Source organism: Krasilnikovia cinnamomea (genome assembly GCF_004217545.1).
Taxonomy (GTDB): Bacteria; Actinomycetota; Actinomycetes; order Mycobacteriales; family Micromonosporaceae; genus Actinoplanes; species Actinoplanes cinnamomeus.
In genome coordinates this window covers 5916980-6032322 of the sequence record NZ_SHKY01000001.1, presented here as the reverse complement: position 1 = coordinate 6032322, position 115343 = coordinate 5916980, and the positions used below count along the sequence as shown (strand labels likewise).

Here is a 115343-nt window from a genome sequence, read left to right as displayed (position 1 = left end):
CCCGGACGCTGCGGGTGGCGCTCGATCAGGCCCTGGACACCGTGCAATGGGCGGCCGGGTTCGAGTTCCCGGACTTCCACCACGACCACGAGATGCTGGCGTTGACCACCGACGGCCGGTACGCCATCGAGGGTGGCACGGTGGCCACCACGGGCGGCCTGACCTTCGGGCCAGGCGACTTCGAGCAGCACGTCATTGAGGAGCAGGTGCCGCACTCCACCGCGCTGCACGCCCGGCTGGCCGACCGCGGCCGGTATCTGGTCGGCCCGGCCGCCCGGTACACGCTCAACCGGCGGTGGCTGTCGCCGCTGGCCCGCGAGGCCGCCGACGCGGCCGGGCTGGGCGAACAGTGCCGCAACCCGTACCGCAGCATCCTGGTCCGTGCCGTCGAGGTGGTGTACGCGGTCGAGGAGGCGTTGCGGCTGATCGACGCGTACGAGCCGCCGGCCCGGCCCGCCGTGGACGTGCCGCCCCGGGCCGGGGTCGGTTTCGGCGCGACGGAGGCACCGCGCGGGATCCTGTTCCACCGCTACGGTCTGGACGCCGAGGGGCTGATCACGACGGCCCGGATCGTGCCGCCCACCTCGCAGAACCAGGCCAGCATCGAGGACGACCTGCGCCGCTTCGTCGCGGCCCGGCTGGACTTCGACGACGAGCGGCTGACCGCGGAGTGTGAGCAGGCGATCCGCAACTACGACCCGTGCATCTCCTGCTCCACCCACTTCCTCGACCTGACGATCGACCGGGGCTGACCCGCGTGGACGGACAGCGCTGCGTGGTGATCGGGGTCGGCAACCAGTACCGCCGCGACGACGGATTCGGCCCGGCCGTGGTGGCCCGGTTGGAGGTCCTGCGGCAGTCCGACCCGGCACTGGCCGCGGTGGAGCTGCGGGCGTGTGACGGGGAACCGACGCGGCTGCTGGACCTGTGGACCGGCACCGACCTCGCCGTGGTCGTCGACGCGGTCCGCGACGGCAACGACCATGGCGGCCACCGGTACGAACTGGTCCTCGACGAGGTCGCCGAGCTCGCCGACGCCCGCTCCGCGAGTTCCCACGGGGTCAGCCTGGGCAGCACGGTCGAACTCGGCCGGGCCCTCGGGCGGCTACCGCGGCGTCTGGTGGTGCTGGCCGTGGGGGCGATCGAGTTCGGCTTCGGCGCCGGGCTCAGCCCGGAGGTGGCCGCGGAGGTGGACCCCGTCGTCGCCCGGGTCCGCGAGCTGGTGGGCTGAGCGATGGCCGTGACGCCACGGGAAGCACCGGCCCGGGAAGTCTGGTCGATCCGGGTCCGGGGCACGGTGCAGGGCGTCGGGTTCCGGCCCTTCGTGCACCGGCTGGCGAGCGGGCTCGGGCTCGACGGGACCGTCCGCAACGTCGACGGGGACGTGGTGGTCGAGGTCGCGGGACCGGCCGACACCCTCGCGGCCCTGGTTCGTGCCCTGCGGGAGCAGCCGCCACAGCACGCGGTCGTGGCGCACGTGACCGTCACGCGCGGCGGAGACGCAGGCGCCCTCGGGGCCGGGTTCACCGTGGCCCTCAGCACGAGCGCAGCCACCACACGGCCGGGCTTCGCGGGCCTTCCCGTCGACCTTGCCACCTGCGACGACTGCATACGCGAGCTGTTCGACCCGGCCGACCGGCGCTACCGGTACCCGTTCGTGAACTGCACCGCCTGCGGCCCCCGCGCGACCATCGTCGACGCGCTGCCGTACGACCGGGCCCGCACGGCGATGGCCGGGTTCGCGCTGTGCGCGGCGTGCGCCGCCGAATACGCCGACCCGACCGACCGCAGGTTCCACGCCGAGCCGGTCGCCTGCCCCGCCTGCGGGCCCCGCCTGTCCTGGCGACCGGCCGGGGAAGCGAGCGACCCGGGCGCGACCAGCGAGGAGGCGCTGGCCGCCGCGGTAGCCACGATCGCCGCCGGGGGAACCGTCGCCGTCAAAGGGCTGGGCGGATACCAACTGGTCTGCGACGCGACCGACACCGCCGCGGTGCACCGGTTGCGCACGCGCAAACGGAGGCTCCGCAAGCCGTTCGCCGTCATGGTCGTCGACACCGCCGCCGCCGGGGTTCTCGCGCGCATCTCCCCTGCCGAGCTGCGGTTGCTCACCGGCCCGGCCCGCCCGATCGTGCTCCTGGCGACCCATCCGGGCGCCCCGACGGCGCTGGCGTCCGGCGTGCACCCCGGCACCGACCGGGTCGGACTCTTCCTGCCCGGCACCCCGCTGCACCACCTGCTGCTGCGGGCACTGGCCCGGCCGCTCGTGGTGACCAGCGGCAATCTCTCCGACGAACCGATCGCCATCGACGACACCGACGCGACGGCCCGCCTCGCGCCGGTGGCGGACGGGTTCCTGCTCCACGATCGGCCGATCCGCGCGCGCTACGACGACTCCGTGGTCCGCGTCATCGGCGGGCGGCGCTTCACGGTGCGCCGCGCCCGCGGCTACGCACCGGACCCGCTACCGCTGCCCGTCGCGACCGACAGGTCAATTCTGGCGGTCGGTGCCCAGCTCAAGCACACGTTTACGCTGGCCCGCGCCGACCGGGCGCTGGTCGGCCCGCACGGCGGCAGCCTCGACGACGCCGACGCCCTGGCCGCGTTCCACGCCACCCTCGGGCAACTGACCCGGCTGCACCGGTTCACGCCCGACGTGCTCGCCCACGACCTGCACCCGGGATACCTGTCCACCCGGTACGCGGCCGGACAGCCGCCCGGCCTGCGCCGGGTGCCGGTCCAGCACCATCACGCGCACGTGGTGTCGTGTGCCGCCGAGAACGGCGTGCGCGGCCCGTTCCTGGGCGTCGCCTATGACGGGCTCGGTCTCGGCGCGGACGGCACGCTGTGGGGCGGTGAACTGTTGCTGGCCTCGTACACCGGGTTCCGCCGGTTGGGCCGTTTCGGCACCGCCCCGCTGCCGGGCGGGGAGGCGGCCGTGCGCCGCCCGGCCCGCATGGCGCTGGGTTACCTGCTCGGCGGCGAGTTCGCCGTGCCCGCCGGGCCGGCGGCCGGTTTCCTCGGCCGGATGCCGTCCGCCGAACGTGACACCATCGCGCGGATGGTGGCGCGCGGGGTCAACAGCCCGCACACCTCCAGCGCGGGCCGGCTGTTCGACGCGATGTCCAGCCTGCTCGGCATCTGCGACGACGCGGACTACGAAGGCGAGGCGGCGGTGTTGCTGGAGGCTGCCGCAGCAGCATCCGGCGGCACCGAACCGCTGCCGTGGCGGCTGACCGAGGTGGACGGCCTGTGGGTTTACGACTGGAGCGGCACGCTCACCGCTGCGCTGGAACGCGCCCGCGCCGGGACGCCCCCGAGCGAGCTGGCGGCCGGGTTCCACGCCACGATCGTCGCGGTGACCGTCGCGCTGTGCGTCCGCGCCGCCGAACAGACCGGGGTGACGGCGGTGTGCCTGTCCGGCGGGTGCATGCAGAACCGCATCCTGGCCTCCCGGCTGCTGACCGAGCTGGGCACGGCCGGGCTGACCGGCCACCTCAACCATGACGTGCCCGCCAACGACGGCGGGATCAGTTACGGCCAGGCCGTGGTGGCGGCCGCAACCTGCGACGAGGGAGGCTGATCGGCGTGTGCCTCGGCATCCCCGGCCGGGTCACCGAGGTGACCGACCGGGACGGGCTGCTCATGGGTGTCGTCGACTTCGACGGCATCCGCAAGGACGTGTGCCTGACCTACGTCCCCGACGTCCGCCCCGGCGAATACGTCATCGTCCACGTCGGCTTCGCGATCACGAAGGTGGACCGTCGGGAAGCCGAACGCACCCTCGACGTGCTGCGGGCGATGGGCGACGCGGTACGTGACGAACTGGGCGAACCCCTGCCCGCGAAGGATCGCACAGCATGAAATACCTCGACGAGTACCGAGACCCCCGGCTCGCCCGGGTGCTCCTGGACGAACTGCACCGCACCACGACCCGGCCCTGGAGCCTCATGGAGGTCTGCGGCGGCCAGACCCACACCATCGTGCGGCAGGGCATCGACGAGGTGCTGCCCCCCGGCATCCGCATGATCCACGGGCCTGGCTGCCCGGTCTGCGTGACCCCGCTGGAGACCCTGGACCGGGCGATGGCCATCGCGGCGCGGCCCGAGGTCACCTTCACCAGCTTCGGCGACATGCTACGGGTGCCCGGCTCGCACACCGACCTGCTGGCCCTCAAGGCGCGCGGCGCCGACGTACGGGTCGTGTACTCCCCCATGGACGCGGTCGCCCTCGCCCAGCAGCAGCCCGATCGCGAGGTGGTGTTCCTCGCCGTGGGGTTCGAGACCACCGCGCCGGCCAACGCGACGGCGGTGCTGCATGCCGCGACACTCGGACTGACCAACTTCACCATGCTGGTCAGCCACGTGCTCGTGCCACCGGCCATGACCGCCATCCTGGACGCGGCCGAGTGCGAGGTGCAGGGCTTCCTCGCCGCCGGGCACGTCTGCACGGTCATGGGCTGGACGGAGTACGAACCGCTGGCCGCCCGGTACCGGGTGCCGATCGTCGTGACCGGCTTCGAACCACTGGACCTGCTGGAGGGCATCCTGATGGCGGTACGCCAGCTCGAACAAGGCCGCTTCGAGGTGGAGAACCAGTACGCCCGCGCGGTTCAGCGAACCGGCAACGGCCCCGCCCAGGAGGCGGTGCGGCGGGTGTTCCGGATCAGTGACCGGGCCTGGCGCGGCATCGGAACGATCGGCGCGAGCGGCCTGGAACTGGCCGACGCGTACGCCGCGTTCGACGCCACCCGCCGCTTCGACGTGGGGCGGCTGACCGCGGCGGAGGACCCGCGCTGCATCGCCGGGCGGATCCTCACCGGGCTGAGCGTGCCGACCGACTGCCCGGCGTACGGGACCACCTGCACTCCCCGGTCCCCGCTGGGTGCGCCGATGGTGTCCAGTGAGGGCACCTGCGCGGCGTTCCACCGCGCGGGCCGTCGCCGCCCCGCCGGGGCTGCCGTCTCCGGAGGTGCCCGGTGACCGCGGTGGATCCGCTCGCGGCCAGTTGCCCGCTACCGCTGGCCGAGACGGAACGGGTCCTGCTCGGCCACGGCTCCGGCGGGCAGCTGTCGGCCGAGCTGATCGGCGACGTGCTGGTGCCCGCGCTCGGGTCGGCCGCGCCGGCCGGGGCGCTGGAGGATGCCGCGGTGGTCCCGATCGACGGGGTCGACGTCGTGCTCAGCACCGATGCGTACGTGGTCAGCCCGCTGTTCTTCCCCGGCGGCGACATCGGCGCCCTCGCCGTACACGGCACCGTGAACGACCTGGCCATGCGCGCCGCGCTGCCGGTGGCCCTCGCCGTGGCCTACGTCGTGGAGGAAGGCTTCCCCCTGGCCGACCTGCGCCGGGTCGCCGCGTCCGTCGGCGCGGCCGCCCGAGCGGCCGGGGTCCCGGTGGTCACCGGCGACACCAAAGTGGTCGGCCGCGGCGCCGCCGACGGCCTCTACGTCGTCACCACTGGCGTGGGACAGCGCCTCGCCGGTGCCGCGCCGTCGGCGACCGGCGCCGCACCCGGCGACGCCGTGCTGCTGTCCGGACCGATCGGCAGCCACGGCACCACCATCCTCAGCGTGCGGGAAGGGCTGGGCTTCGACGCCGACATCTGCTCGGACACCCAGCCCCTGCACCGGCTCGTCGCGGCCATGGTCGACGCCGGTGGCGACGCCGTCCACGCGCTGCGCGACCCCACCCGCGGCGGCATCGCCTCGGCGCTCAACGAGATCGCGGTCACGTCCGGCGTCGGCATCGAGATCGACGAGCAGGCGCTGCCGGTACCCGCCCCGGTGCAGGCGGCCTGCGAGATCCTCGGCCTCGACCCGGCTCACGTGGCCAACGAGGGCTGCCTCGTCGCGTTCGTCGCGGCGCACCGGGCCGACGCGGTCCTGGCCGCGATGCGCTCCCGGCCGGAGGGCCGGGCCGCGGTCAACATCGGCACCGTACGCGACACCGAACCCGGCCGGGTGGTCGTGCGGACTTCCGTCGGATCCCGCCGCATCCTCGACATGCTCGTCGGCGAACAACTGCCCCGCATCTGCTGACAGGTGGCCGACCGGCCGTCCAGAACCCGGCGCTGGCGGCCGGTATCGGCGCGCAGGTAGGTAGGACCTAACTGTCCCGATCGGTGGTGGCATCCGGCCCTACCCGCAGATCTGTCACGGGGGATACCACTGAGCCAGGAGTGGGCGACGAAGGTGAGGGGAAGATGTCGCGCTACGTGTACGACTTCAGCGAAGGCAACAAGGATCTCGCGGACCTGCTGGGCGGCAAGGGCGCAAACCTGGCCGAGATGACCCGGATGGGCCTCCCCGTGCCGCCGGGCTTCACCATCACCACCACGGCGTGCCGCGAGTACCTGGCGACCGGCGCGGTGCCCCAGCACCTGTTCACCGAGGTCGAGGAGCACTTGCGGCTCGTGCAGGACCGCATGGGCAAGCGGCTCGGAGATCCGCGCGACCCGCTGCTGCTGTCGGTGCGCTCGGGCGGCAGATACTCCATGCCCGGCATGATGGAGACGATCCTGGACATCGGTCTCACCGACGCCAGCGTGCTCGGCCTCGCCGCGAAGAGTGGTGACCCACGCTTCGCCTGGGACTCCTATCGGCGCCTGATCCAGATGTTCGGCAAGACCGTCTTCGGGGTACCGGGCGAGGCATTCGCGGCAGAGCTCGCCGCCGCATGCGCCCGCGCCGGAGCCGCGACAGATGCGGAACTCGGCGTGGGGCAGCTGCAGGATCTGGTCGGCGCCTACCAGAAGATCTTCTATGCGCACGCCGGCCGTGACTTCCCGCAGGCGCCACACGAGCAGCTCTACCTCGCGATCACCGCGGTCTTCAAGTCCTGGAACGCCGAACGCGCCGTGCTCTACCGCCGCCGCGAACGCATCCCCCAGGACCTGGGCACGGCGGTGAACGTGATGGCCATGGTCTTCGGCAACCTCGGCGCGCGCTCCGGCACCGGGGTCGCGTTCACCCGTGACCCCGCGACCGGCCGCCGGGGCGCCTACGGCGACTACCTGCCCAGCGCCCAGGGCGAGGACGTGGTCGCCGGTATCCGCAACACCGTTGGCCTGAGCGAACTCGAACGGATCGACCCGCACAGCTACCGGCAGCTGCTGGCCATCATGGAACGGCTGGAGCAGCGCTACCGCGACCTGTGCGACATCGAGTTCACGGTCGAGGACGGCACGCTGTGGATGTTGCAGACCCGGGTCGGCAAGCGCACCCCGGCCGCCGCGTTCGTGATCGCCGCGCAACTCGTCGACGAGGGCACGATCACTCTCGGCGAGGCGTTGCAGCGGGTCACCGGTGAGCAGCTCGCCCAGCTGATGTTTCCCAGCTTCGACGACGCGGCCGCTCCGGCGCCGCTCACCACCGGCGTGCCCGCGTCGCCGGGCGCGGCGGTCGGCGCCGTCGTGTTCGACTCCGCCGCGGCGGCCGCCGCGACCGGACCGGTCATCCTGGTACGCCGCGAGACCAATCCCGATGACCTGCCCGGCATGGTCGCGGCCGAGGGCATCCTGACCTCCCGTGGCGGAAAGACCAGTCACGCCGCCGTGGTCGCCCGCGGCATGGGAAAAACGTGCGTCTGCGGCGCGGAGGACGTGGAGATCGGGCCGGACGCGTTCACCGTGGGCGGCCGCACGGTCCACGCCGGCGAAGTCATCTCCGTCGACGGCACCACCGGCCGGGTCTACGCCGGAGAGGTACCGGTGCGGCCCTCGGCGGTCGTGCGGTACTTCGAGGGCGAGGCGACCGCGCTGGGCGACCCGTTGCTGTCAGCGGTCCAGCGGCTGATGGTCCACGCCGACCACGTCGCCCGGCTCGCGGTGCACGCCAACGCCGACACCGCGGCCGACGCCGCGCGGGCGCGGCGCTTCGGCGCCACCGGCGTCGGGCTGTGCCGCACCGAGCACATGTTCCTCGGCGAGCGCCGGGAACTCGTGGAACGGCTGATCCTCGCCGACGACGACACCGAACGGGAGCAGGCGCTGGCCGCGCTGCTGCCGCTGCAGCGCGCCGACTTCGAGGAACTGTTCGCGGCGATGGACGGCCTGCCGGTGACCGTACGCCTGATCGACCCGCCGCTGCACGAGTTCCTTCCCCCGCTGGAGGAGCTGGCCGCCCGGGTAGCGCGCGCCGAAGCCCTGGGCGAGGATCCGGGACACGACGCGACGCTGCTCGCGGCGGTGCGGCGGATGCACGAGGCCAACCCGATGCTCGGCCTGCGCGGCGTACGCCTCGGGCTGGTCGTGCCCGGCCTGTTCGCGATGCAGGTCCGCGCGGTCGCGCAGGCCGCGGCGGCGCGGGTCGCCGCCGGCGGCGACCCGCGCCCCGAGATCATGGTCCCGCTGGTCGGCACGGTGCAGGAACTGGAGACGGTACGCGCTGAAGCCGAGGCTGTGCTGTCCGGCATCGAGGGCGCACCGCCGATCCGGATCGGCACGATGATCGAGGTGCCGCGGGCCGCGCTGACCGCCGCGCAGATCGCGACCGCCGCCGACTTCTTCTCCTTCGGGACCAACGACCTGACCCAGATGACCTGGGGCTTCTCCCGCGATGACGTGGAGGGGGCCTTCTTCAGCCGCTATCTCGGCCTGGGCATCTTCGCGGTGTCGCCGTTCGAGACGATCGACGTGTCCGGGGTGGGTGAGCTGGTCCGCCTCGCCGTCGAACGGGGCCGGAAAACCCGGCCGGACCTGACCGTCGGCGTCTGCGGCGAGCACGGCGGAGACCCCGCCTCGGTGCGGTTCTTCCACGCCACCGGGCTGGACTACGTGTCCTGCTCGCCCTTCCGTGTACCCATCGCCCGCCTCGAGGCGGGACGCGCCGCCATCGGCGGGTCCGCCGCCTCGGACAGTAGGTGAGGAGGACGCCATGTCTACCGTTGTCGACGACCGGAGTGCCACCATGCACCGGTCCGATCTGATCCCGGTGCGCCACGGTGATCGCGAACTCGGCGCCTACCACCTCGCGTCCGAGAAGATCACATTCGTACCCGCCGTGGACGTCACCCGGATCGCCATGGCGTCGATCACCGCCGCCACCGTGACCGCCGTGGCCGTGGCGACGGCCGCCGCCGTCCGGCGGCGGCCGGCCATCGGTGCGGTGACCATGGGCCCCGGCGGCTGGGTGAGCCTCAAGGGCACCGGCCTGCCGCCCCTGCGCGACGGCGGTCACCGGCCATGGTGGGCCCGCCTGCTCCGGGCGCACCGGCTGGTTGCCCGGTGCTGAACCGGATGTCCGTCCGGTCGCGGCGCGGATCCGCCCTGAGCTGACCCGAGGGCAGGCCGGTCCGGCAGGACCTCCGGAGGAGATCCAGGGGCCGGACGACCCTGCGCCGGACCGGCTCGCTCCGCTTGGCTGAAGGGAGATCCAGGAGAGGAATCCGACCGTGACCACCAGCACCGTGCCTCGTCATTGCGTGACCACCGTGGACGCCCTCACCGCGGACGGGGGCATCGTGCACCTGCGCCCGGTCAGACCCGACGACGCCCCGGCATTGAGCGCGCTGTACCGGTGCTCCTCGGCCGACGGCCTGCGCATGCGATTCTTCGCCGCCCCGTCCGGCAGCACCCTGGACGACGAGGTCCATCGGCTCTGCGAGCCGCCAACGAACGAGCACCAGGCCATCGCCGCCGAGCTGGCGGGATCCATCGTCGGCGTAGCCTCCTACGAGCCATACGACGGCCCGCGGGCCGAGTTCGCCATCTTCATCGACGACGCGCAGCGTGGCCGCGGCATCGGCACGCTGCTGCTCGAACACCTCGCCGACACGGCCCGCCGCTGCGGCATCACCCATCTCGTCGGCGAGGTCCTGCCCGGCAACACCGCCATGCTGCATGTCGCCCGTGACCTCACGGCAGGTTCCCGCGCGACACTGCACGACGGCCTGTTCGACGTCGCGGTGCCCACCGAGGACGAGGACGCGCAGCGGGCAATCGCCGACCGCGAACGCCACGCTGAGCGCGCCTCCCTGCGCCCTCTGCTGCGACCGTCCGCGGTGGCCGTCGTGGGCGCTGGCCGCCACCCCGGCGGCACCGGGCATGAGACGCTACGCGCGCTGCGCGAGTACGGCTTCACCGGCCACCTGTACGCGATCAACCCGCATGCCGACACGATCGCCGGTGTCCCGGCCCATCCCTCGCTGAAGGAGCTGCCCGGCCCGGTCGACCTGGTGGTGATCGCGGTGCCCGCACCGATGGTCGTCCCGGTGCTGGCCGATGCGGCGGCCGCCGGCGCCCGCGCCGCGGTGGTTCTCAGCGCCGGATTCGGCGAGAGCGACGGGCTCGGCCGGACCCGGCAGGCCGAACTCGTGCGTCTCGCTCGTGACCACGGCATCCGGTTGGTCGGACCGAACTGCCTCGGCGTGCTCAGCACCGACCCGGAGGTGCGTTTGAACGCCAGCTTCGCGCCGATGGTGCCGCCGGCCGGCGGACTGGCGGTGGCGTCGCAGTCCGGCGCGGTCGGCATCGCGGTGATCGAGCACGCCGCACGAACCGGGTGCGGGTTGTCCGCGTTCGTCTCGCTGGGCAACAAGGCGGACGTCAGCGGCAACGACCTGCTCGCGTACTGGTTCGACGATCCGGCCACCACCGCCATCGCGCTGTACCTGGAATCGTTCGGTAACCCCCGCAAGTTCGGCCGGCTGGTACGGGCCCTGTCGCGCCGCAAACCCGTACTGGCGGTCAAGAGCGGACGGTCGATCGCCGGCAAGCGCGCCGGTGCCTCGCACACCGCGGCGGCCGCGGTCCCCGACGTCACCGTCGACGCGCTGTTCGCGCAGGCCGGCGTGGTCCGTGCCGAAACCTTGGGCGATCTGCTGGATGCCGCCAGGCTGCTCACCGACCAGCCCCTGCCGGCGGGTGACCGGCTCGCCGTCGTCGGCAACGCGGGTGGCCTCAACATCCTTGCCGCGGACGCCGCCGAGGCGGGCCATCTGCGGGTGCCCGCGCCCAGCGCAGACCTGCGGCAGCGGCTGACGACCGTAGCGCCGGGCGCCGCCGGGCACGATAATCCCCTCGACCTCGGCGCCGGCGCCACACCTCGGGTGTTCGCGGACGCGGTGGGCGCGGTGGCGGCCAGCGGCGAGGCGGACGCCGTGCTGCTGGTCCTGGTCGCCACGCGGGCCAACGACGTCTCGGCCACGCTGGCCGCGCTCGCCCCGATCGTCGACGCGCATCCGGCGCTGACCATCGCCGCCGTCGTCATCGGCGCCCCCGGCACTCCCCCGACGCTCGGCCGACGACGGGTGCCCGTGTTCGACCTGCCGGAGCGGGCCGTCCGGGCCTTGCGCCACGCTGCCCGCTACGCGGCCTGGCGACGCGAGCCTCTCGGCGGATGGCCGGCGCTGCCCGACCTCGACCCGGACACCGCCCGGGCCTGCGCGGCGGAAGGACTCGCCGCGGGCGGTGGATGGCAACCGCACGAGCGTACGGCCCGCATCCTGACCGCCTACGGCATCCCGCTGGCCCCCGCCGCGATCGCCCTCGACGCCGATGCCGCGGTGGCCGCGGCCGGGCGGTTCGGGTATCCGGTCGCGCTCAAATGCGCCGACCCCGAGCTGGTGCACAAGAGCGACACGGGCGGGGTCCGGCTCGGTCTGACCGATGCCGACCAGGTGCGCTCGGCGTTCGCCGGGGTCACGGCCGCCGGACGGCCCGGGTACGGCGCTGTGGTGCAGCCGATGCTCTCCGGTGGGGTCGAGCTGAGCTGCGGCATCGTCCACGACCCGCTCTTCGGCTCGCTGGTCATGGCGGGGCTCGGCGGCGTACACACCGACCTGCTCGACGACCGCGTGTTCCGGCTGGTCCCGCTGACCGACCTGGACGCCGGCCGCATGTGGCGGGCGCTGCGCGGCGCGCCGCTGCTGACCGGCTACCGCGGGAGCCCACCGGCCGACACGGCCGCGGTGGAGGATCTGCTGCTGCGCGTGGGACGGCTCGCCGAGGACCTGCCCGAGGTCGCCGAACTCGACCTCAACCCGGTGCTCGCGGGTCCGGCGGGTGTCGTCGCCCTCGACGCCAAGCTGCGGCTGCATCCCGCGACCGGCGAGCCCGACCCGATCCTGCGAGACCTCCGCCGCCCCTGAGGCCGCCGCGGTCGCGGAGGCGGAATTGGTACCGGGGTCTTACGCGGTGACGTTCGGCCCTGTTCACCGTCCCTCGGGCGGGCGAACGCTCAAGGTGGTGACTGAGGACGCCGACCGCGTCGGCACGGGCTGCACACGGTGGCCGAGCCGGAAAGCTTCCTGGTTACCAAGCAGGGCCGGCTGGAACCCGACGAGCAGGCCCGGGCCCGGCAATGGGGCGCCCGGCTGGCCGATGTCGCCCCGACCGGAATCGGGTACCGAAGGATTGACCGAGAGGATCGATCATGCGATCCACGAAGGCCGCGACGGCGTTCGCGGCGGCCATCGAGACCCACGCCGCCGTGGTGTATCTGGCCGGCGACCGTGCATTCAAGCTGAAGAAGCCGGTCGACCTCGGCTTCCTGGACTTCCGCGAACGCGCCGTCCGGGAGTCGGTGTGTCATCGCGAGGTCGAGCTCAACCGGCGCCTCGCACCGGACGTCTACCTCGGCGTCGCGGACGTCCACGGCCCCGACGGGAGCGTGTGCGACCACCTGGTCGTCATGCGACGGATGCCGACCGACCGCCGTCTCACCACGCTGCTGGCCGCGCAGGCGCCGGTCGATGAGGCGCTGCGACGCCTGGCCCGGATGCTCGCCGCGTTCCATGCTCGAGCGCACCGCGGCCCGGAGGTCGACGCGGAGGGCGGCCGCGACGCGCTGCGCGGGCGATGGGATGCCACGTTCGCGCAGCTCCACCAGTTCTACGGCTCGGTCCTTCCGGAGGCCACCGCCGCCACGGTCGAACGGCTAACACACGACTTCCTGGCCGGCCGCGGTCCCTTGTTCGCCGACCGGGTGGCGGCCGGGCGGATCGTGGACGGCCACGCGGACCTGCTCGCCAACGACATCTTCTGCCTCGACGATGGTCCCCGCGTTCTCGACTGCATCGAGTTCGACGACCGCCTGCGCTACGTGGACGGGCTCGACGACGCGGCCTTTCTTGCTATGGACCTGGAGCGCCTCGGCGCGCCCCGGCTCGGCGCGGCCTTCCTGGACTGGTACGCGGAGTTCACCGCCGACCCCGCACCGGCGTCCCTGCGGCACCACTACGTCGCATACCGGGCGTACGTCCGCGCGAAGATCGCCTGCTTGCGTCACGCGCAGGGCGACGCCGCCGCGGCCGGAGAGGCGACGCTGCACGCCGAGCTGGCGATGCGGCACCTGAGCACCGGTGCGGTGCGTCTCGTCCTCGTCGGTGGCGCGCCCGGCACGGGGAAGTCGACCCTGGCCGGCCGGCTCGCCGACCGGCTCGGCGCGGTGGTCCTGACCAGCGACCGGGTCCGCAAGGAGCTCGCCGGTGTCGCGTCGGGGCAGCTCAGCGCGGCGCCGTACCGCGAGGGAATCTACACCGCGCAGTGGACCCAGCGGACCTACGACGAACTGTTCCGCAGGGCCGGCCGCCTGCTCGACCATGGTGAGACGGTGCTGCTCGACGCGTCGTTCACCGACGCGGCGCAGCGGTCCGGCGCGCGGGACGTGGCCACGGCGACGCACAGCATGCTCACCGAGCTGCGCTGCACGGCCACCCCGGCCACGGTCGCGCAGCGGATCGCCGGCCGCACGGGCGACCCGCAGGAAGTGTCCGACGCGGACGCGATGATCGCTGCAGTGCTGGCCGCCGAGGCGGACCCGTGGCCGCAGGCTCGAACCATAGCCACCGACACCACACCGGAGGCGTCGATGAACGCCGCGCTCGCGGCACTCGACGAGGCCGGCCTGGTCCTGGTGTGAACGCATTGCTCCAGCCACGCCCGCGTCCGCTCGGCCGCTCTCCTGGCGTCTGGCGGGGCGAACTCTGGAAGGAGGGGCCATGCCGGTCCCGTGGTTGATCTTCTGGTCGGTCACCGAGTTGGTGATCATCGTTGCGGCCGTGTGGTCGTGGTGGAGTCCACGCGCGATGCACGTCGGCCGGGTCGCTGTCGCCACCCTGTTCATCGCGGGTGGTGCGCTGTTCAACACCCTCCATCTCACGACCGGCGGCGACTACGCCGGCTTCGCCGACGCCTCCTACCTGCCGTTCGTCACCGACACCTGGCGTGCGGTCGTGGCACCACATCAGGACCTGTTCATCGCCCTGCTCATCGCGTTCGAGTTGGGGGTGGGCGTGCTGATGGTCAGCGGCGACCGCTGGACCAGGCTGGGTTTGGTAGCGGCGATCGGCTTCCATGTCGGGTTGATGTTCTTCGGTTGGCTGTACTACCCGTTCTCGATCGCGATGATCGTCGCGTTCGTCTTGCTGCTGCGCGCCGAACGCCGGCCTGCCGGCGACACGGCGACCACCGCTCTCCCGCGACAGAGCACACTCGCCACGCCACGCCACGCGCGCCACTCGGCATAGCGGTCATTGTGCGTCTTGTCCAGGTCCCACCTCGTGGGGGACGGCGGCCCACTTGGCGAGGACCTACGGCCCTGCCGCGCGTACCCGGGCATGGCTGATTCTGATCATGGAGGGGCCACCAGTGGCAGGCACCCGCAGGCCAGAGCGGTAAGACACTCAGGTGGTCCGACAGCCCGTCCACTCGGCGGGCACCACCGAACGGAGACCATCATGATCGCGCGGGTAGGGGATCGGCTCGTCCTCAAGGGTGTTCACCTAGGCGACCTGCCACACGTCGGGGTGATCACGGCCGTCCGGCACGCCGATGGCAGCCCACCGTATGAGGTCCGCTGGCTGGACGACGGCCGGTACGCCTTGGTCTTCCCCGGGCCGGAGGCCCACGTGGAGCCGGCCCAGCACGGGAACGTCGGTCACCGATGACCCTTGCGCAAGCCGGGCCCCGACCGGCAGGACTGTCTTCCGCGGAGGCCACGGAGCTGCTCAGCGTCCATGGGCCCAACGCGGTAGCCCAGCCACGACCGCAGCGACTTCCCAGCCGGATCCTGCGCCAGCTCACCGACCCACTTGTCGCGCTGCTGATCGCCGCGGCCGTGGTGACCACGGCACTCCAGGACCTCACCGACACGATCGTGATCGCGCTCGTCGTGGTGCTCAACACGAGCATCGGTGTGGTGCAGGAAGTCCGCGCCGACCGGGCCATCGCGGCACTCGACCGCCTCGCCGCCCCGACCGCCCGGGCGATCCGCGACGGCAACGACGTGGTGATCCCCGCCGCCGACCTCGTGCCAGGCGATGTCGTCCGCCTTGAGGCCGGCGACGTCGTACCCGCCGACCTGCAGCTGCGCGACGCATTCCGGTTCCGGCTGGATGAGGCCGCATTGACCGGCGAGTCGGTGCCCGTCGAGCGCAAGCCCGGCGACGAATCGTACGCCGGGACGGTCGTCGTGGTGGGCCGGGCGACCGGGGAGGTCGTCCGTACCGGGCCGGCCAGCGCGCTGGGCCGCATCGCCGAACTGGTCGTCGGCACGCGGCCGACCCTGACTCCGCTGCAGCGTCGCCTCGCTCGGCTGAGCCGCGTCCTGGGCCTCACCGCCGTGGTGCTGTCCGGCGTGGTCTTCGCACTCGGCCTGCTGGCCGGACGCGAGGTCGTGACCATGGCGGTGACCGCCGTGAGCCTCGTGGTCGCCGCCGTACCGGAATCGCTACCCGCGGTGGTGACCCTCGCGTTGGCACTGGGCGCCCACCGGATGGCACAGGCCCGAGCCATCCCCCGCCGTCTGCACGCCGTCGAGACCCTCGGTTCGGTGACGGTCATCGCCTCCGACAAGACCGGAACCCTCACCGAAGGCCGCATGGCCGTCCAGACAGCCGCGGTCACGGACGCCACCCGCTACACCGTGGTCGGTGCCGGATACTCTCCCGCCGGAGAGGTACGCCACGACGCTGAGCCGGTCGACCCCCCAGAGATGCTGCGTGAGCTGGGGCGTGCCGTGCTGCTGTGCAACGACGCCGCCCTACTCCCCCCGGACACCGACCACCCGCAATGGACCGCGGTCGGCGATCCGCTGGAGGCGGCGCTGATCGCCTTCGCCGCGCGGTGCCGCCTCGACGTCGACGGCGAGCGCACCGCCCACCCCAGAGTCGCGGAACACCCGTTCGACCAAGCGCAGCGTCGCATGGTCACCGTCCACCAGAACCCGGACGGCTCGCACCTGATCGTCTGCAAGGGGGCTCCCGAAGCCGTACTGCATGAGCCGGTCGTGACCGGCCCGCCCGCCACCATCATGGCGCTGCGGACGGCGGCGGCCGACATGGCAGCCGACGGCCTACGCGTCCTGGCGGTGGCCGCAGCGGTAGCCGACGGTTCCGTCGACGTCGCGAACCCGGCGGGACTGCGCCCCCTCGGCGTGGTCGGGATCGGTGACCCACTGCGGGCCGGCGCCCCGGACACCGCCGCCATGTTCGCAGAAGCAGGCGTGCGGCTCGTTCTCATCACCGGTGACCACCCCGCCACCGCCGCGGCCATCGCCGGTCGGCTGGGCCTGCTCGATCGGGACGATCAAGTGATCAACGGTGACACCGGTGCGCCGGGCGACGCCGCCGAACATGCCCGGGTGTACGCTCGCACCCAGCCGGAGCAGAAGCTCGACATCATCTCGGCACTCCAGCAGCACGGCCACGTGGTGGCCATGACCGGGGACGGCGTCAACGATGCCCCAGCGCTGCGGCGGGCGGACATCGGCGTGGCCATGGGCGGCGGCACGGAGGTCGCCCGGCAGGCCGCCGATCTCGTCCTGGTCGACGACGAGCTGGCCACGGTCGCGCATGCCATCGGCGAGGGCCGGCGAATCTACGACAACATCCGCCGCTTCCTGCGCTACGGGCTCTCCGGAGGCACTGCCGAGATCCTCATCATGTTGTTCGGCCCGTTTCTGGGTCTGCCCGTACCGCTCCTTCCCGCCCAGATCCTCTGGGTCAACCTGCTCACCCACGGCCTGCCGGGCGTGGCCCTCGGGGCCGAGCCGGCCAGCCCGGACGTGCTGAAGCGCCCACCCCGTTCCCCGCAAGAGTCCGTACTCGGTGACGGCCTGCTACGCGACGTCCTGCTCGGCGGCCTGGCCATCACCCTCACCGTGCTCGGCGCCGGAGTCGTCGCACACCATCAAGGACGGCCCTGGCAGTCAGTGGTCTTCGTGGTCCTCGGCCTGTCCCAACTCGGCGTAGCCATGGCCGTCCGCGCCCGGCGGGTCCATGGCGGGCCAGGAAACCCCGCACTGATCGTGGCGGTGGCGGTCTCGGCGCTGCTGCAGGTCGGCGGCGTCCTCGTTCCCGTGCTGCGGGAACTGCTCGGCACCGTCGCGCTGACCGCGCCAGAACTGCTTGCCTGCGCCGCCGTCTCATTGCTGCCCGGAATCGGCCTGCTGTTGCAACGCCGCCTCAGACTTACGCCGACCAAGACCCCGCCAGCCCAAACCCCCAGCCCGCACACGGCGCCCTGAGAGAGGATCATTCCCATGAACGCGACGTCAGTCACGCCCATCGTGGTCGGCGTGGACGGCTCCGAGAACAGCCTGGAAGCGGTCAGGTTCGCGGCCACCGAAGCCGCGATGCGCCAGCGGCCGCTTCGCATCGTGCATGCCTTCCTCTGGCCGCTATCCGCAGCCGTCCTGCAGGGCGCACTGCCGCCGTCCACCGAGGACACACGACAGTACGCGGACACCTTCCTCGCCGAGGCGGTCGACCACGCACACAAGGCGGCACCAGAGCTTTCCGTGTCTTCGGCGATCGTCGAAGGCGCCGCCGTGCCGGTGCTGCTGCACGAAGCAGAGTCGGCTGAGCTGCTGGTCCTCGGTGACCGCGGGATAGGAGGGATCTCCGGCCTGCTGCTCGGCTCCGTGGCGGTGCAGACCGTGACTCATGCGACCTGCCCGGTGCTCGTCGTTCGAGGACAGGCACGCCCGGATGGTCCCGTCGTCGTCGGAATAGACGGCTCAGCGGTCTCGGCCCGCGCGCTGCAAGAGGCCGCCAGGGCCGCCGAGCTACGCAACTGCGATCTCGTCGCCGTGCACACCTGGACCTCACCGGTGTCAACCGGGCCGGGTGACATGCTTCCGCTCGTCTACGACCCGGACGCGGTGAACACCGAGGAACAGCTGCTACTTGCCGAAGCGATCGCCGGTGTCGCCGAAGACCACCCCGATCTCCAGATCACCCAGGAGGTGGTGCGCGGTCCCGCCAGGCGCCACCTCATCGACTGGTCACACCGCGCGCAGCTGCTGGTGGTCGGAGCCCGCGGGCGCGGCGGATTCACCGGTCTGCTGCTGGGCTCCGTCAGCCAGCACGCGATGTACCACAGCGCCTGCCCGACCATGGTGATCCGCGCGCCCTTCCCCGACAACCCCGGGCACAGCGTCGGATAATGACCTTCAGCGGGACTCGCCGGGCTCGGCGAGTCCCGCTGGCGCGGCAACACACCACCCGCAACCCGGGCAAGGGTGGGACCGCAGTCACCGGCTCCGGGGGATATCGGCCCTGGCAGCGGTCGGCTCGGCGGACCACCATTGGTTTCATGAGGGAACCGTCGGGTGGGGCAGATGTCGAACGCCTGGCCAGCTACGTGGCGACCGCGACTGCCGCGCCGTCGCTGCACAACAGCCAACCCTGGCGTTTCCGTATCCGCGACGGCGGAGTCGACGTGATCGCGGACTGGGCACGCCAGCTGGCGGTGATCGACCCGTCCGGACGTGAGCTGCTGATCAGCGTGGGTGCGGCATTGTTCACCCTTCGGCTCGCCATTCGGCACGACGGGCGCCGGCCGTCGCTGACTTTTCCTCAGGACCCCGACGATCCCCGTCTGGTCGCCCGAGTCACTCCGGAGCGGGCCGAGGCCGTCACGGGCGTCGTGCGAGCCTTGTTCGACGCCGTCCCGGAGCGTCACACCAACCGCTGGCCGTTCGCTCCGTCGGTGGTTGCCGCGCCCGACCTTGAGGAGCTGGCCTGTGCGGCGCACCGCGAAGGGGCCAGCCTCACGGTGGCCGGCGCGGTGGCTCGCGCGGCCATCCTCGGCCTGACCAGAACTGCCGAACAACGGTTGCGCGGCGATCACGGCTATCGTGCGGAGCTGACCCAGTGGACGCTGCCTTCTCCCGGCCGGCGCGACGGCGTGCCGACAGCCGCGATGGGGCCGTGGGACGCTCTCGAGACCACGCCGGTACGCGACTTCGGTCTGGCCTTGCCACAGCTCACCCGGCCTGCCGAGCGATTCGAGCCGTTTCCCACGATCGTCACACTGTCGACCGCGGGCGACACCCCCGCGGACTGGCTCGCCGCCGGCCAGGCATTGCAGCGGGTGCTGCTCACCGCCACCGTCCTGCACCTGGCGACAACTCCGTTCAGTCAGCCGGTGGAGATCCCGGCAATCCGGGAACTGCTGACCACACAGGGCCGGCATGCGCAGATCCTGATCAGACTGGGCATCGGCCCTCCGACGTACGCGACCCCTCGCCGCCCACTCTGCGAGGTACTGATGATGGAGCCGGTCGCGGCTGTCGGGACGCCACGGTAGACACGCCACCGGGTCGTTCACGCCGGACGCCAAGAGGACGCCGGAGCAGCCACGCCCGGTCGCGGACGCGACGGCGATTCCGTCGAGCGGCCGGCGAGGATGACCCGGTGCGCTGTGCGATTACTCCTTGCCTGGATGTGTGTCCAGCGCGCCTGTCGTCGCATGGCGTTCACATTCGTCAATGCCGCCAATGAAAGTCGGGACGTTCCAGGTCCTCCGACCTCTTGCCAGCGCCCGCAAACGGTAGTAGCGCAGCCCAGGCACACCCGTAAACCGCCAGGCCCCGCAGTGTCCGATGGAACGGCGCCGCGAACGCGACCAGTCCAAACGTCGCGTTCATGGTTGAAATATAGGCACATCGACCGAAACCGGCCGTGAATTCAGGGACTTTCGAACCTGAGAGCGACGCCAGTCCAGTGATAGAAATGAATTGGAAGCGAGATGAGCACCAACCGACACGGTCTCAAAAGGAACGTGTCGAAAGGGCCTCAGAAAGCGGGAAACGGCCTCCTTACCACCCATTCCCACGAGGAAGGTGTTGTGCCATGTCGACAATTTTGCACACCATCAATCGACATCTGTTCACGCTCCTCGCAGTCGTCGCGATGACCTTGGGGCTAGCGGTGATCGGCGGACCGGCCTCCGCGGCCGCGATCTCCGCGTCGCAGGTGACGCTGATCCGGACGGGCGGATTCGCTGGCGTCCACGACTGCTACGTGGTCGATTCCACCACGGTGCACGCGGACACTCCGCGCCTGATGCAGCTCGTTTCGAGCTGGCAGTTCCGGCGGCTCGATGCCACATACCCCGCAAGCACCCAGGGCGCCGACCGCTTCGTCTACACCGTGGTCGTGCGGTACGGCCACCGGTGGACCAAGACCGTCCACACCATCGAAGGCGCCGACGCACCCGCCGTCCTGTGGCAGACGATCAGCCTCACCCAGCAAATCAGCCTCGACGTCTCGTCCACGCCCGCACGCTGAGCAAGACACAACGGCCGGCCCGCGCCACGGCGCGGGCCTGCGGCCTGTGCACGGGCATGCGCGACGCCCATCGCCGAAACGCTCACGCCGCCAGCCGGTCGACGAACCCAGCCATGACGGGCCATCAGGCCCTGACCACCTTTGCCCCCAGCAGCAGAGACTGGAGCCGGAAGGAGTAGCCATGCCGATCCGTTACCGGCCGATGACGTTGACGTTGACCGCCGTCGAGGGCACTATCGCCGCCTCCGCAATGTACGGCGCTGTCATGTTCGTCATCGACGCCTGGCACCTCGCGGTCATCGGCCCGCAGATGATGCTACAAGCCGTCATGCTGGCCGCCGGTCTCGTGATCGCCGTGCCGGGCGTGCGGATGGAACGGACTCAGATCAACGAAGCGCGCCGCGTTCGGAACCCGCCAGCCATCGCGAGAATCCCGTCATGACCGCGTGGACGCAACGACCGCAACAGGTGGCCGGAGTGAGCGGACTGGTCGCCGTCGCGCTCGGTGCGGCGGGCGCTCTGTGTGATAGGCCGTGGCCAGGCCCGGAGTCGTTGCCAGACTTCGTGACAGAGCATCGGGGACTGATCGTCGCGCAGAGCGTCCTCTTCGTGTTCAGTGCGGTCGTGCTACTGATCTTCCTGAGCTCTCTGCGTGCGGTCCTGTCCGACTCTGCTATGCCCGCGACGATCGCGTTCGGGGCTGGAATGGTCGGGTACAGCGCCAACATTCTGGGACAGGCGCCACAGCTGGCGCTGGCAGCATTGCCCGGCGAATTCCTGCGGCCGCAGGCCGCGGCGCTGCTCGACGCGCTCGGCTACGCAACGCTGACATTGGCGAACGCACCGATCGCGCTCATGTTCGCCTGCATTGGCTACGCAGTTCTGCGAACAAGCGCGCTTCCCACATGGCTCGGATGGCTCGCATACGTCGCCGCCGCCGCGGCGACGATCCTGACGCTGTCCGTTGCGTTCCCGAGCAACGTACTCGAATTGCGGGGCTGGTTGAGCTACGCCCTCTACCCGATCTCCATCGTCTGGCTCTCAGCGGCTAGCATCGTGCTGCTGCGCTCACGGCCACCGGACTCGACGACGTTAGGACTCAAGCCGGCCGCTCCAACTCCAGGACGCGTTCATCAGCGCCTCGGCCAACATTCACACCGAACTGAAGGATCAGCAGTATGAACGCCATGTCCGTCACACGCGTCGTTGTCGGCTACGACGCCACCCTTCCCTCCTCCGCGGCCGTGGACGCCGCCGCACGGCTCGTCCCGCATGCCCACGCCTGGATCACCTACCTGTGGACTCCGCCGCTGGTCGACGAGGACCTGCGTCGCCGCCTGTGGACCGGCAGCCGCAGCCTCGACGAATTCATCCAGGCCATCGAACGCGAAGGACAATGGCGAGCCGACCGCATCGCCGACATCGGTGCCACGCTCGCACGAGCCAGCGGATGGCAAGCCGAAACCCTCGCCCACCGCGTCATGGGCGGCGAAGGTCTCGAACTTGCGCAACTGGTCGAGAAGATGCAGCCCGATCTCGTGCTGCTCGGCACCCGCGGCCTGCGCGGCATCCGAGCGGTACTCGGCAGCGTCTCCGACATCGTCGTACACCAGAGCCCGAAGCCGGTCCTGGTGGTACCGCATCCGCTACTCAGCACGGAACATCACGCCCTCACCGACGGACCGGTACTCCTCGGCTGGGACGGATCGCCCGGCGCTCGCGCCGCACTCGACACTGCCCAGCGGCTGCTGCCGGGCAGGAACCTGCTGTTCGCCACCGTCGAGGACGACGACACCACACCCGAAGCCCCGCCACGAACCGGCGACGCGGACCCCACCTGGCTGCGGATCCCACGAGGGCACGGGACGACAGCACAGGCCGTCGCCCACGGTCTGATCACGGGCGCCCGCGACCACGACGCCGCCCTGCTCGTCGTCGGCTCGCGAGGACGTACTGCCGCCGCGGAGATCCTGCTGGGCAGCGTAGTCATGGCGACCCTGCACCAATCCCACCGACCCGTCCTCGTCGTACCGCAACCGGACGCGGATTGACACCGGCGCTCGGCGCACCGGCCCGGGTCGGCAGACTTGCCGGGGCACTCGCAATGTCCCCCAGGCAATGGGGCGTGGGCCTGTCAGGACGGCCAACCTCGCGGACCATCGACCCGCGAGGTGGAGACTAATGGCCCCGTCCGCGTGCGCGGGAACGCGCGACAATGAAATTGGAGCCCATCGGCACCGAGGGACATCTCGGACGGCGGATCAGACGCCGCGGGGTGGGAAAGCGCCCGACCGATGGGCTCACGCGCGAGATCGACCTAGAATCGGTGCTCCGCTGCCGATGCGCGCGACGAGCGGGCGGACCGGTCATCAGCAGTTGGGAAATCATTCTTCGTCAGATGCGGAGGTGGAATCGGAGGGTGAGCCATGCGGTGCATCCGCTCACCCCGGCGCCGGCGGCCGCCAGCAAGGGCAGCGTCAACCACACCCGGCCGTTCGGTACGGGCGGCAACGCGCGCGTCCACTCCGTCGGAACGAGGAGTTCCCCGGCGAGAAGCAGCGCGAATCCGGCCACGGCGCCAGCCACGCCCGCCATCATCGCTTCGACGACGAATGGCGCCTGCACGAACCAGTTCGACGCGCCGACCAGCTTCATCACCGCGACTTCTCGCCGCGATGCCAATGATCGGACAGGGCGAGAGAGTTCAGTGAGGTTGGGATATTGCATCAAATCGGTTTGATGTAGTCTGCGGTCGTGGGCCGCGCGAAGGGATCCCGCACGCCGGCGCCGCCGGTGTTCGTGACAGCTGCCGGGCATCCGCTGCGGTGGCGGTTGCTGGGTGAGCTGGCGAACGGTGACCTGGCGGTACGCGAGCTGACCGCCGTGGTCGACGAGCCGCAGAACCTGGTCTCGTATCACCTGGGCCGGTTGCGCCGGGCCGGTCTGGTGAACGGGCGGCGCAGCAGCGCGGACGGTCGTGACATCTACTACTCGCTCGACCTGGCAGGCTGTGCGCGGCTGCTGGAGGCGGCCGGTGGCGCCCTACATCCGGGGCTGCACCTGCAACCGCCCGCACCCGCGGTCGCGGTCGCCGCCCGTGTGCTGTTCCTGTGCACGGGTAACAGCTCGCGATCGCAGATGGCCGAGGCGTTGCTTCGTGATCGCAGCTTGGGCGTGGTCGAGGCGTACAGTGCGGGCAGCCGTCCGAAGGCTGTACATCCGCTCGCCGTGTCCGTGATGGCATCCCGGGGTATCGACGTGAGCGGTGCGCGGCCCAAGCATCTCGACGAATTCGCCGGTTCCGAGTTCGACCTCGTGATCACGTTGTGCGACCGGGTCAAGGAGATCTGCCCGGAGTTCGCCGGCTGCCCCCGCCCGGTGCATTGGAGCATTTCCGATCCGGCCGGTGACCCGGCTGGGCTGCCCGCGTTCGAGCGCGTGGCAGAAGAGATCAGCGGGCGGATCGACTTCCTTCTGCACACCATCGCCGCCCGCTCCGGAAAGGAGACGCAGGCATCATGATCAGCCCAACCGACAACACCGTGCACGTCCGCTACCTGGTCGACGATGTCCAAGCGGCCATCGACTTCTACACCACCCACCTCGGCTTCACGCCGAACACCACGTTCCTGCCGGCGTTCGCCGACGTGCGACGCGGCAACCTGCGGCTGCTGCTGTCCGGCCCGGCCAGCTCGGCGGGTCGGGCGATGCCCGACGGACGCAAACCCCAGCCAGGTGGCTGGAACCGCATCCACCTGCTGGTCGACGACATCGACACCGAGGTCGCCCGGCTACGCGCCGCCGGTGTCAGCTTCCGCAGCGAGGTCATATCTGGCCCGGGTGGGCGGCAGATCGTTCTGGACGACCCGGCCGGCAATCCGATCGAACTGTTCCAGCCGGCGGGCGCCTGAATGCCTCCCGAGGCTTCCCGTGTCCGACTGGGCACCGTGCTGCGGGAGTGGGGCCGCATCGGCTGCATCGGTTTCGGTGGGCCTCCCGCACACATCGCACTGCTGCGCAAGCTGTGCGTGCAAGACCGGAGATGGCTGACGGCGCAGGAATTCGAACACGCGATCGCCGCCTGCAACCTGCTGCCCGGACCGGCCTCCACCCAACTCGCGATCTTCTGCGCGTGGCGAGTCCGCGGCCGCGCCGGCGCACTGGTGGGCGGTGCGGCTTTCATCGTCCCCGGCCTGATCGTGATTCTCGCCCTCGCCGCCCTGTTCCTCGAGGGCGACCCACCGGTCTGGGTCAAAGCCGCGGGTGCCGGCGCGGGCGCGGCCGTCGCCGCGGTGGCCACCCAGGCCGGGACGGGACTGATTCCCCCCGCCTGGAAACGTACGCCGAACCGGATCCGCTGGACCGCGTATCTGGTGCTCGGCACGGTGGCGGCCGCCACCGTAGGCCCCTGGCTGGTCCTGCTGCTGCTCGCCTGCGGACTGGCCGAGATCCTCGCCCAGCGGCTACCCCGGCCCAGGCGCCAACCGGCACCGGCCCTGCCTCTGCTGGCCGCCGCCGGCCTGAGCGGTGGCGTGCTGCTGCCGCTCACCTGGGTCGCTTTCAAAGTCGGTGCCCTATCCTACGGCGGCGGCTTCGTCATCATCCCGATCATGCAGGCCGACGCGGTCGACCGGCACCATTGGATGACCGGAGCGCAGTTCCTCAATGCCGTCGCTCTCGGCCAGATCACCCCCGGCCCGGTCGTCCAGACCGTCGCCGTCGTCGGCTACGCGGCAGCCGGGATCGGTGGCGGGCTGCTCGCCTCGGCCGTCGCGTTCAGCCCGTCGTTCGCGTTCATCCTGCTCGGCGCCGACAGATTCGACCGGCTGCGCGCCAACCGGAAGGTCCGTGCGTTCCTCGACGGCGCCGGCGCTACGGCGATCGGCGCCATTCTCGGCTCGGCGATTCCACTGGCCCGCGCCCTCGGCCAGCCATGGCAGTACGCCGTACTTGTCGGTGCCGCCGTACTCGCCCTGGGCCTGCGTCGCGGCCCGGTCCTGACGCTGCTGTCCGCCGCCCTGGCCGGAGTCGTCATCGTCGCGGCGGGCGGAGCTCTGCCGACCTGACCGGGAGCGAGGTGACCTGGGTGCCCGCGCGCCGCCCGCGGCGTCCCGAGACGATCTGATGCCGAACGATCGCCCGGCTCCACTGGATTACCCAGGATGGATTCTGCAGTAGGTCTCCAAATCGTCTGCCCCTTCACCAGATGGGACATGGCCGAACGCGAGTGACCATTGAGAATCCGTGGTTCGAACTCCAATACCACCGCACCTTCCCGACTGGCGGGGTTACGCCTCCGTAACGGTCCTTCGTCTCTAGTTCCCAGTGCCTGATCGTCTACTTGAGGAATTGCGCGACTTCGTGGATCGCCGCCGATCAGGATGGAACTGTTCAGCACAGGACCGTTTAGCGAGAAAGGTAGGAACTTTCCCATGCTTATCACGCGACGCCTTCTGACGATGTCGGCTGCCGTCTGTGGCGTCCTGACCCTCGTACTGTCGGGAGTTGCGGGACCCGCACAAGCGACGGCCACAACCACCGCACAACGTGCGGCCGTCACCGCGACAAGCGCCTTCCAGCCCTACGACTCGAACATCTACAACTGGTACAGCGACAAGTGTTTGAACGTGGACCTGCGTCACGGCCCGGTTCACAATGGCACGAAGGTGCAGATGTGGCGCTGCAACGACTACGATAACGAATTGTGGACCTACTACTACGATGACTACACCATTCAGAGCAGCTACGACGGCCGCTGCCTGGAAGCATCCCGCAAGACCGCCTTCAGGAACGGCGGCAAGGTCCAGGTGTGGACATGCAACGGCCGAGTCAACCAGAAATGGACGATCTACTCCGACGGAACGATCGTGAACTGGTACTCCGGCCTCTGCCTGGACGCGGACCGCAAGACCGCGTTCAAGAACGGCGGCAAGGTTCAGGTGTGGAATTGCAACGGCCGAACCAACCAGCGGTGGTACTTCTGATCGGCGCCCCTGCCTGAGACATGGCAGCCTGGACGGCGATTGGACCGGGTGGGTCGTCTGCGACGACCCACCCGTCGCATGTGAGCAGCCCCGGCTCTTGGGGTCCGACGGCTTGGTGGCCATAGGGCGACCGGCCCTGGCGGCAACACCGCGACGGCGTGACGCTGGCCGTAGACGAATACACCCGTTCGAGCGGCTCGAGTCCGGCCTGACGACCCGGCGAGGTGACGACGATGACGGACATGATCATGGCCTCCGGCCTCGTGAAGACCTTCGGTCGGACACGGGCGCTGGATGGACTCGATCTGTCGGTGTCCGGCGGTGAGATCCACGGATTCCTCGGCCCCAACGGCGCCGGCAAGACCACCACCATTCGGATCCTGCTCGGGTTGCTGCGTCGTGATTCCGGTCAGGTGACGCTGCTGGGCGGCGACCCCTGGCGGGACGCGGTCCGGCTCCATCGCCGCCTGGCCTACGTGCCCGGTGAGGTGAACCTGTGGCCGAACCTGACCGGCGGCGAAGTGATCGACCTACTGGGCGCGTTGCGCGGCGGGCTCGACCCGGCACGCCGCGCCGATCTGCTGGAGCGTTTCGCGTTGGATCCGACGAAACGATGCCGCGCCTACTCCAAGGGCAACCGCCAGAAGGTCGCGTTGGTTGCCGCCTTCGCCTCCGATGTGGAGCTCTACCTGCTCGACGAACCGACCTCGGGCCTGGACCCGCTGATGGAGATGGTGTTCCAGGACGTCGTACGCGAGGCGCGCGCGGCGGGGCGGACGGTGTTGCTGTCCAGTCACATCCTGTCCGAGGTCGAGGCCCTGTGTGATCGGGTGACCATCGTGCGATCGGGTCGGGCGGCCGAGTCGGGCACGTTCGCCCAGTTGCGTCACCTGACCCGGACGAGCATGGTGGTCGAGACGATGCGCCCGATCGATGCGCTGGCCGCGCTGCCTTGCGTGCACGACGTGCACGCCGAGGGCGGCCGGGTGCATTTCAGCGTCGACGACGGCCAGGTTGCGGCGGTCCTGCGCGAGTTGTCCGAGCTCGACGTGCACGCCCTGCTCAGCTCACCGCCGACCCTCGAGGAGCTGTTCCGGCGGACGTATGAGCAGGACGGCGGCTCGGCCCGCGAGGATACGGAGATGGCGGGTGCCCGATGAACGCCATCGCCGGTGCTCTGCCGCTGACCCGGCTTGCGCTGCGCCGCGACCGGATCACGATCCCCGCCTGGGCGCTGGGGCTGGCGGCGTTCACCGCCGCGACCACCGCCCTGTGGGCCGCTGACTTCGCCGACCCCGCGGACCTGGTGCAGGAGACCCGGCTCGCCGCCGTCAGCCCCGGGATCCGCATGCTCGGGCTGACGTCGGCGCCCACCGTCGGCGCGTACGCCATGGTCCGCAACTTCGTGCTGCTCGCGGTGCTGGCCGCGCTGATGAGCGTGTTTTCGGTGGTGCGCCACACGCGGCAGGGCGAGGAGACCGGCCGGGCCGAACTCGTGGGTGCGGCCGTCGTCGGCCGTTACGCCGGCCTCGCCGCCGCCCTGACCGTCACGGTTGTCGCCGACGTCGTCCTGGCCGTCATGCTCGGCCTGGCATTCGTCGTGGCCGGGCAACCTGTTGCCGGGTCGTTCACCGCCGGGGCCGCGGTCGCGGCGGTCGGTCTCGCCTTCGCGGGCGTGGCCGCAGTGACCACCCAGCTGTCGACCACGGCCCGCGGCGCCAGCGGTCAGGCCGCCGCGGTCCTCGGCGCCGCATTCCTGGTCTGCGGTATCGGCAACATGGCGGGCACGGTGGATGCCAGTGGCATGTACGTGCGCAGTGCCTGGCCGGCATGGCTCTCCCCGATCGGTTGGGGCCAGCAGGCCAGGCCGTTCGCGGGTGACCACTGGTGGCCGCTCGCGATGGCGGTGGTGCTGTTCGCGGCCGGCGTCGGGGTGGCCGTCTGGCTGGCCGGGCGACGCGACTTCGGGCACGGAGTCCTGGCGCAGCCGGCCGGGCCGGCCCGAGCCGGTCGTCTGCTGCGCGGCTCGGCGGGCCTGGCGTGGCGCCTGCAGACCGGCGCGTTTCTCGGCTGGGCGGCAGGGATGCTCGGCTTCGGACTCATCATGGGCGGACTGGCCGGACAGATCACGAACGCCACGGGCGCAGCCCGCGACTTCTACACCCGGATGGGTGGCAGCGACGTGATCCTCGACGCGTACCGTACGTCGATCCTGCAGATGGCCGGCATGGCCGCGGCCATCTATGTCGTGCAGGTCCTGTTGCGCATGCGGGCCGAAGAGGCCGACGGGCCCCTGGAACCCCTACTGGCCGCCAGCGCCGGCCGGAGCCGCTGGGCGCTGAGCCACGCACTCATGGCGGGGATCGGCGCGACCACGTTGCTGCTGTTGTTCGCGACCGGCGCGGGCCTGGCCGCCGGGGCGGTGCTCGGTGGTCCGGTCGGACAGGTGCGTACGTTGATCCTGGCGGCCCTGGTGCAGTTGCCCGCGGTCCTGACGGTCGGCGCCCTGGTCATTGTGGCCGTCGGCCTGTTGCCCCGCTTCGCGGGCGTGCTGGCGTGGGTCGGCCTCATCGCGGCCATCATCATCGGTCCGCTTTTCGGCGCCACCCTACGGTTGCCGCAATGGGTACAGGATCTCTCGCCGTTCACCCATCTGCCGAAGGCACCGGCCATGCCGGTCACCGTCGCGCCGGTCCTCACCCTGACCGTGGTGCTCGCCGCGCTGACGCTGGCCGGCCTGGTCGCCCTGCGCCGCCGCGACCTGGCGCTTCCAGCCTGAGAGCATCGGCGCAGCGACCTCAACGGGCGTCAGCGGGTCCCGGCGGAGCCGTGGCACCTCATCCACTGATGGCCCGCCCGGGCGGGCCGCTCCTCCTAACTGATCGGAACCTTCCGGCCGGTGGGTTCGGCCGCCTTCAACGGGACGGTCACTTCGAGGATCCCATCGCGGTACGAGAGTGTTCCTCGTCGGCGTCGCCGGGCAGCCGCACCGCCCGCTGCAGACCGCTGGGCATCCCTCAAGGACCGGTCGTTCCCGATCGGGTGGGCGCGCAGCTCGGAGCCGCCGCGCCGCCAGGGGGCCTTGCGGCACCGGGCCTTCGACCCTGGTCCGCGGCAGCGCGCCGGGACACGCTGAAGGCATGCCCTGACGCACAAACCTCCTGCCCGATGGCGACGAGCCGATCTTGGAGGCGTCACGATGAGCAAGAAGTCCACGGTGCCGCCAGCAGCGGGCGCCAGCGCTCACCGGCTGGACCTGCTGCGCGAGATGGTACGCATCCGGCGCTTCGAGGAGCGCTGCGTGGAGCTGTACAGCGCCGCTCGGATCCGGGGATTCCTGCATCTGTACATCGGTGAGGAGGCCGTCGCCGCCGGCGTGATGAGCGCGCTGACCCCCGCCGACGCGGTCGTCTCGACATACCGCGAGCACGGGCATGCGCTGGCGCGGGGAATCCCGCCCGGCGCCGTCATGGCGGAGATGTTCGGCAAGGCGGCGGGCTGCAGCCGTGGCCGCGGCGGTTCCATGCACCTGTTCGACGCGACAACCCGGTTCTACGGCGGCAACGCGATCGTCGGCGGTGGCCTGCCGGTCGCCGTGGGGCTCGCCCTGGCCGACGCCATGCTCGGACGCCCGGTCGTCACCGCGTGCTTCTTCGGCGACGGCGCGGTCGCGGAGGGCGAGTTCCACGAGACGCTGAACCTCGCCGCGCTGTGGCGCCTTCCGGTGCTGTTCTGCTGTGAGAACAACCTTTATGCGATGGGTACGGCCATTGAACGCGCCCAGGCCGTGACCGACCTGGCGAAGCGAGCTGCCTCGTACGGCGTGGCCGCCGACACGGTGGACGGCATGGACGTCCTGGCGGTGGAGGACGCGGCGCGGGCGGCGGTCGCGGCGGTGCGCTCCGGCACCGGCCCCCGGTTCCTGGAGCTGCTCACCTACCGCTTCCGGGCGCACTCCATGTACGACCCGGACCGGTACCGCGACAAGGCCGAGATCGCCCGCTGGCGGCAGCGGGACCCGATCACCCTGCTCACCGGCCGGATGCGCGACGACGGCGAACTGCCCGACGACACGCTGCAGGAGCTGGAGGCTGCCGTCGCCGCCGAGATCGACGCGGCGGTCGCGTTCGCGGATGAGGCGGCCGAGGAGCCGGTCGGCGACCTGACCCGGTTCGTGCTCGCGGAGCGGAGCGGGTCATGACCACGATGACGTACCGCGAGGCGATGCGGGAAGCGATCCGGCAGGCGATGCGCGCCGACGACCGGGTCTTCCTGATGGGCGAGGACGTCGGCCGCTACGGTGGGTCGTTCGGCGTGAGTTTGGGACTGCTGGAGGAATTCGGGCCCGAGCGCATCCGGGACACGCCGCTGTCGGAGTCGGCGTTCGTGGGCGCCGGGATCGGCGCGGCGCTGGGCGGGTTGCGTCCCATCGTCGAGATCATGACGGTGAACTTCAGCCTGCTGGCGCTGGATCAGATCCTCAACAACGCGGCCACACTGCGGCACATGTCCGGCGGCCAGTTCGGGGTGCCCCTGGTGATCCGGATGACCACCGGCGGCGGCCGCCAGCTTGCCGCCCAGCACTCGCACAGCCTCGAGGGCTGGTACGCCCACATTCCCGGCTTGCGGGTGATCGCCCCGGCGACGGTCGCCGACGCCCGCGGCATGCTGGCCGCGGCTCTCGACGACCCCGACCCGGTGCTGATCTTCGAGCACGGCGGCCTGTACAACGTCTCCGGCGAGGTGCCCGACGGCGACGGCCGCGCCGACCTGGACCGGGCAGTGGTACGCCGGCCCGGCCGGGACGTGACCGTGGTGGCGTACGGCGGCACCGTCGGCACCGCCCTGACCGCCGCGCAGGACCTGGCCCACGACGGGGTCGATGCCGAGGTCATCGACCTGCGGACGCTGCGCCCGCTGGACGACGCCACCGTGATCGGGTCGGTCGCCCGCACCCACCGGGCGGTCGTGGTCGACGAGGGATGGCGCTCCGGCAGCTTCGCGGCCGAGGTGAGCGCGCGAATCATGGAACAGGCCTTCTACGAACTGGACGCGCCGGTGGGCCGGGTGTGCACCGCCGAGGTGCCGATCCCCTACGCCCGGCATCTCGAAGAAGCCGCGCTGCCGCAGCCGTCCGATGTCCGCACCGCCGTGCACGAGGTGGTCGGCCATGGCTGAGTTCCGCATGCCCTCGCTCGGCGCGGACATGACCGAGGGGGTCCTGGTCGAATGGCTGGTGTCGCCCGGCGCCACCGTGCACCGCGGGGACGTGGTCGCGGTCGTCGACACGGCCAAGGCCGCGATCGAGGTGGAATGCTTCGACACCGGCACCGTCGAACAGCTGCTCGTGGAGCCCGGTGCCCGGGTACCGGTAGGTACCCCACTGGCCACCATCACGGTGGACGAATCCGCCGCGGCTGCGCCCGCTCCGCCGCCGCGAACACCGGTCCACTCCCCCACCCAGCCGCCCCCGTCACCGGACTCGTCGCCGGTGACCTCCCCGCTGGTCCGGCGAGAGGCCGCCACACGGCATGTGAATGTGCGGACGGTGCACGGCACTGGGACCGGTGGCCGGGTGACGCGTGCCGACATACAGCACGCCGCGGCGGCCCCAGCACGCCGACGGGTCTCGCCACGGGCCCGCCGCCTGGCCGCCGAGGCTGGTGTGGACCTCACCACGGTCCACCCCACTGGACCGCGCGGCTCGGTGACCGGGGCTGACATCCTGGGGACCGCGCGCCGGACTGACACGGACCGGTCGGCCGCGATGCGCCGGACGATCGCCGCGCTGATGGCCCGGTCCAAGCGGGAGATCCCGCACTACTACCTGACCGAGACGATCGACCTCACCGATTCACTGCGCTGGCTGCGGGACCGAAACCGCGAGCTGCCGGTGCCACAACGCATCGTTGCGGCCGCGTTGTTGTTGAAGGCGAGCGCCGTGGCGGCCCGCGCCGTGCCGGAACTCAACGGGTTCTGGCAGGACGACGGCTTCGTGCCGTCGACGGCGGTGCATCTCGGCGTGGCGGTGTCGCTGCGCGGCGGCGGTCTGGTGGCTCCTGCCATCGAGAACGCGGACGGTTTGCCGTTGACGGAGCTGATGGCCCGGCTCAAGGACCTGGTCGCACGCACCCGTGCCGGGCGGCTGCGCGGCAGCGAACTCGCCTCGCCCACCCTGACCGTGTCCAACCTGGGCGAACAGGGCGTCGAATCGATCATCGGCGTGATCTACCCGCCGCAAGTGGCGCTCGTCGGATTCGGCCGGATCACCGAGCGGCCGTGGGCCGTCGACGGGCTGCTCGGCGTCCGGCAACTCGTCACCGCAAGTCTGGCCGGCGACCATCGCGCCACCGACGGCGCGACCGGCGCGCGTTACCTGCGCGAGGTCGCCCGGCTCCTGAACCGACCGGAGGAGCTGTGAGTACCCACGACATGGACGAACTGGTCCGCGGCGCATTGCACGAGATCGCACCCGAGGCGGACCTGCGCGGGCTGGCACCGGCCGACGACCTCCGCGAGACGCTCGGCCTGGACTCGCTGGACTTCCTGCAACTGGTGGAGGTGCTCAGCGAACGCACCGGCGTCCGGATCGACGAGGACGACTACCCGAGGCTGGATACCCTCGCCGGCACCGTCGAATTCCTCACCTCCGCGCCGCAGCGAAGCTGAGGCGGTGCTTCGACGAAGGGCGGTGGATCATGCAGAGCTGGATTCCGATCAGGAAAACCGACGCGGAGCGAGCGGCGGCGAACCTCAGCCATTACCCGTGGGTCCAACACGACTTCAGCTGGGAACACGCACGGGAACGGCTGCGCGGTCTCCCGGACGGCGGGCTCAACATCGGCTATGAGGCGGTGGACCGGCATCTCGACACCGAACGCCGGGACAAGACCGCGCTGCGCTGCGTCGACCGATCCGGGGTGGTGCGCGAGTTGACGTACGCGGACCTCGGGCGGGACACCAGCCGCTTCGCCAACCTGCTCGACAGGCTGGGCGTACACGTGGGTGAGCGAGTCTTCCTGCTCCTGCCACGCGGGCCCGAGCTGTACGTGGCCGCTCTGGGCACCCTGCGCTACGGTGCGGCACTCTCCCCCCTGTTCCCGGCGTTCGGACCGGAGCCGATCCGCGAACGCATCGAACTCGGTGACGGGATGGTTCTGGTCACCACACCCGAGCTGTACGAGGCCCGGGTGGCTCCGGTCCGCGACCGGCTGCCCGGCCTGCGGCACGTGCTCGTCACCGGTGACGCAACGCCACCAGCGGGCACGACCAGCCTGCAGGCGGGCCTCGCCGCGGAGTCCGACCGGTTCACGGTGCGGCCCACCGACCCGGGCGACATCGCGTTGCTGCATTTCACCAGCGGCACCACCGGCCGCCCGAAGGGGGCGGTGCACGTGCACGAGGCGGTGGTCGCCCACCACACCTCCGCGCTGTACGCCTTGGACCTGCACCCCGACGACGTCTTCTGGTGCACGGCGGACCCGGGCTGGGTCACCGGTACGTCGTACGGGATCATCGCGCCGCTGACGCACGGCCTGACCCTGGTCGTGGACGCGGGCGAGTTCAGTGCCCGCCGCTGGTTCCAGACCCTCGAACGGGAACGCGTGACGGTCTGGTACACCGCGCCCACGGCGATCCGGATGCTCATGCGGCACGGCACCAGCCTCGCCCGCCAGTACGACCTGTCCGCGTTGCGGTTCGTCGCCTCCGTCGGCGAGCCGCTCAACCCGGAAGCCGTGTACTGGGGCCGGGAGGCGCTCGGTCACCCCATTCACGACACCTGGTGGCAGACCGAGACCGGCGCCATCATGATCAGCAACTTCGCGGGGCTGGACATCCGGCCCGGCTCGATGGGTCTGCCTCTGCCCGGCGTGCAGGTCGCGCTGCTGGAACGCGGCGACAACGGCCGGGCCCGTGTCACCGGGGACACGGTCGAGACGATCGACCGCCCCGGCGTCGTGGGCGAACTGGCGTTGCGTCCCGGCTGGCCGTCGATGTTCCGCGGTTACCTGCACGACCCCGACCGGTACGCGGGCTGCTTCGCGGGCGGCTGGTATCTCTCCGGGGACCTGGCCAGCCGGGACGAGGACGGCTACGTCTGGTTCGTCGGCCGCGCCGACGATGTGATCAAGTCCGCCGGTCATCTGATCGGCCCGTTCGAGGTGGAGAGCACGTTGATGGAGCATCCGGCCGTCGCGGAGGCCGGCGTCATCGGCCGCCCGGACCCGGTGGCCGGCGAGATCGTGAAGGCGTTCGTCACGCTGCGCCCCGGCGTCGCCGAGTCGGACGATGTGCGCCTGGACCTGCTCGGCTTCGCGCGCAAGCGCCTCGGCGCGGTGGCCCCCAAAGAGATCGTCTTCGACGCCCACCTGCCCCACACGCGTAGCGGCAAGGTGATGCGCCGCCTGCTGAAGGCCCGCGAGCTCGGCCTGCCCGAGGGCGACCTGTCGACCCTGGAGAGCGCGCACTGAGAGGCCGTCGCGCCAAGTAGCGACGCATGGGCGGGTGGTCCTGCTCGGGAACCACGCCGCCGCTGGTGGCCACCGGCAGGGTGTTCGTCGCCGACGAGACCGGGGTGGGCGCTTATCAGGCCAAGACCGGTCGTCGGATTTGGCACCATCGCTGGGACAGCCCGGACCAGGCATCGACACCCAGCATGGCCCTATCCGGTGGTCTGCTGCTGGTCGGCGTCGCCGACTGTGAGTCCGTCTCCTCGGTCGGCGGCGATGTCTTCGCCTTCAATGTCGCCACCGGCAGATTGAAATGGCACCAGAGCCTCCCCCGGCCCGCCCATTCCTTGCTCGTGGACAAGGGCGTCGTCGTGACCTCCGGTGCATCCGACACCCTCGGAGTGACCGCCTACCGCGTCAGAGATGGCAGGGAGCTGTGGACCCTGCAGGGCTATTTCGCGGGCGCCGCGGCGCACGGAAGGTTGTTCGTGTCCGGCGCCTACGACGTCTTCCGCGTCGCGGCCGTATCCATCACCACGGGAAGGACCATCTGGACCACGCCGGACCTCAGCTCGTCGGTCGTCGGCGGGGTCGTCGCCGCCACACCGGCGGGTGACCTTGTCTACACCGCGTACGAATCGGGTCTGCTGTGTCTCAGGTCGTCCAACGGGTCGATAGTGTGGCGTGACCCCAACCCAAACGGGCAGCTCGCCACGGACGGTCGGCGCGTCTACCGCGCGTCCGGTAACGCCATCGAGGCTCTCAGCGCCCGGACCGGGCGACGACTCTGGACAACGGGCTTGGCCGGGAGCACCAGCCAACCGGTTCGCGCAGGAGGACTGCTGTACACCGTCGTGTCCGGCGGCAAGCCGCTGGGAATCCTCAACGCCGCCAACGGCAGCATTGCTTCGACGGCCCGGCACCTTCCCAACCTGAACGATGCACATGTCGTGGTGTCCGGCGGGCGGCTGTACATGACCATCGGCAACACGCTGGTGGCGTATGCGCTCTGAGCCGGGCTCGCTTCCGGATCCGTCGCCGGTCAGTGCCACATCAGGTAGTCACTGGTCAGTGCGCGACTCGCGCCGATCCAGCGCCTGCCCACAGGGACCGCATGCCCCCCAGGGCGAGGGCCGTTCAGCACTGGTCGGTGAAGGTTCGGCAGACAAGGCTGACACTCGTGCGAGCTTCCCAGCAGGTGGCCCGGCCTCGTCCGGACCGGGCCGGAAACGCCGATCTGGCGTTCCTCGCGATGGGCCACGGCACGGTGCCGGAACAGTTCGCCGCCGTCCTGGTACTCGACGCCGACCCCGGCGTGGCGGTCGTCGAGCGGACGCTGGCCGCGCGGGCGCCCTCCGTACGACGCCTGCGCCAGCGCCTGATCGGCACGCCACCCGGATGCGGACGACCGGTGTGGGTCGACGACGCCGACTTCGACGTACGGCGTCATGTACGGCATTTACCCTGCCGCCCACCTGGAGACCTCACCGCACTGGTCGACACGGCGCTCACGCAGGTCATCTCACCCCTGTCCCTGAACCGGCCGTTGTGGCGGGCTGCGTATGTGACCGGGCTGTCCGGCGGAGGCGCCGCCGTGGTGCTGGTACTGCATCATGTTCTGGCGGACGGGATCGGTGGGTTGGCCATTCTGGCGGACCTGGTCGACGGCGCGGCGGGGTCCGTACCGCCACCGCCCGCCCCGGCACCCTCGACATGGCAACTCGCCGCTGATGCCGCGGTCGGGCGGCTCCAGGCGATCCGCCGATTCCCGGCGGGCTGGCGCCAGTTCCGGGAGTCGATGACCGCCGGCGGTGGTTTCCTTGCCCCGGCCGCAACCCGGTGCTCACTGCTTGCGACAACCGGCCGTGATCGCCGCGCGGCGATCGCGGAAGTCGCCCTGCCACCGGTGCGTATCGCCGCCCACGCCCACGGCGGCACCGTCAACGCCGCCTTGCTGACGGCCATCGCCGGCGGCCTGTGCACGCTGCTGCACGACCGCGGTGAGACGGTGGACCGTATCTCGATCGCACTACCGGTAACCGCGCGGCACCGGGCCACCCGGGCGGAACTGGGCAACCAGGTCAGCCCACTGTTGCTCACCGTCCGGGGCAGTGGTCCGCTATCGGAGCGCATCCGGGAGGTTGCCACGGCTGTCCGCCGCCGCCGGAGTCAGGCCACCGGACCGGCGCCGATCGCGCTGCTCGGGCCAGCCTTCCGGTGGTTCGCCGCGGTGGGCGGCTACCGTTGGTACCTGCGTCGGCAACACCGGCTGCACACCGTGGTCAGCTTCGTGCGCGGCCCCGACACGCCGATCCGGATCGCGGGCACCAGGGTGCGCAGCATCATCCCCCTCGGCGTCGGAGAAGCCGGCAACATCACCATCGCTTTCCAGGCCCTGTCGTACGCCGACACGCTAACCGTGACGGCGTTGGCGGACCCACACCGGGTTTCGGACCTGGACAACCTGATGACGGCCCTGCGCAGCGACCTGGATCGGATCGCAGCGGCGCCGCTCAACATGACCGAGCACTGAGGACTTACGACGATGGAGAACGCGAGGCAATCCGGGCGGAGGAGAACCATGGGCCGCGCCATCCACCATGCTGCGCTGGGGTGGGTCGCCGCCGCGTGCGCCGCTGCGCTGACCGGGCCGCCGTCGGCCGCCACGGCCGCCGCTCAGGAGGCCAACACCCGGCCCAACATACTGATCCTGCTCATGGACGACGCACGCACCGGCATGACCTCGGTCATGCCCAAAGCCACCGCCTGGATGAACGACGGCGGCACCACCTTCCCCGCCGCCGTGGTGACCACGCCCTCGTGCTGCCCGAGTCGCTCGTCGATCCTGTCCGGCCGCTACGCGCACAACACCGGGGTCACTCAGCAGACCGGCATCGGCAATTACGACCACGGCAAGACGCTCGAACACGACCTCAAGGCGGCCGGATACCGCACGGCCGTGCTAGGCAAGCTGTTCAACGGCTGGAACAACCGCCTCCGGCCGCCGTACTTCGACAACTACGCCCTGGGTGTTGGCTACAACAACACCACCTTCACCGTCGACGGCAAGCGCGTCACCGCGCCATACAGCACCACGTTCATCGGCCAGCAGGTCAACCGGTACCTGGACGCGTACGAGCAGTCCGACGCGACACCATGGTTCGTCTACGCCGGATTCACCGCGCCGCACCCGCCGTTCATCCCCGAACCGAAGTACGCCAAGATCCGGTACTCATGGTCCGGCAACCCGGCAGTCGCAGAGAAGGACCTCTCCGACAAACCGGCATACGTGCGCAACTTCCACCAGACCCTGAAGCAGGGCGCGGCGACCCGTCAGGCGATGCTGCGCACGCTGCTGTCGGTCGACGACGCCGTGGACGCCATCCACCGGCACCTCGACGCACTCGGCGAGAGCAACACCCTGGTGTTTCTGCTCTCCGACAACGGCAGGCTCCTCAGCGAGCACAGACTGCCGACGAAGTTCATGCCCTACCTGCAGGCGGAACAGGTGCCCTTCTTCATGCGCTGGCCCGGACACCTACCGCGAACGCGGGACAGCCGGCTGGCTGCGAACATCGACGTCACGCCGACGGCGCTGGCCGCCGCCGGGTTAACCCCCAGCTACACGTACGACGGACGCAACCTGCTCGCCGCCGGAGGCCGCGACCGGTTGCTGTTCGAGTACTGGCGCGACCCGGCCAACGGCGCAGGCATCCCCACCTGGGCAGCGACCTACGTCGCCGGGCGGTACCTGTACACGGAGATCTACCGGGACGACCGGACCGTGCTCGACCGCGAGTACTACAACCTCGCTACCGACCCGTGGCAACTGACCAACCTGTTCCGCGACCGCAACCCGGCCAACGACCCCGCGATCGCGCCCTTGAGCGCGGCACTCGCAGACCAGCGCACTTGCACAGGCCGCGCCTGCCCCTGACCCGTTTCGAGCAGACCTACCCCGGCGACCCACCCGTCATGCGGGCGGACCATCGCGGCCACCATCCGATTCCGAGCACGCAACGGTGATCACCAACCAGACCGCCGGGAGGTGGGTCATCGCCGCGCCGATCAGCCGAGGCACCTGGTGCGGCCAGCGCTGCGGCGGGTTGGGTCGGTGTCTCAGTGAGGCTGTTGCGTGCGTGGCTGGCTTGGGAAGGTGTGGGGTTGCTGGGTGGCGAGGGGGAGCAGGATCCGGAAGGTGGTGCCTGCGCCGGGTGTGGAGTCCACGGTGATGGTGCCGCCGGCGTCGGCGACGATGCCGTAGACGGTGGCGAGTCCCAGTCCCGTGCCCTGGTCTTCCGGCTTGGTGGTGAAGAAGGGCTCGAACAGGCGGTCCTTGACTTCGGCGCTCATACCGGTGCCGTTGTCGCGGATGGTCAGTTGGGCGTAGCTTCCGGCGGGCAGCGGCTGGGCCGGGCCTTCCGCGAGTCCGGTGATGCCGGTTTCGATGTCGATGGTTCCGCCGTGGGGCATCGCGTCACGGGCGTTGATGACGAGGTTGAGCAGGATCTGGTCGAGGTGGCCGCGGTTGGCGCTCACCGGCACGGTGGCGGGGCAGAGCTGGCAGCGCAGCGTGATGGTGGGGCCGATGGGTCTGCTCAGCAGGTCGGTGGCGTCGGTGACGACCGTGTTGAGGTCGATGGTCTCTGCCTCGCGGGTGTCCCGTTTGGCGAACAGCAGGAGCTGGCTGGTCAGTTCCCGGCCCCGTTCGGCGGCGGCGCGGATCCGGCTGAGGTCCTGTGCCGCTTGGTCGCCCTGGTCGCCGGTTTCGTCGGCGAGCAGTTCGGCGCTGTTGAGGATGATGGCGAGCAGGTTGTTGAAGTCGTGTGCCACGCCGCCGGCGAGCTGGCCGAGGCTTTCCAGGCGGGCGGCCCGCGCCGCGCGTTCCTCGGCGATCTTCTCCTCCGCCTCCCGTTGCTTGCGGGCGGTGACGTCGCGTTCGGTGGCGGCGCCGCCGATGATCACCCCGTCGGTGTCGCGCAGCGGCCACAGGATGGTGGAGACAAAGACCTCGCTGCCGTCCTTGCGACGCCGGGGCGCGTCGTCGAGATGGTACTGGTTGCCCTCGGCCAGCTCGGCGAGCACGAGATGAAGCAGGCGCGCGCGCTCGGGTCGCAGGAGCATCGTGACGGAACGACCGATGACCTCGTCGGTGGTGTAGCCGTAGATGCGCTCGGCGCCGCTGTTCCAGGCCGTGATGATGCCGTCGAGGGTGATCGCGAAGGTGGCGTCGGCGGACTGGTCGACGATCGTGGCCAGCATCATTTTGCGGTGTGCGGTGGCGACGGCGGCACGGCCTGCTCGCACGGCCAGCACCGCGGCGAGCAGCAGGCACGCGACACCGATCACGATCATCATCGTCAATGCTCGGTAGTTCGTCCGGCGTGCGGCGGTGGCGCCCGCGTCGACGGCGGCCTGCGCCTGTCCGGCGAGCTGTTCGACCGCGGTGGCGGCCCGCTCGTACCACAGCAGTTCTTCGCCGGTGACCAGCTCGGTGGAGGCCGCGATCCGGGCCGGTACGCCGGAGCGGTACCCGGACACGATCCGTGCGTCGAGCTCCATGAAGTGGTTGAAGGCGTCCTCGGCGGCGGTGAGCTGCTGCCGCTGGGCGGTGGACAGCGGGTGGGCGGCCATCCGGTCCAGATCCTGGCGGAACGCCGCCGCTGAGGCGAGGAACCTTGCGCGCTGCCCGACCGCATCGTCGGTGGCGTTCGGCACGCCGCTAACCGTGTCGAGCGCGTACGCCGTCTGCCAGCCGTTGAGGTCGGCGATGCGGAACTTGGCGCGGAGCGCGTCATTGCGCAGCTCAGCGGCCTCGGTGATCTGTCGGTTCGCCTGGCGTTGCGCGAGGATGTTGAGGACGGCAAAGCCGATCATCGTGAGTACCAGCAGCGCCACGAGCCCGAGGGCGCCGTTGTCTCGCCCACCGGCATGTATCCGACGCAACGTCTGCATGTATCGGTCTTCCTACCGGGCGGGTGAGCAAGAGATCAGCGTCGCGGGCATCGGCGATGCCGGGAGCCGGTCCCCCGCACGTTCACCGTAAACGCCACTCCACCGCTTAGGTGCTATTTGTCCCGTTAATATGTTGTCTATTTGAAGTGTTCCTATTCGGTGTTCCGAGAAGATTTGGCAAGCGGAGATCCCGGCCACCCCCGGCCGAGGCGGCGTCACGATCCGGTGCCCGCGCCCGGCCCCTCCGGCCGCAGGTAAACGCCAACTCCCGCGCCGCCGTCCGGCCGGTGGTGATCTCCACCGGCGCCTGACCAGCGTCCGCCTCGCCGCCGTGGTGCTTCCGGCGCGAGCAGCCGGGGCGTACGGTGAGCGGCAGGTGTGCCGGGAAGTCTGGTCGGCGGTCATGACCTGTTTCCGACCAGAAGGGCACTGCCGCCATGGACGCTGCTGCACTGCGCGCGGTCCACCTCACCAAACGGTACGGGCGGTTGACCGCCGTCGACGACCTCACCCTCGATGTTGCCGCGGGTGAGGTGTTCGGTTTCCTTGGCCCCAACGGCGCCGGGAAGTCCACCACCATCCGCATGCTGCTCGGTCTGGCCCGCCCGACCGCGGGGCACGCCCGCATCTTCGGCGTCGACGCCGGGGAGGTGGCCGCCGCCCACCGGATGCTGGCCTACGTGCCGGCTGATGTGGCCCTGTGGCCGCGGCTGACCGGTGCCGAACACCTGGAGCTGCTGGCCGCGACCGGGCCGGGCACCGACCGCGGCTACCGCGACGACCTCACCGAGCAGTTCCAGATGGACCTCTCCAAGCCGGCACGGACGTACTCGACGGGGAACCGGCAGAAGGTGGCGCTGATCGCGGCGTTCGCCACCCGGGCGCCGCTGCTCGTGCTCGACGAGCCCACCAGCGGCCTGGACCCGCTGATGGAACGCGAGTTCCGGCACGCCGTCGTCGCCGCCCGCGAGCGCGGGCAGAGCGTGTTCCTCTCCTCCCACCAGCTCGCCGAGGTGGAAGCCGTCTGCGACCGCGTCGGGATCCTGCGCGCCGGCCGGCTCGTCGAGGTCGCCACCGTCGCCGACCTGCGGGCGCTGCACCGCACCGAGGTCACCGTCACCTACACCGGCGTCGCACCCCAGCTGTCCGGGGTTCCCGGCGTCGACACGGTGGAAACCACCAGGGGCTCCCAGCTGCGGTTCACCCTGTCCGGGCCGCCCGGCGCCGCGCTCGCGGCGCTGGCCGGCGCCGACGTCACGGCCCTGACCGTCCGTGAACCCAGTCTGGAAGAAATCTTCCTCGACTACTACGGCGAGCTGGTGAACCCGTGACCGCCGCCGTCCACGGCACACCGCAGCTGCGCACAGACCTGCCGCGGCCGTCGACGGCCGTGACCCGACTCGCTGTCCGGCAGATCCGCCGCGGCGCCCTGATCGTGCTGGCCCTCTGCGCCGGGATGAACGCGTTCGTCGCGGCCAGCTTCGCCACGGTCGCGGCCGACCCCGCCGCGGCCGCCGGGCTGCGCAGCATCGCCGGCAACGCGGCGATCCGTACGCTGTTCGGTGAGCCGGTCGCCCTCGACCACGCCGGTGGGTTCACCGTCTGGCGCGTCGGCACCGTCATCGCGATCCTGCTCAGTGTCTGGGCGATCCTGGCCACCACCCGGATCACCCGCGGCGCCGAGGAAGCCCACCAGTGGGACCTCCTGCTCGCCGGCCGCGTCGGTCTGCGGACGGTCATCGTACGTAATCTGGCCGCTGTTGCCGCCGCTACCACGGCGACCGGCGCCGCCGTCACCACGGCCCTGCTGCTCACCGCCAGCCGGCCCGCGGGTGCGTTCGTGCACGGCGCAGGCATCGCCGCGATCGGCCTGTTCAGTACCGCGACCGCGGCGCTGACCGGTCAACTGTTCGCGTCCCGTACCGCCGCGACCGGCACTGCCGTCGCCGTGCTCGGCACGGCGCTGCTCCTGCGGATGGTCGCCGACGGCGTCACCGGACTGGCTTGGCTGCGCTGGCTCTCCCCGTTCGGCCTGCTCGAACTCAGCGCCCCCTACGGCCATCACCGCGTGCTGCCGATCCTGCTGCTGCTGGCCGCCGGCGTCGCGTTCGCCGCCGGGGCGCTACGCCTGGCCGCGCGCCGCGACGCCGGCGACGGCGTGATCAACCGGGCCGCGCGGCGGGTCCGCAGCCGCGGCCTGCTCGGCAGCATCGAGGCGTTCGCTATCCGGCGGCTGCTGCTGCCGCTGACCGCGTGGGCGGCAGGGATTGCCGCCTACTTCCTGCTGATCGGGCTCACCGCCGTCGCGGTCACCGACTTCATGACCCACAACGGCAGCATCGCCGGCATGGCCGGGCAGGCCGGGTTCGCCGGCCTCGACCGGGTGGAAGGACTCACCGCGGTGGTGTTCGCGTTGCTCGCTCTGCCCGTTGGCGGGTTCGCGGCGGTGCGGCTGGCCGCGTTCGTCACCGCCGAATCCGGCCGGCGCCTGACGCTGCTGGCGGCCAAGCCGGTCAGCCGCGTACGCCTGCTCGGCGCGGAAACCGCCGTGAGCGCGGCCGGCATGGCCGCGCTGGTCACCGTCGCCGCGCTGGCCACCTGGGCCGGTGTCACCGCCTCCGGCGGGGAGCTGAGCCTGACCGCGGCTCTGCGCGGCACCTGGAACACGCTGCCGGTCGCGCTGCTCAGCCTCGGCGCCGCGGTGCTCGCGACCGGCTGCGCGCCCCACGCCGTCGCCCTGCTCGGATCCCTTCCGACCGTCGGCGGATTCCTGCTGTACACGATCGCCGACAGCGTCGGCGCTCCCGGCTGGGTCCGCGACCTGTCCCCGTTCGCGCACCTCGCACCCGTCCCGCTCACCCCGGCCGACATGCCCGCCATCCTCGTCATGATCGCTCTCAGCGCGCTGCTCGCGGCCGCCGGCGCCCTGACCTACCGCAGACGCGACCTGAGCTGCTGACCGCTGCCAGACCGCCGTGTGAACGGCCGGTATGCGGGAGCCGAGACGGGGCCCGGGCTGGCCGGGCTCGGGTCCTCAGAACGTCGCCGGCCGTGCCGATGAGGGGTCTGCAAGCCATCGCCATCGGGGGTCATCTTGTCGGTACAGCTTCCCGTACCGGTCTCCTCGGACGGCCCATTCACCCCGTTCGCGTTCCGCGTCCACAAGATGATCATCAAGGGCGAGTTCCACCGGGCACTCGAGGCCGCAGATCATTACGAGGCCCTGGTCCGGCTCGCCGGCGACGAGATCACCGTCGGCTACCTGATGCAGTGCCGGATGTTCGCCTACATGTGGACCGGCCGCGACCGCGAAGCCGTCGCGGTCGGCGAACAACTGTTGCGGCTGCGCCGCCGTCTCGGCAACCCGGTGGCCGAGGCGAAGACCCGCGCGGATCTTGTCGAGATGCAGTTCCGGCTGGGTCGCCTCGAGGAGGGCCTGGACGGCCTGGCCCGGGCGAACGCCGTGCTGGCACAGGTCGAGAGCAACGACATCCGGTACCTGTCCGCGGTGAACTCCCTGGCCAACGCCGCCCACGGTGTCGAGTTGTACGAACTCGGCGAGCAGGCCTGCCGCCGCGTCCTGGAAGGGATCGGCGCCGGGATGAACTTCGCCTGCCCCATCCACGAGTCCTACGTCATGCTCCTGCTGGAATGGGGCCTGCGCCTGGAGCAGATCGGCCGGTCTGAAGAGGCGGCCGCCCGGTTCCGCCGATGCCAGGCCATCGCGGGGGCGATCATCGCCGAGCTGGAACGCCGCGAGTCCGCGCCGACGCTGGTGATGAAGGGCGCGTACGCCCTGACCCAGGCGAAGCTGGGCGACCCGGCCGCGGCGCTCGCGCTGGCCCGCGAGATCATCGGGCCGCTGCGCCAGGAGGAGCAGTACCTGGACGCCCGGCTCGCCCATCTCGCCGCTGGCCTGGCGCTGAACGCCGCTGGCGACCGGGTCGGCGCCCGCCGCGAACTGCTCGCGGCGCAGCAGCTCTGCGACCACGGCGGCACCCGGGCAGAACGGGTGCAGATCCGGTACGAGCTGGCCCGCCTCGCCGCCGTCGGCGTGGACGCGGAACAGGCCCATGACCTGCTGGACGCCCTCCGGGAACAGGCCCAGCTGCTGTGGGAGCTGCGCCTGGAGCGCGTCGCCGTACTAGGCCAGGTAACCAATCGCATCCGGCTGGAGGAGGAGCGCCGCCGCGCCGACGCGGAGCTGCTGCGCGACGAGCTGACCGGCATCGGCAACCGGCGCCGGTTCAAGCAGATGATGGCCAGCCTCGGCGAACCCGCCGACCAGCCGCGCTGCCTGCTGTTGATCGACGTGGACGAGTTCAAGTCCGTCAACGACACCCACTCGCACGCGGTCGGCGACCGCGTCCTCATGGAGATCGCGACCGCGCTACAGGCCAACTGCCGGGACCGGCACAACGACGTGGCCACCCGCTTCGGCGGCGACGAATTCGCCGTGTTCCTGCACACGGACCTGGCTGGTGCGGTAGAGGTCGGTAACCGGATCCGGCGGGTTGTCCGCTCCCTGGACTGGGGCGCGGTATCGCCCGACCTGAACGTCACGCTCAGCATCGGCGTGGCGGAGCTGAGCCCCGGCATGACAGCCGAGGAACTGCTCGCCGCCGCCGACGCCACTATGTACAGGGCCAAACGCCACGGCCGAGATCAGGTCGCCGCCTGAGCGGTGGCAGCGATGTACGGACGCAACCGGCAGTAGGTGTCCTGGTCGACCACGCCGGCGACCGGTGCACCGGCAGCGGCCGCGGACATCGCCACCGCGTCGGCCAGCGGCGCCGGCCATGGCGTGCCGTCGTGCAGCGCGCGGGCGAGCGCGGCGACGCAGGCGTCACCCGCGCCGGCGGCATTGCCCGTGATCGCCTCGGGCGCCGCGACCCGCCACGCCTGGTCACCGGTGAGTCCGACCAAACCCCGCCGGCCGTGGGAAACCACCACCGCACGGGCACCCAGACGCAGCACCTGCCGCGCCGGGCCGACATCGTCGTCGCCGATGCAGGGATGAGACACCACGGTTGCGGTCGCGGCGAGCCGCTCGGCGAGTTCCTCAGCGTCGGGTTTGGCGATGTCCGGACGGGCGGCGATGCCGAGCCACAGCGCCTCGCCGCTGCTGTCCAGGATCGTGCGCACCCGATGCGCCGCCGCCGTCCGGATGAGCACGGCATAGGCGTCGGCCGGCAGCCCAGTGGGCAGCGAACCGGACAGCACGACAACGCGCGCCAACCGGACCAGCGCCGCGTAGTGCTCGACGAAGCGACCCCACTCCGCGGGGGTGACCGTCGGACCGGGCTCCCAGAACCCGGTCGCCTCACCGGCATCGACGACGGTGACGGTTCGGCGGCACTCTCCCTGGATCCGTACGAAGGAGACCGGAACGCCCGCCGCATCCAGTTGCGTCATCACGAAGGCGCCGGTGACGCCGCCGAGCAGCCCCGTGACCAGGACCGGCTCGCCAACCGCGTGCAGGATCCGGGCCACGTTGACGCCCTTGCCGCCGGGCTGGGACACGACGTGTCGCACCCGGTGCGTCGCGTGGGCGCTGATCGCGTCGACGGTGTACGTCACGTCGAGCGCGGGGTTCAGGGTCACGGTGAGGATCATGTGCCGGGCTCCGTCCGCCCGGTGATCAGCAGGCGTCGTAGACGTACGAGCCGCTGCCGGGAACCGTGACGTCCCGGTCCCGGCGGACGATCGACAGCGTGGCACCGTGGCTCCGGCAGGCTTTGGTGAACGCCTGCTTGGTGTACTCGATGTCGATGACGTTGTTGCCGTACACCGCGGTGTAGTCACCGCACTCGCTGTACTGGCCGCATTCCTCCACGACGGCGAAGTCCAGCCCGGCGTCGCGGCCGGAGGTACCGAGTTCGGCGGTGTTCTTCTGGCCGATGGCGAGACCGGCCGCGTGGGCGTGGGTGGCGAGCAGGTTCACGAACGCCATGGCGTCGGCGCGGGTGAGCAGGCCCTGGGACCGGTCGTACGAGTCGAGGTTGTCAGGTTCCACGGCCCGGAACCCATTGGCGGCGCAGCCGTCGATCCAGCCGTTGACCACGGCTGCCACGGCGGCGCGCTTGGCCGCGGTGGAGATGTCGAGCAGGTTCTCGCCCCAGTCCTGGTCGATCACGTACCTGCCGTTGGCGTCTTTCAACAGCAGTTCCTCGTGGTGCGACTGCCACCAGGGCAACTCGTCGGGCTGCACCTGGAAGGCGTTGACGTAGCAGATGGTGTAGACGCCGCCGGCCGGAGCGGCTTTGCGGTCCCGGCTGACCACCTGCACTCCGGCGGGTGGCTGGTAGGCGCCGCCGATCTGGTAGTCGAACTTTGCGTTTGGCGGCGGGGCAGCGACAGCGCGGGTGGGCGCGCCCGGCCCGGCGGGCTCAGCGGCCCAGCCGTCCTGCGCGGGCTCGACGACCCGGACGGGCTCAACGGCCCGGGCCGATCCAGCGATCCGGGCCGACACGATGAATGCGTCGGCGTGGGTGGCGGCCAGTGCGACGGCGGAGAAGACCGCGACGGCAACAATGAACGCCAGGAGAGCCGCGAGCAGACCGCGGCGGTCGGACGGCGATGAGGGGCGTTGCGGTGCAGAGATCACGACAGGGCTCCGAAGGGTCTCGGGATCTGCCCCGCCTCGGACGCTGAGCATCCTGGCGACCTGAATGCCGGGCTCGGGCTGAAGCTCCCCCACCGGCTGGGCCTGATCACATCGAGCGGCGCGGTACGACCCGCGACGGCTACGAGCGATTCAACGTCGCGCAGGCACCGATGTCAATACCCTGACGTCCACTCAGCTCTTGAGCCCGCTGAGGCTCATTGTGGCGATGAACCGGCGCTGTGCCACCAGGAACGCGAAGACCAGTGGCACGGTGGCGATCACGTTGCCGGCCATCAGCTGGGACCATTCGGTGCGTCGGGTGCCCTGGAAACTGGCCAGGCCGACCTGCAGGGTGAACCGTTGCTCGTCGTTGATCGCCACCAGCGGCCACAGCAGGTCGTTCCAGCTCGACAGCAGGGTGAAGACGGCCAGCGTCGCCAGCGCGGGCCGGGCCAGCGGCAGGACCACGCTGAGGAAGGTACGCAGGGTGCCGCAACCGTCGAGGCGTGCCGCCTCCTCCAACTCCACGGGCAGGGACAGAAAGAACTGCCGCATGAGAAAGATGCCGAAGGCCGAGGCCAGCCACGGCACGATCGCCGCGGCGATCGTGTCCACGATCCCGATCCGCGCGAACATCAGATAGGTCGGGATCATCAGCAACTGGGTGGGGATCATGACGGTCGCGAGAATCGCAACGAACGCCACGCCGCGCCCGCCGAAGCGGAGACGCGCGAAGCCGTAGCCCGCCGTCGAGCAGAGCAACAGATGCGCAGCCACCGCGACAGCCGACACCAGCACGGTGTTCGCGAACCAGCGGACGATGTGCGATTGGGCGAACAGGAAGCGGTACCCGTCGACGTGCAGGGCGCTGGGCAGCAGCCGGGGCGGGAACTGGTTGATCTCCTGCGCGCTCATCAAGGACGCGCACACCATCTGCACCAGCGGCAGGACGAACAGCAGTGCCATCGGCATGAGCAGCAGATGCCAGGCGCTGAACGGCAGCCGGCGCCGCCGCGCCGACATCAGCGCATCCCCGCGGTGCCGCGCCGGTTGTGCCACAACACCGCGCCGGACAGCAGTAGCGTCACCGCGAACAGCACGTACGCGACGGCCGCACCGTAGCCCAGCCGCCGGGTCTGGAACGCGACCTCGTAGATGTAGTAGACGATCGTCTGCGTACTGTTCATCGGCCCGCCGCGGGTGGTGGTGTAGATCAGGTCGAACAGTTGCAGCGCGGTGATGCTCTGCCAGATCGCGATGAACAGCGTCACGGGGCGCAGCCCGGGCAGGGTGATGTGGCGGAACACCCGCCACCGGCCCGCACCGTCGACGACCGCCGCCTCGACCAACTCCCGGGGGATGTCCTGCAGCGCGGCCAGATACACCACCGTGGTGAACCCGATCTCCCCCCACAACGCGATGCCGCAGATCACCAGCAACGCCTGACCCGGGTTCTCGAGGAACTGCTGCTCCGGCAGCCCGATGCGGCGCAGCAGGCTGTTCGCCGCGCCGTACTGCGGGTTGAAGACATAGCTCGCCAGGATGCCGGTGGCCGCGGCGGACGCGACATACGGCACGACAATGCAGGTGCGGTAGAACCCGATCAGCCGGATGCGCCGGTTCAACGCGACCGCGAGCGCCATGCCCAGCAGAACGGAGGCCGACACGAAGACGGCGGTCAGCAGCAGGCTGTGCCGGGCGGCAGAGGCCAGATCCGGATCCTGGGCGAGCCGCTCGTAGTTGCGCCAGCCGACGCCCGTGGCCGGGGCTACACCGTTCCACTTCGTCCGGGAGATGAGAAACGCCCAGACGGCAGGAAAGATGGACAGGCCGATCACGACGATCGTCGCCGGTCCGGCGAAGGCCCATCCGGTCATTGTGCGCCGGGCCGTCCGCCCGCGGCGGCGGCGCGTCCGGGCCGCCGGTGCCTGTTCAGTACGGGCGGGAACCGCGAACGTGAGGCTCACGAATCCTCCAGCGCACCGACCGATCGGCGGGCGGCCTCGTGGAGGGCCTCCTTCGGGGTGGCCGCGCCCTGCAGCACCATGGCGACCGCGTCACCGACGTGGCGGGACAACTCCGCGTACCCGGCGATGGTAGGCCGGGCCTGCTTGGCGTTCGCGAGGTTGTCGAAGAACGCCTGCCCGCCGGGATACTCACGGATGTAGGCGGCGAACTCGGGGGTGCTGTTCGCGGAGCTGCGCAGCGGCAGGTTGCCCAGCCTCAGGTTCCACTTCGCGTCGATCTGTCTGCTGGTCAGCCAGCCGACGAAATCGCGGGCGGCCCTCGCCCGGGCCCCGTCGTCATGGTCGAACAGGACCCACAGATCCGGCCCGGAGACGGTCTGGTGGTCACCGTGGAATCCCGGCAACATCGTCACGCCGTAGTTCAGGCGGGCCTGCTTCAGCTCGAGCATCGCCCAGGGCCCCGACATCATCATCGCGATGCGGCCGTTGTTGAACAGTGGCCCGTACTTCTCGTCGGTCTGGTCGAGATACATGGACCTGTCGTCCACCGCCATGGCCCGCAGCGTCTCCAGGGCGGCCACCCCGGCGTCCGAATCGAAGGCCGGCCGCTTGCCGTCCAGGATCCTGCCGCCGCGCTGCCACAGCAGCGGCCACAGGTGCCATGTGGTGTCCTCGCTGCCCGAGACGGAGTAGGTGGTGCCGTAGACGCCCCGGCCCGGATCGGTGAGTCTCCTGGCTGCCTGGCGGAAGTCGTCCCAGGACCAGTCGTTTGTCGGGTACGCCACCCCGGCGGCATCGAACAGCTGCTTGTTGTGGATCAGGGCGAGGTTGTCGACGAGCGCCGGCACTCCGATGACCCTGCCGTCCACCGTCGCGGTCATCCGGGCCGCGAACGGCATCTGGTGCCAGCCGAACGCGGGGTCGCCGACGAAGTCGGTGAGGTCTTGGGTACGGCCGCTTGCCGCGAGCTCGCCCGCCCAGCTGCCGTACGCGTACGAGATGTCCGGGTAGGTGTCGCTGGTGAATCCGGCGGACAACTTGGTGAGCAGGTCGTCGGTGGTCGACGCGCCCGCCGACGTCTTGATGGTGACGTGGGGGTGGAGCCGTTGGTACTCGGCGGCGAGTTGCTCGGCGAGCTGCTCCGCGTCGGCCGACTGGCCGGTCCACCAGGTGATGGTGACCTCGTCCGGGGCGTGGCCGGCGAGCGTACGCTCGCGATCGTCCCGGGTGCTGCAGGCGGTGAGCAGCAGGACCACGGCCGTGGTCGCGGCGAGCAACGACTTGTGCCGGGGCCACCGCAGACGGCTCGGCGCTGGACCATGTCGTCGAGCGCGGCGGACGCCGGCCAGATCATCCATGACTGTCGATTATTCTCGACCGCGCCGGCTCGGCAAACACTCCCGGTTCAGTCCGGCAACGGGTCTGCCCGTTCGTACCCGTGCGGCCAGGGTCAGCGGGCTCCTATGCCGACACCCGGCCGCGCAGCGGTTCCGGCAGCAGGTCGCCGTGTGCCTCGGCGAGTTCGTCGCACAACTGCCAGATCCGGTCGACGGTCAGCGTCGCGGCCGTGTTCGGATCCACCATGGCCGCCTGCCGGATCAGCCGGGGGTCGCCGTCGAGCGCGGCCCGGACGGTGAGCTCGCCGACGTTGACGAAACCCCGGTTGACCGCGGCGCACTGCGGGGGCAGCGCCCCGACCCGCTCCGGGCGCAGGCCGAGGCGGTCGACGACGCAGGGCACCTCGACCGCGTACCCCTCGGGCAGGTTGCTGATCAGGCCGTGGTTGGCGACGTTGGCGTGCACCCTGCGCGGCGTCCCGGTCTGCATGCTGTGGATGAGCTGGGGTGCGTACTCCGTCGCCTGGCGCGACAGGTCCAGCGGCTCGCCCGCGAGCAACCCGGCCCGGGTGGCCGCGTAGGCGGCCAGATTCTCCGCGCTGATCCGCACGTACTCGCCGACCGGGATCCGCAGACGCTGGATTTCGGTGTCGTGGTGCAGATACCAGGGAACGTATTCGGCCGAGTGCTCGCTGGTCTCGGTCGGGAACCAGCCGAGGCGCCGGTACATGTCCATGCGCACCCGGCGGCGCAGCTCCGGGTCCGCGCCGAGGCGGGCGTCGAGCCGCGGGTAGAGGTTCTCGCCGCGGTGCTCCCACCGCAGCAGCCACGCCTGATGGTTGACGCCCGCGCCGGTGTAGTCCACCTCGTCGAACGGCGCGCCGACCAGCTCGCTGAGCTCGCGCACGGTCCAGTAGACCGAGTGGCACAGGCCGACGGCCTTGACGTCGGGCGCGACCGCCGTGAGGTACGCGATGTTCATCGCCATCGGATTGGTGTAGTTGAGCAGCCAGGCGTCCGGACACAGTTCGCGCATGTCGGCGACGATGCCGTCCAGTACGGGGAAGGTCCGCAGGGCCCGGAAGATGCCCCCCACGCCGAGGGTGTCGCCGATGGTCTGGCGCAGCCCGAAACGTGCCGGGAGCTCGAAGTCGCGCACCGTCGCCGCGTGCATCCCGACCTGGATCGCGTTGATAACGTAGTCAGCGCCGTACAACGCCACACGCCGGTCCACACTGGACACAATGGCCGGTTTCGCGTCAAGCTGCGCCGCGGTGCGCTGGGCGATCGTCTCGGCCGTAGCCAGCCGCTCCGGGTCGATGTCGTGCAACGCCAGCGTGACGTCACGCAGCTCGTCGAAGGACAGGATGTCGGCGAGCAGCTCCCGGGTGAAGACCACACTACCGGCACCGAGGAACGCGATCGCAGCCATGGCGGGATTCTGGGCACGGCGAGCATGAGCGCGCAAGATGTCTGGCCGAGCGCTCAGAAACGAACTGCCGACGCCAGGCCCCCGTCCACTGGCACCCCGGCCAGGCCTCCCGCCATCGACGCACCGCGCCCCGGACGGAAGCCCAGGTCGGCGACAGTCAGGGTGCGCGACGCGGCCGTGCGGGCGAGACCCGCCGCGAGCGCGTGGGCGCCGCGCACGGTACGGTCCGGCAGGTCCACGACGATGTCGGCCACCGCCGCGCGGACGTCATCGGGCACCTCATGGCCACGCCGCAGCAGGTAGCGGACGGCGATCTCCGCCAGCTCCGCCGCCGCGTAGTCCGGCACCTCCCACCGGTGGCCGAAACACTCCGCCAACTGCGGCACGGTGGTGAACAGCTGCGCCAGCACCGGCGGCTCGCCGAGCAGCGTCACGGCCGGGTCGCCGCCCGTCGAGGCCAGCGCGTCGGCCAGCGCCTCGGCCACCTCGGCCTGGAAACCGTCGTCGCCGCCACCCCACTCGATCACCAGGGTGCCACCGGCCGCCTCGCGCAGCACCTCGGCCACCAGGGTGCGGGCTTGCCCCGGCCACTGCGCCGCCAGGCCGCCAGCGGATGAGACACGCACCAGGTGACCGACCGTAACCAGCCGCAGCTCGGACAGCGCCTGGCCGTACAGTCTGGCAAGTTCGCTGCGGCCGCTGCCGCGCGCGCCGGCAATGACGGCGTTCGCCTGCCGGCCCACGTGCTGCCCGGCGCCCCTCGCCGCGGCGACTTGCAGCACCGCCCCGACCAGCGCCTGCCTGGCCGGATGGAGGCCGACCAGGTCGCTGATCCGCCGCCAGGCGCGGCTGGCCTGCAGCGCCGCGTGCGGGTCGAGGACCGCGTCCAGTTGCGGGGGCTCATCCGTCGCCTGCGCCAGCTGGGCCAGCTCCGGCAGCAGGTCGGCCGCGGTGAGCCGGTTGAGCTCACTGTCCCGCGCCGGCGGCGCCGCCGCGAGGCGGGATGCCTGGTTGCTCACCATGGACTCGAACAGCTTGCGGGCCACGCGCCCGTTGCCGAAGGTCGGCCCCTTCGGCACCCGCTCGAAGTACGCGGTGAGCGACTCCACCGCCTCATCGGTCAGCTCGTAGTAGTGCTTGCGGCACAGGTTCGTGGCAATGGTGACCAGTTCGTCGACGCGGTAGTTGGGGAACTCGATCGTCCGGGTGAACCGTGACGCGAGGCCCGGGTTGGACTGCAGGAACTGCTCCATCAGCTCGGAGTATCCCGCCACGATCACGACCAGCTCGTCGCGATGATCCTCCATCATCTTCATCAGCGCGTCGATGGCCTCCTGACCGAAGTCCGGCCCCGAACCACCGGACCCGGCAGTGAGGGTGTACGCCTCGTCCACGAAGAGCACACCCCCCATCGCTCTGGTGACCAGCTCGGTGGTCTTGATCGCGGTGGAGCCGATGTACTGGCCGACCAGGTCGGCGCGGGCCGCCTCGATCATGTGGCCCTTCTCGAGGATGCCCAACTCGGCGAGGACCGCACCGTAGAGCCGCGCCACCGTCGTCTTGCCGGTGCCCGGCGGCCCGGCGAAGACCAGATGCCGGCTCATCGGCGGCATCGGCAGTCCCATCTGCTGGCGCAGCTGCGACATCCGGATCAGGTTGATCAGGCCCTTGACCTCCTTCTTGACCCCGTCTAGTCCGATCAGGACGTCCAGCTCGGCCAGCGGCCCGGTCAGTTCCATCCCCGGCGCCAGCTCCTCGTTGTGCTCGTCGCCGGCGGCCGCACTGTCACCGCCCGAGTCGGGCGGCAAGGCGACCGCCGCCCGGTGTCCCGCCTGTTGCTCGCGACGCGCCCCGGTCGTCAGGTCCTCGACGGTGACCTGGTGCTGGTCGGGCCGGAACACCGGCACGCCGGCGCTACCCTGCACCACGCACCGGGTCAGCCGGACCGGCTCCGCGGTGTCGGCATGCACCCCGTCCCCGCCACTGCCCAGCACCTCACACTCCGTCATGGTCGCCCGGCCCCCGGGCTCGATGCCGACGCCGTGGCCGCCGGAGTCCCGCACCCGGCACCGGGTGGCGCTCAGCGCGCCACCGGCGGCGACCCGCATCCCGTCGCCTACGGCGCCGACGACCTCGCTGTCGCGGACCACCGCCTCGACACCGTCGCCGACCACCAGGCCGCCCCCGCGCAGCAGCACCGAGCCCAGCGTCACGCGGGAACCGCCGCGTACGCTGACGGCCGGCTGCTGTGTGGTGGTGATCCGGGCGTCGCTGAACGTCGCCTGAGCCCCGCCGTCGACCTCCACCGCTACCGCGCCCACCAGGTCCAGCTCCACGTCGGCGAAGTCCACCTGGCTGCCTTCGCCCGCGACGACCCCGGCCCCGTTGCCGGTCTCGACCCGCAGCCGGGCGAACGCCACCGTCGAAGCGCCGGCCACCACTGCGACGTGCTCGGAGGTGCCGCGTACGGTCAGGCCCTCGAATGTCGGCATTCCCGCGCCGTCGACCCGTACGCCGATCGGGCTGTCGACGACCGTGCAGTCCACGAATCGGGGGGCGGCGCCGCCGGTCACCTGTACACCGGTGTGCTTGACGCCGCTGAACGTGCATTGCCGGAACACCGCGGCGCACCCCTCGGCGAGGTGCGCCGACTGCACGGCGGCACCGGTGAAGGTCGAATCGGTGATCGACACCGTCCCGTCGCCGCGCAGGTACAGGTCGACGTTGGCGCTGTCGCGCACCCGGAGCCGGCTGATCCGGGCCGCGCCGTGCTGCTCGACCACGATCGCGGGCTTTGCGGCCGCCACGATCTCGCAGTGCTCCAGTACGCACGTACCGTGGCCGTTGACGCAGATCCCGTTGCCGGTGACCTGACGCAACTCGCAGCGGCGCAGCGTCAGCGTGCCGGACTCGGTGACCACCACGGCGGACGAGGCCACCTCGCTGATCACCGTGTCCTCGACGGTGCTGGGCCGGGCGGAGGTCACCACGATCCCCGCCCCGGCCCGGTTGCTCACCTCGCAGCCCCGCATCGCCAGCGAGCCGTCCAGCCGGGACAGCAGGGTCGCCCACGAGGCGCCGAGCACCCGGCAGTCGTCGAGCGCCACCTCGCCGTGGTGCACGTCGACCGCGGCCAGCTGGTCGTCGTCGCAGGACAGGGTGAGCCCGCGCAGCTGCGCGCCCGCTCCGTTGACGACGCAGACGCTGCCCGCACCGGCGTGCACCAGCACCGTGCCGGGGCCGTCCGCCGCGCTGATCGTCACGCGCTGGGTCAGGACCAGATTCTCCTCGTACCGCCCCTGGTGCACGGCGATGGTGGCACCCTCCGTGGCCCGCGCCAGCGCCGCGGCGATCGTCGGGTAGGCGCCGGGCCGGCCGCCTGCCACCACCAGCACCTGCCGGTTCATCCTGACACCTCTCTGTTCGCCGGTCTGTGCACCGGATTCAGGCCAGGCCGGGCAAGGCACCGAAGCGGCCCCGCGCCGCCGGACCGACCCGCGACTGTGGCTGCGTGTCGGCCCAGCGTTCGACGCAGCGACGCAGCGACGCGGTGGCGAGCTCGTCGAACGACACCCGATCCCGATCCACCCGGCCGTCGGCGTCGATCTCATTGGCGGACAACTCCCGGATGAGCACCTGACCCCGCTCGCCCGCCGGGCCCGGCTCCACCACGTCGAGCACCTTGAAGCTGGTGCCGGGGACGAACAGCACCCGGTTGTCGACCTGCTCGTCGCCGTCGGGTTCGAGCAGCCGGGTACGCCGTGCCGTCATCGACCAGACCAGCACGTCGACCGCACCGGTCAGGTCCGCCGACGGCGCGGTCAGGGCGGTCGTGAACCCCCACTCGGTGAGCAGGCGGCTGCGCGCGAGCAGCTCCCACTGCTCGGGCGACGGGGCCGCGGTGTAGACGGTGGCCCCCCGGTGCGACGGTAGCCGGCTCAGCCCGGCCGCCACGCACCGCGCGAACGGCACGTGCGGACCCTTGCGTGCCGATCGGAGGGCGTCGTCGATCGCCGCGCCACGAGAAGACAGATACAGCCGTACGGCCACCGAGTCGCTGAGGATCTCCGCCGCCGACTTCGCGGTATCGCCCTGCAGTCCCGGCTGTTCGGACAGGATCCGGGAGATGGAGCTGGCCACGGCGTCGAACTCGCGGCTCAACGAGCGCCGCAACCAGCTCCGTTCCTCGTCGAGGGCGCGTCCGGAGATCAGCGCGCAGGCGGCGGCTTCGGGGACCGGCTGGTAGCGGGCTCGCCGAGTGGGCTTCGGATCGGGTACGGGCCGCGCGGGCGTCGCCTCGGACGGTCGCGGTGCTGTCGGGGCGGCCGACAGCGGCGCCGGCTCGGCGGTGTCCCGGGATGTCTGCGGCTGGCCCGGCTCCGGCAGTGCCGGGGGCGTGGCGGGCCGTTCGGGAGCTTCCGGCACCAACACCGACGACGTCCGCCAGGCGGGCAGGGCGACCGCCTCCGCGGTCGGCAGAACGCTGATCACGGTGGCCGGCGGCGCCTGCCCGCCGACCGGGGCGGGGACAGCCACCAGGGCCGGAGCGTCGCATGGGGCCGGGACGGTCGGGGCGGCCTCGACCGGCCCGGGCTGCACGACGCCCGACGCGACCGACGGGGCCGTGATCGGCGCGGCGGCGGCCAGGGTGGACGCCGGTACCAGGACGCTGCGCTGCCTGGTCGCCGGGTCCAACCGGGCGACGACGTCCTCGGCCAGTGCCCGCATGCGGGCGGCACGGGCTGCCGTGGCGTCGTCGAAGACGAACACGTGCCGCTCCGGATCGGCCGTCGCCCCGCGCACCGCCTCGGCGCCCTTCGGCGGATCCACGGGACGCATCCACAGGCCGGCCTGCACCACCTCGACCACCGCGTCGTTGGCGTACCAGTAGACCATCGGGGCGATCGGCTCGCCCAGCACCAGCGGCGCGCGATGGCTCAGCATCTGCGGGACCGCGGCCGGTGCGGCCGGCCGGCTGCGCGGCGTGTAGCTGAGCTCGCGCGCGAAGACCTGCCAGCCGAGGCGGCCGTCGGCCCCGACGGTGTGCATCTGCGGCTGCTCGGGGGTGCCGACGGGGACGCCACCGAAGCAGACCACCGGGCTGCCGAGCAGGTCGGCGAGGACCTGGCCGAGCGCCTCACCGCGGGGCACCTGCACCGGGCCGTAGTGCACGAACCGGACGCGTTGCCGGTTCTCGTCGTCGAGGCCGCGCCAGAAGCGCGCGATGTCGTCCAGCGGCAGGTCCGACGTTCCGGGGCAGCCGAGGATGACCGCGAGCGACTCCGGCTGGCAGGGCAGCGTCGTGACCAGCCACTGCCAGTGCTCCCGGACCAGCTCGGCGTCGCGGGCGTCGCGGATCCACACGCCGCCGGGCAGCGGCTCCGCAGCCCGCACCGAGCTGGTCGGCGTGAACTCGGCCGCCGCGCCGTCCCAGGCCGGTTGCGGGAACCGCTTCGCTTCCCAGGCCGGAACCCGGCCCGGGCGGTACCGTACCCAGCCGCTGGCCTTGTCGGCGTGCACGAACAGGGCGCCGGCAGCACCGCGGATCAGGTGGCCGTGCGGCGCGATGACGGTTCGGTTGAGCCGGTCGGACAGCCACTGTCCGGCCAGGACGACGGTCTCCTGTTGCTGACCGCAGACCACGAGCCGGATGCCGCGGCGGCGCCGATTCAGGGCACCGGCCACCGACTCCCAGATGCCCACCGGCATGTCGCCGTGCAGGTCCAGGACGACGATGTCGTTGTTCGCGTCCTCCTGGACGCCGAGGGCGAGTGACTGGGCCTCTTTACTGATCGGGCCGTCGGTGTGCAGGACCAGAGCGTTGCCGACCGTGTGCCGGGCGATCATCACGGTGCCGGACCGGCCCCGGCGGCTCAGCGGTGATCTCACGATGTCACCCTTTCTCGGTTCGTGGCGATGGCCTTGCGGCTCAGGACCGGTCCCTCGGGCACGGTCGTGAGCAGTTCCGCCGGAAACGGCACCGGCGGGGTACCGGCCAGCCTGAGCGCGGACAGCGTGTCGTTGTCCGGCAGCCGGAAGCGGACCCCCTCGTCCGAGACGAGGCACAGGTCCCGGAGGGGCTGCAGCGGTGGGACCGGTACCGGGAGGACGACCATGCCGGTGCCGGGACGGGCATGCACCGTCGGCGTGCCGTCCGCGCGCAGCGCGCTGTGCGCCCGGTCGGTGAAGACCACCGCGGTGTCGACGGCCTGCGCCCCTGCCGGAGACTGGCGGGCGCACAGCACCCGGTCCCCCGGCTCGTCGTACCGCGCGCGGTCGAGGTCCGGGAGCAGGCCGGCCAGCGATCGGTCGCCGGAGCGCGGCGCGGCCACGACGTCGGCTGCCTCCAACGCCACCGGGTCGCCGCGCGAGCCCGCCTTCAGCAGCAGGAACGCGGTCCGGCTGACGGCAGTAAGCCCGTCGGGCCGCAGCACGAACAGCTGTTCGGCACCGCTCGAAGGTTGGGTGAAAAGCTGGCCTACCCGGTACTCGCGACCGGCGACCGGCGGGCCGCCGTCGCCGGTGCCGTTGATCTCGGGAACGCCGATCGGGTCGCCGTCGGGCAGCGTGTCGAGCCACCTGGCCGGCGCCCGCGCCGGCTCCGCGTTGGTGGCGCCCAGCGCCACCGGAACCACCTGGTCGGTGATCCGGTGTTTGCGGCCACGCCAGACCAGGTAGTGGGAGTCCGCGCCGTCGACCAGCGTGAACCGGTCGCCGGCGAGCGCGGCGAACGGTGCGGCCGGGTCCAGGTTGATGCCGACCCCGTCCGCCGGGCCGCCGGGCACGGATCCGGCGAGGCAGGCCAGCCAGGGGCCGCGGACCAGGTCCTGCGCCGTCGGCAGCACCTGCGGCGCGCCCGGCAGGCCGATGGGTGCGCCGTGCGGCACGCCCTTGAGCGAGTTCCGCGACGTCAGGGTGATCCTGGACCGGCTGCCCTGGATGAGCATCGCGGAGGTCAGGTTCAGCGTGGGATGCAGAACGCCGTCGAGATAGACGTAGCGGGTGCCGGTCTCCTTCTCGACGATGATCGCGCCGGCGGCCCTCCACTGCTTGTTGCCGCCGGGCACGAGCCATCCGTACCCGGCGAAGCCAGCGGCGACCAGGACCGCCACGAGGATCCCCACGAGCAGGCCCACCCAGGCACGGCGGGACGGGTGCTCGGCGGTGTCCGGGTCGCCGAGCACCAGCGCGCAGCTCATCCGGCCCATCTGGAACTGGTGGGCGTGCACGTGGTCGCGTTGGGTCTGCATCGCCGGCCTACCCGAACAGCCCGCGGGCCCAGGAGTACGTGCCGATCAGCTGCAGCACCAGGGGAAGGATCGCCAGGCCGGTGACCACGTCGAGAACCGTCGCGGTGAACTCCCATACCGGCAGCAGGCGGCGTGGCCACGGCCGCAGGGCGGCGGTCACCAGCACGGCGATCAGGACCACGAGGCTGACCAGCAGGGTGAGCCGCCAGCCGGGCGATGCGACCCGCGACAACCAGAAGATGATCATGATCCAGCCGGCGCTCCCCGCCGCTGTCAGCGCGACCCGCTGCCACACCCCGAGGAACGTCCGGGCGCGCAACAACAGGGCGCCGGAGAGCACCGACACCAGGGCCGGGCCGGCCCAGCCCGGCGCCGCCATGATCATCCTCAACAGGACCGGCAGCACCAGGGCGGCGCAGACCACCACGACGCTGAGGTAGTTGTCGGCCCGGTCGGCCATGGTGGACAGCTCCGGCGCGGGCTGGGGCTGGTTGTCGTACTGCAGTTCCTCGCCGGTCTTCGGCAGTTGCGGCCCGCGCAGCCGGGCGGCCCGCAACACAACCGTCGGCGCCAGGACAACGACGGCGAAGAGCACGGCACTTGCCGAGCCCGCCGCCCCGGGCCCCGACATGCCGACGGCGACCTGCAACCACGACACGAGCAGCACCGCCGCGGCGATCGCCGGCACGGCCACCAGCGGCGGGTACGGCAGGGCCGCCGCCCGCAGCCGCCGGCAGCCCAGCAGCACCAGGGCCACACCGGCGGCGGCTCCGGCACCGGCGACCAGCGCGCCCCGGTGCACCGCGAACGCGTCGCCGACGCCATCCGCCAGATTCGCCGCGGTGAGCCCCGCGTACCCGCAGGCGGCCATCGCAAGCAGCAGCGACAGTGTCCCGTCGGCCAGCACCCGGGCGACCAGCACCGCGGCCAGGGCGAGGCCGACACTGACCGCGAGACCGGCGGCGGCGTCGACCACCAGCGGTCCCCGATCCGTCAGGACGGCGGCCAGCACCGCCAGCCCCACCGCCGACAGCGTGAGGAACAGCCAGCGGCGGCACTCCGGGCGCCAGCGGTCGGCCCGCCGATTCACCACCGTGGCGATGCCGTCCGCGACGTCGTCGAAGTCGAGCTCCGGTAGCGGGTCGGCGGCCGGGCGCAGGAACAGCTCCTCGCCCTCCAGCCAGTCCAGCGACTCCGGAGTGCCGGCCGCGTCGAAGGGCGGCCCGCCGAGGCGTTGCAGCACCCAGGTGCCGGACTGTCCTGGATCAGTGGAGTCGCCGGACGCCGCATGCCCCCGCAGCACCGGCAACAGGTCGGCCACGGTGGACGACACCGGCACCGCGAGATCGACCCGCCGGTCCGGGCCTACCACCGTGACGCGGCACACGTCGCTGTTCGGCGCGCTGGTCACACCACACCCCCAGGCCCGCCGAGAAGTAAGGGCTGCCCCGACCCGGCCGCATCCACGACCGGTGTCTGAATCAACTGGACGCTTCTCCGGGTGACGAGCTGTGCCCTGCCGGGCGGGAGTTTGCGCGGGGCCGCCTCGCCGAGGAACCGGCCCTCCTCCTTCGGATACGACAGCAGCATCGCCGGTGTGCCCAGCTCCCACAGCCGGCGCAGCACCGGATCCATCATGGCCCGCATCGCGCCGGAGGTGCTGCGCGCGACGACCACGTGCAGGCCGATGTGCGCCCCCTGGGCGAGCAGCGGCAGCAGCGGATCCAGGACGGAACCCGTGCCGGGGCCACCACTGAGCAGCTCGTAGTCGTCCACCACGACGAACAGTTCCGGTCCCTGCCACCAGTCGCGGCGGCGCAGCCGGTCCGACGAGATGTCCTGGCCCGGCACGCGCCGGTTCATCGACACGGACGTCTGACCGGCCAGGGTCGCCAGCGCGTCTGCGGTGATGCCGTAGCCGACCTGGTAGTCGGCGGTGAGCGCGTGGTCCAGGTCGCGCCGCGAGTCGCCGATGACCACCTTGGCCTCGGCCGGGCTGTACCGGCGGGCGACGGCGCGCAGTACCAGCCGCAGGATGTTCGTCTTGCCGGTCTCGTTGTCGCCCATCACGATCAGGTGCGGGGTGGTCATGAAGTCGTGCCAGACCGGGGCGAGGCGCTGCTCGTCCAGGCCCACGCACACCCGGAAGGGCGGCTCGGGCTCGGCGAGCTGTTCGACCGGCAGCCGGGTCGGCAGCAGGCGCACGGGCGGGGCGACCGGGCCGCGCCAGAACGTGCCGACCTCCTCGACGATGGCCTTGGTCGCCTCCGCGAGGTCGCCGACGGCGGCGCTGCCGTCCACCCTGGGTAGGGCGCTGAGGAAGTGCATGGCCTGCGACGTCATGCCGCGTCCCGGCTGGTTGGGCACCAGCGCGGCCTTGCGGGAGCCCACCTCGGACTCCATCGAGTCGCCGAGCCGCAGCTCGAACTTCGTCCCCAGCAGGTCGCGCAGCCAGGTTCGGATCTCCGACCAGCGGGTCGCGGTGACCACCACGTGGATGCCGAAGGACAGGCCCCGCGCCGCCAGCTCACCGAACCGTCCCTCCAGCTCGCTGAAGTCCTGCTTCATCGTGAACCAGCCGTCGACCAGCAGGAAGACGTGCCCGTGCGGATCCTGGACCTCGCCGCGGGCGCGAGCGGCGAGATAGCTGCCGATCGAGTCGAAGCCGCGCTCGGCGAACACCGCCTCCCGGTGCTCCATCACCTGCCGGACCTCCTCGACGGTGCGCACGACGCGGTCCCGTTCCATCCGGGTGGCGATCGAGCCGACGTGCGGCAGGCCGACGATCGACATGATGCCGCCGCCGCCGAAGTCCAGCCCGTAGAACTGGACCTCCTGCGGGGTGTGCGTGAGGGCCAGGGCGAGTACCAGCGTCCGGACCAGCGTGGACTTGCCGCTCTGCGGCGCACCGGCGATGCCGACGTGCCCGTCGGCGGCCGACAGGTCGGCCACGAGCAGCTCCCGGAGCTGATCGTACGGGCGGTCCACCACCCCCACCGGCACCCGCAGGCGGCCCCGGAGGGCGGCGCTCCCCACGCTCATGCCGAACACCGCATCGGGTACGAGGCTCGGCAGCAGAGCGTCCAGGGTGGGCGCCTCCGCCAGCGGCGGCAGCCACACCTGGCGGGCCGGCGGCCCCGAACCAACGAGTCGATCCACGAGGACGTCCACGAGCCGGGGGTCGCCGTCAGCGTCATCGTCCGGTTCCGGCCCTTCGACCACCTCGCCGGCCGCCGCGCCGTCCGCACCGGCGGTCTGGGACGCCAGCACGGTGCGGGTGGTGAACGGCACCACGTCGAAGGTCCGTCGCTGCTCGTGCGTCGCGTGCGGGTCGCGGCCGGTACGGAGGTACGGGCCCGAGACGTAGGCGCTCTTGAACCGCACCAGATTCGACACGTCGATCTTGAGATACCCGTTGCCCGGCTCCGACGGCAGCTCGTACGCCTGGCCCACCCCGATCACCGCGCGCGACTCCATCGAGGAGAACGTCCGCAACGCGATCCGGTACGACAGGTGCCCCTCCACCCGGTTGATCCGGCCCTCGTCCAGTCGTTGGGAGGCCAGCAGCAGGTGCACGCCGAGACTGCGCCCGAGGCGGCCGATCGAGACGAACAGGTCCATGAACTCGGGCTTGCTGCTGAGCAGTTCGCTGAACTCGTCGACCACCACCAGCAGGACGGGGAAGGGCGCGAGCTGGGCGCCACCCGAGCGGGCCTTCTCGTAGTCGAACAGGGACGCGTATCCGCTGGCGCGCAGCAACTCCTGCCGGCGGGTCATCTCACCGTTGAGCGCGTCCTGCATCCGGTCGACCAGCGGCAACTCGTCGGCCAGGTTGGTGATCACCGCGGAGGTGTGCGGCAGCCGGTCCATGCCGAGGAACGTCGCGCCGCCCTTGAAGTCGACCAGGACCAGATTGAGAATCTCCGACGAGTGGGTGGCCGCCAGGGCGCACACCAGCGTACGCAGCAGTTCGCTCTTGCCGGATCCGGTCGCGCCGATGAGCAGCCCGTGCGGACCCATCCCACCCTGAGCGGACTCCTTCAGGTCCAGCTCGACGACCTCGCCGCCCTCGGTCACGCCGATCGGCACCTGCATGCGCGCGCGCTGCGCCTGCCGGGGCCGCCACAGCGCGCTCACGTCGAAGTGGTACGCATCCTTGATGCCCAGCAGGGTGGTCAGCTCGAAGTCGGACTCAAGCGGCTCGTCCACCACCTCGAGCGTGCCGCTCGTCCGCTTCGGCGCGAGCAGCCGGGCCAGCGCCCGCACCTCGGGCGGGCCCAGCTCGTCGCGGCGCGCCGCACCGGCGCTGTCCGCCGTGGGGAACTCGACCCGGTCCTGCTCGAGCGTCAGCCGCAGCACCTTCGGGCCGCCGGGCAGATCGCCAGTGACGTCGAGCAGCACGACGTTGCGCAGCCCGGCACCGAGCAGCCGGGAACCGTCCGGGATCTCGGCGCGGTCCGCCACCACGACGGTGAACGGCTCGACGACGCCCGGCCGGGCCGTCTTGTCGTGATCGCCGCGGTCGGTCACCTCGGGGCCGAGCAGCTCCATGAGTTCGTCGTGGTCACGGGCGAACAGCCGGACCGGGCCCGCCGCATCGGCGTCTGTGGGGTGCGCGTTGTGCGGCAGCCACTTGAGCCATTCCCATTCGTCGCCCTCGGCGGCCAGGACCGCCATCCGCAGCTCGTCCGGGGCGTGGAACGTCGCCAGCTGGGCAAGCACTGCCCGGACGAGACCACGCGCCGCCTCCAGGTCACCGGCCAGCTCGATGCTGGTGAAGCTGCGCAGGCCGACCGTGACCGGGATGCCGCTGACCGTACGGTACGTCTCCGTGAACCGGCGCAGCGAGATCGACGACAGCGGCTCCAGATCCTCGATCGGTTTCGTGGACGGCGGCAGGTAGCTGATCGCCGCGTCCTGCCGGCCCAGGCCGATCCGGACCCGGGCGAAGTCGTCGTGGCTCGCCCGGCGCTCCCAGAGCCGACTGCCCATCGCGATCGACCACAGCCATCCGGGTTCCGGATTGTCCCAGCAGACGGCACGGCGTTGCTGATCGGCCGCCTCGCGCGCCTTCTTGCGCAGCTGGGCGATGTAGCGCAGGAAATCCCGCCGCTCGGCCTTCATCTTGCGCTTGCGCTCGCCGGCCGCCCGGCCGATCTGCACGACACCCATGCTGATCATGCCGGCGGCCATCACGCCGCCCATCAGCGACATCGCGGGCGACCTGTTGAACAGGCCGAACATCGCCATCATGGCGCCCATGCCGAGCCCCATCGGAACGACCATCATGAACGACCTGATGTCCAGCGGCGACGGCTCATCCATCACCGGCGGCTCCTGCAGCTCCACCTCCCCGCTGGGCAGCTCGGGGCCGCCGGCTCGCGGCAACCGCTTGACCGTGACCGTGCTCATCCGAGAACGCCCATCCCGGAGCCGCTGCCGCCCCAGGCCGCGTCATCCTGGCGCAGCAGGTCGATCGCCGTACGCTCGGCCTGGCCTTTGTCGTCGTCGTCCGGATCCTCGTCCCCGTCCGACTCACCCAGGAAACGCCGCCGGTTCGCCTCCACCGTCGCTCTGCGCTCGGCCTGGATCGCCTCCAGTTCCTCGGCGGTGGGGCCGACGAACGTGCACTGCAGCGGCCGCGTGGTGTCCGCCACGGGGGCGACGCCGTCGGCAGGCCGGGCCGGTCGCCACATCGACAGGCCCGAGGCGCTGGGCGCAGCGCCGTGGTCGTCGCCGAACCGGTTCAACGACTCCCTGCCCAGCGGATCCTCGGACCTCGGCGCCCCGGGTCGCGCGTCGTCGTCCCACGGCAGAGGGTCGCTGTCCCAGGACTCGACGTCCTCCTCCTGGTCGGTCAGCCGGACCACCGGCACCCGGTCATCGGGCAACGGGCTCAGCACGTGCCCCGCGCCGGGGACCTGGGGCGGCTCACCCGCCGGTGCCGGCATGTCCCCCGCGTACGGCGTCGCCGCGCCCTGCGGCAGCCAGCTGTCGTCCTCCTCCAGGGCGTCGCCGGCGCGTGACCGCCACGGCGTCTCGTCGCGCCCACCGGTACGACCGGACGGGGCCGGCGGCACCATCGGCGGCACCATCGCGAACTGCCGGCGCCTGCCGTCGTCATCTCCCTGCGCCAGCGGCGGCGGGACGTCGACGATCCGGTCCGCTGCCAGCTCGTCCCCGTCGGCCAGCTCGTCCCCGTCGGACGGTCCGCCCGGCGCGCCGACAGCACCCCGCGCCGGCACCGGTGCCCCGGCATCCGCCTGCGCTCCGCCGCGCGGCGCACCGCCTGCGGCGTCCGGCGCGGCGGACGCCGTGCCGTCCTGCCACGGCACGTCGTCGCCGCTGAGCAGCCCGGAAGCGTCGGAACGGTCCGCGCCGGTGGCGCCGTCACGCGATGGGGCCAGCGGTCCGATGGGCGGCATGCCCGGGGGCACGGCCGCGGGCGACGAGATCACCCCGTCGGACGACTGGACGCCGAACGCGTCCGGTCCGGATTCGCCGGGACGTACGGCAGCGGGTGGCCGGGCACCGGTCGCCGGGCCGGGCACCGTACCCGTGGGTGCGTCCGGGGAGCCTGCTGGCGTGGTGCCGGGTTCCCAGGGTTCCGTACCGGCACCCACCAGGCCCGAGGAGTCCGGCAGGTCCGCACCGGAACCCCGATCCCCACCCGGCGGCGTCATCGGCATCATCGGCGGCAACCCACCCAGACCCGGCGACCCCGGCACACCAGCACCAGGCGGAAACTCAGCACCCGGCGTCACCAGCCCGTCCTTGTCCCGCGCCGAGGCGCCACCAGGAGTATCCGGCACACCCACACCCGGCACACCACCACCCCACGGCGCACTGTCACCACCCACCAGGCCCGAAGAGTCCGGCAGATCCACACCGGAACCCCGATCCCCACCCGGCGGCGTCATCGGCATCATCGGCGGCAACCCACCCAGACCCGGCGACCCCGGCACACCAGCACCAGGCGGAAACTCAGCACCCGGCGGAAGCCCGACGCCCGGAGGCGTCACCAGCCCGTCCTTGTCCCGCGCCGAGGCGCCACCAGGAGCATCCGGCACACCCACACCCGGCACACCACCACCCCACGGCGCACTGTCACCACCCACCAGGCCCGAAGAGTCCGGCAGATCCACACCGGAACCCCGATCCCCACCCGGCGGCGTCAACGGCATCATCGGCGGCAACCCACCCAGACCCGGCGACCCCGGCAACCCGACACCAGACGGAAACTCAGCACCCGGAGGCGTCACCAGCCCGTCCTTATCCCGCGACGAAGCACCACCAGGAGCATCCGGCACACCCACACCCGGCACACCACCACCCCACGGCGCACTGTCACCACCCACCAACCCCGACGAGTCCGGCAGATCCACACCGGAACCCCGATCCCCACCCGGCGGCGTCAACGGCATCATCGGCGGCAACCCACCCAGACCCGCCGACCCCGGCAACCCGACACCAGACGGAAACTCAGCACCCGGCGGAAGCCCGGCACCAGGCGGAAGCCCCACGCCCGGAGGCGTCACCAGCCCGTCCTTATCCCGCGACGAAGCACCACCAGGAGCATCCGGCACACCCACACCCGGCACACCACCACCCCACGGCGCACTGTCACCACCCACCAACCCCGACGAGTCCGGCAGATCCACACCGGAACCCCGATCCCCACCCGGCGGCGTCAACGGCATCATCGGCGGCAACCCACCCAGACCCGGCGACCCCGGCAACCCGACACCAGACGGCACCACCGCACCAGGCGGCTTCGTCGACTCCGCACCCGGCGGAAGCTCCACACCCGGCGAATTCGGCAGTCCTCCCGGTGAGCCGCCGGCGGGCGTCTCGAGGCCCGGTGGTTGTCCAACGTCGAAGGCCGGTACGTCGACAGCCGGCGGCGGTGAGATCGCGGCGTTCGGCGGCGTGAACCCCTTCTTCGACGGGCTGTCGCCGTCGGACCCGCCAGCCATGCCCCCGCCCGGGGCTGTACCGGGCGGCGGAGTGGTGAGCGGTGAGGAGCCCGGCGGCATGGCGAGACCCGGTGGCGGCGGCAGCGGCAGGTCGCCCGCACCATTAGGCGTGATCGTCGACGGCGGAGGAAGCGTACCCCCCAGCGGCGGAGGCGGCGCGATCGTAGACGGCTGAGGAGGCGTACCCCCTGGCGAGGGAATCGATGGTGGCGGCGGGCCCGTCGGCGGGGTAGGCGGCGGGTTCGTCGACAGGTCCTTCTGCGGGGGAGGCGGCGGTGTAGGCGGCGGGTTCGTCGACAGGTCCTTGTTCGGCGGATCCGGCAGGGTCGTCGACAGGTCCTTGTCCGGCGGATCCGGCAGGGTCGTCGACGGGTCCTTGTCCGGCGGATCCGGCAGGTTCGTCGTCGGGTCCTTCTTCGGGAGATCCGGCGGGGTCTGGCCGCCGTTCGAGCCGGGAGGCTCCACCTCGTTGACGCTGAACAGCGCGTACTCTTTCGCGAGGACCTCGATGATCTTGATCATATCCCTTGTGAACTGCTCGGGCAGGCCTGGAATGCCCTTGATACTCACCAGGCCGTCGACCGTCTCCACGCCCAGCTTCGTGGCCCAGGAGGCGTAGTAGCCGTCGATGTAGGCAGACTGATCCTGCGCCCACTTCAGCACATTGCCACTGTGGAAGAGCTGACTGGGCATCGAAGACGCCGGTCCGGCGGCGTCGCCGTTCTTGATCTTTTCGGCCTGATGTTCGAGAAATTCGCCCAGCAGATCCATCTTGGCGAGGAATGCATTGGCCGCCTTACCCTGCCAGGGCTTACCCTTTCCGACCAGCGCCTTCGCCTGGTCGCGAAGGTTCTTCGACACGCTGGTGACGTAGACCTGCACCAGATTGAACGTGTTGCCCGCCGAGCGAAGGCTCTCCGGGGAGATCATTGCGTTGTGGAGCTGCGCGTGGTCGCTGTTGGAGGCACCCACCCCCGCCGAACCGTGGATAGCCGCCTTCAGCTGCCATCCATCCCAGTTCTTCCAGTCATCTGTCAGGGTACCCGACGTGCCGCTGACGACGACCCCCTTGTAGTCGTCGTCGCCGTCGTCGTCTTCATAGAACTGACTATCGCTCGCCACAGCCAACCACCGCCGTTACCTTCGCCGCTACGGAAAGCCCGAATTCTTACGTTCGCGGGCCGCCGGACAACGGCGGGCCGCTCGGCGGCCGGTCGATTCCGCGCCGCTCCGACACCGTGAAGATCTGTTAGCCTGACTTGCCACCGAGCCCGCTGATGTCCCCGAACGACTCCTTGAAGATCGCGGCCAGGTCCTCCGAGGAAAGCGCATTGAGCTCCTCGACCGTGTCGTATTCCTTGACGAGCGTCCCGATGTCCGTCTGCAGGTCGACGAACGACTCCGCCATGCCGGTAAGGAGTAATTCGGAATCCCGCTTGAGGTTGCTGACGTTCTTCTTGAGCTCGGCGGCGTTGCTGAAGAAGCCCGGCTTGGCATCGACGAGCTTCACCTTGTCGCGCGCCAGGACGACATACTTCTTCAGCTCGTCGAGGTTCTTGGCGAAGGTCCGCAGGGCATCGGTGTTGACCTGAATACCCGAGCCGGCGTCGCCGCCCTCGTAGTTGGGTACGGTGGGAAGAACGGGGTCGTCCACGATGTCCGGCTGGGTGGTGTACTTGGAAGGATCAAAGGCAGCGTGATTGGCCGGGACAATCTCGATGGTCTTGTGATTCTTCAGGAAGTTCAGATACGCCAGGTAGCCGGCCTTCTCCTCGTCCTTGTACGGACCGTAACCGTCCTTGTCCAGATACGACTGGGCTTGTGCCGCCTGTTCCGCCGTCAGGCAGCCCGGCAGTGGCACCTGCTGGCCATTGACGATGGTGACGAGATTGACGAGGTACTTCGGCTCGATGTCGCGGGTGTCCACTACCACGTTCACGATCTGCTCCTTTCAAATGACGTATGCGCCAGGGGCACGACGGCGCCCGGTTGCCGGCGGGGGGTCTGCTCCGGCAACCGGACACCAGCGGCGGGCTCAGAAACCGGTACGCGTGTTGTCCCAGATCTGGGTTGCCCGCTGCTCTGCGGTGCCGTATCCGTCGGAGATGTTGAAGAGCGCCTGGCGGCCCGCGGCCAAGGCGACGTTCATCTGGTCCGCGGCGGCATCCCACCGCACTTTTGCTTCGGCGTACGACCCCTGCGCCGCGCCGGTCCATTCGGCGAGGTGACTCTGGGCGTACGTTTCGAGATTATTGAGCGCCTCGTGAATCTTGCTGTTGATGGCGTCCATACCGTCCAACGTGTAGTCCGCGACCTGGAAGTTGAATTTGTACGATGACAAGGCTGTGCCCTTTCAGCGAGGTCGGATCGGATGCTTTCGCGCCTGCGCTCAGACGCCCGGGAGCGCGGCGGCGAAAGGCTGCGCCATGTTCGTGGCGGTTTCCTCCGCCGCGCTGTACGTCTTCGTGTTGACCCCCATCGAGTCCATCATTCCGATCAACTCGTTGATGACGGTGGTGAAGGCGCGCTCCCAGGTGTCCATTGCCTGGTTGAAGCTGTTGGAGGCGGTGCCGACCCAACTTGCCTGCAGGGTGGCCATGTCCCCGTTGATCGTGCTCAGGTATCCGTTGAACGTGGACACCGTGTCGCCGAAGAGATTCGCGGCCGCCTGCATGCCGGGTTCGGTGGTACTGACCACGTTGCTGGCCATGGGGATCCTCCCGAGACAACTGGTTGGGACGTATTCCAGACCTTCCGGAATACGCGAATTGCTGTGTGGGTGTCGGCGGGCGTCAGATCATCCCGGAGCGCACGGCGTAGGCCACGGCATGCGATCGGTTACGCAGGCCGAGCCGGTGGGTCAGCCGGTAGATCACGTTCTTGACCGTGCGCTCCGAGTAACACAGCTTCGCGCCGATCTCGGCGGCGTCGAAACCGTCGGCCATCAGCCGCAGCACGTCCACCTCCCGCGAGGTGAGCCCGGACGCGGTGAGCCCGTACGGGATCAGGACGTCACGCCGCAGCCGCTCAATGTGCTTGATCAGCTCGCCGACGAGCTGGGGTGGCATGACGCCACCGCCGGTGGCCGCGGACGTGATGCAGTGCACCAGGCTGTCGGCCGTCACCGAGGCTCGCGGCACGACTGCCACGACCCGGCACTCGACCGCGGCAAGCAGTTCCGCCTCGCAGATCTGGTCGATGACCAAAACCACGGACGGTCCCACTTTCGCAGCGGCCTCGCGCAGGTCGGCGACCAGGTCGGATGTCAACCGGTCCGCCACAACCACCGCGACGTCCGCGTCGGCACGCCGTTCGGCGCCGACCACCGTCACCCCGGCACAGGACTCGAGGAACTTGGTGAGTCCGGCAAGGCTGAGCGGGTCAACCGCCTCGAGGGCGACGCGCACCTGTTCCACTTGTGACCTCCGACACTGGCAGTGGGCCTCCACGGTGGCAGACGGTGCCTCTACGGAACCTTCATCGGTTCCCCACGCCACCTACATCCGCAGGTAACGCCGCACATCGATCTGATGGCATCGACAGTCATGGTTCGCGGCAACGGTGACGGGTGGGGGCAGGCGGGTAAAGCCGATGCACATTCGACCCGGAATCGCTGACCGGGCTTGGCCGGCGCAACGGCCTGCCGGTCCACTGGGATTCATGAACCGACGAGGAGGTGCGCATGTCCGGTGAGCGGGACCGGTGCGTCGAGGACCTGCTTCAGCAGTACCAGCGGCAGCGCAGCGGACTGGCGGAGCTGCACCGCCGGATGCAGGAGGTCTCCGCGACCGCCGTCTCGCCGCGCCGTGAGGTCTCCGTGACGGTCAACCACAACGGCGGCGTCACCGACATCAAGTTCACCGGCAGCGCGTATCGCCGCATGACGCCGCAGGAACTGTCCGCCGTGATCATGCGGACCCTGCACGACGCCCGGGAACAGGCGGCCGATGAGGCGGCACGGATCATCGCGCCCATCCTCCCCGAGGGCCTGAACGCCCGCGATGTGGTGTCCGGGCGCCTCAGCACGGAACAACTCGTACCGTCCAGCGGCCCGCGCATGCCGCAGGTGGTCCGCGAACAGCTGGCGCGCTAGGGAGGAAGCCCCATGCCCAACCACTCGCTCGCGGTCGACACCGAACAGTTGGAACTCCTTGCCGGCCCGTATGACCACGCCGCCCAGCGCTTTCACGCGCTCGGCTGCCAGGTCGAGCGCATCAAATCCCGGTACGCGAACGCGTGGGGCAACGACGACCTCGGCCAGCAGTTCGGCCCGGCATTCGTCAGCGGGCTCGAAGGCCTCCAGCGGCGCGTCGACATCCTGAGCCGAACCCTGAGCTACTACGGCGACGGCCTGCGGGCAAACGGGCGGACCTTCCGGGAGGCCGACGACGACGCACGGCGGATCACTACGCTCCTGAACAGCGCCCTTGCCGCCGACGGTGGGGCGGACGCACCGCCGGGAGCCGAGGTCCGTCTCGCCCGCAACGCCGTGCACGTGACCCCGCCCGACGCGGCTCTGACCCGGGCGAATGGCCACGTCATCCACAACGAGTTGGTGGAGCTGGGCCCTCTGAAGCCCCGCGAACACGGAACCGTACCGGCAATGCTCGCCGCACACATCGCCGTACCGGGGATGCCCGCCGAACACGGCACCGTACCGGCAACGCTCGCCGCACACATCGCCGTACCGGGGATGCCCGCCGAGCACGCCACCGTACCGGGGATGCCCGCCGACTCCATCGCTGCCTGGTCACCGGAGGAGAACCTCACGCCCGGCCAGCCGCGCGGTGAGACCATCGGTGTCGCGAAGCAACGAGTGGAATGGAAGCCGGACGAGAGCCAGGACGAAGGCTAGGCCGGGACCGAGGGTGGCGCATGCGGCATCGGACGGCGGCGGATCTCGCACCGGCCCGCACCGGGCCGGTGGGTGCCACTGCCTGCTGACGGCACGTACTCCCCGGTGGTGCCGACGTGGTTAACATGTACATTCCGGACGATCCGGAATGGCAGTGGGCGTACGACGCCATCCTCTACACCTCCGGCGAGCAGTGGCCGCAGGCCAACGAGGCCGATCTGCGCGCCATGGCGCAGGAGCTGGCCGGCTTCTCGCAGCAGCTCGCCAGCGCGGCCGGCGGGGTGAACAACCTGTCGTCCCATGTCTTCGGCGCCATGGAGGGCCAGCCGGCCGACGCGTTCCACCGGGCGACCCGGCACGTCATGGACGACGTACCCAAGGGCGCGTGGATGGCGAACCAGCTCAGCCAGCAGGCAAGCGATTTCGCCCTCGACACCGAACAGACCAAGTACACGGTCGCGATTGCGATGATCAGCCAGGTCATCGAGATCTTCGCAGCCCTGGCATCGGGTTTCGCATTCCTGGTGCCGTTCCACATCGAGGTGGGCGGCGCCATCGTGCGGGCCCTGATCCAGAGCTTCAAGCTGCGGCGGGCCGCCTCGGGCGCACTGCACCTGACCTGGGAGGCCATCGACGAGGGCATCGAGGAAGGCATGGAGAACGCCCTCGCCCAGTCGATCCAGTGGGCCGAGGGCAACCGGAAGACATTCGACGCCACCGGGTTCGGGCTGGACGTGCTGATGGGCGGACTCGTCGGCGTCAACCACGCGGGTCTCAAGAGTGTCGGCGACAAGGTTGCGCCGAAGGCCACCCACAGCGCCCTGGGCCACGGCGGGCTGGAAGCCCTCGCCGAGATACCGGTGGAAATGGGTGCGGCGGCCATCCTGGGCGGCAATCCCGACCTGCTGGCCACCGGCGTCTCCGGTGTCCTGAGTGGGGCGGCCTCCAAGAAGGCGCACGACTGGGGTCAGGCGATCGCCGGTAACCCCCCACCGCCGGGGCCGCCGCACCCGACCGGCCCCGACGGACCGTCGACAGATCCCACCTTCACGGTGCCGACCGGGCCGTCCTCGACGGGCGGCGGCGGATCCGACGCATTCGGCGACTCGACCGCCTCCGGCATCCCGGACGGACCCGCCGTCGGCTCCAACGGCCCGGCCGGCGGCGGCGCAGAAGGAGGCACCCCGGCCGGTTCTTCGGTGTCCTCGACCGGACCCTCCGGCACCGCCACGGTGGTCGAAGGCCCCCCGACCGGCCCTGCGGGCACCCTGCCAAACAGCAGCACCCTCCCGAACAGCACGCCCGCCGCCAGTTCGCCACGTGCGGCGTCCGCCGAACCCGACGGACCGTCATCGAACGGTTCATCCGGCGGCAGCCCGAAGGCAACCAGCGATGGGGGTCTGCCCGGACTTGAGCCCACGCGCGTTGGTCCGGCAGACCCGAACGCGAGTGTCACCCGCCGCGACAGCACCAGCACGCCCACCGCCGCAGTGCCTACGCCTGCCGGCGGTGAAACCGCCAGCGCCGCGCCGAGCACCGGGGCACCCCCGGCCGCGGCCACCGTCGACCCGGTGGCGCCGCTGACGGGCGGTACACAGCCTGCGCCAAACCCCGGCACGACAACCACTGACCACACCACCGGCCCGATCCCCACCGCCGGTCCATCACCGGCCACTGACACTGGCATTCCCCCAACCACCACATCGCCGCAACCCACCACCACGCCCCCTACAACCAGCCCGCCACCGGCCTCCGGAACCGGTACGCTCCCAACCACCACATCGCCGCAACCCACCACGGACCCGGCCCCGACGCAGAACCCGGACGCGCCATCGGGCACCATCGGCATGCCGCCACCGGCGACGCCCGTACCGACAGGCAGTACGGCCACCTCCGCGGCGTCCACCCTCGCGGGCTCCCCACTGGTGCTGGCCGACGCCGCGCAACTGTCCAGCTCCCCGGCCGCCAGCAACCCAGCGGCACCGAATCCCTCGCCACCGGCCACGGCCGGGAGCACCGGGACCGCCCCGGCCGCGAGCCCGGCGCCACCAGCCGGCGTCACCGGTACATCGCCAGCGGCGAACCCGCCCACAGCGTCCGGCCCGGACAGCAGCGCACGACCGGTGTCCGACGCGGCAGGCGCGACACTGGCGGCCCCGGAGGCGGCCGGCGATGCCGGCCCATCCGGAGCCCCGGCGGCCGGTTCCACCCCGTCGGCGAGTCACCCGGTACCGCAACCGGCCAGCGTCGCCACCGTCGGCAACGCTCCGGTACCGTCCGGGTCTCCGGCTAGCGAGCCGGCGTCGGCGGCCTCCCCGGTCGCAATGGCCGGTCCGCAGTCGCCCGGCGCCGGTCCCCCTGCACTGCCGACGACGTCAGCCACCACCCCTGCCCCCACCACCCCGCCAGGGACCACCACCCAGCCAGGGACCAGCACCCAGCCAGGGACCAGCACCCCGCCCGCCGTCGCGGCGCCGTCCGCCCGGGTCGTTCCGCCGCCGGACCTGGGGCCGGCGAGCCTTCAGCCAAGTGTTGGGTCGACCGTGGGCCCAGCCCATTCCCAGGCGCCGGGTCCCGTGGCGCAGACCGACAACGCGGCGCGGGCGGCGATACCCGCGCCGACGCCCGAGTCGTCGCCGCCTGCGACAGGGCGGATGCCACAGCCAGCCGCCGGCCCGGTCGCGACCCTGACACCTGCCGCCGTCCAAGCCCCGACCCCGGCGCCGGCCCCGGCACTTGCCCCGACCCCGGCGCCTGCACCGACCCCGGCATCTGCCCCGGCGCCGGAGACCAGCGGTCGGCCCGCGACGGCAGCCGAGATGCTGGCACGGGGCACCGAGCCCGCTACCGCCGAGACACTCCGGATTCCGACGGAGCCCGCCTTTGGGGGCGGCCTAACCACCGAATTCTCCGGCGGGCACGCCGCGTTGCGTGACACCGAGGCACCCGTCCTCGACCACGGTGCTGAACCAACTGCGCCCGCCGTACATCCCTTGACGGAGGTGCCGGCGGCTCAGCACGACGTGTCCGCCCCCGCAGCCACGAAGCCGGACGCCCCGTCCGGCGCCGCAGCCCGGGAGGTGCTCCGGACGGAGACCGGCACGCCGAAGCCGTCCGCGCACGAGACGTCGACGCGTGAGCCGATCGCATCCGCGCACGAGTCGGGCGCCACCATGCCGCGTGCGATCGAGCCGCCGTCGTCCGCGAGAGGCCTGGTCACCGAACGGCCGCCGATGCCGCACGACGCCGACACCTCTGCCATGCCGCACCACGCCCTGCTCGGTGACGGCACACCGCCCACCGTCGACGGCACACACCCGGACGGCACACACCCAGACGGCACGCGAACCTCGGACGGCACACGCACCCCGGACGGCACACACACCCCGGACTCGGCGGGCGTGGAGGAGCGGACGGCCCCGGTCGTGCCTGTGATGGACGGTGTGCAAACCCCGTCGCGGGCGCCGAAGCCCGTGAGGTCGGCGACCCGCCCGGCGCCGGCTGCCACGTCGATGGGTGTGGTGCTCGGGCAGCGTGGTGCGCAGCCGTTCCGGGAGGCCCAGCAGCGGTTCGGTTTCCGGCAACTCGGCGAGCCGGTCCGGATCGGTGAGGTCGGTGAGCGGACGGCGGCCACCGCAGACCTGCCCGCCTACCTGGCCACGGTGCCGGTCACTCCCGGCACCGACCTGCGGGTGCTGATCGACGCGTACGCCGCCGGGTTCCACGAAGGCACCGGGCAGGGGCGGTTCGGGCTGGTCATCGGTGTCAACGGGTTCGGCCGGTCGTTCGACGATGCGCAGATCCGGGCGACGGTCGAGCAGGTCACCCGGATCGGGGCGCCGTTCCCGGTGGTGGTGTTCGGGTTCTCGTGGCACAACAGCCGGATCCCGGCGGGGGCGGGACCCGGGCAGGACACGATCCCGTACGCGGCGATCCGGGAGACCCTGATCCGCCATCCCGCCGCCGAGCAACTGCTCCAGGACCTGAAGGCGCAGGCCGGGGACAATCCGACGTTCCTGCACACCGGCGACGCGGACGTCGACTCGATGGCGGGGCTGTTCAACCGGGTGGACGCGGCGCTGGCCGGCAACCCGGACGCGCAGCTGGTCAGCGGCGGCTACCGCTTCGAGGTGGACGCCCCGGCGATCGTGCGCCAGGCGAACACCCGGGATCTCGCCGTACGTGACGCCATGGCCAGGGTCGACCCGCGCTCGGTGTACCTGCCGGAGCCGAACACGTTCGTCCGGGTCGACCATCCGACGCTGGAGAAGGACATCACGTTCGGGGTGCGCTCGGAGTCCGGCACGCTGCACTACACCTCGAAGGAGGGGCGCGGTCTGGTCGACTCGGTGCTGCGCAACCGGCAGCAGCTCTACCTGGAGCCGCGCGCCTTCACCGTGTTCGACTCGTCGCTGGCGGTGCGCACGGAGAGCCAGCGGCTGCTGCGCAACTTCGACCCGGCCCGCCCGGACAGCATCCCGCAGAGCCACGCCGACCGGGACACCTGGGTGGGCCAGGTGCAGCACCTGATCCAGACCGCGCCGGAATACCAGGGGATCGACCCGAATCTCGCCCAGCGGTTGTCCCGGCTGGCTTTCCACAGTGTCGAGCCGGTCGGCGAGGCCGAGCAGCGGGCGATCGTGGCCGAGCTCAGAAGCTATCGGGGCCAGGCCCGGCCGCTGCGCCAGCTGGCCGCCGAGACGCACGCCGCGCTGGAGGCGAACCCGTATCCGGCGGCGCACTCCCCCGCCCTGGCGCCCCCGGTGCCGCCCGCGGCAACCCCCCAGCAGGTCGACGCGCCGCGGGCCGCGCAGCCGAACCTGCCCGCCGAGTGGCGGCAGGCGTACGCCGACGCGGTGCCGCACCGGCTGCGCACCGAGCGGTACAACCCGGCCCGCGACCCGGTCGTGCCCGGCACCCACCTGCTGCGCGGCGAGCTGACCACGATCGACTTCCAGGTACGCGAGTTCCGGGCCCCGGACGGCACGAACGTACGGGCGTTCGACGTACACCTCGACCTGGTGTCGCGCGGCGACGTGCTGTCGCCGCAGGCCCGTGCCGCGTACGCCCGGTCAGTGCAGGACACGATCGGTGAGATGGTCAACGGGCACCACAGGTTCCCCGACGGCCACGTCATGCACGTGAACCTGACCTTCGACACCCCGCCCTGGCGCGACGGCATGCTGAACGACTGGGCCGACGACCCGTCCCGCAACCCGCCCGTCGAGGTGGTGGCCGGCCAGGGACTCGACACCCACCAGCACCAGTGGAACACGGGCCACAGCCCGGCCGTCGGCGTACACGAGGTGATGCACTACCTCGGCGCGACCGAGGGGTACGCGTCCGAGGCCCGTCTGTTCCGCACCCCGGACCGCCCCGGCGTCATGGGCCCGCAGGTGCACAGCCTGCCCACCCACCGGTCGCAGGGCACCGCCGACTACCTGACCGGACAGGACCTGATGCGCATCCACGACGTGGCGCAGACCGCCGGGATGGTCCGCGACCTACCGGTCGCACCGTCGATGCCGGCGGATCCGCCGCCCGCCGGCACGGCCGCCGCGAACGCGCACTCGGCGTCGCAGGCACCGATGGGGTTCGCCGACCCGATGGACGACGCCGACGACCTCTCCCTGTCCGGCCTGGAGATCGAGGACGCGGTGCCGGACTCGGTCTTCCAGCAACCCGACGGGCGGTGGGCCGACCGGGACGACCCGTTCCAGTCGACGTTCGGCACCGCCGGGGAGGCGGCCGCCCACCGCGAAACGTACGTGGATTTCTGGGAGTCGCTGAACCGGGTCGAGTGGAGCCGGCCGGACCTGAGCAGCCGGACGGTCCGGTCCGCCACCCGCGCCGGCACCCACCAGCTCTACGGCACCGGTCAGGGAGTCACGACCTGGCACTACCTGCGCAACCTGGGCCCGGCCGGGTTGCACCGGTCCGCACGTGACGTCGCCCTGGTGCTGGACGAACTGATCAACCGGTCGGACCACCTGCTGCTGGGTGTGCGGAACCGGGAGATCCCGCTCGACACCGTGCTCGCCGAACCCGAGGTGAACGCGGCCCTGAACTGGGCCCGCCAACAGCTGCCGTACTCGCGCGGGTCCGGGGCCGACACCCTGGTCGTCCGGACCGACGGCGGGCGGATCGTGGTGCAGGGCCGCCCGGCGTTCACCGAGGTGGCACGCAACCTGCCCGGCATGGCGAGCACCTTCCACCGGCGGCACATCATCGCCTGGCACAGCATCAGCGGCGCCGTGCAGAACGCCGTCAACCAGATCCTCGACCGGGCCGCCACCGCCGGAGCGCAGGCCGCCGCGCGGCAACACCTGACCGACCTGTTCCAGGCGTTCCTCAATGTGTACGGCCCGCCCCGCCCACCGGCGGCCAACGACGGCACCGCATCCACCCCCGGACTGGAGGACCTGATCGCCGACAGCCTGCGGACGCTCAACAGCAACCCGCACAACCTGTGGGGCGGCCCCGGCTACGAGAACACCCTGATCAACACGTACCAGAACGAGCTGCGGGGAATGGCCGGGTGGGTCGCCGGCCGCAGCGACACGGACGCCCTCGCGTTCCTGGGCGACGTGACCACACGGCTCGACGCCCGCCTCGCCCGGTCCCGCAACCGCGACTACCGGCGCATCGTGGGCACCCTTCGTGAGGTGCTGGGCGAGTTCCAGCCGACGGGCACCATTCCGGTCGGCCGGGAGGTGGCCGACCTGCTCACCCAGATCGCCGACACCTACGAGGTCGACCGCCCGTACTTCGAGGAGTGGCAACGGCAGCAGACCCGCCCGGTCGACCGGCGGCTCAACGTGGGACTGCTCGGCATCGCCCCGACCTTCCTCGACTGGGCGAACGGACGATTCCCCGCCACCGCCACCGCCGGGGACGTGTCGACGGGCCTGGTCCAGGTGCTCGACAGCTACATGCGTAATCCGCATCCCCCACCGCCGAACCCCGGCCCGCAGACCTGGTCCCACGCTCCCCCACTCACCCCGGACGGCCAGGCGGGCGGGCGGGCGGTGGCGCTGCGCGACCATACCGGGCGGCTCGTCGGCGCCGGCTTCGAGAATCCGGCCACCGGCGGGGACCCGGCGGTCGGCCGGGCCGGGACGGACCGTACGCCCCGGCTGGACGACGACGCGCCGGCTCCCGACAGCACACCTGCCGTACGTTTCGCCGACGGCAGCCGGATGCCCGACGACCCGCGGTGGCTGCTGTCCTCCGGAGTGCTGGGCCTGCGCCTGCCCGACGAGGTCGCGGCACGCATCGGCGCCGCGCTCGACCTGCCGTCCGAGGCGCAGGACACACTCACGCTGGCGCTGCGCCACCAGCCGCAGGACTTCACCGGGGACGGGCACGCGCTGTCGCTTCCCGACGGCGGTGGCGCCCACCTGGTCGAGACCCGGATCGCCGCGTACGGCAACTGGGAGCGGCACCACCCGCCGGATCACGCGGGCACCGCAACCGTCACGGGCACGTCCCGCTCGGGCGAGCGCACCAGGACCGGTACCCGGTCGGTGTCCCTGGCGGACCAGCGGGCGCTCGGCGCCTCCGTCTCGGTCGGTCCCGCCCTGGTGCTCGGCGGGCTCGGGGAGATCGGCGTCCGGGTGTCCGCCGACCGCGGTTACCGCTACGGCTGGCAGTCGGCGATCGGCCGCTCCTGGACGGTCAGCGCCGATACCTCCACCCACCTGCACGTCGACGACGTGTTCTACATGGCGACCCGCACCGGCCCGGACGGCGAGACCACCGCGGCCGTGACGTTCGCCGTCCGCAGTGGACTGGAGCTGTGGCTGCCCGACAGCGTCACCGCGCCGCGACCACCCGCGCACCGGCTACCCACCGTGCTGAGCTTCGCCGACGGCCACAGGTTCCGCACGCCCGCCGTCGAGGGCGTCGAGCCGGTCCACGCGCGGCTGACGCAGCACACCGGCCGGCGCTTCGAGGACTTCGCCGCCGACCTGTTCCCCGGCCTGCACCCCACCGGCATCGCGGACCTGCACCGGCACCTGAGCTCGAACGGGCTGCGCCAGCACCTCCCCGACATGCTGCAGGGATGGTGGACGGTGCCGGGCACGCTGGCCCGGCTGCGCGCCGTACCGGTCACCGCGGAGCTGGTGGGCGCAGACCCGGAGGTCGGCCTGGACGTGGCGGTGACGACCAGCGGCACGCACACCCGCGGGCTCACCGGCGCCCGCACCGTGGAGGGGAGCCTGTTCGCCGGCGGCACGTTCCAGGCCCCGGGCGGCCGCGGCCGCGCGGGAGCGGGACTGCGGGCGGCCCGGTCGGCCGCCGCGACCACGACGCTCGGGGGCACCGCCGCCCGGCGCGGCGCCACGCGGACCGCCGGGCCGACCGGACGGTACGACGTCAGCTTCGCGCTCGACATCGGCAACGCCGAAACGGGTGCCACCCAGCGGATCCCCGGTGGGCGGGCGCTGCTGCGCCTCGGCGCCGCCGACGCCCGGCGGCTCGCCGGCTGGGCCCCGGAGAACCGCCCCGCCGCCGCGCTGGCCGAACCCGGGCCACCCGCGAACCTGACGGTCGACGCCCCGTTCGGGCTGGGCACCACCGCCCAGCCGATCGAGCTGGTGCCGGCGGAGCCCGGCGGCCAGGCGGAGGTGGTGGCCGAGTTCGCCGAGCGGACCGTTGCGGCCCTGCACGCAGCTCACCCGGACCTGATCGCCGGACCGCTCAGCGGCACCGGAAACGACCGGGCGCGGCGCAACCTGGCGCGGCTGCGAGCGGAGCTGGACCACGATGCGGTCCTCGCCCGGCTGGACCGGGCCGGTCAGCCCGGCGGCTGGTCCGTCGCGTTGGAAGGCGGCGGCCTCATCGACCGCAACGCCCGCGTGGTGATCCGGGCGCGGCTGAGCGAACGCCGCTTCGAGGGCACCGTCATCGATCGCCGGCCGCTGTCGGAGGTGTCCCGGACCACCCGGCTGGGCGCGACCCACACGGTTTCCGCCACGCGGGACGCCGGTCCGGAGGCGTCGGCCGCGGTGGCCAAGGGTCTGGACGTCGCCGCCCGGGCCCGGCGGGTGTGGCAGCACACCTGGAGTGCCGACATCGGATACTCCACGTCGTCCACCACCGCCCGCACACCGGAGGCCGGCGCGCACCACTGGAGCTACCGGCTGGACCTGTCGTCGGAGCTGGTCTCGACACCGCGGCACCGGTACGTCCTGCGCGACGCGGTCGTCGCGCGTACCCGGGCCCGGGACCTGGTCTCGGCCGCCGATCCGGTCAGCGGCCGGCTCCACGTGCTCAGCCCGGCGGCGCTCGCCGCGGGCGAGCCGGTGCCCGGCCGGACCGCCCCGACCGTACGGGCCATCGCGGACGCCGACCCGAATCGCAGCCGGCTGCTGGCCGGAGCGCCGGTACGGCCGCGCCGCGACATCCCCCTGCTGCGCCGCCCGTACGACGTGCTCGCGGTGGCCGACACCGGACTGTTGACCGCCCAGGCGCACCAGGTGCTCGGCGAGGTCACCGGCGGCCGCTGGGATTTCCAGCGGCCGGGCGGTGCGGCCCACGACGCGGTCGAGGAGGAGCTGTCCCCGCTGCGCGCCGTCACGGACCTGCCGAGGTACCTGTCCGGCGGCGCCACCACGGCCGGGCTGTTCGGCGTCGGCGCGTTCACCGATCGCGTGGCCACACTGGTGGTGGAGAGCGAGATCGATCCCGGCCGCACTGCCCTGGTGACCCGGCCCACCCGGGCCGTCCCGCTGGTGTACCGGTACGGGATGGAGACCGTGCTCGGCACCTCCACCGGCCGGACCCGGTCGCTGTGGCGGTTGACGGCCTCCGCGTCCTACGGGCGCGCGGTCGGTCCCCCACCGGCAGCCGGTACGGTCGGCGTGGTCGGCGGCGCGGTGCTCGGCGGCAGCGCCAGCGCCGGCTACCACCGGGGCTCGTCCATCGGGGCCGGCACGAACCTCACGGTGGGCGTCACCCGGGGACAGCGCGTGTCCCGGCCGACGGTCGTGGTCCGGACCTCCGCCACTCACCACGTCCACGCGGTGGCCCGGCGCACCGGCTGGCTCGCCGACACCGGACGGCTGCTGAGCGGACCGGTCGAGGCACTCGCCCGCCGGAGAGCCGCGCAGCCGGGGCGGCCGTCGTTCTCCGCGCCCCGGTACGCGGGCCGCAGCGTCTCGTCGCCCGACGGCGTCCTGTTGCGGGTCCTCGCCGAGGACGCCCGATCCGAGGGCCTGCTGCCCGCGCACTCGGTGGACGGCTCACCGGCGTACGCCCCGCCCGGCTCGCCGCCATGGCACCTGCCGCGGTGGTACGGCTCCTCAGCGGGTCTCGCGGCGCTCGTTCGCGGGATCGACACGCAGGCGGCGGTCGAAGCCCTGCGCAGCGAGGCAGCCCGGCACGGAGTTGCGCACCTTTCCTCCACCGACCCGCTGCGCGACCTGCGGGGCAGCCTCGACCAGATCCTGACCGCCCTGTCGGAACCCGCCTCCCGCAGCATGGCCGACGTGATGAACCGCCACGGTGTGACGTTGCGGGTGGAACGCTCCGGGCTGCTGCGGCTGGCGCACGGCCGCGTCACGGTGGAACTGCTGCGCGATGGCGCACCACGGTTCACCGGCCTCGAGTACGGCGTCGAGTTGTCCGAGTCCATCGCGGTGACGGCGACGACCCAACGCTCCAGCGGCGACGTCAGCGGCCGCTCGTGGGGGTTCGAGCTGCGCGGCGGTACCGGGCCCGGAGACGGTGCGGTGCGCAACCTCCGCGCCGGGATCGGCGGCTCCGGAGGGTTCGAGTCCGCCCGGACCACCGGCGAATCCCGGTCGTGGTCGCGCGCCGCCGAACTGGCGGCGACCGGGCCCACGGCGACGTTCGCGGGCCCGCTGACCATGCGGATCACGGCTGACCTCGGCGACACCCGGCTGGTGGCGTCCGCGCCTGCGGGCGTGGCCGAGGAGCGGATCCCGCTGAGCAGCACCGTGCCGGATCCCGGCGGCCCACCGCAGCAGCGCCCCGACACCGTGGTCACCTGGCCCCAGTACCCGCCCGCAGGTCCCGCCGGGGATGAGACGCCGCTCGGTGAGCTCCTGGCCGCCTGGCGGTCGGACCCGGATGCGTTGACCCTGCCACCGGGCGCGTTCACGGCGCACGTGGGTTCGGTCGCCGACCTGCGTACCGCTGCCGAGCTGGCGGTCCGGGTGACGACCCTGCGCCCGCAGGACCGGCCAGGTGCGGCGCTGGACCCGCATTCGGCGCCCGGGTTGCCGCGGATGCTCGCACCCGGCCAGCCGGCGGCGGAACTGCTCGTGGGCGCGCTGAGCGACCCGGTGCTGCGCGGCACCTTGCCGTCGCTGGCCGCCGCGGCGACGCCGGAGTCGTCACCATTGCGGGTGGAGTTGCCCGCCAACGGCGTGCTGGGCGGGCGCGACGTGCTGTTGCACGCGTTCGCGCGGCTGCGGCGCACCGGCGCGCAACTGCTCACTGTCGCCGACGGCGTCACGCTGGTCGGGCTGGTCCCGCCGGGTGCGGAGTCCCGGGACCGGCTGGCGCTGCGGCAGGGCGCGGAGCGGTCGGCCGGCGCGGTGGACGGCGCCGGGATCACACCGGCGGGTGGAGCGGTGCTGCGCATCCCCGGCGCGAACGTCGATGTGGGCACCGGCCTGTCCACTGTCCTCGGAGCGGACCCCCTGGCGCACGACACCGGTGAGACGAGGTCGTCCGGCGAGACGTCCGCCGTGACACTCGGGCCGGAGCGTGCGCTGCTGTTCCGGCTACCGGCCGACTGGTGGCTGGTGGCGCAGGTGACCGGCGGCGACCCGTGGCGTGCCACGCCGCCGGTGGTGGCGCAGGTCGCCGCTGGGGTGCACGTCTGGCTCACATTCGGGCAGGCGCGGGAGCTGCGGCTGATCGACGACGACACGTTCCCGACCGGCGTCGCCACCGCCTGGGACGCCGTCCGGGACACGGCGGACACCTGGACCGGTCACGCGAGCCGCTACGACGACGTACGCAACCACCTCGACGTCGCCGCACGTGAGTACGAACAGGCGCGCGACGGATACGAGCAGGCGCGGGCCGAGGACCGGCGTGCCGCCGAGGATGCGCTGCGCGCGCGCCGCGACCACCTGGCCGCGACCCTGCACGACCTGCGGACCGCCCGGCACGCCGCGGTCCGGTCCGGAGCCGGCCTGCGCGCCGCTCGGCGCGCCGCGGACGCGCTGACGGCGTGGTACTTCCCGCCGCCCGGCGAGCGCACCGGTACGCCGCCGCCCGCCTGGGCCAGCGCCGCCGAGCCGGATCTGGGCGTGCCGGAGGTGGCGGTGCGGTATCGCAGGCCGCAGTCGGACGGAACCGGCGACAACACCGACGAGCTGATCGCGCCGGGCGGCGGTGTGGTCCGGATCGTGGGCGGCTGGCCGGCCCGTGATTCATTCCTGTACGCGTTGCACCAGGCCACCACGGCTTCCCCGCCCACCTCGGGGTGGATGAGCGGGATGCGGGACCGGCTCGCGGATCAGCTACGCGCGATGAGTGCCACCGACACGTGGGCGGGCTTCTTCGCGCCGGACCGCGAGGAACGCTTCGACGCCGCGGAGGTGCGGCGCGCCGGGGTTCCGTTGGACGATCGCGCAGGCCGCGAGTTTGCGGACACCTCCCTCGTACCCGATGCGGTTGATCTGGCGGACCTGCCGGAGGTCCGCGGTCGGCTGGCCGCGGAGTCCGTGCTGCGCGGTGCCAACGGGCCGGGCGGCCACACCGGCGGTGACCTGGCACCCGTGGCCGCAGCCGTCGTGCTGGGACGTACCGTCCGTGTCATCCGCGCCGACCTGGGCTTTCAGGATTTCGGGGAGTCCCCGGCGGGGTCGGACCCGGCCGTCGTGCTGTACGTCGAGGACGGCCACTACCGAGTGGTGCTGCCCACGGACCGCTCGCACGCGGAGGAGGCCGGGTCGTGGCAGGTCACCGCCGGAGCGGGCCGCGTCACGGCGCCGGATGGACGGACCGGATTCGAGCTGGGCACCGGGTTGCCGGATCTCGTTGACGCCGTGGCCGCCGGCATCGCTCGCCTGGATCCGGACCTGCACCTGCGTCTCGGGATGACCGGCGCGGTGGGCCTGGCCGACGCGATCCGGGCGGCCGGCGCCGGGGTCGCCGCCGATCTGGACGCGTGGATGGGGGCGGTCGGTCGCACGTTCGGTGTGCCCCTCACGGTGGTGCTGCCGGACGGCCGGGCCTGGCATGCCGGTCCCCGCGACGGGGAACGGGTGATCGTGGTCCTGGAATCGGGCAGCTGGCACCCAGCGTGGCCATCGGAACGGGCGGATGGGGGATGAGCATGCAACCGTACGGCGTCGTCACGAGGGACTTCGTGCTGTTGGTGGATTCCGGCCGGAGGGCGGAGCCGGGCGCCGGGGTGTCCGCCGCCGCGATCGTCGGCCGCTGGCCGGTCAGCGGGGATGGCAGCATCGGTCCGTTCCGGAACAGCCCCGACTACCGGCCACGGGACGACACGTCCGTGACCGACGCGGTCGATGCGCTCCTACGGCTGGCGGGGCAGTCGCCGACCGCGACAGGGACGTTGCAGATGCTGCTCCGTGTGGCCCCGTTCGACCTGGCCATGAACGGTGACGGGCGGCCGCTGGTCACCCGGTCACCCGACGACGTGCCGTGCGTCGTGGTCGTCACGAGCGCCGCGCACCGCCGCCGGGTCAACCCGCCCGGCTGGCGGCGTGTCGACCTCGTGGCACTGGTCACGCTGCTCGCCGACGGCGTGGACGTGCTGTTCAACCCGGCAGGGGCGATGCTGTTCCGGCTGACCGGTGATTTCATCCGCGAGACGATGATGATGACGGACGAGGACGCGGCGACTGCGTTCGAGGCGCTCCGCCTGGCCGCGGCCTCGGGGGTGGACCCGTGGTCGCCCGCTACGCCAGCCTGACCATCCACCACACCTGGTCGTCCGTCGGATCCCACGTGCAGGTCGTGTGCACGACCGGGGCTCCGTCGGCGGTCGCGCGCCGCACCCCCATGCAGCGTTCGTTCTCCACGCTGCGTAGCGCGATCCCGCCGGACGGTGCGGCGTAGATGTCCCAGCGTTCTTCATCGTCGCCGTCACACGGGTGCTGTTCCAGTCCGCTGCCGGTGTCCGACACTCGCAGGCACTGCCCGGTGGCGACGGAAACGAGCCGGCTGCTGTCCTCATTGGCCGTCAGCATCCACTGCTGGCTGGAAGTCGCGGTGATCTGTTCCTGAGAGACTCGGGCGCCGCTGGCCTGCAGCGCCTTGCCGGTGACCTGATTCTTGACGACGAAAACGGTGTCGAAGGAATAGGAGGCTTCGGTGGCGCCCAGACGTGGCGTGTCCGACGGCGCGGGCGACGCCGGAGGGACCCGCCCCTTGCCCGGAGCCGTGGTGGCGGACCGCACCGGCCGGTGCGGGGTCCGCGCCGCTGGTCCCGCCGGCGCTTCGCTGGTTGCCGATGCCACCGGAGGCGCGCCCGTCGCTGATGCCGCCGGAAGCGTGCGGGTCGCGGGTGGCGCCGCCGCGTCCGGCGCCGCCGTCGTAGCGGGCGCACCGGCTCCGCCGGCCGGGGTGGACCAGACAGGCGCTGATCTCGCGACCGGGGTCCGTCCGTCGTGTGCGGCCCACCGCACTGTCCCGTATCCCAGCAGCACCAGGCCCAGCAGTGCGGCCACCGTCGTCCAGCGCCGCCGTGGTCGGCGGCTTCTCCCGAGACCGCGATGCCGGCCCCGCGCATCAGCAGGCGCCGATCCATCGTCGCGATGACCGAGGGTGGCCGGCTGATCCGGGGTTCGTTGGCGGACGATCCGGTCCGGTCCGGCCTGGGGGGTCATGTGCGCGTCCGTGCCGTGCGGATTCTGCCGTCCCATGCCCAGCCTTCCCGTTCCGCGCGTGCGACTTGTGAACATCGACGGTCGAAACTATGTGGTCGGAGGCCGTCCGGGCGCCCCACGGCCGCGCACTGGTGTCATTCGGGCAACACATCGGCACGTCCGGGCCGTCTCAGTGGTGAGCGATGATCATCGAATGCGGGTCTCGCCGGGCAGATCGCCTGCGGCGGCGCGGGAGCTTCAAGGAAACTTCACCGCGCCTCCACGATCCCTTCAGGCGCATCCAGGGATGCAACATCGTGGTTACATTGACCGCTATGGTCGGCAGAGAAGGCGCCGGGAAGCGGCACGAGATGCATGTCCGCCTACTCGGTCCGGTGCGGGCGCTACGCGACGGGTCGGAGCTTGATCTCGGTTCGCAGTACCGCCGCGCGCTCTTCGCCGTCCTGGCGATGCACGCCAACCACCCCGTTTCCCGCGAGCAGCTCGTCAACGCGTTGTGGGGTGCCGACGCGCCGCCCAGCGCCGTGGGCAACCTCTACACCTACGTCTCGACGCTGCGAGCCGCATTGGAGCCCGGGCGCGACCGCTGGTCGGCCGGCCAGGTACTCAGCTCCGGCGCCGGCAGTTACCGCCTGCAAATGCCTGCTACAAACATCGACGTGTGCCAGTTCGACGCGCTGCGTGACCGGGCCCGCGAGCTACGTACGGCGGGTGACCTCGACGCCGAGCTGCCCGTGCTGCGGTCCGCCCTCGAGCTGTGGCAGGGCGAGGCGCTGGCGGGCATTCCGGGCCCGTTCGCGCAGACCCAGCGGATGCGGCTCGGTGAGCTGCGGCTGGCCACCGTCGAACGGCAGGCCGCCGTAATGCTGGAGGTGGGACGCCACGAGGACGTCATCACCGAGCTGCGTGCGCTGGCCGAACAGCATCCGCTCCGGGAGAATCTGCACGGCCTGCTCATGACCGCGCTGTGCCGCGCCGGCCGGCGCACGCAGGCACTGGACGTCTACCGTCGCGTCCAGGATCTGCTGATCGAGCAGGCCGGCACGGAACCCAACGACACGCTGCGGCAGCTGTACCAGAGGATCGCTGCCGGTGACACCGATCCCCGCCCACCGGACACCGGTGCGCTGCAGCGCGAGCCGGTGCGGTCCGCGGCCGGTTCCGCCGGGTGGGCGGCGGGGGCCGGAGCCGGGGGCCGGCCACCGTTCGTCGGGCGGGCGGCGCAGCTGCGCCTGCTGCGCCGCGCGGTGGACGCGGTGCGGGCCGGACGCGGAGGCAGCATCTGGATCGACGGCGAGCCGGGCAGCGGCAAGTCCGCCGTGCTCACCGAGGCGCTGCGCGACGCCGGGCGCTCCGGTTGCCGGGTGCGGTGGGGGGTCGGCGACGAACTGGCCCGGCAGGTGCCGCTGAACGTCCTGCTGGAGTGTTTCGACCCGGATGTGGACGCGGCGTCGGGCGGCGTCGCCGGGCTGGTGCAGGCACTGCGCAACCCGGCCGGTGAACTGGCTGGCGACCCTGCCGCGACGGTGGACCAGGCCCTGACCCTGGTGCAGAGCGTGTGTGCCCGTTCACCGCTGATACTGGTCGTGGACGACCTACAGTGGGCGGACGACGTCACCCTGCTGGTCTGGGACGGCCTGCACCGGCTGACCCGGCGACTGCCGCTATTGCTCATCGCCGCCACCCGCCCCCTGCCCCGCCGCGGGCGGCTCGACATCCTGCGCAGCCTCGTGGCGGGCCACGGCGCCGAGATGACCAGTCTGCCGCCACTGGAGCCCGCCGAGGCGGCCGCGCTGGCCCGTGCCCTCGCGCCGGCGCACGGCCCCGCTCTGGTGGACTCCGCGGTAGCGTCCGCGGGCGGCAATCCCTGCTACCTCACTCACCTGCTGGCCGCCGACGTCACCACCGGGGCACCGTTAGCGCTGGTCTCGGCCGTCGACCGGCATCTCGAACCGCTCACGGACGAGATGCGGCAGATCCTTCGCGCCCTCGCCCTGCTCGGTGAGCACAGCACCATCGCGGAGCTGTGCGCGGCGACCGGCCGCAGTTCACCCGCGGTGATCCACACCGTCGATCAGGCGCTGCTCGCCGGACTGCTCACCGGCTCGGTGGCCCACGCGTGGTTCCGGCACCCCGTAGTCCCGCGAGTACTGCGCGATCACATACCCACCGCGCTACGCGGACTGCTGCACCACGAGTACGCGGAGAGGATCGCGAAAGCAGGCGGCAGCCCGGAACAGGTACTTCGACAGCTACTCGCCGGTCCGGCTCGCCTGGACGCCTGGGCGGCCGGGTGGCTGGTGGAACATGCGGACGCCCTGTCCGTACGGATGCCCGAAGCCACCACCGACGCGCTGCGCCGCGCGACCGCCCAGCCCGCGCTCGAGCAGCCGATGCTGCAGCGGCTCACCGCATGCCTCGGCCGGCACCTGTTGCGGCGCGGCCTCGCGGCGAACCCCGGGGCGAACCGGGTCAAGGCGCGTACCTCGGATCCGGCGCTTCCCACCCGGCTCATCCTGGACCTCCGGCCACCCGTACGCGGAAGGAGCAGCACGTGCCTGGCACCGCCGACGATCATCTGCGGGTGACCCTGCTCGGGCCCGTGCGGGCCTGGCGCGGGGACCGCGAGCTGGCGCTGGGACCGGCCCGGCAGCGGACGGTCTTCGCCGTGCTGGCCGCGCAGGCCAACCGCCCGGTCGGCCGCGACGAACTCGTCAAGGCGGTCTGGGGAACCGAAGCGCCCGAAACGGCCGCCGGCAACATCTACACGTACGTCTCCGGGTTGCGGCGCTGCCTGCGGCCGGGCACCCCACCGGCCCTGGGTGGGCCGGAGGTCCTGACGTCCGGCCCGGCCGGGTACACCCTGCGGCTGGCGGACGGCGCCTCGGACCTGGACCGCTTCCAACGATGGTGCACTGAGGCGACCGATCTGCTCGCAGCCGGGAACCCCACGGGCGCGGTGGCCCTGCTCGACCACGCGCTGGGAGTATGGCACGGCGACGCCTACGCCGGACTGACCGGCCCGTTCATCGAGGTGGACCGGCAGCGCCTCACCGGGCTGCGCCTTACCGCCGTGGAACAGCGCGTCCGCACCATCCTGGACTCCGGTGGCGACGACGGCCTGGTCGCCGAGCTGACCGGCCTGGTCCGCGAACACCCGCTGCACGAACCGGCGTACGAGCTGCTCATGCTGGCGCTGCATCGGGCAGGCCGGCACACCGAGGCGCTGGAGACCTTCCGCGACGCGCGGCGCACCCTCGTCGACGGGCTCGGCGTGGAACCCGGCCCGCGCCTGAGCAGGGTGCACCGCAGCCTGCTCAGTGGCACGCGCCAACCGGACGCGGAGGCAGGCCCGGTGCCCGGGGCACCTGAGCCGGGCACCAGCGGGCACCCGTACGTTGGCCGCGGCATCGAGCGCGACCTGTTGCGCCGGTTGGTCAGGGACGTGGCCGAGGGCTTCGGCGGCGCGGTGTGGATCAGCGGCGAGCCGGGCATCGGCAAGTCGGCGCTGCTGGCGGTGGCGTTCGGCGACGCCACCCGGCATCGCTGCCGGCTCGTCCAGGGCGTCGCGGACGAGCTGGGCCAGCGCGTCCCGCTACAGGTGATCACCAGGACGCTCGGTCTGGACGACCTCACCGACGGGGTCGAGGCCGCCGCCGACCAGCTGATCGCACACGTACGCAGCCTCTGCGCGAACGCCCCGCTGGTACTCGTGATCGACGACATGCACTGGGCGGACGAGGCCACCATGCTCGTCTGGGAGCGTCTTGCCGCGGCGACCCGGCGGCTGCCCCTGCTGCTCGTCGCCGCCGGCCGCCCCGAGCCCAACGGCCGCGACCTGTCCCGGCTGCGGCGCGGTGTCGAGGCCCGGCAAGGCCACGTGCTGACCCTGCGGCCGATGCCGGCCGAGGACATCATGACCCTGATCGCCCGGATCGTCGGCGCCGAGCCCGGGACGTCCTTGCGGGCGCTGACGCCACGGATGGCCGGCAACCCGCTGTTCGCCCGCGAGCTGGCCAGCGCGCTCGTCCGGCAGGGCGCGGTGCACATCGTCGACGGGGTCGCCGACGTCGATGCCGGTACGGCCGCCGAGGCGCCGCAGTCCCTGCTCGCGGCCGTACACGGGACCGTGGACTTCCTCGGACCCGACACCCAGGGGGTGCTGCAGCTCGCCGCGCTGCTCGGCATGGAGTTCGCGGTCGCCGACGTGGCCGCGGTGACCGGACGTCCCCTATCCGCGCTGATGAGCTGCCTGGACGAGGCGGTGGCCGCGAACGTCGTCGTGGACGCCGGACGGAACCTGGCGTTCCGGCACCCGTACCTGCGGCAAGCCCTGCGCGAGCGGGTCCCCGCACTCGCCCGGGCGATCATGCACCGGCACGCGGCGCAGGCGCTGGCGCGCGGCGGGAGCTGTGCCACCCGCGTCGCCGAGCAGCTGACCGCCGAGGCACCCGTCGTCGACGCGTGGGTGGTGTCCTGGTTGGCCGACCATCACACCGAGCTGGTCCGGCGGGCTCCGGAGCTGGCCAGCCAGCTGATCCAGGGGGCGCTGGACACGGACCTACCGGACGGGGCCCAGCGCGCGACGCTGCTCGCGGCGCTGGTCCGGGCGGAGTACCGGCTGGAGCGGCATCCGGTGGCACAGGCCCGGCAGGCACTGGCGGTGGCCACCGATCCCGCCGACCGCGAGGAGATGCGCTACCTGCTGGCCATCGAGTTGTTCCAGGGCGGGGACAGCGCCGGCGCCATCGTGCTGCTGCGCGACGCGGTGCACGACCCCGCCGTACCCGATCATTGGCGCAACCGGCACCGGGCGCTGCTGGCCAGCGTCCGGCGCGGCAACCTCGACGACCTCGACCGGGTGGAGCGCCGCGGGCAGCAACTGCTCGCCGAGGCGGTCGCGGCCGGGCAACAGTACGACGCGGCATGGGCCCTGCAGAGTCTGTGGCACACCGCCTCGGTCCGCAGAGACCACCAACGGGCGCTGGAGCACGTCGATCGGGCGCTGACCATCGTGCGCGAGCCCAGCCTGGCCGGTACCCATCTCGACCTGCTGGACAACCGCGTCTTCACGCTGCAGAACCTCGACCGCCTGGACGAAGCGCAGCAGACGTTGCACGAGGCCGCCCGGTTCGCCCAGCGGCATGGCATCGCCTCCGGGGTGCCGCTGGCGGCCGCCGTCCACTACTACTGGCTGGGTCGCTGGGACGAGGCGATGGCCGAGATCAGCACCATGACCGCCGACCCGCCAGGCACCACCTTCCACGGCATCCGCGAACCCGGCGCCACGACGATGCTGCTGCATGGCCTGGCCGCGCTCATCGCCGCACACCGCGGCGCCCCGGAGTTGACCGCCGCGCACCTCGAGGAGGCCGATTCACGGCCCGCGTCATTCTCCGAGCGGGAGAGCTGCGACTTCCTGATCGTCGCCCGGTCCCTGCTCGCCCAGCAGGAGAACCGGCCTGAGGAGGCGCTGTCCATGCTGGCCCCGCTGCTGTCGCCCGCGTACGCCCCGCTGATGTTGCGCCACCAGTGGCTGCCGGACGCGGCCCGGCTGGCCCTCGCGGTGGGCCGCCGCGACGTCGCCGAGCAGGCGGCGACGATCTGCGCGGCCGAGGCCGCGAAGGAGGTCGTGCCGGCGCGGGCTTTCGCGGCAGCAGCCCGGTGCCGCGCCCTGATGAGCGACGACCCAGATCCGGCGCTAGCGGCGGCGGCGCGGTACCGGGCGGTGGGCCGGGTACCCGAGCTGGCCGCCGCCCTGGAGGACGCCGCCGTGCTACTGGCCGGGCGGGCCCGGTCCGCGCAGGCCCAGGCGACCGGCCGCGAGGCGGTTCAGCTGTTCGACGCCCTGTCGGCGACCTGGGATGCGGGCCGAGCGCGACGCCGGCTCGGCGATGCCGGAGTCTCGATCGACGGGGCATCTGACCTACCGGTCACCGTGGTCACGTCCTGACGTCCCCGTCGCTGCCCTTCAACGCCTGCTAGCGGGCCAGACGGGCCTTGCACCAGCACGTACGCCCGCGCACCGTTCGCGCGGCACCGGGCCCGCACCACGGATCGGTAGTCCTGCCAATCGACAATCTCCGGCGGCGCTGGTCGGATCGAGACAGGATGTAGTCCCGCGACGTGGGTGAGGGCCGCTCGGATGACGACCATCGAAGACGCACCGACCGCCGAGGGGCGCTCAGTCCCGCTGCCGACGTCCCCAGCGCCCGATCCGGAGCCGGCCGGCGTGCCCGCACTCGGCCGGCAGCTGTTCCATGTCGCGCGGCCGCAGCTGCTGTCCCGTCTCGAGGCCCGGCACGCCCGCCTCACCGTCGTGTCCGCGCCAGCGGGCTGGGGAAAGACGACCCTGCTGGCGTCGTGGACACACCGCCAGCAGAGCCCTGTCGCCTGGGTGGCCGGTGGCAGCAGGGCCGGGTTCTGGCACCGGCTGACGACCGCGGTCGCCACCAGTACACCGATCCTGGCCGAGGCGGCCGCCACCGCCGATCCGGCGGACGGCCCAGCCCGGCTTGCCGGAATGCTCGGGGACACGTCGTCGCCGCTGGCGATCGTGGTCGACGACTGCAACGACGTCGCCAGCCCGGACGCCCTGGCAGATCTGGCACAGGTGGTGCGGATTAGCAGCGGGCCGGTGCGGCTGGTGCTGGCCTGTCGCGGGACTCCAGCGCTCCCCCTGCACCGGTGGCGGATGGACCGGCAGCTCGTCACGCTCGGCGAGGACGAACTCGCCTTCTCCATCGACGAAGCAGCGGACCTGTTCGCGGGCCAGGAGGTGGCGCTGCCCCGCCTGGCCGTAGCAGATCTGCACGCCCAGATGGAGGGCTGGGCCACCGGTCTCCGGCTCGCCGCCACCGCCCTGGCGCACCATGCCGAGCCGGCCCCGGCGCCGCTGGACGCCGGGGCGATCGACCTCATCGCCGACTATCTCGGCGCCGAGGTGCTGGCCCGGCTCGATCCCCAGGTGCGCCGCATGCTTGTGGAGGCCTCGGTCGCCGAGCGCCTGACCGCCGGTCTGCTCAACACGCTCACCGACCGTGTCGACGGCGCCGCCGTCCTGGCCGACCTGCAGCGGCAGGGCGCGTTCATCCGCCGGTACCCCGCCCCCGGCGACTGGTATCGGCTGCATCCGATGCTCAGCCGGGTGTTGTACCGGGAATTCACCCGGCACGACCGCGACCGGGTCGGCGGGGCCCACCGCCGGGCGGCCGACTGGTATCTCATTCAAGGACCACCGATCGAGGCGCTGCGGCATCTGCTCGCGGCCCGCGAATGGGAGCGGGCGGCCGACGTGCTGCACCGCCACTGGCCCGACATCACGATCGGCAGCCGTCGGCTCGACGTGGGGCCCATCGTCAGCTCCCTGCCCGGGCCCGACGCCCCGGCGCACGTGGTCCTGGCGATGGCGGCGGAACGGCTCGACGCCGGCGACACCGCCTCCGCCCGGTATCTGCTGCACCTGGCCGAGGCCGACCCGGACGAGGGCGAACCCGCGGCGTCCATCATGACCGCCTTCCGGCTGGCCACCGCGAGACTCGACGGTCATCTGCACCGCGCGTGCTCGACGGCCGCCGAGATCCTGGCCGAACCGGCGGTGGAATCCTCCGCGGCGGACATGCTGCGGCCGCTCGCCCTGCTGTCCCTGGGTGCGGCGAAGCTGCACCTCGGCCAACCGACCGAGGCGTTCCGGTGTCTCGGTGAGGCGCAGAACCTTGCCCGGCGGCGCGACCTCGCTCACGTCGAGATCAGCGCCACCAGTCATCTGGCGGCCTGGTATGCGGCGCTCGGTCATCTGCACGACGCGGTCCGGACCGCCCGGAAGGCGCTCGAGCTGGCCGCCCGGCTGGGTCTCGGGCAGGTGACCGATCTGAGCTGGAGCAGGCTGGCGCTGGCCGAGGCGTACTTCCAGTGGGACCGGCTCGACGACGCCTGGTTCTGCGCCGACGCGGCCCTGGACAGCTCCTGCGGTGACCGGCTGATCCAGCTCACCGGGACGATCCTGCAGACCCGCATCCGGGTGGCCACCGGCTGGCTGACCGAGGCGCACGACGCGCTGCGAGCCGCAGACCACGAATGCGGCACCGCGGACCTGCCGGCGCCGGCCCGGCGCGCCCTCGCCCTGGCGGAGGCCGAACTCCGGCTCGCGTGCGGCGACCCCGCCGCCGCCCACGAGCGCCTGAGATCCTGGCCGGACGCGGAGCCGTTACCGGCCCAGGCTGCGGTCGTCGAGGGATCCGTCCTGCTCGCCGAGGGCCAGCCGGCCGCGGCGATCACCGTGGTCGCGCCGTACCTGACCCGCGCCGATACCGGAACGTCACTGACCTGCCGGGCCCACGCGGGTCTCGTCGCCGCGCTGGCCGGGAAGGCAACCGGGCACCGGGATCAGGTCATGCATGGTCTCGGGGTCGCGATGAAGGTGGCCGACGAGGAAGGGCATCGGCGCTGCTTCACCGCAGGCGGGCACGCGGTACAGGCCCTGATCGAGTCGGTGGGGCCTGCGATGTCCGCGTACCCGCCGGTGGTCGCCGCGCTCACGGCCACGATCGACCCGCTGGTCGCGGAGGCGTCCGGGCCACACCTGTCATCGCACCAGGGCGCCGGGTCCGCCATTGTCGGCACTCTGGTAGAACCGTTGACCAGCCGGGAACGGACCGTGCTGCGGTATCTGCAGGGCACGCTGTCGCATGTCGAGATCGCGGCCCTGCTGTACATCTCGGTCAACACGGTGAAGACGCACGTGAAGAACATCTACCGCAAGCTCGGCGCCGACCGGCGCAAAGAGGCGGTCCGGCTGGCCCGCGAGCTGCGACTGCTGTGAGGTGTTCTCGGCCGCCGCCCGGTTACCGAAGGCGTGCCGGTGCACTGCCGACGTGCCCACTCCGGCCGTCCATCCGCTCGCTGTCGGCCGCCGCCCTCGCTGAGCTGATCACCGCTCGCGAAATCACCTGCCGAAGGGTGAGTCGTGCTCACCCCGGTGCTGATGACGATGACGATGACGGAAGTGCAGCACCGCATTTCGTCCGGTACGGACCCGATCCGTAACCGTCGCAGCCCCGGAAAGGACCTGGTTAGCGTGACCATCACCGTCCCCGGCCGTTACCGCCGCTCCCCCAACGTGCCGACCCGCCGCGGCGACCCGATCGCCGAGTTCGAGCAGCTCCAGGAGCAGATGAGCCAGATCATCAGCAGCTTCCTCCGGGGAGAGCAGAACCTCGGTGTCGCCGCCCAAGCACCGTTCTGGGTGCCGGCGGCCGACCTCGAGGAAACGGACGACGCTTACGTCCTGGAGCTCGAACTGCCTGGTGTCCGCAAAGACGACGTCAACATCGAGGTGCGGGACAACGAGCTCCGCGTCACCGGTGAGATCAAGCAGAAGGAGCGCACAGGGATACTGCGCCGCCAGATGCGGCGGGTCGGGCAGTTCCAGTACGTGGTGGCCCTCCCCGGGGACATCGACCCGGAGCAGGTGGAAGCGTCGCTGCACGATGGCGTACTGACCGTGCGTCTGGGCAAGGCGGCCGCCAGCCAACCACGACAGATCGAGGTCCGGGAGAGCTGAGGTCGTGCACGACGTTGCCAGGACCCCGAAACGCTGGGTGGCCATGCGGCCAGACGCCCAGCAGTGCGCGTAGCACCTGCGCCGCCCGGCGCGCTCGCCGACGAGGCGGACGGTGACAGACATCGTCCCACCGCACGGCCACGACCTCGGGACCGCTGCCCAACGAGCAAGGAGGAAGGATGTACGGACCCGTGATCCGTCGCATCGCCCTGCCGGCCGGAGAGACGATCCCCGTGCTGGGGCAGGGCACCTGGCACATGGCGGAGATCCCCGAGCGGCGGAAGGCCGAGATCGGCGCGCTCCGGCTTGGTCTCGACCTCGGCATGACCCTGATCGACACCGCCGAGATGTACGCCGAGGGCGAGACCGAGCGGCTTGTCGGCGACGCGATCGCTGGGCGCCGTGACGAGGTGTTCCTGATCAGCAAGGTGCTGCCGTCGCATGCGACGCGCCGGGGCACCACCGATGCCTGCGCGGCGAGCCTGCGCCGGCTCAGGACCGATCGGCTGGACATGTACCTGCTGCATTGGCGGGGTTCCACGCCGCTCTGGCAGACGATCGATGCCTTTGTGGAGCTGAAGGAGCGTGGTTGGATCCGTCATTGGGGGGTCAGCAACTTCGACGTGATGGATCTGATCGACCTGTGGCAGATCCCGCGCGGACTCGACGTGCAGACGGACCAGGTGCTCTACAACCTCGCGCGCCGCAGTCCCGAGTACAACCTCCTGCCGTGGTGTCGTGAGCAGAATCTGCCAGTGATGTCGTACTCACCGATGGAACAGGGTGATCTGTTGTCGCATCCGGCGGTGCGTGGTGTGGCGGAGCGCAACGACATCACCCCGGCCCAGGTCGCGCTGGCGTGGGTGCTCCGGCAGCCACTGGTCTGTGCAATCCCCAAGTCGGGATCGGCCGCCCGTGTACAGCAGAACGCGGCGGCCGCTGCGATCAGGCTCAGTCCCCAGGACCTGACCGAACTGGACCTTGCGTTCCCGTCGCCGATCGAGGCCCGCCCCCTGGAAACCCTCTGAGGTCAGATGACGCTGCCAATCGGCGGCGGGGGCCACACGGACGGTGCGGTCAGCCACCCCCGCTTCGAAGCGGGGGTGGCAGGCTACGCATGAAACGTTCTATCGAAGGTGGCCTGCGGCGCGGCCACGACCCGGGGCGGTGGGGGCGTCGAGCAGTTGGATGGCCTGCGGCACGACCTCAGCGTCGACGAGGACGTCATAGCTCTCGGCGCGCATGCCGGCAACGGAGCTGAAGTCACGCCGGCCGCCGGTGAGGGCGTGGCCGAGCAGGCCGAGCAGGCCGCCCGCGACGGCGCCGAAGATTGCCCCGTACAGGGCCAGCAGCAGGCCGGAGATGAGCGGGTTGACCCAATCGAAGAGGCCGAACAACCAGCCGAAGAACGCGCCCAGAACGGCGCCGTAGACGGCCGACTGAGCGGCGGCGCGCCAGATCGTCAGCCGGCCGGTGATCCGCTCGAAGCTGGACAGCCCGCGGCCGACGATGGCGGCGCGCTGCACGGGAAATCCCTGGTCGGACAGGTAGTCCACGGCCCGTTCCGCGTCGGCATAGGTGGGGTAGGAGGCAACCACGACCTGCCCGTCCGCTAAGCCGACTGGCGTCGGTGAGGTGGCGTCGGATCGTTTGTCGCGCTGCGGCTGCATCACGAAGATCACTCCTTTGTATCGATGTCTGGTGACGGTCGTGCTCCCGCCGAAATGGCGGACAAGCGTCCCTCAGGGGCACTCGTCGTGTCCGATGCGCGCGCCGCCGCGTCGAGCGTCACCGGACTGAGCCGGTCCTGGTTGGCGAACAGCCAGTCGTGGACCGGCCAGAACCGACCCCTCGCCCCCGCAGCCTCGGCGGCCTCGGCGGCCGGTTCCGCGTACGGGTGAACGTTGATCAGCGGGAAGTGACGGTACGCGAACCGCATCAGGTTCATCCGTCGGCGCAGCAGTTCCTGCACGATTGTGTGCGCGCGTGCACAGTACGGGCACTGGTAGTCGCCGTACTCGACGAGGGTAACCGGCGCATCCTCGGGACCGAGAACATGATCTCGATCGTCGACAGGTACGGCGAGCCGGCCACCAGTTGTCGTCAGCGGAGAAGTCACGTCATCACCCGGTCGCCACCAGCTGGCCGAACTCCCTCGGCAGCTGGGCCATCGCGTCCGTGAACTCCTTGTGCCCGGCCGTGTCGTGCAGAGCCGAGAGCACCGCCGCCACGCCCCGCTCGGCGGTCGGCCGGTCCACCCCGGCGTATTCGGCGACCCGGCGCATGAACTCGTCGTAGGAGAACGGCACGGCCGGCTCGGTCAGCTTGATCAGGTAGGGCCGGAGCTGGTCCGGTACGCGTTCGGCCAGATCCTCGGCCTCACCGCCGCTGATCCGGGCCGCGAGGGTGAGCAGAGTGCCCTCGGTGAGCAGCCGGGCGGTGTCCTCGGACACACCGGCCCGCTCGGCCACCTTGTCGATGAATGCCAGTTCCGCCATCGCGGTCACCTCCTTCTTCTGCACCACCGCCGACGCTACGAAGGCCCGAGATGGAGCCGGCTCACCTGACGGGGGTGAATCCGACGACGAGTCATCGCCGAAGCGGGCCGAGCCCTGGTGCAGCAGAACCTGCGCAGACCTTCGCGCACGCGCGGACGAGGTGCCCCGGGGCTCAGCCCGCCGACCCTGAGGTTGGTGTCGATCAAGGCCCGCACCTGCAGCGCGGGATCGAATCGGCCGACCACCGAGGGGTTCAGTGCCCCACGACGATGTGGTTGTCGACCTCGGTCACGCCCGGCGTCGACCACGCGGCCCTCTCGGCCTCCGCGGCCTCGACCCAGGAGCGCACGGATCCGGCCAGGGTGACCTTTCCGCCGTCGGCCGTGACGGTGATCTTGCGCGCGTCCAAATCCGCGCTGCGGAGGAACGTGGACACGATCCGGTCCTTCACGTAGTCGGGCACCGGGGTGTTGTCCGGCCGTACGGTGATGAGGTTCGTGATTCCCCTGACGCCGGTCAGGTTTCGGATCACCCGATGCGCCGCGAGCCGCTGATACTGCCATTCGACCTCGCCGCGCAGGGTGACCCAGCCGTTGGAGACCGACACCTGCACCGCGTTCGTCGGGATGCGGGTGTCCCAGGCGAGCACCTGCACGGCAGACGCGGCGATGCCGGCGTCGGTTTGCTTGTCGCCGGCCGGCAGGCGTACTTCGATCTCATTGGCCACGGCCTTGACGCCGCGTACGCGCAGCGCGGCGCGTTCGGCGGCCCACCGCTTGGGGAGGCTGCTCACCCACCCGGTGAGCGTCGCCACCCGGTCGTCGACGATGACGCCGATTTCGCTCTGCCTGATCTCCACGTCGAACTTCAGCTCGGTGAGCACCTCCCGCCGGATGTCCTCGTCGGGCGGGGCGGTGGATGTGGTGGCCATGTCGGTGCCCTCCGAGCCTGCGACTGCGGTCGCGCCTTCGGATGGCACGAGCGCATCCCCAGGACGGTGGACCCGGGACGGATGAGCGCGGCTCACCCACCGTGGGGGAGATGCAATCCGGTCATGTGCTGTCCGGACACTTCGCCAGACGACGTCGCGCCCACCGGACACCCTGCGGATTACGGTACGGTCGGCAATGCTGAACCAATGAACCGGCCACCGCTCGACCGCTGCACCGACGGCCTCCCCCTACCGCCGGGCGACGACCTGGACTCGGTGGGGCCGTTTGTGATCCGGTGCGTCTACGCGCTGCCTCGCGACGGCACCGACCGCCGCCTCGGCGAGGATGGCACGATCAGCCGCTCGCTGTCGGCGATGCAGGCGTGGTTCGCCGCGCAGACCGGTGCCCGATTGCGCTTCGCCGACGAACCGGTGCGTACGGTCCGGCTGCCCGAGACCGACGCCCGGATCGCCGACCGCGGTTCGTACGTCCGGGACCGGATCGAGCGCCTGTCGCGGCGGCAGGGCTTTCACGAGCCGCGCACGCTGTACGCGGTCTGGTACGACGGCAGCAGCACCATTTCGTGCGGCGGCGGCGCCTGGCCACCGGAACTTCGCGGCCGGGTGGCGGCGCTGTACCTGCAGGGCGCCTACGACGACGTGGTGTGCGCCGAGGATCGGTTCAGCCCGGACGGAGTGGCACCGGAGATCAACGAGTTCAAGATGCTGCACGAGATCCTGCACACCATGGGCTTCGTCCCGCCGGGCGCGCCCCATCACACCCGGGCCGGACACGTCGGCGACAACCACAACGACCTGATGTACGCCGGCGACCCGCCCTGGAACCCGTCGGTGATCGACCCGTACCACCAGGACTACTTCCGCACCGGGCGGACCGACATCCCGGACCTGGCCCGGAGCAGTTTCTTGGACCCGTTGCCGGCCGGCGCCGAGCCGCCGCCGGTCTGGTGATCTCAGCCGCGGTCCGCGCCGGGCGGCACGCCGCTCGAATCGACCAGACGCTGCAGGAGGCGCCGGGAACCACCCACTCCAGGTGACCCGATCTCCCCCACCCTGGCGCGACGATGTCGCCGACGGACCCACCGGAGGAGGCACGGGTCCGGCCACATCCGCGACGCGGAGGAGATCTCGTGTTCGATCCGCTGGAGCACCCTGGAATCCCGGTCGACCACCATGGCCGCCACTGGCACGAATTCGACGTCGAGCCGCTCGACACCCGCGCGACCGACCCGTTCACCCTTCGCCGGATCAGCGTGATGGCGGCCGTCGAAGCGAATGCCGAGCATTTCGACCGGCAGTTCGCGAACCGTGTCCAGGACGCCGACGCACGCCGGTCGGTGAACCGCCTGGGCGACGCGACCGCCGCACGGCGACGGCACATAGCGGCGGTACGGGCACCGGTCCGCGGCGCGGCCGAGTACGCGATCAACCGTGAACGGGCCGCGTTCGACACGGCCGGCTGGGCGGCCCGCAACGAGCGCGAACCGGACCGGTCCTGGGCGTACCGGCAGCGGGCGTGGCAGCACCTGGAACGCCTGCGCCGCTCCGCCGAGTCGGGCGACCGCGCACATCTCCCCTGGGCCAGTCAGGTCGCCGACGAGGTGGACGGGTTGTGGCCGCCGCGGACCACTGCGCCGCCTCGCAGCTGGACGTACTCCGCCCCGGTGACGCAGCCGCTGTCGCTCCTGCACGACTGGATGGTGCACGCGGGCGATCGGCGGGCAGCCGGGTACCGGCCCGAAGCCCGCGGGGGTGGCTGGGAAGCACTGGTGGTGCACGAGTCGGCGAGCTGCTATCTGTACTACGCATTCATGGCCGAAGAGGACGACCCGCGGCTACGGCCGATGTGGGAACTACATCTGCAGATGCAGCTGGCGCATCTGCATGCGGCCTCGGATCTGCTACGCCGGTACTCCGATCGCGACTCGCACGAGGTGATCGGCGAGGGCCTGCCCGAGCCGGTGACTCTGCGAACCGACCGTCCGCTGGTCTGGGTCCACGAGCCGGATCGGCCGAAACGGAACCGCAAGCCCCCGGACAGCGGGCCAGACGTTTTGGAACTGCTGACCGCGCAGCACGCTCGGACAAGCCGGCTGTTCAGCCGCGCCGGGTCCACCGGAGACGGGGCGCACATGGCGTTCGGTGATCTGGCCCGGCTGATCGCGGTGCACGAGATCGCGGAGGAGCAGATGATCCACCCGCTCGTCCGGCGACTGCGCCCAGACGACCAGCTGGCCGACCGTCTTCTCGACGAGGAACGTCGGATCAGCGACGCGCTGTCCGACGCCGTACGCGCCGCCGCCCACGGCCACCTCGACGACACGGTCGGCGGCCTGCGCGACATGGTGACCGCTCACTCCCGCCGCGAAGAACATGACGAGTTCCCGCGGCTGCGCAGGAGCGTGCCGGTACAGGAGCGCAGGGAGATGGGCCGGGCGGTCCGCGCGGCCGAGGCGGCGGCCGCCGCTGACGCGGGTCCGCGGGACCCGGCGCGGGCCGTGGCACAAGCGGCGGACCGCGTCCGCGACGCGCTCGCCGACCTCACCTGAGGCGCGGGCGTGCTTCTACCCTGCCGCGGGTGAGCCGCACTCATCCGGTCCTGGCCGAGGGTCGAGGCAGGGCCCGGCCAACCACGGCGCGAGCGGGCCGGCACGGCGGACGAACGAGAGGTCTTGGAGGACCGGCATGGTCAGCACAGCTACGACCCGGACCGATGAGGACATCCAGCGTGAGGTGCTGCGCGAACTGAAGTGGGACGCCGAGGTCGCGCCGAACGAGATCGGCGTGGCTGTGGAGAACGGCGTAGCGACCCTGACGGGCCGGGTGGGCACGTTCAGCAAGAAGTGGGCCGCCGAACGCGCGGCACTTCGTATCCGCGGGGTCAAGGCCGTCGTCAACAACATCGAGGTACGCCTGGCGCCCAGCGACGAGCAGACAGACGTCGACCTGGCCCGATCCGTCGCGCGGGCGCTCGAGATGGACTCGCTCGTACCGGACGACATGGTGAAGGTCTCGGTATCCGGCGGCTGGGTCACGCTGCGCGGCGAGGTGGACTGGGACTATCAGCGGCAGGAAGCGGAACGGGTGGTCCGGAGCCTCACCGGCGTCAAGGGGGTCAGCAACTTCATCACCGTACGGCCGCGTAGCGGCCCGTCGCCCCATGAGCTCAAGATGAAGATCGAGGAGGCCCTGGTCCGCACGGCCGAGACAGACGCGGAACGGATCCACGTCACCACCCAGGGCAGCAAGGTGATCCTGACCGGGAGCGTACGGTCGTGGGCGGAGCGTCGCGAGGCCGAGCGTGTCGCCTGGTCGGCGCCCGGGGTCACCGAGGTGGAGAACCTGATCACGATTACCCCTTGAACCGCGATCCGTACGTCCGCCGCGGTGCTCGTCCATCACGGGCACCGCGGCGGCTGTATGTGCCGTTCAGGTCGGACCAGCGTCTCGTCCACCCGGCGCCGGCGTCGTGATCACTCGTGGGCCGCCGGCCTATCCGAGCTCGTGGGCCGCCGGCTTATCCGAGTGAGCCCAGCAGGTGCCGGCACGCCTGACCGCATTTGCGGCAGGCCTCGGCGCAGATCCCGCAGGCTTCGTTCTCCAGCGCGTGTTTCCGGTGTTCCTCGTAACCCTCGCGGCAGGTCTCGATGAGAGCCCGAAGGACCGCCTCGGTCACCGCGCGGTCGTAGGCGGTGGGCCGGGACAGCACCCGCATCGCCACCGTGGCCATGTCGGCGCAGTTGAGGGCCGCGCCGGTCGACCTGCCCAGGTGGGCCGCGGACGGGTCCGCGACGCACGCGTCCGCGCAGGACGTACAGCTCTGCGCACAGTTGAGGCACTCCTGGACGGCGATCACCAGCGCGTCCTCGTCGATGCCCGGCAACGTACGGGGATGAGCGTTCAGTATGGCCGCCACGTCCGTCATCAGACTGCGCTCCTCATCATGTGCTCACATCAGCTCGTCGAAGATCCGCATGGCGCGTTCCCAGTGCTGGCTCTGCGGGTTCTTCACCTCGGGGTCGACGGCCTTGACAATCTTGGCCAAAGCCAAGCCCAGTCCCCCGACGATCTCGGGCAGCCGCGCCTCGGTGTCTTCGCTGGGCATGCGGTCCAGCGGCGGGTACGTCGCCAGCCGGTCCAGGATCGGCTGCAGTTCGATGTCGTCGTCCATCTTCCGAAACGTGTGGATGTTCTCCTGAACCCCTTTGGTGATGGGCAGATCGTACGGCTCGATCAGATCCCGGCGATTGGCCGACGCCGTAGCCTGCGCTACCACGAGCAGGTCGTAGAGCTTGTGCTCCACGAAGTCGGAGAAGCGTTTGAGGTCGTCCTTGTCGACGTCCAGTTCGGCGGCGAGCCGGAAGAAGCGTTCGAACCTGGCGACTCCGAAGACGGGCATGAGAGGGTCCTTTCTCAGCGTCCGCCGCCGTACCGCGACGACGGGACGGGGATCGGCGGGGCGACACGGTCCAGCCGGGCCGACCGGCGCCACAGGACGACCAGCCAGGCGATCCCGATGATCGAAATGACCGCCAAGCCGACCCATTCCATGAGCGAGAACAGGTTGACCTGCTCCGCGCTCGGCTCCACCAGCCAGCCCTGCAGCGACGGGCGCAGCCGCTCACCCTCGGTCAGCAGCAAGGTCAGGTACAACGCGATGCTGTGCATCGAATCCCACAGACCATGCAGGATGGACACACCGAGATACGCCAGGATCAGCTTGCCGGTAAGCGCGAAACGGCCGTGCCGCGAAGTGGCGAACAGTATCCCGCCCAGGATGGCGGTCCACAGGCCGTGTCCCACCGGCGCCAGCAGGCCCCGGATCAGCTCAGTCTGCACAAGCTGAATGATCGACAGTCCGTCGACAGTGAAGAGGGCGGTGAAGGCGTAGCCGGCGGATTCGAAGGCGGCGAAGCCGAAACCGACGGCCGCGCCGAGAATCATCCCGTCGCGCAGCGACCGGGTCCGCAGGTGACGGGTCAGCACTATCAGCGCCACGAGTTTCACCGCTTCCTCGATCAGCCCGACGCCGAAGAACAACCACGGTGACGGGTGCAGCAGGTACGCCTCGAGCACCGATGCGCCCAGCACACCCAGGACGCCGCCGGTGAGGAACGTCGAGAACACCAGAGCCGCGGTCAGCTCACCGGTCCCCCGGCGCTCGAACGCCCACGCGACGAACGTCACCGGCACGAGGAAACTGCCGAGCAGAACCAGCGTCGGGATCAGGTTGGGGTTACCGGTCAGGAACACGACCACCACCGTGGCCACCCACAGCGCCAGTCCGACGAGGAAGATGCGCAACCACCCCCGGCGTGTCGGCACCGGGACGACCTCCTGGTCGCGTACGACCTCGACCACCGCGCACCTCCTGCCGGCTACGAAATGTTCGTTGGACGACGCGCAATGTGGTCCGTCAGGGGCCTGCGGCCGCCCGGGACCCCGGCGCATCCGACATCTCAGGATTACCGCGTCCAGCCGTCCGCGTCGATTGGCATCATTGCCAATGCCACCACCCGCAACCGGCGCGCCGCCGTCAGCACTCGTCGTGGCCGAGCCCGTCGATGAGCCGGGTGACACCGATGGGGTGGAGGGCGCGCCTGCGTGGCCCGCCCCGGGTACGTGTTCCCGGCAGAAGTCCGGTCGCTACTTCTGCCGGTGAAACTGCGTGGAAGCCCCGGCGACCTCATGGTCGACTCAATTCAGGTCAGGGCTACCTCCCGGGCAGGAACCGGAAATCGCCGCTGAATGTGACGGGTCGGACCCGCAACAGCGCAGAAGCCCGGCCCCCTGACCCGCTCACCCTGGTGAGCCGCCACTCCACCACCGTTCTAGGAGATCACCATGCGTAAGATCCGCACCACCGTCGTCACCGCGGTGCTGACCGCGGTGGGACTGCTCACCACCCCGGCCGCCGCGCTCGCGGCGGACGACGTGCCCGCCCGACCCGGCATGGGCACCTGCACGGACCGGGTGTTCGGCGGCACCTTCTTGTGCGGCGGCAACTACGGTGAGGGCAAAGCGTTCTACAAATTCAGCAACGGCACGGAGGAAATCTTCGTCATCGGGACCGACCATGCCGTGTGGACCCGCTGGACCGTCGTCGGCGGCGAGCTGAGCAGGTGGACCACGCTGGGGGGCCGGTCGGAGATCGGCCCGATCGTCACCAACCGCGGCCGGGACGCCGTCAGCGTCACCATCAGGGACAGCCAAGGCACCGCATGGGCACGCGACCGCAGTACCGCGGGGCGCTGGGGCGACTGGCGCCGCGTCTCGGGCAGTGCGCCATCCGAACCGGTGGCCTGACGCCTCAGCGCCGATGAGGTAGGGCTGACGCCTCAGCGCCGATGAGGTAGGGCTGACGCCGCCGTCGGCGCGAGGTCGCCGGTCGGATGCGGGGAGACCGGCAGAACGCCACACCAGTTCTGCCGGTCGTTCTTCGTGGAGCTGTATCCGGCAGCCCGGCTTGGATGAGGGCGTCCCACGCAATGACCAGTAGGACGCATCACGCGGGAAAGGCCGATCCATGAGTAACAACGTGTCGCCGGCAGCGTCGCATTGGTGCGGCCACGTCCTGCTGATCGCCGACGAGAGGGTCCCGCCGCCGGTCGACCTCGCGGCTCGGCTCCCCGACGAACCCGACCGGTACACGGTCCTCGTCACCGCCGACCCTCCCCCGGACACCTCGGCACTGCTGGATCTCCTTGCCGGCTCCCTGCCGCCGTCGGACCTTCCACTGCGGCTGCTGCTGTCCAACGCCGGCCCGGCCGGCGCCGCGCAGTCCGTCGCCGACGCGCTGGGCGTGGCGGTCACCGCCCCGGACGGACCCGTGGTGCTCCAGCCGTCGGGGGCGGTCTTCGTCGCGGCGAGCGCCGGTGACGGCGGGTGGTGGACGTACCGGCGCGGCGCCGAGCCGACCCGCGAGGGGCCACGCCACCCCGCCCCAGCCTGGCGGCTGGAGCTGCGTCCACCGGGCACCGCCCGGCGCCTGGTCAACGCCGCCACGCCGTGGCGGGCAGGGGCGGCACTGCGGTCCATCCCCTGCGGTGTCTGGCTCCATGCCGCCGGTGGGCGCCCGATCGAGCTGACGGATCCGGCGTACGCCATCACGCCGGATGCGGGGCGGCTCGGGGTGCTCGTGGGCCGTCCCGGCGGTCGCCGCCTCGCCGAGGACGCCGTGTACCGGACGCTGGCCGGGCTGCCGGCGGCGGTGCGCGAGCGGCTGACGCTGATCCCGTACGGTCCGCAGGGCCAGCTCGTCGAGGCGCTCGCCGAACGGCTCACCCGCGGCTTCGCGGTGACGGTGGAGACGACGGCGGGGCTGCCGGTCACCTCGGCGGACGGAACCCGGTTCCACGTGGCCGTCGACAACGCGGGCATCTCGGTGTGGCGGCCGGTCGTGCAGCGGTGGGCGCGGCGCGCCGGACACCCGCCGCTGATCCGGGAGTGGATCAACCCGCTCACCGGCCGCCCGGTGCGGGACGCCGCCGTGCAGCGGATCAGTGAACGCTGGCTGCTGGAGGCCGTCCCGTGTGGTCTCTGGCTCCGCAGTGTGGACGGCGACCGGCACGCGGTCAGAACGCTGACGCGACAACCCGACGCCGAGACGCTGATCGTGGAGGTGGCGGAGCCGGCGCACGCCGACGAGGCGTGGCGTCTGGCCGGGCAGGTCACCGCCCGGCTGCGGGACCGGCTGGCGCGGCCGCTGCGGCTGGCGGTCACACTCGGTCAGGACGGGTCGGTCCTTCTCCCTCCCTCCACGCCGCGACATGCCGACCCGGAGATATCCGTCGTGGACAACGGCCGATTGGTGCCGCTGGGCTCCAGGGCCCGGACGCCGGACGCCACTGCTGGTCCGACCACCACGGAGCCCGCGGGCACCCCGCCACGCGCAGCGGCCACGGAACCGACCGATGTCGCCCCTCCCGCGAGCGTGGGGAATCCCGAGACGGCCGGGGCACCGGCTCGGCCGTCGATGTCCGGTGCGCAACCCGGCGTCACCGTACCGTGCCCGTCCCCGGCCCCGGCCACCGAACAGGGCACTCCCCTGGCGACCGAACCGCGTCTTCTCCCGGTCTCGGTGTTCTCCGCGGACGACCCGAGGCCAGCGGCGGGGCGACCGGCGACGGGGGCCGCACGGACCGTTCGGCCGGGTGACGGTGTGGTCGCCGTCCCGGTGCCGGCGCGGGTGGCCGGGCGGAACCCGGATCGTCCGCGCCCCGCACTGCGACTCCTGGACGCCGGCACCGTCGCGGCCGCGACGGTGCGCCGCAGCACCGGCGAGGAACAGCAGCAGGCCCGCGAGTTCCTCGGCGTCCACTACGACGCCCACGCGCGCGGGGTCGCCGAGTTGCTCACCCGCAATCCGGGCCTGCGCCCGGCGTGGGGTGAGCCGGTGGAGGCGGTCATCGTCGACCTCGCGACGGTCGCCGCCTTCGTGGCCGGCGACGACGAGCCGGGCGTCACGGTGACCACGCCGGCCGGCGCCTGCCTCGTCAGTGGCGTGTGGCGGCTGCCGACCTACTTCGGTGCGGTGGCCGCGAGAGGGCCCGACTCCGCGGCCGGCTGGCGTACCGGTGACGTGTACGCCTCATCCGCGGTCTTCCGCACCGTCATCGCCCAGGCGTTCGAGCCGGTGGCCACGCCGACGTTGGTTATCCAGTCCGGTACGGGCCGCCGTACCGGCTCCCTGTCTGCGCGCGACGAGGTCCTGTTCGTCCCCGACACGGCGTTCCAGGTGATCGGTAACCGGGCCGCGCCGGAGTCGGGGCAGCCGTTGGTGTTCCTTCGCGAGCTCGCCCACGGCACGGCCCCGACAGCGACGGCCGAGACCACCGACGAGGCCGTGCTGGAGTCCCTCGTCGCCGCCATCGCCGCGGAGAAGCTCGCGACGTCAGGGGCCGGCGCGGTGGGAACCCGGTGACGACGGTGAGAGGACATTGGGGTGCGGCGGCGATGACCATACAGGCGACGGGACCGGTACGCACCGGTCCGGCCACCGGGCCCACGCTCCGGGTACGCACCCTGATCGCCGACGCGAACCTGGTGATGCGACTCGGGCTGCGCGCGATGCTGGACGCCAGCGAGCAGATCCTGGTCGTCGGGGACGTCGATGACGGCAGTGGGGCCGTGCAGCGGGCCGAACGGCTCTGCCCCGACGTGGTCGTCGTCGGGGCGGGAACGGGCGGGCCGGACGGTTGCATCCTGCCGCGGCTCAACCGCAAGGCCGGGGTCCTGGTGCTGTCCGGCAGCGACGAGCCACGGCTGGTGGAACAGGCGTTCCGCGACGGCGCGACCAGCTATCTGGTGCATGGTCAGTTCACCACGGCCGACCTGATCAGCGCCGTGGTGAGCACCGCCGAGCGGCGCCCGTACCTGTCGCCCGGTGCGGTCAGCGCCGTGGTGGAGAGTTTCCGCTCCTCGCTGCCGGGGGTCACCGCCGCGGTGTCGGGCACCGCCGTCCCACCCGAGGTTCCGGCGCGCGCGCCCCGACCGCCCGCCGACCACCCGCTGTCGCGGCGGGAGGCGGAACTGATGGCGCACGTCATGCGCGGGCGCACCAACGGCGAGATCGCCAGGACGCTGTTCATCAGCGAGAAGACGGTCAAGAACCACATCAACCACATCTACACCAAGCTCGGTGCGCGCAACCGGGCGGAGGCGATGGCCATCTGGTTGGGGTTCACCGACACGGACCGGGGATGACGAATGACCCAGCACCACGCCGACCGTGACGAGCGGACGGACGAGCTGCCGCAGCCGCACCGGCCGCACCTGCTGCCGATGGCGTCCGGTGCGGGCGCCGCGCGCAGCCGGATGCCGCCCAGTGCGCTGGTCGCCGTGGCCGCCGCCGTTCTGGTCCTGCTCACCGCCGCCACCGTCGTGGTGATTTCCGGCGACAGCTCCCGGCGAGCCGACGCGGCGCCGGGCACGGTGGAGTTGCCCGCCGCGGCTCCGGCGCATTCCGGCAGCGCCGGTCTGCCGTCCCCGGCCGAGGTGCCGGCGGGGCCGGCGACCACCCGCCCGCCGGGGACACCGGCGGGGACACCGGCGGGGCCGCAGTTCCAGGCCGGGCCGACGCCACCCGGCGTGCCGACGGCACCCATGGGCCGACCGGCACCCAGCGGGCGACCGGCACCCACCGAACGACCGGGACCCGCCGAACGACCGGGACCCGCCGGACCCACCTCACCCTCCGGAGCGACGCCACCGGTCAGGGCGCCGTCCGCTCCGCCGGTCACCAAGCCGACCAAGGTCGTGGCGACGCCGTCCCCGCACGACTCCGGCGCCGCGGTCGCCACGTACACCGGCGTGACGGGCGAGAGCTGCGCCACCACCTCGGGCCGGGGCTACTATCGCACCGGCTGGTCCTCCGACTGGCGTACCCGTGGTGGCGGCTGGGCCGGCGACGGCTGCCAGGGCAAGAGCATCTCAGTGCCCATGTCCGGCAGCGCCACCAAGGACGACAACGACAACACGGTGGTGTGGTGGTTCCACACCGGTCCGGTCGTTCGCGGCACGTGCACCCTGTCGGTCTTCGTACCGGGCACCGGCAAGCCGCTGGACAGCGCCGGCAAGCCCGCCCATTACCTCGTGTTCCCCTCGGCTGGGATCAGCGGCTCCCCGATGGCCAGCTTCGACATCGACCAGACCGCCCATCAGGGCCGCTGGGCTTCCGCCGGCAGCTACCGGATCGCGTCGGGGCAGATCGCGGTGCGGATGGTCACCCGGGGGATCGACTGGGGTTCCGGACGCGAGGGTGCGCACCTGGGGGTTTCGGCGCTGCGGGCGGCGTGCCGGGAAGGCTGAGCTACACGGTGATGCCGCGCGGGTGCTGGACCCGCGCGGCATCACCGCCCGCCTCGGCGGCGAAGAATTCCTCCTCGCCCTGCCCGCCAGTCGCGACGCAGCCGTCACACCGCACGGGCCTGATACCGCTGTGCCACCATCGTGGCCGGTAACGGGGGCCAGAACGACAGGTCACCGGTCTGTTTGTCGATCACGCCGCAGCCCGCTCCGACCGAATCCGGTGGCCTCGTCGGATCGGGCCGCGCAGGGGGTTCCGCCCACACCACGTAGCCGGTGCCGAACTCGTGCACACCGATGTCGTGCCGCTGGTCCTCCGGTCGATCGCCGTTGATCCACTGGTCGGCGCGTGCCAGCGCGGCTGCCCGGTCGATCATCCGTTCCTCCCTGCTCATGTCGTCTGCTCTAGATCATCGAATTCCCACGATGGTGGCGCGGTGGACTCGATGAGGGGCTGAATCTCGTCCAACGGTGCGGTCGGCGCGCTGCCGGACGGCCCACCCCCGGTAGCCGCCGAGGACCCGGCCTGCCCGCCGGGCGGCTGAGATCTGGGCGGCAGACCGAACGTGCCCAGGTACGACTCACCGATCTGGTCGGCCCGATCGATCTTGTGGTCGGGCTGTCGCGCGAAGTAGTTGTGCCCCGGATACTTCCCGCCTTCTCCTTGGGACGTGGTCGTTCGGCTGTCCTTGTACTGGCGCGCACCCTGAGCGTTGTGCCAGACCATCCGGACCGCGCCGGCGGTGCCCGACTGCGGGGCGGCGTCGTTGCTCACCGCGATGCCACCCGGCCGGAGCACCGAGGTGTTCAGCTTGGCCCCGTTCGAGATCAGGATCTGGACGTCCGCCCCCTCGTCGGTTCCGAAGTTGCGGCGGTTGAAATGCTCGGCCGCCCGTTTGTAGTTGTGGTCCTGGCAGATCTCCAGGGCGAAGGTCCGCTCCCCGATGGTGAAGAAGCTGGAATCGCCGCCGGGGTCCGGGGCGACGTCGACCGCATGGGTCGGTTCCGGGCTGCCGCCGCGCCGCCAGACCTCTTTCAGCGCCTCCGCGAGCGTCGTGTCGCCCTTGGGGTAGTAGCCGATGATGTCCATCCCCTCGTGGTACTTGTTCGTCTGGTTCACCTGTCGGCCGTTCATCACGACGATCGCGGTGTTGTACAGCCGCGCCTGGTCGCCCCGGCCCTGGGACCACATGATGGAACCGGGGACGATCACCATGTCGGGGAGCCGCCGGCTCAAGGCCGTGATGGCACCAGCGATCTGCGCCTTGTCGGCCTGGGTGAACGGGGTGCCGGGACGCTTGAAGTACCACTCCGGTGCGGTGAACAAGGCCAGCATGTTCCCGGGTGCCCGGTCCTCCCCGCGCAGCTCCTGGAACCTCTCATGTGCCGCCTCGATCTTGGCGGTCAGCATCGCGATCCGCACCTCCGCCTCGGTCGCGCCCTGGCGCAGACCCGCCATGACCCGCTCCCGCTCCGCCAGGGAGTTGCCCAGGAACGTCCCCGTGGAATCGATGAGAGCACCGGCGGAGAAGACCGCGACGCGCTCGTACCCGTCTCTGATCGTTCCCGGGGAATGGGCATCGGTGAGGGCCCTCTCCAGCCGCAGCCGTTCGTTCTCGACGGCCTGCTCCAAACGGTCGACGGCGTCGGCGCGCCGGCTCGTCACCGGGCCGACGAGGTACATGTTCTTGCTGGTCCGCCAGGCGGCGATGGCCTCCTGGACCGCGGCTAGCGCGTCGCGTCGGGCCTGGTCGGTCGTTTCCGGCCGCATCCTGATCCGGTGGTATCCGGCCAGGGCGTTATCCACGGCGACCAGAGCGTTCGACCGTGGCAGGTGCAGGATCGCCGACCAGGTCCTCCAATCCGCGTCGCTGGGGACCGGCCCGTGATCCGTGGTCAGCGCGCCGGAGCCGGGCGGTGGGAGAAGCCCGTCCCCGAGCGCGCCGGACTGCGGTCCGCCGGTCACGGCGACGTGGCGCTCACCCGGGGTGCCCTCGACGGTGAGGTAGAGACCGAACATGTCGGCGTTCGTGATGGTGGCCGCCGATCCGTTCGCCGCCGCCAACCCCGGCGGCAGTGCCGTGACCCGGCCCTGCGGCGTCACCAGGAACCCGCTGCCGGGATGGGTGAAGCCCTCCGGCACGCTGAGCCACCCGGCGGCTGGCAACCTCGTGCCGTCGCGCAGGCTGATCGTGGCGGCCGGTGCCAGCGGTCGGCCCTGCGGGTCCAGGCCGATCGACCACACACCGGTCAGGCCGTCCCGCCAGATCGGTTCGGCGTCGGACACCAGGCCGTTCTGCGGATCGACCCACACCACCGTGCCGTCGACGTTCAGCGCCGCCCAGGTGTGGCTCGTCGGCGCGGACGGTTGCCGCCCGGTCGTCAGGATCAGTGCCGACGAGCCCGGCCCACCGGTGAGCACCTGCGCCGCCACCGCGTCCAGCCCCGGGACGCCCGCGCCGTGATGGGTGAACGAGGCACCCAGGAACGTCTCCTGGCGGGCCGTGCTGCCCGCCTCACCGAACGGTGAGGGTGCGCCCGGGGTCCCGCCGTCCTGGCGCGGAGCGGACACCTCCGGGCGCCCGTACCAGGTCGACAGCAGCGCCAGACCGGTGTCGGCGCAGTTGTTCCACCGGCCGGTCACGGACGGGCCACCGTCGTTGACCAGCGTCGCCCAGGTGCCCATGCGCGGATCCGGATGAACGGCGAACGACCCGTCACCAGCCCGCGGCGCCGCCGCCTCCAACGTCCGCTGGTCGACCGGATCGACCGGCCCGAGCCCGCCCGTGCGCCCGAGCGGGCGGGAGGCCGGCAACGGCGGGCCACCCGTCAGGCCGGTGGTGTCCGGGTGGGGCGCCGGGAGTCCGCCCTGGACGGGTACGTGCGGCGCGGCGGCCGGGGCCGGCTGCGGAGTCGGGACGTCGTTGAGGTTGTTCACGCGGGCGCCGTCGACGCGGATCACCGGGTCGGCCGGCGCGAAGGCCGACGGCGACGGGCCGGGGCCCGCCGAACTCGGCGGCGGGATGACGGCCGACGACGACGGACCGACGGCCGTCGTGAACGGCGCTGGAGTCCGGTCCTTGTCCAGCTGGCGTTCACTCTCCGCGGTGACCCAGTCCAGGCCCTGCCACAGGGCGAAGACGTCGGGCTCGAACAGCGCCTTGATCTCGCCGCGCTCGAGAGACGGCACCGGATTGTCCACGACGTCAAAGCTCCACGCGCCGACAACCTCCATCGCGAAGTACTGCACCAGGGGATATGACAGCGGCGTGCTGATGGGGGCGCGCAGCAGCAGCGCCGGGCCGCCGATCGACGGAGAGTCGCTCTTGAAGTCTGTCATGTACTGGTCCTCGAAGGAGGCGGCCAGACTCTCGTCGTCCTGGAGGTACTTGCGCCGGAACGCGGCGACCTTCGGGGGGATGGTGCGCAGGAACTGCTCCATGAGCAACGAGCCCGGCGGCGCCACGATGAAGTTGTTGTTGAGCTCCCCCTTGTCGTACTGCAACTCCGCGGCGCGCAACGTCCGCTCCCGGTCCGTCCCCGGCACCGACTCACCCGGCAGCCGGTGGTGCTCGCCGAGCACCTGCCTCACCCGTTTCCCGTCCCGCAGCTCGGGCGCGAACAGCGGCAGGTCGTCGGGACGCAGGTAGATATCGGGCATCTTCTGCAGGTCCACGGTTCCCGGTTGAATATCCACATCGGAGTAGATGCCGCCCTGGTGGTACAGCACCGCGTACCGGGTGATGTTGGCGGCCGAGTTGTACGCCCCCGCGCGCAGGCTGTGCCGCAGCGCGTCGTCCAGGGCAACGCCGCCGAGCCGCTGGACCAGAGCGGGCGCGTCACGGTGAACGGTAAGCAGACCGGCAAGTGTGTCCCGCACCGTACGTGGCCAGGCATCGGAGTCACGGCTGGTCCACAGGTGCAGAGTCCAGCGCTCGCCCGCGGCCGTCTTCCAGGCGCGCAGGTTACGCACGGCATCGTCGGACGGCGGTCTCCCGTACCAGACGAAGTGGATGTCCCGGGGAACCGGAACCGCCCCGGGTCGCGCCGCGCCGCGGGGCTGGCCCGCGAGGAGATTTTGCAGTTGGGCGCGGAGCTCGGCCATCTCCGGCTGGGCCTGCAGCCGTTCCACCAGCAGCCGGACGGGCGCGTAGCGTCCGGCCCGCACCGCCCGCTGGGTGAAATCGTGGATGGTGGCCGCGTCGGCGGGATCGAGCCGGGGAATCGGCTCCGGCGACGCCGACACGTGGGCGGTCCGCCGGACGTCCTCCGCTCTGGCCGGCGCCTCGCCACGGTGACCCGACGCGCCGAGGGGCAGGGCGGCACCGCGCGAGACCAACGGCTCGAAATACCCGATCA

General features: G+C 71.5%; 80 protein-coding genes (2 of these 80 running past the window's edge). 52 read left to right on the top strand and 28 right to left on the bottom strand.

The genetic code is table 11. The features are described 5' to 3' along the window. From EV385_RS27205 to EV385_RS27115, 19 genes are all read left to right on the top strand, one after another. On the top strand, positions 1-752 hold the 3' portion of the coding sequence (locus EV385_RS27205) for a Ni/Fe hydrogenase subunit alpha (RefSeq protein WP_130512024.1). The gene continues 547 nt to the left of window position 1, outside the view; 752 of the gene's 1299 nt are visible here — the last part of the coding sequence; its start codon lies off the left edge, out of view; its stop codon occupies positions 750-752. Positions 753-757: 5 nt separating this feature from the next. Further along, positions 758-1231 (top strand): hydrogenase maturation protease, encoded by a 474-nt coding sequence (locus EV385_RS27200; protein ID WP_130512023.1) that lies wholly within the window; start codon positions 758-760, stop codon positions 1229-1231. Positions 1232-1240: 9 nt separating this feature from the next. Beyond that, positions 1241-3580, top strand: a complete 2340-nt coding sequence (gene hypF / locus EV385_RS27195; RefSeq protein ID WP_207229973.1) for a carbamoyltransferase HypF — start codon at positions 1241-1243, stop codon at positions 3578-3580. A gap of 5 nt (positions 3581-3585) precedes the next feature. Beyond that, positions 3586-3861: a HypC/HybG/HupF family hydrogenase formation chaperone gene (locus EV385_RS27190; protein ID WP_130512021.1), complete on the top strand. Its 276-nt coding sequence runs from the start codon at positions 3586-3588 to the stop codon at positions 3859-3861. Next, a complete protein-coding gene (gene hypD, locus EV385_RS27185; RefSeq protein ID WP_130512020.1) occupies positions 3858-4979 on the top strand; it encodes a hydrogenase formation protein HypD in 1122 nt (373 codons plus the stop codon). Before EV385_RS27190 ends, hypD begins: the two co-directional genes overlap by 4 nt. Next, a complete protein-coding gene (hypE, locus tag EV385_RS27180; protein WP_130512019.1) occupies positions 4976-6037 on the top strand; it encodes a hydrogenase expression/formation protein HypE in 1062 nt (353 codons plus the stop codon). Before hypD ends, hypE begins: the two co-directional genes overlap by 4 nt. Positions 6038-6201: 164 nt before the next feature. Continuing rightward, complete coding sequence (gene ppdK / locus EV385_RS27175) at positions 6202-8862, top strand: pyruvate, phosphate dikinase (protein ID WP_130512018.1); 2661 nt, start codon at positions 6202-6204, stop codon at positions 8860-8862. 10 nt (positions 8863-8872) lie between these two features. Beyond that, on the top strand, positions 8873-9229 hold the full coding sequence (locus tag EV385_RS27170) for a hypothetical protein (RefSeq protein ID WP_130512017.1): 357 nt from the start codon (positions 8873-8875) through the stop codon (positions 9227-9229). A gap of 160 nt (positions 9230-9389) precedes the next feature. Next, positions 9390-12086 carry a bifunctional acetate--CoA ligase family protein/GNAT family N-acetyltransferase gene (locus EV385_RS27165; RefSeq protein ID WP_242625096.1) on the top strand — a complete coding sequence of 899 codons (2697 nt, stop codon included), beginning with the start codon at positions 9390-9392 and terminating at the stop codon, positions 12084-12086. Positions 12087-12370: 284 nt separating this feature from the next. Further along, positions 12371-13858, top strand: coding sequence for a bifunctional aminoglycoside phosphotransferase/ATP-binding protein (locus EV385_RS27160; protein ID WP_130512016.1), 1488 nt, complete (start codon positions 12371-12373; stop codon positions 13856-13858). Positions 13859-13937: 79 nt separating this feature from the next. Further along, positions 13938-14465: a hypothetical protein gene (locus EV385_RS27155; RefSeq protein ID WP_130512015.1), complete on the top strand. Its 528-nt coding sequence runs from the start codon at positions 13938-13940 to the stop codon at positions 14463-14465. A gap of 210 nt (positions 14466-14675) precedes the next feature. Next, positions 14676-14885, top strand: coding sequence for a DUF1918 domain-containing protein (locus tag EV385_RS27150; protein ID WP_130512014.1), 210 nt, complete (start codon positions 14676-14678; stop codon positions 14883-14885). Beyond that, the gene (locus EV385_RS27145; protein ID WP_130512013.1) at positions 14882-17464 is read left to right on the top strand and encodes a cation-translocating P-type ATPase; all 2583 of its coding nucleotides are present in this window, start codon (positions 14882-14884) and stop codon (positions 17462-17464) included. The genes EV385_RS27150 and EV385_RS27145 overlap by 4 nt, the downstream gene beginning before the upstream one ends. 15 nt (positions 17465-17479) lie before the next feature. Further along, positions 17480-18385, top strand: a complete 906-nt coding sequence (locus tag EV385_RS27140; protein WP_130512012.1) for a universal stress protein — start codon at positions 17480-17482, stop codon at positions 18383-18385. A gap of 149 nt (positions 18386-18534) precedes the next feature. Continuing rightward, positions 18535-19530 (top strand): Acg family FMN-binding oxidoreductase, encoded by a 996-nt coding sequence (locus tag EV385_RS27135; protein WP_130512011.1) that lies wholly within the window; start codon positions 18535-18537, stop codon positions 19528-19530. Positions 19531-20135: 605 nt separating this feature from the next. Further along, positions 20136-20513 (top strand): protealysin inhibitor emfourin, encoded by a 378-nt coding sequence (locus EV385_RS27130; RefSeq protein WP_130512010.1) that lies wholly within the window; start codon positions 20136-20138, stop codon positions 20511-20513. A 181-nt stretch (positions 20514-20694) separates the two neighbouring features. After that, positions 20695-20955, top strand: a complete 261-nt coding sequence (locus EV385_RS27125; RefSeq protein ID WP_130512009.1) for a hypothetical protein — start codon at positions 20695-20697, stop codon at positions 20953-20955. Then, complete coding sequence (locus EV385_RS27120) at positions 20952-21695, top strand: hypothetical protein (RefSeq protein ID WP_130512008.1); 744 nt, start codon at positions 20952-20954, stop codon at positions 21693-21695. Before EV385_RS27125 ends, EV385_RS27120 begins: the two co-directional genes overlap by 4 nt. A gap of 5 nt (positions 21696-21700) precedes the next feature. After that, the gene (locus EV385_RS27115; RefSeq protein WP_242625095.1) at positions 21701-22564 is read left to right on the top strand and encodes a universal stress protein; all 864 of its coding nucleotides are present in this window, start codon (positions 21701-21703) and stop codon (positions 22562-22564) included. Between the two features lie 343 nt (positions 22565-22907). Here the strand turns inward: EV385_RS27115 and EV385_RS34075 are convergent, their stop codons facing one another. Then, positions 22908-23168 (bottom strand): FtsX-like permease family protein, encoded by a 261-nt coding sequence (locus EV385_RS34075; RefSeq protein WP_423203135.1) that lies wholly within the window; start codon positions 23166-23168, stop codon positions 22908-22910. Positions 23169-23267: 99 nt separating this feature from the next. Between EV385_RS34075 and EV385_RS27105 the strand changes: the two genes are divergently transcribed. From EV385_RS27105 to EV385_RS27040, 14 genes are all read left to right on the top strand, one after another. Further along, positions 23268-24035 carry an arsenate reductase/protein-tyrosine-phosphatase family protein gene (locus tag EV385_RS27105; RefSeq protein ID WP_130512005.1) on the top strand — a complete coding sequence of 256 codons (768 nt, stop codon included), beginning with the start codon at positions 23268-23270 and terminating at the stop codon, positions 24033-24035. After that, a complete protein-coding gene (locus EV385_RS27100; protein ID WP_130512004.1) occupies positions 24032-24424 on the top strand; it encodes a VOC family protein in 393 nt (130 codons plus the stop codon). Before EV385_RS27105 ends, EV385_RS27100 begins: the two co-directional genes overlap by 4 nt. Beyond that, positions 24425-25579, top strand: coding sequence for a chromate efflux transporter (gene chrA / locus EV385_RS27095; protein ID WP_130512003.1), 1155 nt, complete (start codon positions 24425-24427; stop codon positions 25577-25579). A gap of 366 nt (positions 25580-25945) precedes the next feature. Then, the gene (locus tag EV385_RS27090; protein ID WP_165449624.1) at positions 25946-26497 is read left to right on the top strand and encodes an RICIN domain-containing protein; all 552 of its coding nucleotides are present in this window, start codon (positions 25946-25948) and stop codon (positions 26495-26497) included. Between the two features lie 233 nt (positions 26498-26730). Continuing rightward, entirely contained in the window at positions 26731-27657 is a 927-nt protein-coding gene (locus EV385_RS27085; RefSeq protein ID WP_130512001.1) for an ABC transporter ATP-binding protein, read from the top strand. After that, positions 27654-29276 (top strand): ABC transporter permease, encoded by a 1623-nt coding sequence (locus tag EV385_RS27080; protein ID WP_130512000.1) that lies wholly within the window; start codon positions 27654-27656, stop codon positions 29274-29276. The genes EV385_RS27085 and EV385_RS27080 overlap by 4 nt, the downstream gene beginning before the upstream one ends. 420 nt (positions 29277-29696) lie before the next feature. Continuing rightward, positions 29697-30698, top strand: coding sequence for a pyruvate dehydrogenase (acetyl-transferring) E1 component subunit alpha (gene pdhA / locus EV385_RS27075; RefSeq protein ID WP_207229971.1), 1002 nt, complete (start codon positions 29697-29699; stop codon positions 30696-30698). Next, complete coding sequence (locus EV385_RS27070; RefSeq protein WP_130511999.1) at positions 30695-31675, top strand: alpha-ketoacid dehydrogenase subunit beta; 981 nt, start codon at positions 30695-30697, stop codon at positions 31673-31675. Before pdhA ends, EV385_RS27070 begins: the two co-directional genes overlap by 4 nt. Further along, entirely contained in the window at positions 31668-32918 is a 1251-nt protein-coding gene (locus tag EV385_RS27065) for a dihydrolipoamide acetyltransferase family protein (RefSeq protein WP_130511998.1), read from the top strand. Before EV385_RS27070 ends, EV385_RS27065 begins: the two co-directional genes overlap by 8 nt. Then, a complete protein-coding gene (locus EV385_RS27060; RefSeq protein ID WP_207229969.1) occupies positions 32915-33166 on the top strand; it encodes an acyl carrier protein in 252 nt (83 codons plus the stop codon). The genes EV385_RS27065 and EV385_RS27060 overlap by 4 nt, the downstream gene beginning before the upstream one ends. Positions 33167-33195: 29 nt before the next feature. Beyond that, entirely contained in the window at positions 33196-34968 is a 1773-nt protein-coding gene (gene acsA / locus EV385_RS27055) for an acetate--CoA ligase (RefSeq protein ID WP_130511997.1), read from the top strand. 26 nt (positions 34969-34994) lie between these two features. Beyond that, complete coding sequence (locus EV385_RS27050; RefSeq protein WP_130511996.1) at positions 34995-35960, top strand: outer membrane protein assembly factor BamB family protein; 966 nt, start codon at positions 34995-34997, stop codon at positions 35958-35960. Positions 35961-36127: 167 nt separating this feature from the next. Next, entirely contained in the window at positions 36128-37480 is a 1353-nt protein-coding gene (locus EV385_RS27045) for a wax ester/triacylglycerol synthase domain-containing protein (RefSeq protein ID WP_165449623.1), read from the top strand. A gap of 48 nt (positions 37481-37528) precedes the next feature. Next, on the top strand, positions 37529-38884 hold the full coding sequence (locus EV385_RS27040; protein ID WP_165449622.1) for a sulfatase-like hydrolase/transferase: 1356 nt from the start codon (positions 37529-37531) through the stop codon (positions 38882-38884). Between the two features lie 182 nt (positions 38885-39066). On the opposite strand, the gene EV385_RS27035 is transcribed toward EV385_RS27040, so the two are convergent. Beyond that, on the bottom strand, positions 39067-40902 hold the full coding sequence (locus EV385_RS27035; protein ID WP_130511993.1) for a two-component system sensor histidine kinase NtrB: 1836 nt from the start codon (positions 40900-40902) through the stop codon (positions 39067-39069). Positions 40903-41339: 437 nt separating this feature from the next. On the opposite strand from EV385_RS27035, the gene EV385_RS27030 reads away from it, so the two are divergent. From EV385_RS27030 to EV385_RS27020, 3 genes are all read left to right on the top strand, one after another. Next, positions 41340-42233: an ABC transporter ATP-binding protein gene (locus tag EV385_RS27030; RefSeq protein WP_130511992.1), complete on the top strand. Its 894-nt coding sequence runs from the start codon at positions 41340-41342 to the stop codon at positions 42231-42233. Further along, positions 42230-43861 (top strand): polyketide antibiotic transporter, encoded by a 1632-nt coding sequence (locus EV385_RS27025; RefSeq protein WP_130511991.1) that lies wholly within the window; start codon positions 42230-42232, stop codon positions 43859-43861. Before EV385_RS27030 ends, EV385_RS27025 begins: the two co-directional genes overlap by 4 nt. A gap of 135 nt (positions 43862-43996) precedes the next feature. Beyond that, complete coding sequence (locus tag EV385_RS27020) at positions 43997-45583, top strand: GGDEF domain-containing protein (RefSeq protein WP_130511990.1); 1587 nt, start codon at positions 43997-43999, stop codon at positions 45581-45583. Here the strand turns inward: EV385_RS27020 and EV385_RS27015 are convergent. The 16 genes from EV385_RS27015 to EV385_RS26940 form a co-directional block, all read right to left on the bottom strand. After that, positions 45568-46518 carry a 1-phosphofructokinase family hexose kinase gene (locus tag EV385_RS27015; protein WP_130511989.1) on the bottom strand — a complete coding sequence of 317 codons (951 nt, stop codon included), beginning with the start codon at positions 46516-46518 and terminating at the stop codon, positions 45568-45570. The genes EV385_RS27020 and EV385_RS27015 overlap by 16 nt on opposite strands. A 25-nt stretch (positions 46519-46543) precedes the next feature. Continuing rightward, the gene (locus EV385_RS27010) at positions 46544-47461 is read right to left on the bottom strand and encodes an endo alpha-1,4 polygalactosaminidase (RefSeq protein WP_242625359.1); all 918 of its coding nucleotides are present in this window, start codon (positions 47459-47461) and stop codon (positions 46544-46546) included. A 240-nt stretch (positions 47462-47701) separates the two neighbouring features. Further along, positions 47702-48532 carry a carbohydrate ABC transporter permease gene (locus EV385_RS27005; RefSeq protein WP_130511987.1) on the bottom strand — a complete coding sequence of 277 codons (831 nt, stop codon included), beginning with the start codon at positions 48530-48532 and terminating at the stop codon, positions 47702-47704. Then, entirely contained in the window at positions 48532-49476 is a 945-nt protein-coding gene (locus EV385_RS27000; protein ID WP_242625094.1) for a carbohydrate ABC transporter permease, read from the bottom strand. Before EV385_RS27000 ends, EV385_RS27005 begins: the two co-directional genes overlap by 1 nt. Continuing rightward, positions 49473-50834 carry an ABC transporter substrate-binding protein gene (locus EV385_RS26995; protein ID WP_130511986.1) on the bottom strand — a complete coding sequence of 454 codons (1362 nt, stop codon included), beginning with the start codon at positions 50832-50834 and terminating at the stop codon, positions 49473-49475. The genes EV385_RS27000 and EV385_RS26995 overlap by 4 nt, the downstream gene beginning before the upstream one ends. Positions 50835-50937: 103 nt before the next feature. Then, positions 50938-52245: an alpha-glucosidase/alpha-galactosidase gene (gene melA, locus EV385_RS26990; RefSeq protein ID WP_130511985.1), complete on the bottom strand. Its 1308-nt coding sequence runs from the start codon at positions 52243-52245 to the stop codon at positions 50938-50940. A 53-nt stretch (positions 52246-52298) separates the two neighbouring features. After that, on the bottom strand, positions 52299-55652 hold the full coding sequence (locus EV385_RS35815) for a right-handed parallel beta-helix repeat-containing protein (protein ID WP_207229967.1): 3354 nt from the start codon (positions 55650-55652) through the stop codon (positions 52299-52301). A gap of 37 nt (positions 55653-55689) precedes the next feature. After that, on the bottom strand, positions 55690-58134 hold the full coding sequence (locus EV385_RS26980; RefSeq protein ID WP_423203087.1) for a hypothetical protein: 2445 nt from the start codon (positions 58132-58134) through the stop codon (positions 55690-55692). Then, the gene (gene eccB, locus EV385_RS26975) at positions 58131-59495 is read right to left on the bottom strand and encodes a type VII secretion protein EccB (RefSeq protein ID WP_130511984.1); all 1365 of its coding nucleotides are present in this window, start codon (positions 59493-59495) and stop codon (positions 58131-58133) included. Before eccB ends, EV385_RS26980 begins: the two co-directional genes overlap by 4 nt. 7 nt (positions 59496-59502) lie before the next feature. After that, a complete protein-coding gene (gene eccD, locus EV385_RS26970) occupies positions 59503-60906 on the bottom strand; it encodes a type VII secretion integral membrane protein EccD (protein WP_130511983.1) in 1404 nt (467 codons plus the stop codon). Further along, positions 60903-64907: a type VII secretion protein EccCa gene (eccCa, locus tag EV385_RS26965; RefSeq protein WP_130511982.1), complete on the bottom strand. Its 4005-nt coding sequence runs from the start codon at positions 64905-64907 to the stop codon at positions 60903-60905. Before eccCa ends, eccD begins: the two co-directional genes overlap by 4 nt. Further along, positions 64904-68593, bottom strand: coding sequence for a hypothetical protein (locus tag EV385_RS35810; RefSeq protein WP_130511981.1), 3690 nt, complete (start codon positions 68591-68593; stop codon positions 64904-64906). The genes eccCa and EV385_RS35810 overlap by 4 nt, the downstream gene beginning before the upstream one ends. A 127-nt stretch (positions 68594-68720) precedes the next feature. After that, entirely contained in the window at positions 68721-69410 is a 690-nt protein-coding gene (locus EV385_RS26955) for a hypothetical protein (RefSeq protein ID WP_130511980.1), read from the bottom strand. A gap of 96 nt (positions 69411-69506) precedes the next feature. After that, a complete protein-coding gene (locus EV385_RS26950) occupies positions 69507-69761 on the bottom strand; it encodes a WXG100 family type VII secretion target (protein ID WP_130511979.1) in 255 nt (84 codons plus the stop codon). Positions 69762-69860: 99 nt separating this feature from the next. Continuing rightward, positions 69861-70181 carry a WXG100 family type VII secretion target gene (locus EV385_RS26945; protein ID WP_130511978.1) on the bottom strand — a complete coding sequence of 107 codons (321 nt, stop codon included), beginning with the start codon at positions 70179-70181 and terminating at the stop codon, positions 69861-69863. 82 nt (positions 70182-70263) lie between these two features. Then, positions 70264-70887 carry a helix-turn-helix transcriptional regulator gene (locus EV385_RS26940; RefSeq protein ID WP_130511977.1) on the bottom strand — a complete coding sequence of 208 codons (624 nt, stop codon included), beginning with the start codon at positions 70885-70887 and terminating at the stop codon, positions 70264-70266. 266 nt (positions 70888-71153) lie between these two features. Between EV385_RS26940 and EV385_RS26935 the strand changes: the two genes are divergently transcribed. From EV385_RS26935 to EV385_RS26905, 4 genes are all read left to right on the top strand, one after another. Continuing rightward, positions 71154-71564 carry a YbaB/EbfC family nucleoid-associated protein gene (locus tag EV385_RS26935; RefSeq protein ID WP_130511976.1) on the top strand — a complete coding sequence of 137 codons (411 nt, stop codon included), beginning with the start codon at positions 71154-71156 and terminating at the stop codon, positions 71562-71564. Between the two features lie 12 nt (positions 71565-71576). Further along, the gene (locus EV385_RS26930) at positions 71577-72326 is read left to right on the top strand and encodes a hypothetical protein (protein ID WP_130511975.1); all 750 of its coding nucleotides are present in this window, start codon (positions 71577-71579) and stop codon (positions 72324-72326) included. Positions 72327-72451: 125 nt separating this feature from the next. Continuing rightward, positions 72452-85645, top strand: coding sequence for a WXG100-like domain-containing protein (locus tag EV385_RS26910; RefSeq protein WP_479723879.1), 13194 nt, complete (start codon positions 72452-72454; stop codon positions 85643-85645). Continuing rightward, positions 85642-86250 carry a type VII secretion system-associated protein gene (locus EV385_RS26905; protein ID WP_130511970.1) on the top strand — a complete coding sequence of 203 codons (609 nt, stop codon included), beginning with the start codon at positions 85642-85644 and terminating at the stop codon, positions 86248-86250. The genes EV385_RS26910 and EV385_RS26905 overlap by 4 nt, the downstream gene beginning before the upstream one ends. On the opposite strand, the gene EV385_RS26900 is transcribed toward EV385_RS26905, so the two are convergent. Then, a complete protein-coding gene (locus EV385_RS26900; RefSeq protein WP_165449620.1) occupies positions 86237-86737 on the bottom strand; it encodes an RICIN domain-containing protein in 501 nt (166 codons plus the stop codon). The genes EV385_RS26905 and EV385_RS26900 overlap by 14 nt on opposite strands. 743 nt (positions 86738-87480) lie before the next feature. Between EV385_RS26900 and EV385_RS26895 the strand changes: the two genes are divergently transcribed. The 5 genes from EV385_RS26895 (at position 87481) to EV385_RS26875 (ending at position 97756) form a co-directional block, all read left to right on the top strand. Next, positions 87481-89754 (top strand): ATP-binding protein, encoded by a 2274-nt coding sequence (locus EV385_RS26895; protein ID WP_165449619.1) that lies wholly within the window; start codon positions 87481-87483, stop codon positions 89752-89754. Continuing rightward, entirely contained in the window at positions 89721-93119 is a 3399-nt protein-coding gene (locus EV385_RS26890) for an ATP-binding protein (RefSeq protein ID WP_207230177.1), read from the top strand. Before EV385_RS26895 ends, EV385_RS26890 begins: the two co-directional genes overlap by 34 nt. A gap of 192 nt (positions 93120-93311) precedes the next feature. Continuing rightward, positions 93312-95987, top strand: coding sequence for a winged helix-turn-helix domain-containing protein (locus EV385_RS34070; protein WP_165449618.1), 2676 nt, complete (start codon positions 93312-93314; stop codon positions 95985-95987). Between the two features lie 144 nt (positions 95988-96131). After that, positions 96132-96728, top strand: coding sequence for an Hsp20/alpha crystallin family protein (locus EV385_RS26880; protein ID WP_207229965.1), 597 nt, complete (start codon positions 96132-96134; stop codon positions 96726-96728). Positions 96729-96907: 179 nt separating this feature from the next. Then, positions 96908-97756 (top strand): aldo/keto reductase, encoded by an 849-nt coding sequence (locus tag EV385_RS26875; protein ID WP_130511966.1) that lies wholly within the window; start codon positions 96908-96910, stop codon positions 97754-97756. A gap of 99 nt (positions 97757-97855) precedes the next feature. Here EV385_RS26875 and EV385_RS26870 read toward each other — a convergent pair whose 3' ends face one another. The 4 genes from EV385_RS26870 to EV385_RS26855 all read right to left on the bottom strand — a co-directional run bounded on the left by EV385_RS26870 (position 97856) and on the right by EV385_RS26855 (position 100157). Next, positions 97856-98398, bottom strand: a complete 543-nt coding sequence (locus EV385_RS26870) for a YflT domain-containing protein (protein WP_242625093.1) — start codon at positions 98396-98398, stop codon at positions 97856-97858. An 8-nt stretch (positions 98399-98406) separates the two neighbouring features. Beyond that, positions 98407-98847 carry a DsbA family protein gene (locus EV385_RS26865; RefSeq protein WP_130511965.1) on the bottom strand — a complete coding sequence of 147 codons (441 nt, stop codon included), beginning with the start codon at positions 98845-98847 and terminating at the stop codon, positions 98407-98409. A 4-nt stretch (positions 98848-98851) separates the two neighbouring features. Beyond that, positions 98852-99250 carry a DUF2267 domain-containing protein gene (locus EV385_RS26860; protein ID WP_242625092.1) on the bottom strand — a complete coding sequence of 133 codons (399 nt, stop codon included), beginning with the start codon at positions 99248-99250 and terminating at the stop codon, positions 98852-98854. Between the two features lie 229 nt (positions 99251-99479). Then, the gene (locus tag EV385_RS26855) at positions 99480-100157 is read right to left on the bottom strand and encodes a BON domain-containing protein (protein ID WP_130511964.1); all 678 of its coding nucleotides are present in this window, start codon (positions 100155-100157) and stop codon (positions 99480-99482) included. Between the two features lie 207 nt (positions 100158-100364). Here EV385_RS26855 and EV385_RS26850 point away from each other — a divergent pair, with 207 nt between their 5' ends. The 3 genes from EV385_RS26850 (at position 100365) to EV385_RS26840 (ending at position 103541) form a co-directional block, all read left to right on the top strand. Beyond that, entirely contained in the window at positions 100365-101129 is a 765-nt protein-coding gene (locus EV385_RS26850; protein WP_130511963.1) for a hypothetical protein, read from the top strand. A gap of 179 nt (positions 101130-101308) precedes the next feature. Further along, positions 101309-102727, top strand: coding sequence for a hemerythrin domain-containing protein (locus EV385_RS26845; RefSeq protein WP_130511962.1), 1419 nt, complete (start codon positions 101309-101311; stop codon positions 102725-102727). A gap of 136 nt (positions 102728-102863) precedes the next feature. After that, positions 102864-103541: a BON domain-containing protein gene (locus EV385_RS26840; protein ID WP_130511961.1), complete on the top strand. Its 678-nt coding sequence runs from the start codon at positions 102864-102866 to the stop codon at positions 103539-103541. A 154-nt stretch (positions 103542-103695) separates the two neighbouring features. Here EV385_RS26840 and EV385_RS26835 read toward each other — a convergent pair whose 3' ends face one another. The 3 genes from EV385_RS26835 to EV385_RS26825 are packed head-to-tail and all read right to left on the bottom strand — an operon-like array spanning position 103696 to position 105758. After that, entirely contained in the window at positions 103696-104103 is a 408-nt protein-coding gene (locus tag EV385_RS26835; protein ID WP_130511960.1) for a four-helix bundle copper-binding protein, read from the bottom strand. Positions 104104-104127: 24 nt separating this feature from the next. Then, the gene (locus tag EV385_RS26830) at positions 104128-104577 is read right to left on the bottom strand and encodes a DUF1931 family protein (RefSeq protein ID WP_130511959.1); all 450 of its coding nucleotides are present in this window, start codon (positions 104575-104577) and stop codon (positions 104128-104130) included. 14 nt (positions 104578-104591) lie between these two features. Then, positions 104592-105758 (bottom strand): PrsW family intramembrane metalloprotease, encoded by a 1167-nt coding sequence (locus tag EV385_RS26825; RefSeq protein ID WP_242625091.1) that lies wholly within the window; start codon positions 105756-105758, stop codon positions 104592-104594. Positions 105759-106022: 264 nt separating this feature from the next. On the opposite strand from EV385_RS26825, the gene EV385_RS26820 reads away from it, so the two are divergent. The 4 genes from EV385_RS26820 (at position 106023) to EV385_RS26805 (ending at position 110987) form a co-directional block, all read left to right on the top strand. After that, positions 106023-106484: a DUF8189 domain-containing protein gene (locus EV385_RS26820; RefSeq protein ID WP_130511958.1), complete on the top strand. Its 462-nt coding sequence runs from the start codon at positions 106023-106025 to the stop codon at positions 106482-106484. A 220-nt stretch (positions 106485-106704) separates the two neighbouring features. After that, on the top strand, positions 106705-109101 hold the full coding sequence (locus tag EV385_RS26815) for a hypothetical protein (protein ID WP_130511957.1): 2397 nt from the start codon (positions 106705-106707) through the stop codon (positions 109099-109101). A gap of 32 nt (positions 109102-109133) precedes the next feature. Further along, a complete protein-coding gene (locus EV385_RS26810; protein WP_130511956.1) occupies positions 109134-109883 on the top strand; it encodes a response regulator transcription factor in 750 nt (249 codons plus the stop codon). 3 nt (positions 109884-109886) lie between these two features. After that, positions 109887-110987, top strand: coding sequence for a hypothetical protein (locus EV385_RS26805; protein WP_130511955.1), 1101 nt, complete (start codon positions 109887-109889; stop codon positions 110985-110987). Between the two features lie 104 nt (positions 110988-111091). Here EV385_RS26805 and EV385_RS26800 read toward each other — a convergent pair whose 3' ends face one another. After that, positions 111092-111379, bottom strand: coding sequence for a hypothetical protein (locus EV385_RS26800; protein WP_130511954.1), 288 nt, complete (start codon positions 111377-111379; stop codon positions 111092-111094). After that, on the bottom strand, positions 111376-115343 hold the end of the coding sequence (locus tag EV385_RS26795; RefSeq protein ID WP_130511953.1) for a toxin glutamine deamidase domain-containing protein. It continues 4435 nt past the right edge of the window; the window shows 3968 of its 8403 coding nt (coding positions 4436-8403); its start codon lies beyond the right edge, outside the window; its stop codon occupies positions 111376-111378. The genes EV385_RS26800 and EV385_RS26795 overlap by 4 nt, the downstream gene beginning before the upstream one ends.

Bases quoted from the DNA above. Each gene is read 5' to 3' on its own strand.
- EV385_RS26875 (WP_130511966.1), top strand. From the start codon at position 96,908: ATGTACGGACCCGTGATCCGTCGCATCGCCCTGCCGGCCGGAGAGACG.
- EV385_RS27150 (WP_130512014.1), top strand. From the start codon at position 14,676: ATGATCGCGCGGGTAGGGGATCGGCTCGTCCTCAAGGGTGTTCACCTA.
- EV385_RS27015 (WP_130511989.1), bottom strand. From the start codon at position 46,518: ATGATCCTCACCGTGACCCTGAACCCCGCGCTCGACGTGACGTACACC.
- EV385_RS27130 (WP_130512010.1), top strand. From the start codon at position 20,136: ATGACCTTGGGGCTAGCGGTGATCGGCGGACCGGCCTCCGCGGCCGCG.
- EV385_RS26995 (WP_130511986.1), bottom strand. From the start codon at position 50,834: ATGGATGATCTGGCCGGCGTCCGCCGCGCTCGACGACATGGTCCAGCG.
- EV385_RS26820 (WP_130511958.1), top strand. From the start codon at position 106,023: ATGCGTAAGATCCGCACCACCGTCGTCACCGCGGTGCTGACCGCGGTG.
- EV385_RS27140 (WP_130512012.1), top strand. From the start codon at position 17,480: ATGAACGCGACGTCAGTCACGCCCATCGTGGTCGGCGTGGACGGCTCC.
- EV385_RS27085 (WP_130512001.1), top strand. From the start codon at position 26,731: ATGACGGACATGATCATGGCCTCCGGCCTCGTGAAGACCTTCGGTCGG.
- EV385_RS26810 (WP_130511956.1), top strand. From the start codon at position 109,134: ATGACCATACAGGCGACGGGACCGGTACGCACCGGTCCGGCCACCGGG.
- EV385_RS26805 (WP_130511955.1), top strand. From the start codon at position 109,887: ATGACCCAGCACCACGCCGACCGTGACGAGCGGACGGACGAGCTGCCG.
- EV385_RS34075 (WP_423203135.1), bottom strand. From the start codon at position 23,168: ATGAAGCTGGTCGGCGCGTCGAACTGGTTCGTGCAGGCGCCATTCGTC.
- EV385_RS27125 (WP_130512009.1), top strand. From the start codon at position 20,695: ATGCCGATCCGTTACCGGCCGATGACGTTGACGTTGACCGCCGTCGAG.
- EV385_RS26910 (WP_479723879.1), top strand. From the start codon at position 72,452: ATGTACATTCCGGACGATCCGGAATGGCAGTGGGCGTACGACGCCATC.
- EV385_RS27120 (WP_130512008.1), top strand. From the start codon at position 20,952: ATGACCGCGTGGACGCAACGACCGCAACAGGTGGCCGGAGTGAGCGGA.
- ppdK (WP_130512018.1), top strand. From the start codon at position 6,202: ATGTCGCGCTACGTGTACGACTTCAGCGAAGGCAACAAGGATCTCGCG.
- EV385_RS27155 (WP_130512015.1), top strand. From the start codon at position 13,938: ATGCCGGTCCCGTGGTTGATCTTCTGGTCGGTCACCGAGTTGGTGATC.
- EV385_RS27030 (WP_130511992.1), top strand. From the start codon at position 41,340: ATGGACGCTGCTGCACTGCGCGCGGTCCACCTCACCAAACGGTACGGG.
- EV385_RS27100 (WP_130512004.1), top strand. From the start codon at position 24,032: ATGATCAGCCCAACCGACAACACCGTGCACGTCCGCTACCTGGTCGAC.
- EV385_RS27040 (WP_165449622.1), top strand. From the start codon at position 37,529: ATGGGCCGCGCCATCCACCATGCTGCGCTGGGGTGGGTCGCCGCCGCG.
- EV385_RS26895 (WP_165449619.1), top strand. From the start codon at position 87,481: ATGGTCGGCAGAGAAGGCGCCGGGAAGCGGCACGAGATGCATGTCCGC.
- hypD (WP_130512020.1), top strand. From the start codon at position 3,858: ATGAAATACCTCGACGAGTACCGAGACCCCCGGCTCGCCCGGGTGCTC.
- EV385_RS27005 (WP_130511987.1), bottom strand. From the start codon at position 48,532: ATGTCGGCGCGGCGGCGCCGGCTGCCGTTCAGCGCCTGGCATCTGCTG.
- EV385_RS27065 (WP_130511998.1), top strand. From the start codon at position 31,668: ATGGCTGAGTTCCGCATGCCCTCGCTCGGCGCGGACATGACCGAGGGG.
- EV385_RS26840 (WP_130511961.1), top strand. From the start codon at position 102,864: ATGGTCAGCACAGCTACGACCCGGACCGATGAGGACATCCAGCGTGAG.
- EV385_RS26800 (WP_130511954.1), bottom strand. From the start codon at position 111,379: ATGAGCAGGGAGGAACGGATGATCGACCGGGCAGCCGCGCTGGCACGC.
- EV385_RS34070 (WP_165449618.1), top strand. From the start codon at position 93,312: ATGACGACCATCGAAGACGCACCGACCGCCGAGGGGCGCTCAGTCCCG.
- EV385_RS26830 (WP_130511959.1), bottom strand. From the start codon at position 104,577: ATGCCCGTCTTCGGAGTCGCCAGGTTCGAACGCTTCTTCCGGCTCGCC.
- EV385_RS27090 (WP_165449624.1), top strand. From the start codon at position 25,946: ATGCTTATCACGCGACGCCTTCTGACGATGTCGGCTGCCGTCTGTGGC.
- EV385_RS27115 (WP_242625095.1), top strand. From the start codon at position 21,701: ATGTCCGTCACACGCGTCGTTGTCGGCTACGACGCCACCCTTCCCTCC.
- EV385_RS27070 (WP_130511999.1), top strand. From the start codon at position 30,695: ATGACCACGATGACGTACCGCGAGGCGATGCGGGAAGCGATCCGGCAG.
- chrA (WP_130512003.1), top strand. From the start codon at position 24,425: ATGCCTCCCGAGGCTTCCCGTGTCCGACTGGGCACCGTGCTGCGGGAG.
- EV385_RS27050 (WP_130511996.1), top strand. From the start codon at position 34,995: ATGGGCGGGTGGTCCTGCTCGGGAACCACGCCGCCGCTGGTGGCCACC.
- pdhA (WP_207229971.1), top strand. From the start codon at position 29,697: ATGAGCAAGAAGTCCACGGTGCCGCCAGCAGCGGGCGCCAGCGCTCAC.
- EV385_RS27135 (WP_130512011.1), top strand. From the start codon at position 18,535: ATGAGGGAACCGTCGGGTGGGGCAGATGTCGAACGCCTGGCCAGCTAC.
- EV385_RS35815 (WP_207229967.1), bottom strand. From the start codon at position 55,652: ATGAACCGGCAGGTGCTGGTGGTGGCAGGCGGCCGGCCCGGCGCCTAC.
- acsA (WP_130511997.1), top strand. From the start codon at position 33,196: ATGCAGAGCTGGATTCCGATCAGGAAAACCGACGCGGAGCGAGCGGCG.
- EV385_RS27145 (WP_130512013.1), top strand. From the start codon at position 14,882: ATGACCCTTGCGCAAGCCGGGCCCCGACCGGCAGGACTGTCTTCCGCG.
- EV385_RS27035 (WP_130511993.1), bottom strand. From the start codon at position 40,902: ATGCAGACGTTGCGTCGGATACATGCCGGTGGGCGAGACAACGGCGCC.
- melA (WP_130511985.1), bottom strand. From the start codon at position 52,245: ATGGCTGCGATCGCGTTCCTCGGTGCCGGTAGTGTGGTCTTCACCCGG.
- EV385_RS26815 (WP_130511957.1), top strand. From the start codon at position 106,705: ATGAGTAACAACGTGTCGCCGGCAGCGTCGCATTGGTGCGGCCACGTC.
- EV385_RS26835 (WP_130511960.1), bottom strand. From the start codon at position 104,103: ATGACGGACGTGGCGGCCATACTGAACGCTCATCCCCGTACGTTGCCG.
- EV385_RS26905 (WP_130511970.1), top strand. From the start codon at position 85,642: ATGAGCATGCAACCGTACGGCGTCGTCACGAGGGACTTCGTGCTGTTG.
- EV385_RS26935 (WP_130511976.1), top strand. From the start codon at position 71,154: ATGTCCGGTGAGCGGGACCGGTGCGTCGAGGACCTGCTTCAGCAGTAC.
- EV385_RS26930 (WP_130511975.1), top strand. From the start codon at position 71,577: ATGCCCAACCACTCGCTCGCGGTCGACACCGAACAGTTGGAACTCCTT.
- EV385_RS26870 (WP_242625093.1), bottom strand. From the start codon at position 98,398: ATGCAGCCGCAGCGCGACAAACGATCCGACGCCACCTCACCGACGCCA.
- eccCa (WP_130511982.1), bottom strand. From the start codon at position 64,907: ATGAGCACGGTCACGGTCAAGCGGTTGCCGCGAGCCGGCGGCCCCGAG.
- EV385_RS27170 (WP_130512017.1), top strand. From the start codon at position 8,873: ATGTCTACCGTTGTCGACGACCGGAGTGCCACCATGCACCGGTCCGAT.
- EV385_RS27080 (WP_130512000.1), top strand. From the start codon at position 27,654: ATGAACGCCATCGCCGGTGCTCTGCCGCTGACCCGGCTTGCGCTGCGC.
- EV385_RS26945 (WP_130511978.1), bottom strand. From the start codon at position 70,181: ATGGCCAGCAACGTGGTCAGTACCACCGAACCCGGCATGCAGGCGGCC.
- EV385_RS26855 (WP_130511964.1), bottom strand. From the start codon at position 100,157: ATGGCCACCACATCCACCGCCCCGCCCGACGAGGACATCCGGCGGGAG.
- EV385_RS27160 (WP_130512016.1), top strand. From the start codon at position 12,371: ATGCGATCCACGAAGGCCGCGACGGCGTTCGCGGCGGCCATCGAGACC.
- EV385_RS26950 (WP_130511979.1), bottom strand. From the start codon at position 69,761: ATGGACGCCATCAACAGCAAGATTCACGAGGCGCTCAATAATCTCGAA.
- EV385_RS26850 (WP_130511963.1), top strand. From the start codon at position 100,365: ATGAACCGGCCACCGCTCGACCGCTGCACCGACGGCCTCCCCCTACCG.
- eccB (WP_130511984.1), bottom strand. From the start codon at position 59,495: ATGCAGACCCAACGCGACCACGTGCACGCCCACCAGTTCCAGATGGGC.